Origin of the sequence: Comamonas sp. 17RB (genome assembly GCF_030056555.1) — a bacterium.
GTDB classification, from domain to species: Bacteria; Pseudomonadota; Gammaproteobacteria; order Burkholderiales; family Burkholderiaceae_C; genus Comamonas; species Comamonas terrigena.
On record NZ_JASHHY010000003.1, the window covers coordinates 110,541 to 223,850 of the forward strand.

Consider the following 113,310-nt stretch of genomic DNA (forward strand, 5'->3'; position numbering starts at 1 on the left):
CCAAGCTGTCCAACCCCCAGCCGGTGGCAGGCGGCACCGTCAAGTACAACGCCTGGACCTACAACCTGGGCACAGTGTTCGCGCCCACCAAGGGGCATGAACTCTATGCCTCCTACAGCCAGGGCTTCGAGCTGCCCGATATCGGCGTGGTGGTGCGCAATGCCACACCAGCCTTCAACATCGGCAACTCCAACCTGCAGGCGGTCAAAACCAACACCGTCGAAATCGGCTGGCGCGGCAAGTTCGCCAACGTCATCGCCAACCTGGGCGCCTTCCAATCCGAGTCCGATCTGGGGGCGGTGCAAAGCTTCAACAACGGCCTGACCCTGCTGCGCACCAAGGAAAAAATCCATGGGCTGGAAGGCAGCCTGGATTACTTCAGCGACGACGACCACTGGAGCACCGGCGGCAGCTTCACCTGGATGAAGGGGCGTGAACTCCCCCAGAATGCGGCCCAGTACCAGGACATGACGGGCTACCGCATTCCGCCCCTCAAGCTGACGGCCTATGTGGAATACCGCCCCAGCGCCAGCTGGAGCCACCGCCTGCAGGCCAGCTCCTATTCCTCCAAGGACTACCGCCTGGATGGCAAGACCAGCTTCGGCCGCCACAACGCCAAGGGCTACACCACCCTGGACCTGATCAGCCAATGGAAGATCGATCCCAAGAACCGCATCTCTCTGGGTGTGGAGAACCTGCTCAACCGCAACTACTACCCGCTGTACAGCCAGCTGCTGCGAAGCAACAACAACACCAGCCGCCTGCCCGCCGCAGGCACGGTGCTGCGCATCAGCTACGCACACACCTGGTAAGCAGGTCTGAGCTCGGCTGACCCGCGCCAATGGTGGTAGCTGCCAGCGGCCTGCAGTCACCTGCAGCGCCCTATGGCCACCGTGGGGCGGTGTTTGGATTGCCAGAACGCGTGTCCACACCCGCTCTGGTATACCGCCCTGCACACCGCTGCAACCCGCCGTGCGCGGCACTGGTGCATGCGTGTGTGGAAGGGCAATTGAACGTACCAACGCTGCAAACCCGGCCCTGCAACGCCAGCGTTGTGGACCTGGCGCAAGCCCGTGGTGAATGGCAGACAGCATGGCAGGTGTCCGGATTTTTCCGGCCACCGTTTCCGGTTTTGCTGCACAGGCCTTCATAATGCGTGCCATGCAAGCGCTGCGCTCCTCCCTGTCACTGACCCGCCTGGTTCTGGCGTGGTTCATGCTGACCTTGGGCATCGCAGTGGCCTCGCCCATCGTGCACCCCCGCGCCATGGAAGTGGTCTGCACGGCAGGTGGCAGCATGCAAGTGATCATGCTGGATGAGGACGGCCAAGCCGTTCCCGGCCCGCACCATTCGCTGGACTGCCCCTTGTGCCTGGCCATCACCACGCCGCCGGTGTACGAGTACCAGCATGTAGCGCAGCCGCAGCCCCTGGGGCTGGCGCTGCAACCCATTGTCGCCGCGCGCATTGCCGCGCTGGTGGGGGCGCCGCTCCCACCCCGGGGACCTCCCGCTCTCGTGTAAGCACCGTGCGACCGGCATGACTGTCGGCGCACGCCATCGCCGCCGGGCTTTGCCCTGCGCGGCTGGTTTCACTTGCACGCAGATCGTTCATGACCCGTCCCATTTTTGCTGCGGCGCCCCAAGGCGCTGCCCGTTTTCGCTCGTCCCTCCCCCAGCAACGCCCGCGCACAGCCCTGGCCATGGCCCGGCTGCCCTGGCTGCTGTCCCTGGCATGGGCAGCTTCGCCCGGCTGGGCCCAAATCGCCACCGCTACCGCACCCACGGCCACGCTGGACACCGTCACCGTCCACTCGTCCGGCAGCACTGCCCTGGAACGCCCGGTCAGCACCGGCAGCCGCCTGGACCTGAGCCTGCGCGACACACCGGCCAGCGTGGAAGTCACCACCCGCGAACAGCTGGAGGCCAAGGGCGACAGCACGCTGGTCGACGCCATCACCCGCTCCACCGGCATCACCAGCCTGGGCCACCCCGGCAACAGCGGCAGTTCCCTGTCCGCGCGCGGCTTCACGGACACCACCTCCGTCATGCGCCTGTATGACGGCACCCGCCAGTACGGCGGCGTGGGCGTCAGCTTTCCGTTCGACACCTGGTCCATCGACCGCATCGAAGTGCTGCGCGGCCCTGCCTCGGTCATCTATGGCGACGGCGCCATTGGCGGCGTGGTCAACGTGATCCCCAAGAAACCCACGCGCGGTGCTGTGCGCAACGAAGTCCAGGCCACCATCGGCACGGACGGCAAGCGCGCCCTGGCCTTTGGCAGCGGTGGCGCCATCAATGACCAATGGTCTTACCGCCTGGATGCCAGCGGCGACCAGTCGGACGGCTGGGTGGACCGCGGTGATTCCAGCAACCGCACCGTGAGCGGCGCACTGCGCTGGGACCTGACGCCGGACTTCAGCCTCCAGCTCTCGCACGCCCAAGGCCGGCAAAAACCCATGCGCTATTTCGGCACGCCCCTGGTCAACGGCGGGCAGGACCCGGCCCTGCGCGAGCGCAACTACAACGTGGCCGACAGCCGCATACGCTACCAGGACCGCTGGACCGAACTGATGGCCCAGTGGGCCCCCAGCAGCAGCACCGTGGTGCGCAGCAAGCTCTACCACATCCGCAGCGACCGCTACTGGCGCAACGCCGAAACCTATGCCTACAACGCCAGCACAGGCCTGATCGACCGTTCGGGCAACACCGAAATCGGCCACGACCAGACGCAGACCGGCAACACCACCGATATCACCTTCACCGGCAGCCTGTTCGGCCGCCCCAACCAGGTGTCGGTGGGCTTCGATGTGAACCGTGCCACGTTCCAGCACAGCAACAACACCTACACCGGCAGCTCCGGCTCCGTGGACCCCTACCACCCCGACCCGGGCTATTACACCAGCGCAGTGCCCTACATTCCGCGCTACCGCAACCAGGCGGACCAATACGCCCTGTTCGCCGAAGACCGGCTGGAGCTGACCGGGCGCTGGTCCATCGTGGCAGGCACCCGGTTTGACCACGCCGACCTCACCCGCCAGGACCTGGTGGCGGGCAGCCAGGCCTTCCAGCGCAGCTACTCCAACACCGGCTGGCGCCTGGGCACGGTCTACAAGCTCCAGCCGGATCTGTCGCTCTACGCCCAGGCCGCCAAGGCGGCCGACCCGGTGAGCGGCCTGCTCATGCTGTCGGCAGCGAACGCGGCTTTCGATGTGTCCACCGGCAAGCAGTTCGAAGTCGGCCTCAAGCAGTCGTTCTGGGAAGGCAAGGGTGACTGGACCCTGGCGGCCTACACCATCACCAAGAACAATCTGCTCACGCGCGACCCCAGCAATCCCGCGCTGCGTATCCAGGTGGGTGAGCGTTCGTCCAAGGGACTCGAAGGCACGCTGTCGCTGCAGGTCACCCCGTCCGTGCAGGTCGACGCCAATGTGGCACTGCTCAAGGCCCGCTATGACGACTTCCGCGAATCCGTGGGCGGCGTCGCCGTATCGCGCAACGGCAACGTGCCCACCGATGTGCCCGAGCGCGTGGCCAATGTCTGGGTAGGCTGGAAGTTCACACCCGGCTGGACGCTGTCGGGCGGCCTGCGCCATGTCGGCCAGCGCTATGCGGATGCGGCCAACACCCTCCGGCTGCCGGCCTACACCACCACCGACCTGGCCCTGCAATGGCAGGCCACGGCGGACACCACGCTGACGCTGCGTGGCTTCAACGTCTTCGACAAGCACTACTTCACCACCGCCTACTACACCACCAACCAGTGGTTCGTCGGTGAAGGCCGGCGTGTCGAGCTGACGGTGAACCACCGCTTCTGATCGGGCTGCATATGTGGTCTGTTTCCCACGCCAAACGCCTGGTGTTTCTGGTGCATCGCTGGACCGGGGTGGCCGCGTGCGTGCTGATGGCCCTGTGGGTGCTCAGCGGCATGGTCATGCTCTTTGTGGGCTACCCCAAGCTGCAGCCCGCAGAGCGCTTGGGCGCGCTGCCCCCGCTCCCCCTGGCCGCCGCGCAATGCTGCGTACCAGTGGAGCAGGCCCTGCAGCACAGCCCCGCGCCGCAGGCCGTGCAGCAGATCACGCTCACCACCATTGCCGGGCGGCCCAGCTACCGGCTCAAGGAAGGCGATGGCACCTGGCGCGTGGTGGACGCCGCCACCGGCGCCGCCGCCGCGCCGGTCGATGCGGCCACCGCGCTGCGCAGTGCCCAGGCCTTCCTCCCCGGTGCGGCCGGGCAGGTGCTGGGGCGCACCCAGGGTGACCGATGGTCGCACGCGGGCCTGCTGGATGCGCACCGCCCGCTCTACCAGGTCCAGATGCACGATGCTGCACAGACCCTGCTGTACGTCTCCTCCATCACGGGTGAAGTGGTGGTGGATGTGCCGCGCTACCAGGGCTACTGGAACTACGTGGGTGCCTGGCTGCACTGGGTCTACATGTTCCGCGACGGAGCCAAAGACCCGGTCTGGAGCTGGCTGGTCATCGGCCTGTCGGCGCTGGGCACGCTCTCGGCCCTGGCCGGGGCCCTGGTGGGCATCTGGCGCTGGCGCTTCAGCGGGCGCTACAAGTCCGGCGCCAAAACCCCGTACCGCGAATTCCAGATGCGCTGGCACCACATCACCGGCCTGGTGTTCGGGCTGGTGATGGTGCTGTGGATCTTCAGCGGCCTGATGTCCATGAACCCGCTGGGCATCTTCAGCCCCACGGGTGCGCGCCCGGACCTGCGTGCCTACCAGCAAGGCCTTCCGGGCACCACCCGGCCCGCGCTGGCCGTGCAGGATGCGCTGCAACTGCTGCAGGCCGACGGATTCGACACCCGCGAGATCGAATGGAAAGTGCTGGCCGGTCGGCCCTATCTGCTGGCTCTGGATTCGGCGGGCGCAAGCCGCGTGCTGTCCGGCGCAACAGGCAGCTACCAGGTCCAGCGCGAGCTGGAGCCTGCACAGCTGGAACGCGCCGCCCCCCTGCTGCTGCCCTTCGCCATCCATTCCGCCACCCTGCTGGACCGCTACGACGCCTACTACTACCGGCGCGGACAGGCATCGATGTACGCCGCCGCCGCCCGCGACCTGCCCGTGCTGCGGGTGGAGTTCCAGGACCCGGGCCGCACCGTCGTCTACCTCAGCCCCGCATCCGGGGAGGTGGTGCTCAGCCTGGACCGCGCGCAACGTGCCAACCGCTGGCTGTTCAACTTTCTGCACAGCTGGGACCTGTCATGGATGCTGCAGCACGCCTGGCCGCGCGACATCGTTCTGGTGCTGCTGAGCATGGGCGCGCTGGCCCTGGCCACCACAGGCACCGTGCTGGGCTACCGGCGGCTGGTACTGTCCACCAGCCAGCAATTGCGTGGGTAGGCCCATGGCACCACGGCCAGGCCAGGCAACGGCTGAGCGGCCGCACCGGATGGGGGCGCAGGCCCGGCGATCACCATCCCTGGCCGAACGCCGTGGCAGCACAGGGCCTGAGCGATCAGCCCTGCTGCACGCACGGACCAGGAAAGGGGGACCATGCAGGCTGCGCAGTCAGGTGCACATGCTTTTGCTTGGCCGCCTCAAAAGGCGTATCCAGCGTGCCCAGCGCCACACAGACCCAGTCGCTCCAATCCCCGGCCTTTCTGGACCAGAACAGGGACGAACCGCAGTGCCGGCAGAACTGCCGCAGCACGGATTCCGATGAGGCATAGGACGTAATGTCCGCCTCCCCCGAGACGATGCACACTTCCTGGCGCGGCACCGCACCGTAGGTGGCAAACGCCGCGCCATGGCTTTTGCGGCACTGCGAGCAATGGCAATGGGTCACCGCCCTGGGTGGTGTCAGCAGGCGGTAGCTGACCTTTGCGCACAAACAGCTTCCCAGATAGCTCTCCGGCACGGCCCTGTCTCCTGATTCCAAACCCCTATCGTAAGCGCCTGGGGGACGAATTCAGGGCCGCTTTGGGCCGATACAGAACCGCTGTATACCCGCGCCTTGCTATCGCTTCTGTGGCTGTGGCTGTGACCAATATCTGGGGAGCAACGCTAGCAGGTGGCTTCTGGCAACAACCAAGTACACACACTAGCGACCGGTCACTCTGCGCGAAGTAGAAAGCGCAAAAAGCACCTCCAAGACGGTGCCAAAGTGCGTTAATCAGCGCTGGTATTCTTGGCGCTCTTGTAGCTGATGCATTTGGAATACGAAGAGCAATGAGCGGAAAACAGCTATTTATTTCGCGCAGGGCAACAGGGCTGCTGGAGGACGGCTCCTCAACAACCCGACCCATCGAGGAATGGCGTCATTTAGACGCCTACGTGCTATTGGCTGACCCTGGTGCAGGCAAGAGCGAGTCATTCGTCGTCGAAGCAGCCGCAAGTGGCGGCGTCTTCCGCAGTGCAAGGGACTTTATTGCCCTGGGCATCGAGCCACAGGATGCAGGGAAGACCCTGTTCATTGACGCACTCGATGAGATCAGAGCAGGCGCCACTGACGGACGCACAGCACTTGACCAGATCCGAACAAAGCTAAAGGAACTCGGTCGACCGAGATTCAGGCTGTCGTGCCGCGAACACGACTGGCGTTCGCAGTCGGATGTGCGGGCCTTGAAGCTCGTAGCCCCAGGCGACGCTGTACTTGAACTGCACCTCGAACCCTTGTCTCGGGCCGAACAGGAAGCGATCTTAGGCTCCCGCCAGTCAGAAGTCTCCGACATTCAGAGCTTTCTGCGTCAGGCAGATGATCACGGTCTTTCTGCTCTATTCGGAAATCCTCTCCTGCTCGACTTGGCGATCCGTGCCGTGGCCTCGAACGGCGGCTGGCCAAACTCACGCAGCGCAATCTACAAGCTTGCGTGTAGCCAACTTGCTGAAGAGCAATCGGAGGCACATCGAGAGGCTCTACCGCCCGGCCCTGGTGACATCGATCGCCGACTGGATGACGCAGGCGTCCTATGCGCAATTCTTCTCCTCAGTGGGAAGACCGCCCTGACACGGGGAACCTGTGCGGACAGCAATACCTCTACATTCGCGTGGCAGGATCTGCCGTTCGCACTCGAACTTCATAATGCGAATGCAGCATTGGCCAGCAAGATCTTCGTAACGGTCGCGGGTGAATCAACGCCAAGACATCGGAGCATCGCGGAATACCTTGCCGCGAATTCGATTGCTCGGCGCCTTCGGAACGGCCTGCCACTAGGTAGGGTGCTGGCACTCATGCAGGGTGGTGACGGAATTACGGTGGAGCCGTTGCGTGGTCTGCATGGTTGGTTGACTGTCCACCATGCTGCCGATCGAGCACAACTGATCAAATTGGACCCGCTCGCGACCATATTGAACGGGGATGCATCTCACCTCACCGTTACTGACAAACGTACTCTCCTGGAAGCGCTGCGCGATGCCGCGCACAGCAATCCCTGGTTCCGCGACGGACAGTGGACGAGTTACCCGTTCGCGGCGTTGGCGACCCGTGAGATGGTCGATTCCTTGGCCCTGGTCCTGAGTGATCACTCGACCGCTGACGCCCACCAAGCGCTTGTGGAGTGTGTGCTCGATGCGTTGAGCCATGGCCAAGCACTGCCCGAGCTAAATAGTCACCTTGAGGCGTGGGTGATGGATACGAAAGCGCAGTTTCGGAATCGGATCGGAGCCCTCAACGCTTGGAAGCGTGCCATACCTTTCGACACAGCGCGCGCGCGCGATTGGCTAGACCGTCTTCATCGTGGCGAGACCTCCGATCATGACGCTAGGCTGGCGAGCGCTCTACTGTTCGAGCTCTATCCTGACCATGTGCGGCCGGACGAAGTATTGCAATACTGGCCCAGGCCTGAGTCAATGAGCGCTTCAGCAAGCTTGCCTTATTTTTGGTACGACGGTCTGATTAAGCAGACGCCTGCTGAGGAGTTACCACAGATCGCTGATGCATGGTTACACCTAAATCCCCAACCGCATCAACTGCATCGTGACTACGAGACACACAGGCTTGGTGGACACATTCTTTCACACGCGCTCGAACACGCGGGCAACTCGATCAGTGACGAGCGCCTGTTTGCCTGGCTAGGCATTGACGTTGACGAACACGGTTTCTCCATAAGGGACAAAGGGCCCATTGCTCAAATAGCAAAGTGGCTGACCGATCATCCTGACCGCATCAAGGCGGCCGTAGCGTTCGGATGGCGTCGTACTCCCGAAGAGGCCTGTTCGAAATTGCGTCGTTTCTGGGAGACAGAGAGTCGCATATACGGAGCACGGCTACCCGCGGATTGGCACTTCTGGCTCCTTGAGTTGGCGGCGTCGACGCAAGATGAAGAAGTGGTCAAGCATTGCTTCTGCTCGGCAGCAGCGTACGCAGTCGCCGACCCGTTGGATTTCATGCAGACACCCAGCATGGAGCACATCAATGACTGGGTTGACCGCTATTTCGACACCTGGCCGCAGGCGCAGGTCTGGTTGGCCCAGCAGTGGACATCCCCATTGGAAGGCAACTGGAGGGCCGAGAACCACCATCGTTCAAAACGCGGCGAACTCGAGCGTCAGACTCGTTGGCAGAAGCGTCGAGAAGACCTCATGCCACACATGAATGCGCTCATGGAGGGCAATCCTGCTCCGTGGCTCCTGGCAAGAATTACATACGCCTACAGTGGGCGCTACAGCGACATTGTGGGGGACTCGCCAGAGCAAAGAGTGCAAGAGTATCTGGCGTCTGACACTACTACCGCGATCTTGGCGATCGAATATATATCGCATGTCCTGAACCGCACCGATCTACCTGCTGCAGACGAAGTCTTTAGGTTAGACGCAGCGGGCCAATACCACTTTTTACGGCCAGCAGCGCTGCTTGCTGCCAAGATGGCCTACGAGCGCAACCCGCAAACTGTGGACACCTGGGATGACCCGCTACTGTCGACACTTGTCGCCTTCTGGCTCACTGATGGCACAGGCACCATGCCAGATTGGTACAAGCGCGTCGTGGAGATCAGACCCGACAAAGTCGGACCACTGTTCATTCGTTATGCGAAACGTAGACTCCGCCGCAAGGGACCGCTAATTGTGACGGGGCTTTGGGCACTGTCGAAGGAGATCGGGCATGCAAAGCTTTCGCGTTTGGCCCTACCGGAGTTGTTGACCACATTCCCGCAGCGGGCGAGTGAGCAGGCCAGACGGGAACTGAATACGTCGCTTCTCGGCGCGCTGCATCTTCTGGATGCAGAAGTCGCATCAGAGATCGTCAGCGGCAAGTTAAATAATCCATCGATCGACACGTCGCAACGCATTTCCTGGCTGGTGGCCAGCCTCGGCTGGAACAGCGATGCAATAGCACGATTGATCAAGATCGTCGGAAAGAGCGAGCAACGAGTCAAGCTGCTGGGTACGGCACTGCATGAGCAGGCCTCCTTGAAGCCAGCACTGAAGCATGCTGAACCCGCAGTGCTTTCCAAACTCGTAGAACTACTTGCTTTGATTACACCCTCGGAGTGCCAATCCTCTGGCTGGGTGACTCCAGCGAACGATCGGAGCGACACCATGAAGGCGCTGATCAGCACGCTGGCATGCGATGCTAGGCCTGCAGCGGCCGAAGAAATTCGCCGACTCATTGAACTGCCAACCCTTCTCAACTGGAGCAACTATCTTCGCTACCAGTTGCAGTCACAACAAGCTGTCGCGCGAGAGGCATATTACGCACATCCAAGTCCCGTGGCTGTGGCATTGACATTGCGAAACCTGTCGCCTGCTTGTAGCGCTGACCTTCAGGCACTCACAATTGATCACCTGCACGACATGGAGCGCCACCTTCGCGGCGCTGAAACGTTCGCGCTGAAGCAGTTCTGGAAATCCGTGGACGACCCAAGCATCCCGGACAAAGAAAACGACTGCCGCGACCTGCTTCTCGAAAGGTTGCAGCCGCGGCTCGCTCAGATTAACGTTACCGCAATCTCTGAGCGACGGGCTGCTAACGACAAGCGCGCCGATATCCGGATCGAGCATGCAGCAGCCGGGCAACTAATCGCGGTGCCAATTGAGGTGAAGAAGGACAACAACGAGTCTCTGTGGACGGCTTGGAAGTTCCAGTTGCAGGAGCTGTACTCGACTGATCCAGCCGCCGATGGCTACGGAATTTATCTAGTGCTGTGGTTCGGCGTTAAGACGCGGGCATCGCCCGAAGGTGATATGCCATTAGACGCTGCGGACCTCGAGCAGCTCCTGACTGCGCGAGTCCCGGTGCCGGACCGTGCAAGGCTGAAGATCGTCGTGATGGATCTCACGCTAAGACATCAAGGAGCGGTGCCAAATGGACTAGCACGATCTAGCAAGCCCAAGCTGTGACTTTCCAGTCTTGCACGCGCTGAGGTTTCGCGAGTCGGCCTGAACGCCATCGGCACTTCAAGTAATTTCCTCCACGCGGATGCCCGAAAAAACCTATCGCGCAGTCGGCGCTGCAGTGGGTGCCTGGGCAAACACGCCACATCGGCGCACCGGCATATACCTCCGCCGCCATCGCACACATCAGGATGTCCGCTTTCTGCCCCATGACACCAGATGCATGACCGGACAAGGCATTCCACGGGGATTTCGACAGGGCTTGCTGCGCCAGCGGGTCGATTCACTACGCCCGATCTGGCTCACACCGCTGCATTGCGCCGCTGTGCCCCCAGCCAGAGCACGGTCAGCCAGGACAGCAACGCCATGCTGGACAGCCAGGCCAGCTGTGCCACGCCGGAAAGCAGCGGCGCGCCCAGTTGATTGAAGCGCAGCGAGGCCTCAATTCCCGCCGTGCTGGGCGAGAGCCAGCGCAACCACTGCAGCGGCTCAGGCAAGGCCTCGGGCGGCCAGGTGAAGCCGCCCAGAAAAGCCAGTGGAATCGAAGTGAATAGAACCACCTGCAAAGCCCGCTCACGGTTCGCCAGCCACCAGCCCAGCAGGCAGCCACATCCCACCACCGCCGGCACAAAACAGGCCAGCAGCGCCAGAGCACCCCATGGGTTGCCGCCATGCGGGAAGTCCTGCCAGACAAAGATCCAGCCAAAATAGAAAAGCCCCGCCAGCCAGCCTGGCACGCACAGCGCCAGAAGCCGTGCGAGCCACTGGCGAGCGCCTACATGTGCTTGCGCCTGCTCCCGCCAGGTTCCTGCCAGCAGCGCACTGCCCATCAGCAGCGTCTGTTGGAGGATCAGCACGGCCACGGCTGCCACGACAAAGCTGCCATAGCCTTCCGTGGGATTGAAAAGCGCCACGGTCTGCAAGCTCACCGGCGAGCGGCCCACCGCCGCCTGTGACGCGCTTTGACCGCCAGCCTGCAAGCGCTTGATCTCGACACCGGCAGACACCGTGCCAAACGCCTCGGCAAAACCGTACTGCACCTGTTTGCTGACCAGCGGATAAGCGCCGTTGGCATAGACCGGCACCACCACATCCGTGCGGCGCAGCACATCGCGTTTGAGATCACGCGGCAGCAGTGCATAGCCCATGACATCGCCGCGCAGCACGGCCTCGCGGGCCTCGCCCTCATCGGAGGTCACCAGTTTCAGATCAATGCGTGGGCTGGCCTGGGCGAACCGCAGCATTTGCCGTGCAAGGCCGGAGTTGTCATGCACCACCAGAGCAACCGGCACCTGCTGCACCACCTGGGTGCTGTAGAACCAGGGGTAGAAAAAGCCATAGAGTATCGGCGCGCCCACCAGCAGCAAAAGCGCTCCCGTGTCGCGCAGCATGAGGACCATGCTGTCCAGCCACAACCGGGGGAAACCGACATCGGGATGGGGCATGACTCAGCGCCCTCCCCATTTCTCGGGCCTGCGCAGCCCGCGCGACAAACCCGCCGAGGCCAGTGCAAACAGCAGCAGCGCCGCCAGCAGCAAGCCTGCCACCACGGGCAGCGTCTGGACCACGGGCGCGCCCATCTGCCACTGCTCGACCTGCAGCCTTGCGTAATGGGTGTAGGGCATGGCCAGTGCCCAGCTGCGGGCACTGCCCGTCATCGCCAGCAAGGGAAATCCCATGCCACTGAAGGCGAACGCGGGCGCCGACAACAGGCCTGCCCCCGAAAGCGCCGTACGCAACGACAAGGTGATGGCCGCCAACGCCGCGCCACACGCCAGGCTCACCGCGATCAGTGCGGCAAGACCCACTGCAATCCAGGCCATGCTGCCAGCAACGGTCCAGCCTCTCAGCAGCGCCAGATACAGCAAAGCCGCCATGCCGCTGCCCCACAGCAGCACCGCAGGCGGCAACAGTTTTCCAAACAGCGCTGACGCCACCGATGCCACGCCTGCAGGCTGGCCATCCGGGCTCAGCCAGTCCCCCAGCGTACGGTCCCGCAACTCCCGCCCCACGGACCACGCGCCCGCCGTCATCGCCAGAATGTGGATGAGCGCAGGAATCAAGGCCGCCGCCAGAAACTGTTCGTAATTGGTGGACACATTGAACAGCGCCACCAGCTGGGTCTTGATCGGCTCCATCTGTACCTGTAGCACCTGGTGCGGCGTTCCACGCTTGGCCGCAGTCTGCATTTCCACCCCGGCCGACAGCGTGCCCACCACCTGCTTCAGGTCACGTTGCAGCAGGCTGGATGCCGTTGCCAACTGTGCGTTGTGCAGCAAGGTCACCGCGCCACCACGCCCCTGCTTGACATGGGTCTCCAGATCCGGGGGGATATGGACCACCCCGTAGACCTCCCTGCGCAGCAGCGCATCCGCGGCCTCCCCCCGGTTAAGTACAGTCTGGCGCACTTCCAGCCCGGGAGTGGCCTGCAGCATGCGCACCAGCTGGCGCGACAGCGCAGAGCTGTCTTCGCTCCAGACGGCAATGGGCAGGCGATATGGCTGGCCCGCCGAAAAAATCCAGCACATCAGCGCAAGCACCAGCAAGGGCACCCAGCTGACCATGGCCAAGTCCCAGGGACTCGCCCGCAGCCGGCCCCATTCACGGCGCAAGCTGGCGGTCAGCACACTCATGCACCCGCTCCGGCGGCCCCTTCGACGATCACGCTCATGCCTGGGCGCGCACCGTCGATCACCTGAACGGGCTTGGCTCTCACTTCAAAGGTACGCGCATCAAAACCCTGGCTGCCACGCGTGGTGCGCCAGGTGGCAAAGTCAGGCAGCACGCCGAGAAAGCTCACTTCGAACTCGGCCTGCCGGTTTCCCAGCGCCGGCAGCCGACCGGTAAAACGGCTTTTCATGGCAAAGCGCTGCAGCTGATCCTCCCGCACATGGAGCACCAGCCACTGATCGCTCAGGTCCACCACCGTCACCACCGCAACGCCCTGGGGCGAAAGCTCCCCCTGCTTGGCCAGCACATTCGCCACTTCTCCGCCCACCGGGCTGCGCAACTGGGTTTCAGCTTCAGCGGCCTTGGCTTCCGCGATGACGCCATCGACCTGGCGCACCTGCGCGGCCGCTGCGCTTTTGTCTTCCGCGCGCGCGCCGCTGGCCGCCATGTCGTATTGGGCCTTGGCCGCACGTGCCTGCGCATCCGAAGCACGCCAGTTCGTCAGCGCTTCGTCGCGCTTCTGGGCAGACACCAGGCCTTGGCTGAACAGGCTCTGCACCCGGTCGTACGAAGTCTTGGCCAGACTCGCCGCCGCCTGGGCACGCTCCCAGCCCAGGCGCGCCATCTGCACTTCCTCTGGACGTGCGCCGTTGCTGGCCTTGGTGGCAACGGCCTGGGCCGCATCACGCGCTGCCTGGGCCTGTGCCAGCTTGGCCTGCACCTCGGGGCTGTCCATTTCCACCAGCAGATCGCCAGGCTGGATACGCTGCCCCTCGGTCACATGCACCTTGGAGATACGCGCCGTGACTTTGGCCGCAATATCGGATTCACGCGCCTCCATCTGCCCCTGGAAGAATGGAGCAGCAGGCTGGGCAGACTGCCAGAACCCCCAGACGATGAAGATCAGCACCGCAGCCACGGCAAGCAGCGCCGCCACAGGCGGCCGCTTGGGCTTTCTGACCATGGGGCCGGGGCTTGCGGCAGAAGAGGCAGGTTCAGGTGTGTTCATGGTGTGTCTGCGGTGATCTGGATGTCGGCACGGGCCATGTAGCGGCTGAATTCGTCGCTCTGCCCCGTGCTCTCCAGCAGGGCGGCCAGAGCCTGCACATACTGGTTGGCCACCAAGGCGCGCTCCGTCTGCACCTTGGCAAGATTGAGCTGCGCATCAATCAGGTCGAGTGTGGTGCTGGTGCCCTCTTTCAGCCCCGCCTGGCGCAGGCGAAGCAGTTCACGCGCCAGATTTTCCTGGGCCTGTCCCGCCAGGTACTGGGTGCGCGACTGTTCCACGGCAAGCCAGTTCTTCTCGACCAGCAATCCGATGTCGGAGCGCACCTGGGCATCCATCAGCTCGGCCTGCTCCACCTTGCGCAGGCCTGCCGCCGAGAGCTTGTCGCGGTCTATGCTGTCCCACAGCGTCCAGCGCACCGCCACACCAGCGACCCAGCTGGGCTTGCCCGTGGTATTGACCTCGCGCAGGCCAAAGGCCAGAACCTGCGGCTTGCGCAGTGCCTCGGATGCATCGTGCAGCGAAGCGGCCTGACGCTGCTTGGCCGCGACTTGGCTGAGCCCTGGGTGATGGCTCAGCGCGGAATCCAGAAACTGCAGCAGCGGCGGCAAGGCTTCACTGCTGACAAACAACGGGGAACTGGGGCGCACCGCAGCGCCGGCGTGCACCGTCCGCGCCAGCGCACTGTGTGCCAGCCGGGCATCGTCATCGGCCTTGCGCGACTGCTGCTGGGCATCGGCCAGGGCGGCACTGGCTTGCAGGCGTTCGACCTGGGAAATGACGCCGGCCTTGAGCATGCGCTGGGCCGCGTCATCATGTGCCCGAACACCTTCCAGGGCGCGACGGCGCAAAGATGCATTCCGATCGGCCAGTTGCGCCGTGAAGTAACGCTGCACCAGCAGGGTCTGAAGCTGCGCACGACTGCTGGCCGCATCGGCAACCGCCTCGTCGGTCATGGCATCCAGTTCGCCACGTACGGCGTCGCCCAGTCCCCCTATATAGACAGGCCAGACGGCGGCCAGGCTGGCCGAGCCTACATTGTTCTTGCGCTGCAGATCGTAGTTGCTCGGCAGGCTGGGCAATTGCGCGACCGCGCCGCCCAGTTGGGGCGGCAGAAGCGAGATACCGTTACCAAGCGCACGCCGTGCGGGATCCAGATCCACATCGACATTGGCCGAATAGCGGTACGCCATGCCGGTGATGGAGACCGAAGGGCCGCCAAGCCCCTCCATGCCCTCCCGGCGCAGACGGGCACTGTCCACCGACTTGACCGAGGCAGCCAATTGCTCCGACCGTTCCAGGAACGCCGCCCTGGCCTGCTCAAAGCTCATCGCGTTGTGAACCGTCTGCGCCTGGGCTGGCAACGCTGCCATCACCAGCAGGCACAAGGTCAGGGGAAAGCGGCTGAATTTCATGGATGGCTAGATGATCTCTTGCATACAGGAAAGAAACAACAAGCTGCCCGGGTCCAGACCACTGCAAAGGCCTCTGCACCGAGAGCCTTCCCCCCAGGCTGCCCGCGCTGTCCAACCCGCTCTATGGGAGTTTCCATTATCCATGGGCAACCGGACGCACGGGCAATGCGGATTGCCATCAGGCCGCGCCCCCCATATCCCTCACCCGAGCCCAGGGCAGGCAGAGGTGCAGGCTATGGAGCACATTCCATCGGAGATGGATTGCGAGCATCTGCCGGCGCTGCACCCAGCCGGCAGAGTGCCCGCTGCACATTGCGATGGAGTGCAAGCCTGTGCCAGCGATCGCCGATCGCCGTCCAATCCACTGGTGGCAACCGGCTGCGTCGGCTGCATCCGTCCACCAGCAGTGCTCGCAGCGGTTTCTGCAGATGGTGGCGGCTGGCTGCAGGCTGGGCTGATTCCCTCCCGGTCCAGTGCCTGAGCAGCAGCAACAGCAACAGCAACAACAGCTGCTGCCAACACCAGCGTGGAACGTGGCCTGCCCTAAACCATCGCATTCCCCATCAGCATGGGCTGGTCGATGGCGCGTTTCGCGGCATACGGGCTCGCAAGGCCGTTTCTGCCACTGGGCGGGCAGCTTTTTCTCCCCCATCCCTTCAGCAGCCCACTCTTGACGCCCAGTTCAGGACGGCTGCTTGCCGACCGGATGGTCAAAGATCAGGCAGGTTGTGGTGGCATGCGCGTACAGCTTGCCATCGGGCCCCACGATGCGCCCTTCTGCGGTGGCAACCTGGCGGCCCACATGGATCACCTTGCCTTCTGCCCGCACCAGCGGCACACCATCGGTCAATGCGCGCACCATGTTCACCTTCAGCTCCAGGGTGGTGAAGGCTTTGCCTGCGGGCAGGCTGGCGTGAATGGCGCAGCCCACGGCAGAATCCAGCAAGGTGGCAAACCAGCCGCCATGCACCGTGCCCAGCGGGTTGTAGTGGCGGCGCTTGGGGCTGCCCTGAAACACCGCCTCCCCTGGCGCCACATGGATGGGTACAAAATCCAGTGTCAACCCTATGGGCGGCGGAGGCAGTTCCCCGGCAAAGATGGCGTCAAACACTTCCATGCCTGAGCGCTGGGCCACATCGCTGGGGGCCGCTGTCCCCACCTCACCCAGACGCGCGCGCACCGCAGCTTCCTCCACCTGCCAGCGTTCGATCACCTGCTCCATGGTCATGACTGTCTCCTTGGTTGCTTAAATTTGCAATTACAACTGTTGTATCTACAATATATCAAATGAAGAACGCCATCAAGCCCCAGGGATGCACCAACCTCAAGCTGCGCCAGCTCAGCCGCATCGTGACGCGCCACTACGACAGCTTTGTCGCCGACGTGGGCTTGAAGATCACGCAGTACTCGCTGCTGTCCCATGTGGTCAAACTCGGGCCCATACGTCCGGGAGATCTGGCCCGGCGCATGCAGATGGATGCCTCCACGCTGACGCGCAACCTCCAGCCGCTGGCGGCCCTGGGTCTGCTGACGGTGGGTGCCGGCGCGGACGCACGCAGCCGCCTGGTCAGCGCCACAGAAACCGGCGTTGCCAAGCAGGCCCAGGCACAGCAGGCCTGGAAGGCCGCCCAGCTGGCGCTGAACGAACAACTGGGCAGCGAACGCGTGGTGGCGCTGCATGCGCTGCTGGATTCGTGCATCGAACTGCTGGGTGACGATGAAACCTTGGACGTTGCTGCAGCCGCCTGACCGCAGACGGTAGCTACCCCGCCCGACAGGCGCTCAACGAGACTCCGAGGCGCTCACCGCCACAGGCCTTGTCTTAAATGGAGGCTTGGGTGCCCTTTGGGATGGCACAGCCAGCGTCCGCAGCAACCTGTCCCGGCACACCGACAGGATCTCGTCGGCCAAAGGCGAATCATCCGGGCAGGCCCGCGACAGCACCAGAGCCCCGACCGCGTGCGCCAGGGTGTCGATGGCATGGGCACGCACCTCGCCCACCTCACCCACTTCGCCCGCCGCGCCCGACCCGGTCTGCTTCTGCGCAGAAACCTCTTTCGCCAAGGCCTGCAGCAGGTGCTCAATGCCCTCGGCAAATGTTGCCCTGACGGCTCTGGGCTGGCGCGCCGCATCCGCACCCAGGGCGGCCATGGTGCAACCCGCCGCACGCGTGTCGCGGTGCGCACGTGACAGGTAGCTGCGCACAAAGGCCGGCCGGTCCATGCCCGCCGCCAGTGCCGCGGTCTGTGCCATGCCACAGGCCGCAGATTCGGCCATCAGGTCCGACTTGGAGCGGAACTGCTTGTAGAAGCCCCCATGGGTAAAGCCTGCGGCCGCCATCAGTTCGGCCACGCTCACGCCGTCGTAGCCGCGTTCGCGAAACAACGCAGACGCCGTCTGCACGACATGCGCCCGGTTGTCCTGTGCCTGTGCCTTGCTGGTTTTCATGGCTTTGCCCTAAGGTGTACACCTGCAGGAAATGCCTTGACTATACATAGATGATGACCATCATCAAAGTCTTGACAACTTAGATTATGCTCATCATCATTACAACTTCTTCACCCCTGGAGCGGATGCAACATGACTGAGAAATCGCTTTTCCAACCGTATGTTCTGGGCGATCTGGCGCTGGCCAACCGCATCGTGATGGCCCCGCTGACCCGCAACCGTGCAGGCGAAGGCCTGGTGCCCAGCCCGCTGGCGGCCACCTACTACGCCCAGCGCGCCTCGGCCGGCCTGATCATTGCGGAAGCCACCCAGGTCTCAGCCCAGGCACAGGGCTACCAGGACACCCCTGGTCTGTACACGCCCGCGCAGATTGCCGGCTGGCGTACCGTCACCGATGCGGTGCATGCCCGCGGCGGCAAGATCTTTGTGCAGCTGTGGCATGTGGGCCGCGTATCCCATGTGTCCGTGCAGCCCGCAGGTGCTGCGCCCGTGGCCCCCTCCGCCATCCGCGCCCAGACCAAGACCTTTGTGAACAACGGCTTTGCGGAGGTGTCCGAACCCCGCGCACTGGCCCTGGATGAAATCCCCGGCATTGTGGAAAGCTTCCGCCAGGCCGCCGCCAATGCCATGGCCGCAGGCTTTGACGGTGTGGAAGTGCATGGTGCCAACGGCTACCTGCTGGAGCAGTTCGTCAAGGACGGCGCCAACCACCGCACCGACGCCTATGGCGGCACCGTGGAAAACCGCGCCCGGCTGCTGCTGGAAGTGACGGCTGCCGTGGCCAAGGAAATCGGCCCCCGGCGCACCGGCGTGCGCATCTCGCCGGTCTCGCCGGCCAATGGCATCTCCATCAGCGACCCGCAGCCCCAGTACAACTACATCGTGGAGCAACTCAGCGCGCTGGGCATCGTCTATCTGCATGTGATCGAAGGCGCCACCGGCGGTCCGCGCGATGTCGCCCCGTTCGATTACGACGCTCTGCGCACACGCTTCAAGCACACCTACATGGCCAACAACGGCTACACCCGCGATCTGGCCGAAGCCCGGCTGCAGCAAGGCAAGCTGGACCTGGTCGCCTTCGGCCATGACTACATTGCCAACCCGGATCTGGTGGAGCGCCTGCAGTCTGGCACGCCCCTGGCCCCGATGCACATGGCCACACTCTACGGCGGTGGCGCGGCAGGCTACACCGACTACCCCGCGCGCACTGCCACGGCCACGGTCTGATCCCAGGCCCAGCTAGTACGCCGATGCACACGGCAGGAACCAGCCCCCGGTTCCTGCCCGCGACGACCCTCCCCCACCACCGCAAAGCTCGCAGGAGCCCCCTTCGCTACAGCGCCCTCCGCCGTGGCGCGGAGGGGTGTTGCCTGCACCACCGCACGGCTTCACCGCCAGCAGACCGTCTGATCGCCCAAGCACCGGATCGCCGGTCTGTTCTTTGTCCTTCCCAACCTACTTAGGTATCCCACTATGACTTCCCTGCCTACCGTCCTGATCACCGGCGCATCCTCCGGCATCGGCGCCACCTACGCTGAACGCTTTGCCCGCCGCGGCCATCCCCTGGTGCTGGTGGCCCGCGACCAGGCCCGCATGGACCTGCTGGCCGCCCGCCTGCGCGCAGAAGCCCAGGTCGCGGTCGATGTGCTGCCCGCCGACCTCACCCAGCAAGCCGACCTGACCAGGGTGGAAGCACGCCTGCGCGACGATGCCTCCATCGGCATCCTGGTCAACAACGCGGGCATGGGACAGCCCGGCTCCTTCGTCCAGCAGAACGCCGACAGCATCGACCGCCTGGTGATGCTCAACACCACCGTGCCAACCCGGCTGGCGGCCGCCGTCGCCCCCCGTTTTGCGCAAGCGGGCCAAGGCGCCATCGTCAACATCGGATCGGTCGTGGGCTTCGCGCCGGAGCTGGGCATGACCATCTACGGCGCCACCAAGGCCTTTGTGCTGTTCCTGTCCCAGGGGCTGCATGTGGAACTGGGCGCCAAGGGCGTCTACGTGCAGGCGGTGCTGCCAGCCGCCACCCGCACGGAAATCTGGAGCCGCTCCGGCATCGACATCAACTCCCTGCCGGAAGTGATGGAAGTCGGCGAACTGGTGGACGCTGCACTGGTGGGCTTTGACCGCAAGGAACTGGTGACGATTCCGCCCCTGCATGTCGCCCAGCGCTGGGATGGGCTGAACCAGGCGCGCCAGGGCCTGATGTCCGACATCCGCCAGGCGCATGCCGCCGAGCGCTACCAACCACAGGCCTGATCCGGCCCCACGCACCTCCCCGCCCGTCGCGGCGGGTTTAGCATGGCAATGCGCGGGGGCAGCGCACGGGAATGGATGCGCGCAACTTGCCTTGCTTGCTGCGCCCAGGCCGCAGCACAAGGCGGCACAGGAAAGCCCGATGGACGCCTGCATGCGGCAGCAAGTCTGACCTGGCCTGCCGCTGCCATTCCCCCGAAACCTGCCCCTGCGTTGCAGCAGCCATCCGCCCCATTAGTCAGTTGTCGTTCTCCGCACATATAATTAGCCACCTTATTATTTATAGGCTAACCATGCAGCTAGAGCAGAAGTACCTGGCACTCATCGACGAAGCGCAAAGACGCAAGCTGCTGGATGTGGATGGCATCCAACTGTGCTTCCAGGTGCTGTCGCTGTCGGCCCATATCGACCGGGACTGTGCAACCCTGCTCGCCCCCCACGGCCTGTCCGAAGGGCGGTTTGTGCTGCTGTTCCTGCTGGACGCAGCGCCTGATGGGCTTGCACCCAACGTGCTGGCCGAACGCGCCGGGGTCACCCGTGCCACCGTGACCGGCCTGCTGGATGGGCTGGAGCGCGAGCAACTGATTGCACGCCACGCCAATGCCAAGGACCGCCGCGCGCTGTGCATCCGGCTGACGCCCAAAGGCAAGCAGCTGGCCAGCACCGTCATTGCCCAGCATGGCCAATGGATCGCCAGCCTGTTTGGCCACCTGTCCACCACCGAACGCCAGCAGCTGACCAACTTGCTGGGCAAGGTGGCGGGCCGTCTGGCGAGCACCGCACCATGAGCCAGACCATCCGCACCGGCGCGACACGCGCGGCCGACATTCCACGGGATGTACTGCATGCGCTCTCACACGGGGAGTTGCAAAGCGCCACCCTGGCGGAATGCCTGGCCATCGATCAGGCCGTACTGGCACGGGCCGTCTTTCCAGGCCTTGCGCCCTCAGCACTGCACGCCATTGATGCCGCCTGCCAACTGAGTGTGCTCAAGCGCATGGCCCGTATCGGGGCGGTCCTGCTGGAGGCGCTGGGCACAGAAGGGCTGGCCCAATGCCAAGCACACCGTGCGGACATGGTGCGCGGCTGGGCGTGCTTCATGGTCGGTGCCCAGCCCGGCCTGGACGCTGAGACTCGGCTGGCCGCCATCCGCCCACTGGCAGATGACGCGCATTTTGGGGTGCGTGAATGGGCCTGGATGGCCGTGCGGCCGCATCTGGTGGCAGAGCTACCAGCGGCCCTGGCCCATCTGATGCCATGGACACAGGCCCCATCGGAGCGCATCCGGCGTTTTGCATGCGAGCTGCTGCGCCCCCGCGGCGTGTGGAGCACCCACATCGCCGCGCTCAAGAAGTCCCCCGAACAGGCGCTGCCGTTGCTGTCAGCGCTGCGTGCCGACCCTTCTGCCTATGTGCAGGACTCGGTCGCCAACTGGCTCAACGATGCAGCCAAGGACCAACCCGACTGGGTGCGCGCCACATGCGCCCAATGGCTGGAACACGCCCCCACCGGCGCCACACACCGCATCTGCCAGCGCGCCCTGCGCAATCTCCGTTGAACCAGACCGATAGCAAGGAAGCACCATGTCCCATTACCTCGTGGAACTCTACACCCCCAACGCCGCCTGGCACGCGCTCTCCGCCACGCAGCGCCAGCAGTTTCTGGGCCACATCGGCAGCGCCCTGGCCCAGCTGTCCAGCCTGGGGGTCGAAGTCCTCTCGCTGGCAGAAACCGATCCCGGCATTGACCACGGCAGCGCACACCGTTTTCTCGGAATCTGGCGCTTCCCCACCCAGGCCGCGCGGGACGCCTTGCTGGCCGGCATCCAGGCCAGCGGCTGGTACGGCTACTTCGATCATGTGAATGCCGCCAGCAGCACAGGCACTGCGGACAGCCACCTGGCCGCCTTGGCGGCGGCGTGATACGACGGCAGCGGGCGCCATGGTGGCCTGTCAAAAAAACATGCACGGCCAGCAATAGCGCGCTATCCGGCAGCATCGACCCATTGCTGCCGTTTGAACGTCGCCTGTCTATGACTGCCTTGCAGCGGTTGCAACCGATCAGGCTCCTAACATGAATGTCTGCTCTATCTCTAGGTGCAGCCATTTCGCGAGCTGATGAAGTGATTGTTCGAGGTCTGAAACTATCAAGGAAAAGTTGGTCGATTCAAAGGCTTCTGTGATGGCGTTGAGTTGTCCATAATCAACGCACTGCGCTCACGCGCATACCTGTCTTCCTGAAAAGCATGAGCACTGAATCCGGCCTCTTTCGTCAAGCCTCCCATCAGCGCGCCTTGCGCCGCTCCCACGCTATCAGCGCGAGAGTGACCAACCCAGCGCCCAGGCTGATGTGTCCGCACCAAGCCACCAGCCCCAGCGACCAGCCTTGGGTATGGATGGCAATGGTCAGCGAGGCGACGAGCGCACCCCAGCCGCCCACGCGCAACGCGCGGGTCGGCCTGGCGGCCAGTTCGCGGCCGAACAAGTCCTGCTGATGCCGCGCCATCGCCAGCGCCAGCAGCGCGAAGGCGATGAGTGCCATCAGCGCGGTCATGGGATGGCTCATCGCTGTACCTCCCGCAGAGCCGGCGTAGCGGCCACTGGCACGCTGACCTGCTTTCGCGCAGGCTTCAACTTGGGCTTGTGGCGCTGGGTGCGCAGCGCCAGCGCAGCATGCAGCGCGGCTAGTACCCACAGCGTCAGTTCGAAGCCGACAAATACCCAATCACCCTTGGTAGCGCTGCCCCACAAGGGCCGGTCCGTCACTGCCCAGCTCAATACCGGAAGCAACGCTAGCAACCCTGCGCCCGCCCACAGCAGTTCCACCCAAGCCAGTTTAGCGGGACGCACCAGCGCCCAGCACAGCGTCAGGGCCCAGACGATGAAGAACACGTGGATCTCCCACTCGGCCCGATTGGCCATGCTAAGTGGCAGCAGGCGGTTGCCCCACAGATAGGCCGCCATTGCGATGGACAGCCCGGCGATCGAAGCGATGTTCAGCCGCTCGACCAGCCGGAAGCCTAAGTACGGCCTATTCGGATCGGGAAGTTTGGATCGACGCTTGACGGTCCACAGCACGAGCCCTGTACCCACCATCGCCGTGCCCGTCAGGCTGACCAGAAAGTATAGCCAGCGCACTACGATGTCCGCAAAGCGCCCCAAGTGCAGCGCATATAACACCCCACGCGTTTCGGCTGCCGCGCCCACCTTGTCCTTGGTCTGTAGCAGCTTGCCGTTAACGCCGTCGAACAACATGTACTGTGGGCTAACCGAGGTACGCTCGAAATCGCCGCGCAGCACGGCCACCCGCGCGGTTGCGTCACCGGGATTGTTGACGATCACCCGCCCGATATTGTGGCGACCCCAGCGTTCTTGCGCCTGGTGCACCATCCCTGCGACCGAGACCAGTGGTGCCCGCTGCCCGCTGGGTTTTCCGGGTTCCATGCGCGTGCTCATCTCAGCCGTCAATGCTTGGCGCTCAAGCGGGGTTTTGAAGGTTGCATTGCTACCCCAAGGCATATACAGCAGCATTAATGTCACCAGCCCGCTATAGGTGATCATCAGGTGAAACGGCAGCCCGAAGACGGACAGCACGGTGTGCGCATCAAGCCAGCTTCGCTGCCCCTTGCCCCAGCGGAAGGTGAAGAAGTCGATGAATATCTTTTTGTGTGTGATGACGCCCGAGACAATAGCAATCAGCATGAACATGGCGCAGAACCCTGCGATCCAGCGACCCCACAGGGGCTTCATGTAATGGAACTGGAAGTGGAAGTTGTAGAAGAAATTACCGCCGCGTGTGTCGCGCGCATTGAACTTCAGACCGGTGGCCGGATCGAGCACGGCACTTCGTAAACCCGCACGGCCCTGGATCTTCGTGTCGCGCCAGGATGCATTCACCACGTTGTTACGCTTGTCGGGCAGGCCGATCTCCCAGGTGGGGCTCTCAGGGTGCTGAACGGCGAGTGTGACCGCGATGCGCTGAGCCACCTCGGCCGCATCGGGTACCTGATGCTGCGCGGGCAATTCGGGGCGCATCCACTGTGATACCTCATCCCGGAAGTAGGCCACCGTGCCGGTCAGGAACATAGCGTAGAGCACCCAGCCGACCAGCAAGCCCGTCCAGATGTGCAGGTCTGACATGGTCTGGCGGATACCTGGGGCCTTTTTTGGCAGGTTCGCGGGGCCGCTCATGCAGCACCTCCTTTCCACACCGTCCAGGCCAACAGCCCCAGCGGTACGGTGGCCACCAACAGCCCTACCCAAGCGCGCGTGGCCGAACGCACTGCGAAGACCCAGACGACGGCAAGGGTGTAGGCGACAAAGCTAAGCAGCAGGCCAGTAAAGACGGCCTCGGTGCGTGCCATCGGCAGGGCCAGAGCCGCGACGCTGGTCAGCGCGGCCAGCGCATAGCCGCCGAACATGGCGGCCACGATGCGTGAAATGATTGGCCCAGCGCCAAACACCTGGCGCGCCTTGACGAGCATGGCACTCACTTGTGCGGCTCCGCGGGCGGGCTAAGGCGTGGCCGCTCTGCCCGCAAACGAGGTGGCAAAGATGACGGCCAAGCGAGCGAAGACGGCCTAATATCAGTAGTCATAACGCACTCGCACCGCGAAGCTGCGCGGCGCGCCATAGTAGGCACCGCGGAAGAAGGTGTTGGTCGGGATGGTCTGGTAGTAGTTCTTGTCGGTGGCGTTGCGCACGTTGAACTGCACGCTCCAGTGTGCATCGTGGCGGTAGTTGGCATGTAGGTTGATCGTGCTGTAGCTGCCTTGCTGGACACGGTACGTGCTGGTCTCGTAGTACACGCCGCTTTGCAGCTGCACATTGCCGCCCACGCGCCAGCGGCCGCCCGGCAACCGGTAGTCGGTAGAGAGCTTGAGCAAACGGCGCGGGATCTGTGTGTTGTAGTCCTTGCCGGTGTTGGGACCTTGCACGTATTCCGGGTCCGAGTAGGTAAAACCGGCAGCCAGATTCCATTGGGGCGTAAGGGCACCGGAGGCTTCCAGCTCGAAGCCCCGATTGCGGACCTTGGCACCTTCCGTGTAGCAGGTGTAGGTACCCGGTCCACCGCAGGTTGATGCCACACTCAGCGCCACTGGCAAGTTGAGCTGGTCCGTCTGGAAGACTGCCATGGATGTGTTGAGACGGTTGTCCTGCCAGCTGCTCTTGACTCCGGCCTCATAGTTCTTGCCGGTCACAGGGTCCAGCAAGCCGTTGGGGCCGTAGGAGGTTTGCAGGGCGTAGATGCTGGTGTAGCTGGCGTAGACGGTATGTTGCGGGCTCAGGTCGTACACCACGCCGGCATAGGGGACGAACTGGCGGCCCGAGTCGTAGCGGGTATAGAGCGTGGGGCTGCTGGTGGCGTAGTCGGCCCAGCTCAGGCGGCCGCCGAGGATCACGCTGAGGTCGTCGCGCGGGCGCAGCCGGGTGGCGGCGAACAGACCGCTTTCGTTGCGCTGGTAAGCGTAGTTGGACGCAGAGGCGTAGTTGATGGTGGGCTGTGCCAGCGACCAGAAGTCGAAATCGAGGATGTTGACCGTGTTGCTGCTGGTGGCGGAATAGAAAGGATAGGTCAGGTCATCCTTGCGGCGGGTGGCACCCAGGATCAGGTCATGGCTTCTTCCGAACAGGTTGAAGGGGCCGCTGGCCTTGAGGTTGAACGACCATTGCTTGTCGGTGTAGAGCGTGTTGGAGGTAGCCAACCGGTAGGTGTCTCCCGAAACGCGGGTCGAGATGGAGGCCAGATAGTCGGCCTCCGAACGCATCAGATTGGCTGCAGCGGTGACCTTCCAGCCGTTGCCGAAATTGTGCGTGATGTCGCCGAACAAGCTGTAGTTGTCCCGGTTCAGATGGGCCCAGGGGCCTGCCAGCGAGGTGGAGCGGGGCAGGTCGTAGAAAGAGCCGTCTGCCTTGATTGGCAAGCCACCCCAGTCGTAGCCCTTGTGGTTGTCTCTCTGCGCCATGGCACCCAGGCTGACGGTGGTGGAGGCGCTGATGTCGGCTTCGAGGATGCCGTAGAAAAGCTTGTTGTCTGTACCCGCGCCAGTGCGAAAGCTGTTGGCGTTGTTTCCGTAGAGCACGGCGCGCCCGCGCAGGGTTCCGGCCTTGTTGAGTGGGCCGGAAACGTCGACCTGCCCGGTGTAGTCGGCCCAAGAGCCGACACCAGCCTCCGCGCTGAACTGGAATTCACGGGTGGGGCGTTTGCGCACCAGGTTGAGCGTGGCCGAGGGATTGCCAGAACCTTGCAGCAGGCCGTTGGCACCCCGCACGACTTCCACCCGGTCGTAGATGGCCATGTTGTTGAGCGAGAGCACGTCGGTCGAGAAGCTTTCGGCCACGCTGGAGGGCATGCCGTCGAGCTGCAGGTCGGTGACGGTCGAGCCGCGTGAGTAGAAGTAGGAGCGTTCGGTGCCAAGCTTGCTATAGCTCAGGCCGGTGGCGACGTCGGCCACGTCATCAAGGGAGCGCATGCCCTGGTCCTGCATTTGCTGCTGCGTGATCACGCTGACCGACTGCGGTGTTTCACGCAGGCTCAGGGGCAGGCCCGTGGCCGTGCTGCTAGGGCCGGTCTGAGTGTAGGAACCTGTGCCTTCGGTGGTTCCACTGTGCTCGGCTTGCCCTGTGACGGTGACAGTGCCCAGCGTCACAGCATCCTCTGCCGTGCCCGCGCGTTTGATAACAATCGCGTTCCCGTCTTGAACGCCCACGAGACCACTGCTGCCCAACAGACGATCTAAAGCCTGCCGCGGTGTCAAAGTACCGGTGACAGCTGGAGAGGTTTTCCCGCTCACCAATGACGGTTGGACAATGAGTTGCAAGTGCGCTTGCAAAGCCCAGTCACTCAAGGCTTGCGCCAATGGTTTGGCAGCAATATTGAATTGCAGCGGAGCCGCGGAAGGGGCAGGCGCTACGCCTTGAGCATGGAGTGAAGATCCAGCCAATGCCAATGCGGCGGCCAAGGCGAGCGGCGCGGGCCGCAGGGGAAAGCGAGACATCAATGTCCTCCGAAATAAAAACGAATGGTTCTTATTTAAGAAGACGGAGCGTCTGCCAGATACCCTAGTTCGGTGGCAAAAAAATTTGCCGAAAAAGTGATATGCGCTCGGTGTGGCTCAGCGCATGACGATTTCCCAAGAGCCTTGTCCGACCACTTTCAGCCGCACAGGTAGCGATGCAGGCAACACTCTCTGGAAGGTGGATAGATCCGCCGGATCAAAAACACCGGTGATCTGCAGGGCTGCCACAGCCGGGTCGCGGATGAGCAGTGGCACGTCCACATAGCGCCCAAGCTCGGCCAGAGCAGCATCAAGCCTTTGGCTATCGAAGCGCACCCGTTGATTCCGCCAAGGTGCGACTTCAGCGGCCGTAATGGAATGCACAGCGCTCAAGACTCCATCGCGATCACTTGTGACTTGCTGGCTCGCAGAGAGCAGCGCAAGATGGTTGTCAGCCCCCACTTGTGCGACGCGTACCTTGCCTTCCTCAACGGCAACATGCACGCCTGCGTCGCTCGGCAAGCTGGGGGTATAGCGCACGGCAAAACGCGTACCCACCACCGTTACGCGTACAGGTCCTGCCAACACATCGAACGGCATCGTCGGATTGGGACTCACCTCGAACATCGCTTGACCTTCGAGCAAGGTCACTTCGCGTCGATCGCGGTAGTAGGCAACGTTGAGCCGCGTGGCAGCATCAAGACGCAGACGGCTGCCGTCAGGCATCGTCGCCTCCAATTGCTGACCGCGCTTGGAGGCCAAGGACTGAACGAAGGTGGGCTGGGCCTGCCAGTGCTTCCAGGCTAGGCCACCCGTACCTGTGACGACAGCGGCTGCGGCCGCTATGCTCAAGGCTGGCATCAGAACTCTGCGGCGCGTTGGCCCGGTTGCGGCGATAGTTTCAGCATTGGATTCAACCCCGGTACGTGGCGGGTTCACTTGGCCTGCACGGGCGGCTTCGCGCGCAGCGCCGCTGGCAGCTTCCATGGCCTGGTCATATGCGAGGTTACGTTGCAGAAGCTCCTTCATGTCCTGTGGGACGGCATCGAAAGATTGCCACTGAGCTTGCCAATGATCAAATGCATCTTGGTGAGAAGGTGCGGCATGGAGCCATGCCTGGAAGACCAGCTCCTCTTGCGCGCCAAGCCCTTGATCCCGTCGCCGGACGAACCAATCCAAGGCTTGTTCCCGAACAGGAATGCCGTTGGAGGTGGGGGGCGGGGATGAGGTCATGGGACTTTGTTTCTTATTTAGGTAGACGTGCCACGGGTCAAATACCCTAGCTTGTCTGCCGGACGCAATTTTTGCTTAGTCATGCTTGGAGCGATTCAGCTTCTTGCGCGCTCCAGCTGTTGCGTCCATGCTCCCTCGGTCTTGTGCACGGACGCGCTCGCAGGCATCAAGCGCGTGCTTGATGTGTTGTTCAACCGCCTTGACGGAAATGCCCATGCGTTCTGCCACCTGCGGGTAGGTCATGCCCTCAAAGCGGTTGAGCATGAAAGCCTCTCTGCAGCGCAGAGGCAGTCCGTCGATAGCCGTTACCAAACTTAGTATGCCTTGCTGCGAGGAAAGTGCCGCCTCGGGCTCAAGCCCTATCGGACCTTCAACTTCGACAGGTTCCTCATCGGTAGAGGGCACTTCAACGCCATCGCGGACAAGTTTGTGCCGTTGATGGTCGATAGCCAGATTGCGGGCTGTCTGATAGAGAAGTGCCCGCTCGTTGTTGATGGCCGTACCTGAGGCTTGCGCCGCATAGATGCGCGCGTAGGCTTCCTGTGTCAAATCGGCCGCGATAGAGCGGTCCGCAACCTTGCGGGATAGGAAGTTCAGCAGATCACGGTAATAGCGCTCGAGCACAACTCAACCAATGCAATAAGGATGGGATCCCTTTTGGCAATTTGGCGTTGAGATGTAGCGATGGCTGAACCTGTGCGCGTCTTCAATTGGGAATCCTTCTCATTATCAGCGATACAACATCCCTGACTGCGCTATGGATGTGTCGGCTGCACCACATCTACGATATGGATGACCACGCAGACGTTCGATACTCCAAGACGTCGAAGCACTGTGCGGCACTCTTGCATAACCCACGCTTGAGACGAATTTCTCAAACCATCAGGGAGGAGTTTTACAGCTTCCAGTTGTTGGTTCGAAAACGTTTCTTGGGGTTGGCTGGCTCTTGCATCAGGCCTACAGCGCGCAGGCTCGGTGTTTAATCAATACTGCCCATAGAAAGCTGAATCAACAGCATTTCCAAGACCAGGCAAAGCCTCAAGGCTATGCATGCCCGCTATGACGCAGTTAGCAGCCATTGGTGCGACAAAGTTAAATGACTCTTACCAGCCTGGACCCGCCCTTCGCAGCCACGCGCGGGACGGCAGCTTCTGGCCGAAGCCAGTCCTTCGCACTCGTTCGCTCGCGCCTCGAAACAGTCATGACCTTGCTTGCCCTACGCAGCCCGCTTCCAGCCTGTCCGCTTTCACACGGGATCACTCGCTACATCAACGAGGCGGTATCCGCCCCATGCATGCCCGCCTGGACAGAGCGTCTGCATGGTACGCCCTGTGTCCTCCACCGCTACACCACCGCCGCACTGAATGGCTCGGGCCGCCGCACAAGCAGATGGGACAGGCGTTGCAGGCCTGCCTTCAGGCGTGCACGGTCCTTGATGCTGCCCAAAGAGATCCGGATGGCATTTACGGACCCGCTGCCGGTGGCAAATGCCTCCGCCGGGGTGACGGCGATGCCCTCGCTGCCGGCTGCACGCGCAAGCTGGGAAGAGCTCCAATACCCCGGCAACTCCAGCCAGACATGCAGACCGTCTCCGGCGCCGCTGTACCGCCCCGCCAGAATATCCCTGGCCATCCGGTGGCGCAGGCGCGCCTCCTTGCGCACGCCTTCCATCAGTCCATCAGCCGAGCCGTCCAGAATCCACTGCGTGGCCAGTGCGGCCGTCAGCGGTGCGACCATCAGCGCAAAGGAGCGCAGCGCCACCAGAAAACGCTCCCGTTCGTGCGGGTCACAGATGAGCACAAAGGCCACGCGCAGGCCAGGCGTCAGGCACTTCGACAGGGTGGAGATGTAGTACACCTGCTCCGGGGCCCAGGTCGCAATCGGCGGCGGCGGGGCATCGGCCAGCAGCCAGTAGGGATCGTCCTCGACGATGCGTACACGGCAGCGCCGGGCAATGCTGGCGATCTCCTGGCGCCGGCGTTCGCCCATGGTGATGGCGGTCGGGTTTTGCAAGGTCGGGTTGAGGTAGACCAACCCGGGCTGGTGCTGGCGGCACGCCTGCTCCAGCTTCTCGGGCAGCATCCCGTGCCGGTCCGCGTCCACCGCAATGATGCGCCGGCCAAACTGGGTGGCTGCGGCACGCAGGCCGGGATAGCTGACGGGCTCGGCCAGGATCACATCTCCAGGCTCCGTCAGCGCAAGAATCAATGCGGCGATGGCCGCCTGTGCCCCCGGGCAGACCACCACCTGCTCAGCATCCAGCGCTCCAAACATCGGCGCCAGCCAGTGGGCACCGGCCTTGCGGTCGGAGTCGCTGCCCCCGCCCAGGTGGTAGGTCATTAGCAATTCCGCATCGGCCCGCATCAATACCTGGGACAGACCTTGTTTCAGCAAGTCGTCAAAATCCACTCCCTCCGGCGGAGGCGGGGTATTCATGCTCAAATCGAGGACCGAGGTCAATTCGACCTTCGGCGCCGCCACGTACGTGCCGCGCGCGCCGCGGCCTTCCAGCAAGTGGCGGCGTCGGGCTTCGTCGTAGGCGCGCGTGACAGTCGTCAGGTCGACGTCCAGCAGCGCCGCCAGGTGGCGCTGAGGAGGCAGGCGGTCACCCGGCTGCAGCGATCCGTCTGCCACCGCCGCCTGCAAGGCATCAGCGATCTGCAAAAAACGTGGTCCGCCCTGCCTGGTCAATCGCGGCAACCAGAGGGGCGCATTGTCGTCTTGCATGGTTTTCAGCGGCGGCGTCTGCGCCCGATGTATGGAAATTGCTTTTAAGTAGTATGCCCCTGAACGTGCAGCGACCTCCATTCTTGTATGGATGTCGCTGGCGTTTTTGCCTCTATCTCCCTGGAGGCAATTCAAGTTACAGGCTGGAAATTTTCAAATGACCGATTGGACCCCCATAGTCTTCGTCACGTTCAAGGTGCTCATCTTCGGCACCTGCATGTTCTTCGCCATCAAGTGGCACTACGACCAGGGCAAGAAAGGGGGCAACAAGACGGACCGGCGCACGCTGCTGCGTACATGCGCCAAGTTGGCGGCCCTCTTCATGCTGGCGGTGCTGACGGTGCTGTTCCTTACCTTCACCCTGGCCAGCAAGCTGGGCATGGACTTGAACCTTCCTTGAAGACACAGCGCGGTGCCACCAGGGCCAGGCCCTGGTGGTCTACCGCAGCTGTGAGATGTAGCGGGCCGGCGACTGGCCCAGTGCTTTCTTGAACATGGTGATGAACGCAGTGACGGAGTCGTAGCCCAGCGTGCTCGCCACGTCCTGGACCGCCAGCCCTGAAGAAAGGCTGCGCACCGCCACGATAAGGTGGAACTGCTGCCGCCAGCGGCCAAAGGTCAGCCCGGTCTCCCGCACCACAAGCCGGGCGAGCGACCGCTCGCTCATGGCCAGGCGCGCCGCCCACTCCGGCAGTGTGGTGCGGTCGGCAGGGTCCACGGACAGTGCATCCGCGATGTGCCGCAGCTTGGGGTGCCCGGAAATCGGCAAGTGCAGTTGCTCGACCGGGGACAGTGCCACCTGCTCCAGCAGTACCGAGACCAGGCGGCCCGTCGCATCGTCCGGTTCGTATGCGCCGCCTTGCGCGGCAAGCAGCCGGATCATTTCGCGCACGACAGGACTCACGGCCAGCGTGCAGCATTCCGACGGCATGGCGACTGCGCCGGGCTCGATGAACAGAAAGTAGATCTGCGCATTCTCGGTGGCGCGGTTGCTGTGCGGCATGCCACCCGGTATCCAGACCGCATGCTGCGGCGGGACCATCCACAGGGCCTTGGGCACCTCGCAGGTCACCCCTCCGCGTGCAGCCAGCACCAGCTGCCCCTTTCGATGGAAATGCACCGGCTGCTCGGCATCGTGGTCTTCCACCTCCAGCAGCAGGGCGTTCGCCGGGCGGTCGTCGGTGTCCGGATCGAAGCCGCACAGGGCCTGGGTGAGTTTGGAGGAAGTTGGCATGATTTAGAGATGGATTGTCACTGCTTCCATATCAAGTCAATCGCCAACTTTTTAGAGTCGAGGTCATTCCCAAGGACATTGCATGACTTCACTGACTCACCAGCGCGCCGGCACCCGTGCGGTGCTGCTTATCGGCATTCTTCTCATCGCAGCCAACCTGCGCGCACCGGTCACCGGCCTACCCCCCGTTCTCGGCCTGGTCCGGGACAGCTTTGTGCTCAGCACTACGGCGGCTGGCGCCCTGACGACACTGCCTTTGCTGGCTTTTGCGCTGCTGTCCCCTTTCAGCGCGCGTTTTGCCCAGTCATACGGGCTGGAGCGGACCTTGTTCGCTGCGCTGCTCGCCATTGCAGCCGGAATTGCGCTGCGCTCCACGGGTGCGGCATGGACGCTGTATGCGGGAACGGCCGTCATCGGCATGGGCATTGCGGTGAGCAACGTCCTTCTGCCCAGCCTGGTGAAGCGGGATTTTTCAAGCAGCATTGCTAGCGTCACCGGTGCCTTTGCGCTGGCCATGGGCGTGGTGGCAGCGCTGGCCTCCATCGCGGTGGTGCCGTTGGCAACCGTGTGGGGCTGGCAACCGGCGCTGCTTGCCTTTCTGGTGCTTCCCCTTGCGGCGCTGGCGATGTGGCTGCCCCAGCTTCGTTCCCGCACGCAGCCGGCCGCCACTACCGCCACCCCGCCCCACGGCAAAAAAATGTGGCACTCCGCCCTGGCCTGGCAGGTAACGCTGTATCTGGGCCTGAACTCGACCATCTACTACATCGTCATCGGCTGGTTGCCCCTGATCCTGACCGATGCCGGCCTGTCCGCAGAGCAGGCTGGTTCCCTGCACGGGGTGATGCAACTGGCAACGGCCGTCCCGGGCCTGCTGCTCGGTCCCGTTCTGCGACGGCTCCAGGACCAGCGCTTTGCGGCCGCCAGCGTCGCCGCACTGTCTGGCGTGGCGCTGATGGGATTCCAGCTTGCGCCGCAGTTCGCCTTCGCCTGGGCCACATTGTTCGGGCTGGGCGCAGGGGCGCATTTCATCCTTGGGCTGGCCTTTATCGGCATGCGCACGCAGAACGCCCACCAGGCAGCGTCGCTGTCAGGCATGGCGCAGTGCGTGGGCTATCTGCTGGCTGCTGTGGGGCCTATGGCGGCAGGCTGGCTCCACGACCTGCTCGGCGGGTGGCAGATCCCCTTGCTCGCGTGCGCCGTTCTGGCCTTCACCGCTGCCGTGGTGGGTATCTTTGCGGGACGCAACGTACACACCGACGCGTGACGCGTGTTTCCGCCCTGTGATGCACCCACATGCGCGTACATCACATGACGGCGGTGGGCCAAGGGCAGCCCCCGCGAAAGGCCTCTCACTGCCTACCCCACGTCCCACCGCGCAAGCTCGGGCCTGTAGGGCGGCGGCCTGCGCTGCCGCGAAAGCGGCCTCTGCGCTGTCAACTTCAGCCGCGAACGCCCGCAACGAGCGACAAACGGCGAGCAAGTCGCTCGCTGCGGCAATGGATCGGCGCACACCTGCCACCACCGAGTGGGTCACAGGCGTGCTTTTTGCTGCGTGACTCCGCAGCCGTGCCGGCAAGATCACGTAGCAAAGGCCACGACAGCGGCGGGTCAACGAGCCTAGTCTGCAGCTCGCCATGCGAGCGGCCTCGGGCATCTTCTCCCCACGTCCGGCCCAATCCCTTACTTTCTCCCGGCAGACCGCCCCACATGACATGCCTGAGCACCCGCATCCTGCGACAATCCGCCTCGCGCGAAGCCCGCCCGCGCTGATACATCCATCTCGTCCATGGTTCTCGACCCCTTCACCCTGCTCGTCCTCACTTCGGCCATGGCAGCCGCCTCGGCGATGTACCTGGCCGCGGAATGGAGCAGCGTGCGCGAACGCTCGCTGCTGCTCTGGAGCGGGGGGTTTGCCGTCATCTCCGTGGGCTGCGTGCTGGCCCTGCTGCGCTCCCGCGGCTATGTGCTGTTCGGCATCTGGTTCCCCAATGGCCTGCTGATCTCCGCCCACTGGCTGTTCCTGGCCGGCGTTGCCAGCTGCACACGCACCCGGCTGTCGCGCGCCTGGTGGCTGCTGGTCGTCGTCTGGCTGGCCATGCTGTTTCTGCCCGACCGGCCCTGGTGGTCCAAGGCGATGATGGGGACCCAATCGCTGCTCATCGCCGTCATCAGCTTGCGCGCCGGCCTGCTGCTGCGCCCGCAGGGTGGCACGCTGAGCGTGGGTGCCGCGCAGCTTCGCTTCGTCCTGCTGACGCACGGTCTGTTCTACCTCGCCAAGGCCGGGTCGGTCGTAGCGCCGGACGCCTTCATCAACCTGAACAATTTCCGGGGCGAGGTGATTGTGGTCTCGCTGGTGGAAGGCGTGATGGCGATCATGCTGCTTGCGATGTCCATGACAGGCACCGAACGCCATCGCCGCGAGGAGCGTATCGCGGAAATTGCCGCCCGCGACCCGTTGACCGCCCTAGACAACCGCCGCGCACTCTATCTGCGCGCACCGGAGTTGCTGGCGAAAGCGTCGCCGGCCAGCCCCGGCGCGCTGCTGTTGATCGACATCGACCACTTCAAGCAGGTCAACGACCTGCACGGTCACGATGCCGGCGACCGCCTGCTGGTCACCCTGAGCGACCTCATCCGCAGCGTGCTGCCCCACGGCGCACTGGCCGCACGGCTGGGCGGGGACGAGTTCGTGATTCTGCTGCGCAACGTCTCCGGCCCAGCCGCGCAGGCGCTGGGCCAGGGCCTGCGCGAATCGTTTGCGCAACAAGCGCGCACCATGTTTGAAACACCGGAGCCCGTGTCCCTGAGCATCGGTGCCACCTTGTTCGAGCAGCCCGACAAGGAGCTGTCGCACTGGCTCAAGCGGGCCGACCAAGCCCTTTACGCATCAAAGCGCAAGGGACGGGATCGGATGGAGCTCGTCCGGGCAGTCCCCGTCATGACCCCCTAGCGCTTGGCGGGCGCTGGCGTCGCGGACCAGCGGTCCCGCACTCTCAGCAGCGCCCCCATGATCGGCTCCGTGGTGCGCCCGATGCGAGCGCACCTCTCCTCGCCTTGAATAGCTCAGAGCCTGGCCGAACTGCGACAGCGGCAGCCACAGCCCGGCCCACAGCAGACTTCAGCGCTTGCCATCCGGCTGCAGTGCAGGGAGGCTGCTGCTGCCCGGCCCCGCAAGCTGCCGTTGACAGGCCACCGCCATGCCCAAGAGCACCAGCAGCACCGGCACAAAGGCTCCAGCCCCCCAGCGCACGATCAGCAGTCCGCCCACCAAGCCGCCACCGGCGATGGCCGTGTTCCACGTCGTCACCAGCAGGGACTGGGCCAGATCCACCTGCTCCCCCGCTACGTGTGCCAGCGAGGTCTGGAACAAGGTGGCGGAGCCGCCAAAGGCAAATCCCCAGACGGCCAATGCCGCCAGGGCCATGGACGCACCTCCCCAGCTCACTCCCAGCATCAGCACGGCGCCGCAAAACAGCAGAATGCTCGCCATCGAAAGGCGGTACAGATGCCGGTCTACATACAGCCCCGTCAGCCAGATGCCGGGCAATGCAGCCACCCCAAAGACCAGCAAGGCCAGGTCGATGCGGACAGGCACTCCATTGGCCGCCAGAAAAGGCGCGATGTAGGTGTAGAGGATGTTGTGGGCCAGCACATAGAACAGCACCACCATCAGCACCGCCGCCACGCCGGGCGTGCGCAGCACCGCGGCCATGGGCATGCGCTGGCGCTGGGCCTGCCCCGGAAAATCCGGCAGGCGCAGCCCCATCCAGACCCACAGCAGCAACGCCAACACGCTGGCCAGGCCAAAGCACCAGCGCCAGCCCAGGGCCAGACCCAGCCAGCCCCCGGCGGGAACGCCCAGCGACAATGCCAGCGGCGTGCCGACCATGGCCACGGCGATGGCACGGCCACGGAACTGCGGCGCCACCAGGCGGGTGGCGTAGCCCGCCAGCAGCGCCCACAGCAGCCCGGCGGCCATGCCGGCCACCACGCGTGCCACCATGGTCAGGGTAAAACTGCCCGACAGCGCAGTCACACTGTTGGCCAGCGCAAACCCCAGCACCGCCGCCATCAGCAGCGGACGCCGGCGCATGCTGCGCGTTGCCGTCACCAGCGGGATGGCTGCCACTAGCGAACCCACGGCATAGGCGGTCACGGTCTGGCCGATCCAGGCTTGCGACACTCCCAGATCCCCCGCCATCTGCGGCAGCAGCGCGGCAGGCAAGGCTTCGGTCAGGATGGTGATGAACGCGCCCATGCTCAAGGCCAACAGACTGGCCCAGGGCAGACGATTTTCCAAAGCTGAAGATGTCATGCTTGCAGGCCCTGGTAGACCGCGTCCCGCAGGTCGGTGACAAAGCGCCCCGACATGCCCTCGTACAAGGTGTTGGTCATGGCCACCACGGTCAGGCCCCGGGGCCGGTCCACCCACCAGGCATGGCCATAGGCGCCGCCCCAGCGCCAGGTACCCGGGGATTCGGGTGACTGGGCCAGTGCCGGATCACGCAACACGGAAAAGCCCAGGCCAAACCCCAGGCCGGGGCCGGCCGCCAGTTCCTGCCCCTGTGTCTGGTCCCGCCCCATCTCGACAATCAGGTGCTCGGGCATCCAGCCGCCCTGGCCGGTGCGCAAGGCCTCCAGCAGGTACAGCAAATCATCGGCCGTGCCCACCATGCCGGCGCCGCCAGAAGGAAATGCGCTGGCATCCAAGGCACGCGCCGGGCTGTAGGGAATGCCCACGGTCCCCTCGAACGGCGCCACCACCTCACCCTCCTGCAAGCGGTGGGGTGCTGGACTGCCGTTGACATAGGCCGTCGCCAGGCGCGCCGTATCCCGGCAGACAAAGCCGGCATCGGCCATGCCCAGGGGGCGCGTCACCAGTGCCTCCACGGCCTGTGGCAAGGCCATGCGGCACACCGCCTCCACCACGCCACCCAGCACATCCACCGCCAGGGAATAGCCCCAAGCCGTGCCCGGCGCATACAGCAGCGGCACGCTGGCAATGCGGCGCAGGTTCTCTCCCAGATCGATCCCGCTGGCATCCATGCCATCGGACACCCCGGCTTGGGCGTACGCGCCCTGCCCGTTGGGCTCCAGAAAACGGTAGCCCAGGCCTGCAGTGTGGCTCAGCAACTGGCGCACCGTGATGCACGCTTCGCGGCCATCCGGCAAGCGTGGGCGAAAGTCCTGCAGCCAGGCCGTGATGGGGTCGTCCAGGGCCACCCGCCCCTGGGCCACCAGCCGCAGCACGGCGGCGCTGACCACCGGCTTGCTGGCCGAAGCCCAGCGGAACACCGCATCCTGCGCCATCGCAAGCGGGGCTTCACGGTCGGCCCAGCCTGCGGCCATGCGGCACAGCGCCTGACCGTGCTGGTAGACCAGTACCACCGCGCCCACCAGGCGCTGGTCTGCCAGGGCGCTGTGCACGGCGTGTGCCACCTGCGCCTCCAGCCCGGAAATGGAATGCCGCGCGCCGGTGGCGGGCGGGCAAAAAAGTGAAAAAGTCATCGGATCGCTGCTCTCTTTGCTCAGACACCGTGACCTTATGGGACCGGCTATCCCAGAAAAAGTAGGATAGAGTTCCACACATCCAGGACATATATGTCCGCAATCTAGCGGTGCACGCAGCGGCACTCGCAGCAACGCATCGATAGATTCATTCAGAGACACAGGCCAGGACACATGGACAGCCTCAACGCATTTGTGGTGTTTGTGCAGGTTGCCGAAACCCGCAGCTTCGTTGCGGCCGGCCGCCTGCTGGGGGTCTCCGCTTCCGCCGTGGGCAAGAGCGTGGCGCGCCTGGAAGAGAAGCTGGGCGTGCGCCTGTTCCATCGCAGCACCCGCAGCATCACCCCCACGGCCGAAGGCCTGCTGCTGCTGGAGCGCAGCCGGCGCATCCTGGCCGAGATCGAAGCGGCCCAGACGGAACTGTCCCAGGCCTCGTCGGCCCCACGGGGGCGGCTGCGGGTCAGCCTGCCGCTGGTTAGCACCCTGGTTCTGCCGGTGCTGGCCGATTTCATGCGGGAGTATCCGGAGATCCAGTTGGACCTGGATTTTTCAGACCGCCTGGTCGACGTGATCGATGAAGGTTTCGATGCCGTGGTCCGCACCGGAGAGCCCGCCGATTCCCGGCTGACGGCACGCAAGCTCGGCCATTTCCAGATGGTGCTGGTCGCGTCGCCCCAGTACCTGGCCGCACACGGCACACCGCGCAATGTGCAGGATCTGCAGTCCCACCGCTGCCTGCATTTCCGCTGGCCCCACAGCGGCAAGTTGGAGGCATGGCCGCTTCCGCCGGGCGCAGACGGCGAGCCCCCTACGGTCCCCGTCTCCATGGTCTGCAACAACATCGAGACCCGCGCCTGCTTCGCCCTGCAGGGGCGCGGCATTGCCTGCCTGCCGGACTTCGCCATCCGCGAGCCACTGGCCGACGGGCGACTGGTGCGCGTCATGCCCGGGCAGGCGCAACGCGAAGGGGTCTTTCACATCCTGTGGCCTGCGGGCAGGCATGTCGCACCCAAGGTCCGGGCCCTGGTGGACTACCTGTGCGCCCGGGTGTTGGTGTTCAACTGATGCGCCCGGCTGGACGCTACTGCACCCCAGCGGTGGCGTTTCAGCGCCTTGCATGGACCTGCCCCTGCAAGGCAGTCCGCCCGGAGACCAACCTAAGCCACCCTGGACCAGAACTCCAGCCGCACACTGTCTGGCTCGATCAAGGCCAGGTAGTCCTGGCAGGCAGGTGCAAACGGCCCCTGCCCCCACTTACCGCACAGGTCTCTGGCGCGTTCCGCATCGCTGGCCAGCACCACGTCCGCATACAGCCCCGTACTGTTGCGCACCACCATGTGTTCAATGAAGCCCGGCTCGTGGTCATAAAGTCCACGCGCCATCTGGCTGGCGGCTTGCGCCAGGCTGTGTTCCGTAGCCCCGGGCACCAGGGTGAACAGCGAAAACTCCAGCCCACCGATCCCAGGGTGCGCAGCATGCACGGGGCGGTCCTCCCATATCGGCGTCCCCAGACCGATCGGGCGCACCACGGACAGCAGGCCGAAGTAGTCGCGGCAGGCAGGCGTAGTTCGGGCGGCTTCCATGGCCTTGGAGGCCGCCTCTGCATCCTGCCAGAAGACCAGATCCGCATAGTGCTCTGGCCCCAAGGCCAGCAGCTGGCGTGACCGATAGCCCGGCTGCAGACTGAGGAATCGGGTTTGCATGGTCTGGGCGGCCAGCACCAGCTGCGCCTCGGTTACGTGGGGATGGATGTGGAACTCGGCCCATTCGACAAAAGACATTTTTTTATCCATGAAGGTTCAACGAAGCCCACATCGTCGAAGGATTGCTGCCACATGCTGGCACCCAATCCAGCGATGATCCGCGGTATGACTTCTTCTTCACTCCAGGCGCGCGTCTCCCGGCTGGAAACCTTGTCGGCCTGCCTGTCGGATGGTGAAGTGCACGGCATCGACACCCTGGCCGCGCAGCTCCATGTCAGCAAACGCACGCTGTTCCGCGATCTCGCCGTGCTGCGGGAACAGGGCTGGGAACTGGAAAGTGCATCTGGCAAAGGCGGAGGCATCCGCATTCTTCGGCACTGGCCGTCCGGGCGCATGAGCTTGCGCACCGAAGATGCGGTGGAGCTTTTGCTCTCGCTCGCCCTGGCCGAATCGATGGGACTATCCCCACTCGGAAAGCACGAAGCGCTGCGACGGCAGTTCGCGCGCTGCTTTGCGCCCGCAGACCGGGATCTGATTGCACGGCTGCGCAAGCGCATCCGCACGGCGTCACCGGTCTCGCTGGCCACTCAAAGCACGGCACAAACCATCCCTCCAGACATCCGCAGCCACGTCTACGGAGCGTTCGCCCAACAGCAGGTGCTGGCATTCACCTATGTGGATGGCCAGGGAAAAGAGAGTGAGCGTGTTGTGGAGCCCCAATGTCTGCTGCTGGCATGGCCCTATTGGTTTTTGCTGGTATGGGACCGCCAGCGCGAGGAGATACGCACCTTCCGGCTGGACCGCATGCGCAGCGCCCACCCCTTGCCGGAGCGCTTTGCATTGCGCCCTGCAGCCGCCTTCTGGCAGGCCTGCAATGAAGTGGGAGTATCGTTGTAGAACACTTCGGCCCATGGCCTTCGCACATGCGGTCCTGCACCGCACCGTGCAAATGCACCATCCCCATCACACCGTGCGCCATGCACAGGCCCGGGAAACGATCAGGTTCAGGGCGCAAACGCAAACTCCATCACCCTGCGGGAGCCATGCATCAGCATGTCGAAATGGTCGTGGTCGCGTGCCACCACGGTGGTCACGCTGGCATCCGGGTTGGCGGCAGCCAGTGCGGCTCCAGCCCTGCGCACATGGTCGACGATGGCGCGTTGGTTCAGATGCTCCTGCCGTGCAGCGGGCACCGGTGTCGCAGGGTATTGCTCGTCCTCCCCGACCGTCAGTACTACCTTGGTTCCAGCCCCGGCGTTGATCTGCGCGCTGCTTGCCAGTCTGCGTGCCAGCAGCGCCTCGCTGAACCAGAGCGAAGGGCTGGCCGCCCAGTAGCGCTGGAAATGCCGGGAATCCGTGAGCAAGGTATCCACCGTGAAGAGCCCGCCGTACGAGAACCCGAACAGCGTGTTGGCCAGGGGGTTCAGCGGAAATTGCTGGGCGATCCGCGGGCGCAATTCTTCAACCAGGAATCGGCGGAATGCGGCAGCGCCGCCAAAGCAGGGGGAAAGGCGATCGCCGGTTGCCGCATCGGGCACCGGGGTGTAGTCACGGGCACGGCCGTCAACATCGAAAGGGCTGTCGTTTGCGGAAGCAATGGCCACAATCACACCGGCCGGACGGGATGTGCGCGGCGCTTCGCGGCGGCTTCCCTGGCGGGAGTCATCCGCATGGGGCCGGACAAAGCTGGTCAGCGGATAGCTGGCATTGCCGTCCAGCATCCACAGCAACGGGTAGCCGCCGGCAGGTGGCGGTGCGTGCGGCAAACCCACCTGAATGACATAGCGTGCGCCGGTGTGGCGCGAAGCCATCTCGAATTGCAGGGTGCCGCGCAAGGTGGCGGCACTCCAGTCGGCCGGGAACCCCTCGGCGTGTGCGCCCCAGGGCAGCAGCATGGTGGTGCAGAACAAGGCTGTGGCCAGCCGGAGCAGTCGTGACATCAGGCATTTCCATCGCCAAAAAAGCTGGCGGCAGGCCGATGATAAAGAGGCCGCGCCTACAGCCCCCTGCGGTCTCTCTGCCAACGGGCCTGCGATCACGGTGGCAGTGCAGATGCGCGCAACCGGCAGTGCCCCTGCCTCCGCTGCCGCTGCCGCCCTGCTATCGCTGCGTCGCACCGCCAACAACGGCCCGTGAATAGCTGGTCGCGGGTCAGCCGTACGGCACAAACCCGCTTTCATGCTCGTTCACACGCAGCGGCTTGCCCACAAAGGGGAACGCCCGTTGCGGGCAGGCATTGCGCTCGCAGACCTTGCAGCCCATGCCGATGGGGGTCGCCGCCTCCAGGTTGCGCAGATCCAGGCCCTTGGAATACACCAGCCGCGCCGCATGCTGCAGGTCGCAGCCCATGCCGATGGAAAAGGTCTTGCCTGGCGCCCCCCAGCCGTGCCCGGCCCGGCTGATGGTGCGGGCAATCCAGAGGTAGACCCGCCCGTCGGGCATGCTGGCCAGCTGGGGCACGATGCGGCCCGGCTGGGTGAAGGCCTCGTACACCACCCACAGCGGGCAGGTGCCCCCGGTCTTGGAGAAGTGGAAATGCGTGGCCGACTGCCGCTTGCTGATGTTGCCGGCCCGGTCCACCCGGATGAAGAAGAACGGCACACCCGGCGCCTCCGCCCGCTGCAAGGTGGAAAGCCGGTGGCACACCGTCTCGAACCCCACACCAAAGCGGCGGGCCAGCAGATCCACGTCGTACTGCAGGCTTTCGGCGGCCTGCAGAAACTCCCCATACGGCAGCACAAAGGCACCGGCCACGTAGTTGGCCAGGCCCATGCGGGCCAGGCGGCGCGTGGCATCGTCCTGCCAGTGGGTGGACTTCAGCGCGTCCTCGATCAACGCATCAAACTCCAGCAGTGCCAGTTGCGTGGCCAGCTGAAAGGCCTGCTGGGCCGGCCGCAGCTGCGGCGCGACGTAGAGGGTGCGCGTGGCGGCATCAAAGCGCCGGTGGCTGTGCGCTCCCCCCTGGCTGCCGCGCAGCACCAGTACCTGGTGCCGGGCCTGCAGCCGGAACTGCAGCCACTCCTGCAGGCTGCCGCCCTGCTCGCCGGTCTGCTCCCGGGCCTGGGTGGCCAGGGTTTCGGCCGCACGGTCCAGCGCATCGAAGTGGTTGCGGTGCGCAAAGAAAAAATCACGCACCGCTTCAAACGGCATCTGGCGCGGCGGCTCGGCCAGCAGCGCACTGGTGCTGCCGCCCCCTTCCGCCAGCTCCGACCGGCCATCGCCCAGGCGGGCCGTCAGCGCTTCCAGCCGCTCGACATCGGCCACATGGCGCTGGTGCATGGCCAGCAGCGCCTGCGCCAGCTGCGGCAGCCGGGACGCGACCTCGCGCAGCTCGGGCAGGGGCACGGCCGCTTCGGGCTGGGGCATGGCCGCCAGCGCATCGCGCAACTGGGCCAGCAACCGGGCTTCCTCGTCTTCCGAGAACTGCTGGATGTCCACCCCCAGCACCTTGTGGATCTTCAGCAGCACTGCCACCGTCAGCGGTCGCTGGTCCTGTTCGATCTGGTTCAGATAGCTCGGCGACAGCCCCAGCGCCTGGGCCAGCGCCGCCTGCGTCATGCCGCGTTCGGCGCGCAGGCTGCGCAGCCGCACGCCCATGAAGGTCTTGGCCATGGTTCCTTTCTCCCTGTGCTGGTGCCAGCCTGAAATGCATGGCCTTGGTGAACTACACAAATTCGCAAACTTCGCAAAACCGCGCAATTTACTTCGCAATTATTCGCCAATTCAGGCCTACCACCGTGCCAAGCAAATGCGTAGATTGCGAAGTATGGCAGATCACAGGCGCCTTCAGCACTGGATCTGCCTGCCCCATATTTCAGGAGACCTGCATGAGCACCGTGGCCCCCATCCCCACCCCACCCGCCGCTGCGGCTGCCCCAGCCGCGTTCAAACCCAAGAAGTCCGTGGCCCTCTCCGGCGTCACTGCCGGCAACACGGCGCTGTGCACGGTGGGCAAGACCGGCAACGATCTGCACTACCGTGGCTATGACATTCTGGACATTGCCGAAGTCTGCGAGTTTGAGGAAATCGCCCACCTGCTGGTGCACGGCAAGCTGCCCACGCGTGCCGAACTCAAGGCCTACAAGACGCGGCTCAAGGCACTGCGCGGTCTGCCCACCAGCGTGAAGCTGGCACTGGAACAATTGCCCGCCGCCAGCCACCCCATGGATGTGATGCGCACCGGTGTCTCGGCGCTGGGCTGCGCCCTGCCCGAGAAGGACGACCACAACCTGCCCGGCGCACGCGACATTGCCGACCGCCTGATGGCCTCGCTGGGCAGCATGCTGCTGTACTGGTACCACTTCAGCAATTCGGGCCGCCGCATCGAGGTGGAGACCGACGACGACTCCATCGGCGGTCACTTCCTGCACCTGCTGCACGGCACCAGCCCTTCCGAAAGCTGGGTGCGCGCCATGCACACCTCGCTCAATCTGTATGCCGAGCATGAATTCAATGCCTCCACCTTCACCGCCCGCGTGGTGGCTGGCACGGGCAGCGATATGTATTCCGCCATCACCGGCGCCATCGGCGCGCTGCGCGGCCCCAAGCATGGCGGGGCGAACGAAGTCGCCTTTGAGATCCAGAAGCGCTACGACAACGCCGACGAAGCCGAAGCCGACATCCGCCGCAGGGTGGACGCCAAGGAAGTGGTCATCGGCTTCGGCCACCCCGTCTACACCGTGAGCGATCCGCGCAATGTGATCATCAAGGGCGTGGCCCACAGGCTCTCCGAAGAAGCAGGCAGCACCAAGATGTACGACATTGCCGCGCGCCTGGAATCGGTGATGTGGGAGGTGAAGAACATGTTCCCCAACCTCGACTGGTTCAGTGCCGTCAGCTACCACATGATGGGTGTGCCCACGGCCATGTTCACCCCGCTGTTCGTGATCGCCCGCACCAGCGGCTGGGCAGCCCACATCATCGAACAGCGCCAGGACAACAAGATCATCCGCCCCAGCGCCCACTACACCGGCCCGGACGATCTGCAGTTTGTCCCCATCGACGAGCGGCGATAAGCCCCGCACCCGGCGCGCCTACCATGACCTCCCAGACCATCCAGCCCCATTCGCTGTGCACCGCCATTGCCGGCAAGCTGCGCGAGCGCATTCTGGCCCACCAGATCCTGCCCGGCAGCGATATCAACGACGGCGCGCTGGCCCAGGAGTTTGGTGTGAGCCGCACCCCCGTGCGGGAAGCCATGAAGCTGCTGTGCCAGGAAGGCCTGCTGACCGCCGTGCCCCGACGCGGCATGCGCGTGACACAGCTCACGCCGGCCCAGGTGCTGGAAGCCCAGCAACTGTGCAGCCTGCTGGCCGCGCACCTGTCACAGCTGGAAGGCCTGCCCCATGCCGCCAGCACCGCGCTGACCCGCCAGTTGCACGCCGTGGCCCACGCCCGGCTGCGGCTGGCGCAGGGTCAGGCAGGTGGTGCGCCATGGGATCAGACATTCAGCCGGACACCAAGCGCTGCGCCCATCCCTACTTCGGTCTTCTCGCATAGCCCCGCCCTACAACAGCATTCAACGCAGTCCCCAGCGCAGCCACAGCCGTATCCCACTCCGGCGCTGTGAAAGCCGCCACCAGACCCACAACAATGAGCACGCCCCAAAGCCCCAACCCCTACCGCCAGCCCCTGCCCGGCACCGCACTGCATTACTTTGACGCGCAGGCCGCCGTGGAAGCCATCCACCCCGGCGCCTGGGCCACCCTGCCCTACACCAGCCGTGTGCATGCCGAAAATCTGGTGCGCCGCTGCGACCCGGCCATCCTCACCGAATGCCTGGGCCAGATCGTCCACCGCCAGCGCCAGCGCGACTTCCCCTGGTTCCCGGCACGTGTGGTCTGCCATGACATCCTGGGCCAGACCGCATTGGTGGACCTGGCCGGTCTGCGCGACACGATTGCCGCGCAAGGGGGCGACCCTGCGGCCGTGAATCCCGTGGTGCCCGTGCAGCTCATCGTGGACCACTCGCTGGCCGTGGAATGCGGGGGCGACGACCCGCAGGCCTTCGCCAAGAACCGCGCCATCGAAGACCGCCGCAACGAGGACCGCTTTCACTTCATCGACTGGTGCAAGCGCGCGTTCCAGAACGTCGAAGTGATTCCCCCGGGCAACGGCATCATGCACCAGATCAATCTGGAGCGGATGAGCCCCGTGGTCCATGCCGTCAATGGCGAAGCCTACCCCGATACCCTGGTGGGCACCGACAGCCACACCCCGCATGTAGATGCCCTGGGCGTGATCGCCGTGGGTGTGGGCGGGCTGGAGGCAGAGAACGTGATGCTGGGCCGCGCCTCCTGGATGCGCCTGCCCGAAATCGTGGGCGTGCAGCTCACCGGTCAGCGCCCCGGCGGCGTCACCGCCACCGACGTGGTGCTGGCCCTGACGCAGTTCCTGCGCCAGCAGAAGGTGGTGGGCGCCTACCTGGAATTCTTTGGCACCGGCGCACGCAGCCTCACCATCGGCGACCGCGCCACCATCTCCAACATGGCACCCGAATACGGCGCTACCGCCGCCATGTTCGCCATCGACGAGCAGACCATTGACTACCTGCGCCTGACCGGCCGCGAACCGGCCCAGGTGCGGCTGGTCGAGACCTATACCAGGCAGGCCGGCCTCTGGGCCGATACCCTGGCGCACGCCGAATACGAACGCACCCTGCACTTCGACCTGTCCAGCGTGGTGCGCAACATCGCCGGCCCGTCCAACCCGCATGCGCGCCTGGCCACCACCGACCTGACTGCCCAAGGCATTGCCGGGCCCTGGACGCAGACCGAAGGCCAGATGCCCGATGGCGCCGTCATCATTGCCGCCATCACCAGCTGCACCAACACCAGCAACCCACGCAATGTGATTGCCGCCGGCCTGCTGGCGCGCAATGCACGCAACCTGGGGCTGGCACGCAAGCCCTGGGTCAAGACCTCGCTGGCCCCCGGCTCCAGGACCGTGCCGCTGTACCTGCAGCAGGCCGGCCTGCTGCATGACCTGGAAGCGCTGGGCTTCGGCGTGGTGGCATTTGCCTGCACCACCTGCAACGGTATGAGCGGCGCGCTGGACCCCGCCATCCAGCAGGAGATCACGGAACGCGACCTCTACACCACCGCCGTGCTCTCGGGCAACCGCAACTTCGACGGCCGCATCCACCCCCATGCCCGGCAGGCCTTTCTGGCATCGCCCCCGCTGGTGGTGGCCTATGCCATTGCGGGCACCATCCGCTTCGATATCGAAAACGATGTGCTCGGCATGTTCCAGGGGCGCGAGATCCGCCTCAAGGACATCTGGCCCAGCGACGCCGAGATCGACTCCGTGGTCAAGGCCGCCGTCCGGCCCGAGCAGTTCCGTGCGGTGTACGAACCCATGTTCACCATCCAGGCGGACCGCGGTGCCAAAGAAACAGCGCTCTACGACTGGCGCCCGCAATCCACCTACATCCGCCGCCCGCCGTACTGGGAAGGCGCGCTGGCCGGTGCGCGCACGCTGCGCGGCATGCGGCCGCTGGCCATCCTGCCGGACAACATCACCACCGACCACCTCTCGCCCTCCAACGCCATCCTGCTGGACTCGGCCGCCGGGGAGTACCTGCACGCCATGGGCCTGCCCGAGGAAGACTTCAATTCCTACGCCACCCACCGCGGCGACCACCTGACGGCCCAGCGCGCCACCTTCGCCAACCCCAAGCTGTTCAACGAAATGGTGCTGGACGCGGCGGGCAAGGTCCGCCAGGGGTCGCTCGCGCGGGTCGAGCCCGAGGGCACAACCATGCGCATGTGGGAGGCGATCGAAACCTATATGCAGCGCCGGCAACCGCTGCTCATCATTGCGGGGGCCGACTACGGCCAGGGCTCCAGCCGCGACTGGGCCGCCAAGGGCGTGCGCCTGGCAGGGGTGGAAGCGATCGTGGCCGAAGGCTTTGAGCGCATCCACCGCACCAACCTGATCGGCATGGGGGTGCTGCCGCTGGAGTTCCTGCCCGGCACCACCCGCCACACCCTGGGGCTGGACGGCACGGAGACCTTTGATGTGCTGGGCCAGCGCCAGCCGCGTGCGCAGCTGACACTGCACATCCACCGCACCACCGGCGCACGCACCGAGGTGCCGGTGACCTGCCGCCTCGACACGGCAGAAGAAGTCAGCATCTACGAAGCCGGCGGGGTGCTGCAGCGCTTTGCCCAGGACTTCCTTTCCGAAAGCACCCGCCACCGGGAAGCTGCCGCCGCCGTATAAGCACAGCACGACCGAGACACCGCGCCAGAGACACCATGAACCACAGCATGAACGACAGCACCAGCGGCACCCTGCCGGACAGCCCCCGTGACCCACAGCGGTCTGCGCCGCAGATCCGTATTCCCGCCACCTACCTGCGCGGCGGCACCAGCAAGGGCGTGTTCTTCCGCCTGCAGGACCTGCCCGAAGCCGCCCAACAACCCGGCCCCGTGCGCGATGCCATCCTGCTGCGCACACTGGGCAGCCCCGATCCCTATGGCAAACAGATCGACGGCATGGGCAATGCCTCCTCCTCCACCAGCAAGGCCGTGATCCTCAGCCCCAGCAGCCGCCCGGACCATGATGTGGACTATCTGTTTGGCCAGGTGGCCATCGACCAGGCCTTTGTGGACTGGAGCGGCAACTGCGGCAACCTGAGCGCCGCCGTCGGCCCCTGCGCCATCCACATGGGCCTGATCGACCCGGCCCGGATTCCGCACCAGGGCACGGCCACCATCCGCATCTGGCAGGCGAACATCGGCAAGACCATCGTGGCCCATGTGCCCATCATGGACGGCCAGGTGCAGGAAACCGGCGGCTTCACCCTGGACGGGGTGACCTTCCCCGCTGCCGAGGTGGCGCTGGAGTTTCTGGACCCTGCGGATGAAGGTGCGGGCAATGGCGCAGACAGCGGCGGCGCCATGTTCCCCACCGGCCATCTGGTCGACAGCCTGGATGTCCCCGGCGTGGGCCGCCTGACCGCCACCCTGATCAACGCCGGCATCCCCACCATCTTTCTCAACGCCGCAGACCTGGGCTACACCGGCTGCGAGCTGCAGGACGCCATCAACAACGATGCCGCAGCACTCGCCCGGTTTGAGACCATCCGCGCCCACGGCGCCCTGCGCATGGGCCTGATCCAGCGCCTGGAAGACGCCGCCACGCGCCAGCACACCCCCAAGATTGCGCTGGTGGCCCCTGCACAAAGCTACACGGCATCCAGCGGCAAAGCCATTGCCGCCAGCGACATCGACCTGCTCGTACGCGCCCTGTCCATGGGCAAGCTGCACCACGCCATGATGGGCACGGCAGCCGTTGCCATTGCCACGGCCGCCGCCGTGCCCGGCACCCTGGTCAGCCAGGCGGCAGGCGGCGGAGCACGCAACGCCGTGCGCTTCGGCCACCCCAGCGGCACGCTGCGCGTGGGCGCCGAAGCGCAGCACGCCAACGGCAGCTGGCAGGTCACCAAGGCCTTGATGAGCCGCAGCGCCCGCATCCTGATGGAAGGCTGGGTGCGCGTGCCGGGCGAGGTACTGAACGCCCGCTGAAGCCGCGCAGCACAACCGATCCCACGATCCCTCGCGCCGCCGGCTCGGCGGCCAAACGCCTGGCCCCGCCCCGCCCCGCCCCGCCCCGCCATACATCATCAGCGCAGAAACAACCGCAACAACCGGCGCCAAAGCAGGCGCCGAAGCAACCACCGGAACCCACACATGAACCCCAAGCAACAACTCGCAGCCCTGGCCCAGGCCCGCCGCGGCGTCCTGGTCCCCGGCGCCTTCAACGCCCTGTCGGCGCGGCTCATTGCGGACCTGGGCTTTGAAGCCATTTACGTCACGGGCGCCGGTGTCACCAATATGTGGTTCGGCATGCCCGACCAGGGCTTCATGGGCCTGAGCGACATTGCCGACCACACCGCCCGCATCCGCGACGCGGTGGAAGTGCCGCTGCTGGTGGACGCCGACACCGGCTTCGGCAATGCCGTCAACACCTACCACGCCGTGCGCACCCTGGAGCGTGCCGGTGCCGACTGCATCCAGCTGGAAGACCAGGTCTCGCCCAAGCGCTGCGGCCACTTCAACGGCAAGCAGGTGATCGAGACCAGCGAGATGCTGGGCAAGATCAAGGCCGCCGTCGACGCCCGCCGCGACAGTGGCACCCTCATCATGGCCCGCACCGACGCCGCAGCCGTGCACGGCTTTGAAGCCGCCATCGAACGCGCCCAGGCGTTTGAGGAAGCCGGCGCCGACATCCTGTTTGTTGAAGCCGTCACCCGCGCCGAAGAAGTGCGCGCCCTGCCCCAGCGCCTGCACGCCCCGCAGCTGATGAACATGGTCATCGGCGGCAAGACCCCGCTGTTCAACGCCGATGCGCTGGGCCAGATGGGCTTTGGCTTTGTGCTCTACGCCAACGCCGCGCTGCAGGGTGCCGTGGCCGGCATGCAGAAATGCCTGACCGTGCTGCGCGATGCGCACCAGGTGGATGAAGACCCCGCCATCGTCGCCCCCTTCCTGGAACGCCAGCGTCTGGTGAACAAGGACTTCTGGGACGGGTTGGAGCAGAAGTACCAGTAAGGCACTGCGAACGCTCAGACCGCGCTGAACGGCTCGCGCGCCAGCGCAATAAAGGCCTGCAGGTAGTCAATGTCCATGTCCGCCTCGCGCGCGCCCAGGTGGATCTGCTTGGCAATGCCTTTCTTGCCCAGGCGCACGGGCACCACCGGCATCTTGCCGGCGTACTCCAGCGCCAGCCAGCGCGGCAGCGCCGCCACGCCCCGGCCACTGGCCACCATCTGCAACATGATGTCGGTGGTCTCAATGGTCTTGTGCCGGCGCGGCGCAATGCCTGCGGGCAGCAGAAACTGGTTGTAGATGTCCAGCCGGTCGGTGGCCACCGGGTAGGTGATCAGCACCTCGCTGCCCAGCTGCCGGGGCAGCACATAGTCCGCCTGCGCCAGCGGGTGCTGGCTGGAGACCACCAGTACCTGCTCGTAATCGAACACCGGCACAAACTCCAGGCCCGGCTTGTACAGCGGGTCTGGCGTCACCAGCAGGTCGATCTCGTAGCCGAACAGCGCGCCAATGCCGCCAAACTGGAACTTCTGTTTCACGTCCACTTCCACATCGGGCCAGGCCGCCAGATAGGGCGAGGCGATCTTCAGCAGCCACTGGTAGCAGGGGTGGCATTCCATGCCGATGCGCAGCGCCCCCCGCTCGCCCTGGGCGAACTGCTTGAGCCGGGCTTCGGCCAGGTCCAGCTGCGGCAGCACGCGATTGGCCACGGCCAGCAGGTACTGCCCGGCCTGCGTCAGCCGCAGGCTGCGGCCTTCGCGCAGCCAGATATCGGTGCCCAGCTGGCCTTCAAGCTTTTTCATGCTGTGGCTCAGCGCCGACTGCGTGACGCACAGCACATCGGCCGCTGCGGTCAAAGAGCCTTGTTTTTCAACCTCTTGGAGGATGGCGAGATGGATGCGCTCCAGCATGAATGAATACAACTCATGGATATGTGAGATTTAACCATTTTACTTCATGGATATCGGTCTCTAGCATTCGCCCCCATTGCTTGAACGCACAACGCTTGACGACAGGAGCAGCATTCCATGACCACCATCCACAACCTCGGCTTTCCGCGCATCGGCGCCCAGCGTGAACTCAAGTTCGCGCTGGAGTCCTACTGGAAAGGCGAATCCTCTCGCAATGCACTGAAACAGCTGGGCGCCGAACTGCGCGCACGCCACTGGGCCAGCCAGCAAGGCCTGGACCTGGTCCCCGTGGGCGACTTCGCCTTCTACGACCAGGTGCTGGACATGAGCTTCACCCTGGGCAACCTGCCCGAGCGGGTGCAGGACTTCCATGGCGACCCGCTGGACAACTACTTCCGCGTGGCCCGGGGCCGTTCCGCCCAGGGGGTGGAAGCGCATGCCCTGTGCTGCGGCGGCGTGGCCGCCGGAGAGATGACCAAGTGGTTCGACACCAACTACCACTACATCGTGCCGGAGTTCACGGCCGCCACCACCTTCCAGCTGGACGCCTCGCGCCTGCTGGAACAGCTGGCCGAAGCCCGGGCACAGAACGTGAACGCCAAGCCTGTCATCATCGGCCCCATCACCTACCTGTCCATCGGCAAGGCCAAGGACAACAGCAACAAGCTGGACCTGCTGCAGCGCCTGCTGCCGGTGTATGCCGAACTGCTGGAAACGCTGGCCGCACAAGGCGTGCAATGGGTGCAGATAGACGAGCCGGTGCTGGTGACCGAGCTGGACGCCGACTGGCAACACGCCTTCAATCTGGCCTACCACCACCTGAAGGCCAGCCGCCTCAAGATTCTGCTGACCACCTATTTTGGCGAACTGGGCGACAACAAATACCTGGCCGCCAACCTGCCCGTGGCCGGCCTGCACATCGACGCCACCACCGGCCGCGACGATGTGCAGCAACTGCTGGGCCTGCTGCCCCCGCACAAGGTGCTGTCGCTGGGCGTGATCAATGGCCGCAACATCTGGAAGACGGATCTGGCGTCCGTACTGGACTGGCTGGAGCCACTGGCCGAACGCCTGGGCGAGCGCCTGTGGATCGCACCCAGCTGCTCCCTGCTGCATGTGCCCGTGGACCTGAACAGCGAGCACAAGCTGGATGCCGACGTCAAATCCTGGCTGGCCTATGCGCTGCAGAAGCTGGATGAATTGCGCGTGCTGGGTCAGGCGCTGACGCAAGGCCGCGCCGCGGTCAGCGCCGAATTGGCAGACAATGCCGCCGCACTGGCCGCCCGCCGTGCGTCGCCGCGCGTGCACAACCCGGCCGTGCGTGCCGCCGTGGCCCGCATCAGCGCCCAGCTGGGCCAGCGCCAAAGCGCCTACAGCGTGCGTGTCGCCAAGCAGGCGGCGCTGCTCAAGCTGCCGGCCTTCCCCACTACCACCATCGGTTCCTTCCCACAGACGGCAGAAATCCGCCAGGCCCGCAGCGCCTTCAAGGCCGGGCGGCTGGACAGCGCCAGCTACCAGGCGGCCATGCGCGCCGAGATCGAGCGCAGCGTCCGCGAACAGGAGGCCCTGGGTCTGGACGTGCTGGTGCACGGCGAGGCCGAACGCAACGACATGGTCGAATACTTCGGGGAACAGCTTGACGGCTATGCCTTCAGCCAGTTCGGCTGGGTGCAGTCCTATGGCTCGCGCTGCGTCAAACCGCCCATTCTGTTTGGCGACATCAGCCGCCCCCGTGCCATGACGGTGGAATGGATACGCTATGCCCAGTCGCTCACCGCGCGCCCCATGAAGGGCATGCTGACCGGCCCGGTCACCATCCTGAACTGGTCCTTTGTGCGGGACGACCAGCCCCGCGCCGATTCGTGCTACCAGCTGGCCCTGGCCATCCGCGAGGAAGTGCTGGACCTGGAGCGCGCTGGCGTGCAGATCATCCAGATCGACGAGGCCGCACTGCGCGAAGGCCTGCCGCTGCGCAAATCCCAGTGGCAGCACTATCTGCACTGGGCGGTGGAGTCCTTCCGCATCACGGCCAATGGCGTGGCGGATACCACCCAGATCCACACCCATATGTGCTATTCGGAATTCAACGACATCATGGCCTCGATTGCGGACATGGATGCGGACGTGATCACCATCGAGACCTCACGCTCGGACATGGAACTGCTGGACGCCTTCGAACACTTCCAGTACCCCAACGAGATCGGCCCCGGTGTCTATGACATCCACTCGCCCAACATCCCCACCCAGCAGCACATCGTCAGCCTGATGCACAAGGCAGCAGAACGCATCCCCGCCGAGCGCCTGTGGGTCAACCCCGACTGCGGGCTGAAGACACGCCAGTGGGCCGAAGTGATTCCGGCGCTGCAGCACATGGTGGCCGCCGCCCGCAGCCTGCGCGCCGATCCCCGGCTGATCGCACAGGCGGCGTAAGCAGCGGTGCTGGTGTGACAGTGGCTGGCAGCTTGTGAGCAGGTGGGCCACGCAGGGACAGCGTGGCCTCACCTCTCACTGACGCGCCCCTCCGCCGCCCCGGGCTGCCATGCCGACCGTGGAAGCCCTGGGCGGCGGACCTTCGGGAACCGTCTTGCAGCCTGGGCAAAATAGGCGCCCAACACAAGGTTTCAAATAGGCCCTCTTCAGCAGCAAGAACTCAGCAGCGAAAAAACCATGACGCACCAGTACCAATCGCACATTGTGTGGACCGGCAACCGTGGAGAAGGCACCGCCGGCTACCGCTCCTATGACCGCACCTGGGACATCGCGGTCGAAGGCAAGCCGGTCATCCATTGCTCCAACGACCCCCTGCTGGGTGGCGATCCCACCAAGATGAACCCCGAAGATCTGCTGCTGTCAGCGCTGGCCGCCTGCCACATGCTGTGGTACCTGCACTATGCCGCCGTGGACGGGGTAGTGGTGCTGGACTACCAGGACACGCCGGTGGGGATCGCAGAGCTGGGCGCAGGTGGTGCCGGCAGGTTTGCCAGTGCCACGCTGCATCCAAAGATCACGCTGCAAACAGGCAGCAATGTGGAAGTGGCCCGCGCTATCCATGGCCGCATTCACGAAGTCTGCTTCATCGCCCGCTCGGTGAACTTCCCCATCACCTACGAACCGGTGTTTGTCTTTGCCGACAAGTGATACAGAGGATGCAGAGCGCTTCTCGGGAGGCAGGCCAGGCTGACCGGCGTAGCGGCTCGTGTGCCAGGGCTGCCTGTGGCTTGGAAAACAGGTGAACAGCGGACCACCCCATGCAATCCAGCTGGTCGATTCGCTTTTCAGCCCTGCTGGGTACAGAGTCTGTTGGTGAGATAAAGGGGCAGCAGATAGGGCTATGCCCTACCCGCCCCGTGGTGGCCCTTACCGCCCTTCAGCCCCCGGCGTAGCGTGCTTCAGATGGATCAGCGGATAAGGACGCCCTTGTCCATCCAGCGCAGAACGGCCTGTGCGCTGGAAACCCATGCTTTCGTAAAAGCCCACCGCCTGAGCGTTCTGCTCATTGACGTCGGTGGTCATGCCCGCATGCAGCGCCAGCCCGTGGCGCACCAGCGCTGCGCCAATGCCTTGCCCTCTCACCGCAGGGTCCACAAACAGCGCCTCCATATGCCCGTGGTCGATCAGCATGAAAGCCAACGGCCGGTCGTTCCCGTCCACCGCCAGCCACAGCGGAGCACTGGGCAGAAAACCGCAGACCATGGCATCCAGCGCCACCCGGTCTTCGCGGGTCAAGAAGTCATGGGTCGCATCCACGGCATCACGCCAAATTTCCACGGCGCGCGCGCCGTCATCGGGCCGGGACATTCGTATTGCAGTCATGCCGTGATTATGGATATGGGGGGCATGCATCAGCGGATGGAAGTTGCCTGCCTGCAACTGTCTAAAGCATCCGCGCTAGCGGCGGGTTTAGGCTGATCTGAGTCATTCATGGTCCGGCAACTGAGCGGCAGCAACGGCCCACACCAGCCGCTGAACGCTGCCTATCCTGAACGGCCGCTTCACCCTCGGTACCAGCCGCTCTCGTGATCGGCACATGCCGATGGCGCAGGCCAGACTGGGCAGCGCCTGCACCTACGACACTGTCTAAAAAGGCATGTGCGGCAGCAGCCCAATTTGGCGATGCTGGTGGCGTAAAGAAAGCCGTAGGTGTGGCGTCAGCACATCAACCACATCCAATCTCCAGCACGCACCGGTTACCTTAAAAATATAAGATAAACGAATTAGGGGCAGTGGAGAAGAAATTAATGATCGTCGGGATCGACCTGGGAACGACCAATAGTTTGGTCGCAGTATGGAAAGACGGAAAGCCAACTCTCATACCCAACGCCATGGGAGACATGCTGACCCCTTCGTGCGTCAGCTTAGATGAAGATGGCACCGTATTGGTGGGACGCGCTGCGCGAGAGCGCCTGCAAACCCATCCTGAACGCACCGCTGCTAACTTCAAGCGGTACATGGGCAGTGACAAGACGCTGACCCTAGGTGATCGCGATTTCCGTACGGAAGAACTTTCCTCGCTGGTCCTGCGGGCCTTGAAGGCGGATGCGGAGGCCTTTCTGGGCCAGCCTGTCGAGGAAGCTGTCATCACCGTGCCAGCGTATTTTTCGGATGCCCAGCGTAAAGCGACACGGGCGGCGGGCCGTCTCGCCGGACTACGGGTCGAACGGCTGCTCAATGAACCCACAGCAGCAGCGCTGGCGTACGGCTTGCACCAACAAGATGCCGAAACACGCTTCCTGGTCTTCGACCTGGGAGGCGGTACCTTCGACGTATCCATCCTGGAGATGTTCGAGGGCGTCATGGAGGTTCGCGCTTCCGCAGGCGACAATTTCCTCGGAGGCGAGGACTTTCTTCAGGCTCTGGTGGACCTGTTCATCGAACGAAAGGAACTCCCCTCCTCCGTACGCGGGGACGGTCGCTTCATGCAGAGACTGGTGAGTGCAGCAGAACGAGCCAAACGCGACCTGAGCGATCTGCCAAAAACCGCGCTTTCCGTGGAGTACGAAGGAAGGACGCTCACCCTGGCAATCGACGAGCCGATGCTCGAGCATGCTTGCGCGACTCTGCTCAAGAGGCTGCGTGCACCCGTGGAGAGAGCGCTGCGCGATGCCAACCTCCGAAGCGCCATGCTCGACAACATCGTGCTTGCAGGCGGTGCAACCCGCATGCCCGTGGTCAGACGCCTTGTGACCACGATGTTCGGTCGCTTCCCCGCGATCGACTTCAATCCCGACGAAGTCGTCGCGTTGGGGGCAGCGGTCCAGGCAGGGCTCAAGGCCAAGGACACCGCGCTGAAGGAAGTCGTCATGACGGACGTCTCCCCCTACTCGCTCGGGGTCGCGATTAGCAAACGCATGCCCGACGGCAGCTCCACCCACGGGCATTTCGATCCCATCATCGAGCGCAATACAACGGTGCCGGTCAGTCGGGTGAAAAACTACATTCCCACGTCGGCCAGCCAAGTGTTCATCGACCTTCAAATCTTCCAGGGTGAGTCCCGCATGGTCAGGGACAACATCCACCTCGGAGACTTGCGTGTGGAGTTGCCTGGTGCAAGCCCCGAAGAGTCCGCAGTGGATGTCCGATTCACCTATGACGTGAATGGCCTGCTGCAGGTAGAGGCCACCGTCTTGAAGACGCGCCAGACCTTCAGCGTGGTGATCGAGGGCAATCCGGGCTTGCTGACGGAAAACGAGATTACCGAACGGCTCGCCACCATGAGCGGGTTGAAGATCCATCCGCGAGACACGCTGGAGAACCGCACTGCCCTCGCGCGCGCGGAGCGCATCTACTCTCAGTTGCGCGGCACTGCACGCGAGTGGCTGAGCGAACAAATCCTGCAGTTCGAGGCGCGCCTTGCGACCCAGGATGCCCGTGTTGCGTCCCAGGCGCGAGCGCGCCTGGTGGATCTACTGAACCAACTCGAGCGCAGCGAGGCCGTGCTCGACGAGGAAGAACGCTGAAAGCTGGCTCGTGGAACACTCCCTTCCCCCATTTCTTGCGAGGCTGGGGCTTGATCAGGCCGCCGACGAGCGCGCGATACGGCGGGCCTATGCTCGTCTTCTCAAGCAGACCGATCAGGAATCGGATGCAGAAGGCTTCCAGTCGCTGCGCGAAGCCTATGAAATCGCGCTGCTATGGCAAGCCCAACAGCATCGACAGGCAGAAGGTTCGGCAAACGCCGATCCTTCTTCGACGGATGCCGCCGACGCCGGTACCGCAGCCAATCCGCCGGTCTCGAGCATCACTGAGAGCACGCCGGATTTCGCCGCGGAGTTTGCCCAGTCCGGATCGCCGGCTAGCGAGTCGACCTTCATGTCAGCGGAGACTGAAGCTCAAGCAACTCGAGCGGCGGCCGCGAACGAGTCGGAACAGGCCGCGCGAGGTCTCCTGCAGGAGCTGCGTGATAAGCTTTCAACGGGTTGGCCCAAGGACCGGAGCGTTGCACGTACTTGGCTGAACGCAACTCTCGAAGGCGATCGTCTGGTCGACATGGACGCTCGATTTCTCTTCGAATTCGGTGTAGCTGGCGCGCTCGCCGATGGGTGGCGTCCTGGAAAAGAGAACTTGTTCGGTCCGGCTATCGACTGCTTTGGTTGGCGCGAGGACCGTGGCCGATTAACGGCTTTCCGCCGCGCTGGCAGCATTGTGGCCGCAGCGATTGCCGAACTCGAATTCTTCGACAGCCTGCCAGACAAGACCCGCTCAGCGCAGCGTGATCTCATCCGTCGGCTGCGTGAAAACAACCAGCCCGGCACGTCCCTCCTACTCCGGCAGATGCCCTTGCTAGAGCACATTTCGCAGCTCTATCCCCACTGGCTGTATCTCATCACCAACACGCACAACATCGAGCGATGGCGTGAATGGGCAGGGGACGTTCCGAAGTGGCGCCGATGGTTGTCTCATCAGCCTCGAAGAGCACACACCCAACAGCGCGCGGGAAAGAGCGGCCCGCGATTCGGATGGATATTTGTTGCACTACTGATCCTGAGCGGCCTTGCGCGATTTCTCGGGTCGTCGACACCGCAACCACCTCCACAGCTGCCAGCTAGCTATAGCCCGGTAGGAGGCGCGAAACCGGTGTCGGAGCCATTCCCCCGGTTCGGAGCAACCGGATCGCTCCTAAACGGCGTGCGGTCGCCCGGCTCGCTCACACCCAACGCGCACAGCGAGCATCCCACGCCGCTTCCATTGAACACCGGCTTACCCGCGACGGCGCGCCCAGCTGTCGCTGCAACATATCTTGTCCAGCCTAAAGTGGCTTACCCGAGCATTGCCAAGCGCATGGGACTACAAGGTAGGGTCGTCGTGGCGGCCATCATCGATCCCGATGGCAAGATTCGCCGCGCCCAGGTACAGACAAGTTCAGGCCACGCAGTCCTGGACGAAGCAGCGATGACGGCGGTGCTGAATGCTACGTTCGTGCCAGCGAAGGATGCTGCGGGCAAGCCCATCGCCAGCACGTACATGGTCCCCATCAACTTTAAATTGACCGACGAAGAGGATGTCGTGCGCTTGCCCCGAACGTATGGCGAGGCGGTTCGGGACGCCATGCGTCCCTACATTATCTTCGGGGATCCTGTGAGCGGCAATCCCGCCGCGGAAGTGACGCTCAAGCTCGCGGAGGACGGCCGAATTCAGGACCATAAGCTCACAAAATCGAGCGGAAACAAGGCTTGGGACGCCGCCGTGCTTCGAGCCATTCAGCGCATACCCAGATTACCAACCGATCAGAACGGTAAGGTGCCCCCAGAGATGGTCATCGCTTTCCGTCCGAACGCTTGAGTTTCAAGCCTCGCTGCCGTGTTGCTGCGGGCGACTGCATATTCCGGTTGAATTGACCACCTGTGCCGGTTACGCTTGACAAGGCTGCTGGCCATGGCCGCATAGCTCTACTTCTCAGAGTTGCGGATTCTGGGGGGATTACCACACCAACCGCCAGGAGCGCGACATGTGAATGAGTCGCTGCAGGTACTCTAGGCTTATGTACGGGCTAACAATCTTTACGTCCTGATCTCTGATGACCTGCACGATGGCGCGATCAAATGGAGATTCTTGATCCGGCATGTCAGGAGCGTGGTAGAGCAACCTCGGCATATGTCCCTGTATGTTTCTTGTGTTGATGCCTATTGTGCGACGCCAAATCAACCGCAGCTGCGCCTTGGCAGGCCGGATAACGCGCGCCGACCACGGTAATGTTTCGCGATGCAAGGGGTGAACTGTTGAGGCAACAGACTTGGAGCCATCTCAATGTAGGTGCCCTAGCGATGTCCCCCACATTTGAGTAGCACTAGTGCTTCAAGTCCACTCCTAAAGACAGCAGTAGGCTGTCGTCCGCATCAACGTCTGTTCAGGGGTGCATCTTCAGTACGACATGACAACGGACATCCAGCAACCTATTGGCTTGCAGCTAACGGCCACTGTCCTCTGCTTACCTCAAACCTGTCGTTGGGCAGTCGCCGGCGTCAATGCTCGAATGGCCGTTATGGAGCGGCGACCGATCGGTCGCAATGCTGCTACAAGCAGCAGCAATCGCTGCTTTGCAACCATTGCCCCACCTCATCAATTCGCGTTTTGAGGACACCGGATACAAAGCTTCCCGGCTTCCCCCCCCCCCGCCGTTCGAACCCGCTGCCAATGAAATGTGAGAATGGCTGCCAATTCCCCCCCTGCCAAGGATGCACCTTGATCTCCGTCCGCCCCATCGCTCCACACGAATGGCAGAAGTACCGGGATATCCGTCTGCAAGCGCTGCAGGATGCCCCCGATGCCTTTGGCAGCACATGGGCGGCGGAAGCGGCGCAGACAGATGAGCACTGGTCCGCACGGATTACGGCGGCAGCGGCAAGCGATATGGACCGTGCGCTTTTTGCCGTCAACGGCGAAGTGGTGTGTGGACTGGTCTGGTGCAAGCTGTCCGCTGCAGAGCCCGGCGTAGCCGATATCTACCAGATGTGGGTGGCACCCACTGCCCGTGGCATGGGGGCCGGGCGCGCCTTGCTGGGCCACGCGCTGGCCTGGGCAAAGAACCGTGGAGCACAGCGTGTCCGGCTGGGGGTGACGGTGGCAGGCTCCCCGGCCATGCGGCTGTACCGATCACACGGTTTTGCCCCGGTGGGAGAGCCAGAGCCGCTGCGCGCAGGCTCTGCCCTGATGGCGCAGGCCATGGAGCTGAACTGGGGCACACCTACTGCGCGCTGAACAGCGCGATGCAGCGAGGTCACGGCCAGTGACTTGAGCCACTGGCAAGACCGAGCTAACTCCCAGCGGGAAACAGCTTTTGCACCAGCGGGTGCAGCAGCTTGCGGCTGGCGCCGATCGCAAAGAACTGCTCCTCAACCCCCGCGCAATCGCCCAGGCGCTTCACGCCATAGCGGGTGGTCAGCTCGTCGTGCACCAAGCTTGCCATGGGAAAGACGCCCATGCCCGCTGAGCCAAAGGTCTTGAGCAAGGCGCTGTCCTCGAACTCTCCGGTCACATGGGGCTGTATGCCTTCACGCTCAAACCACTGGTCCAGCCTGGCGCGCACGGCAGCGTGGGTGGTGGGCAGCAGCACCGGCACCTTGGCCAGCGACTGCGGAAAGCCTCGCCGGGCTGCGGCGTAGAGCGATGCCGGCGCATACCAAGTGATGGGCGATGCGCCCAGCAGGTGGCTGTAGACCTTCAGATTGGGGTTGGGCGGGGCTGCACGGTCCGCCAACACCACATCCAGCCGGTGCAGCGCCAGGTCCCCCAGCAGATCCGCAAACTCGTCCACCAGGCACAGCAGCCGCAGATGGGGTTCCTGCATCACGGGCTGCATCAGGCTGCGCACCGCCAGCTTGGGCAGTTCATCGGCAATGCCCACCACCAGGCGCACCGTCGGCGTACCCACGGCATCGTGCACCACCGCAGGCAGTTGCTCGCCCAACTGAAAGATCTGCTCGGCCTGCCGCATGGCCGCAAGCCCCGCATCCGTCAGCACCAGCCCCCGCCCGGCGGGCTTGAGCAGGGCATAGCCCAGGGACCGTTCCAGCTCGCGCACCTGGGTGCTGACGGTCTGCACCGCCATGCCCAGGCGTTCCGCAGCACGGGCCATGCCGCCTTCCTTGGCGACTACCCAGAAATAGTAGAGATGCCGGTAACTGAAGCCTGGACCCATGGTTCGGTTTTTCAGAGCTGTGGCTTCCTGATTATCTGCTTCTACAAACCGTCTGCATGGCTATCGTTGGGGCATTGCATGCAGGGAAACACCAGGGAGGAAACAGATAGGCATACCCCAAAGGGATGCGGCGAGCACCCCTCCCGCAGCCAACCCAGAACCCATGCGGCCATGGCGCAGGCATGCAACGCCATCCGCTGTGGCACACACCGTGCAACCGCCAGGAGAAAGACCATGCTGAAAGTTCTTGTCCCGTCCGATGGCTCCGCCAATGCGCACTATGCCGTGCGCCATGTGATCCAGCAGTACCAGACGCAGCCCAGCCTGGACATCCACCTGCTGAACGTACAGCCCCCCTTCCCGCAGCTTTTCAACGATTACGCCAGCAAGGGCGACCTGATGGAGTTCCACCAGGAGCAGGCCGCATCCGCGCTGGCAGGCACCCGGCAGTTGCTGGATGCGGCAGCCATCCCCTATACCGTGCACACCGAAGTCGGCAACACCGTGGACTGCATTGTCGACACCGCCCGCCGGCTGGGCTGTGACGGCATTGTGATGAGCACGGCGCGCAAGAGCGCGCTGGTGCGCCTGGTCGAAAACTCGGTGACCAACCAGGTGCTGGCGCGCACCAGCGTGCCCGTGGAGGTGATTGCAGGGGAAGCCGCTACCAGGCTGGAGCGCTTTGGCATTCCCGCAGGTGTTGGGGCCGGCGCAGGCCTGGTCGCCCTGTGGATGGCCTCCAACTGATTCGGCAGGCCGCCTGCGGCCGGAGCGAGCCCGCCATGTGCCCACCCGGCCCGCCCGGGCATCCCGGTAGAAGCAGCCCTGACGACATCAACCGCATAAACGGCACACGCCGCCTGGAGCCTTGGCATGCACACCATCGACACCCTGGCCACCGGCCCGATGTGGATCGGCTTCATCGCCTTTGTGTGCGCCATGCTGGCCCTGGATCTGTTCGTTCTGGGCGGCAACAAGGCACACAAGGTGTCGGTGCGGGAGGCCGCAGGCTGGACCGTCACCTGGATGACGCTGGCCACCACATTCGGCGTTCTGCTGTGGTGGTATCTGGATGCCACGGCAGGCCGCGACATCGCCAACCGCAAGGCGCTGGAGTTCTTTACCGGCTACCTGATCGAACAGGCGCTGTCGGTCGACAACATGTTTGTGTTCGTGATGATCTTCACCTACTTCGCCGTCCCGGCGGAGCTACAGCGCCGGGTGCTGCTGTACGGCGTGGTAGGCGCCATCGCCATGCGCGCCATCATGATTCTGGGAGGCATCTGGCTGGTGTCCGAATTTTCCTGGGTGCTCTATCTGTTCGGGCTGTTGCTGGTTATCACCGGGGGAAAGATGCTGTTCATGCATGGGCACCAGCCCGATCTGGAACAGAACCCCTTGCTGCGCTGGCTGCGCGGTCACATGCATGTGGCGCCTGGCTTTCATGGCCAGGCGTTCTTTGTGCGTATCGACGGGGTGCGCCATGCAACGCCCATGTTCCTGGTGCTACTGATGATCGAGGCCAGCGATCTGGTCTTTGCTGTCGACAGCATCCCGGCCATCTTTGCCGTCACCACCGACCCCTTCATTGTCTTCACCTCCAACATCTTCGCGATACTGGGTTTGCGGGCGCTGTACTTTCTGCTGGCAGACATGGCGGAACGCTTCTATCTGCTGAAGTACGGTCTGGCCCTGGTGCTGATCTACATAGGGGGCAAGATGCTGGCCATGCCGTGGTTCCATATGCCGGCGCACTGGTCGCTGGCCATTGTGGGATCGATCGTGCTGGTCTCCGTGTGGCTCAGCGTGAAGCTCTCCGCCCGCAAACCATCCAAGGGGCTTGTATGAGCGATGCAGCCACACCGGTCACCATCTCGGCCTCTGTCCCGTCCTGTATGCCGGCACCGGATCTGGAGCGGCGCGACAACCTCGGCAGGCTGACATCCCTGGCCTGGTACGGCGGCCAGACCCGCGCCGCCACCACCAGCACGCGCTGGCTGGTGGCCGTGGACGGTTCCGCATGCTCTCTGCGCGCGGTGACCGCCGCCGCGCACCTGGTGGCGATGGGGCAAGGAGATGTGCTGGACCTGGTGAACGTTCAGCCCTGGCTGAGCAAGGAAGCTGCAGAGTCCGAACTGGCACAGCGCGGCTGGGCCGCCACCGCCCCGGCGCGCCAGTTGCTGCAAGCATCCGCCACGCCCTGGCAACTGCATGTGCTGATGGGAGAGGATGCCGCCGCCATCGTGGAACTGGCCGAATCACTGGACAGCCTGGGCATCTGCATCGGCTCCCATGGGTGGACGGCCGCCGAAGCCGTGCTGCTGGGCTCCGTGGCCTGCAAGGTGCTGCGCCTGGCCAAGGTACCGGTCCTGATCGTGCGGTGAACCCCATCCCGCAGCTGCACCCACCGGCCTGACGCCCCTTTGGCGTCAGGGCCGTCAAAGAAGTTCGCGGTCGCACGGCCGTCCATCAGGAAGTCGCTGTCGGTGAGCGCGACGCTACATGACGGCGTACCAACAGTGATGAAGGGAGGCCTTCAAACCGAAAGCGGTCTCTTGCGAGTGCACTGCGCCAGCCACTGCTCGCCAGGCGCAATTGTGTCCTGCCCGGCCGTGGGCATGCCTCTGCGCTGGGTTCGTGGCTTTACGCTTCTGTCGTTGACGCCTGCGATCGGCTCAATTAATATCCATCCGGTCGGAAATAAATTTTACTGCCATGGGACGTTCACGGGTCATTGACCAAGATCAACTGCTGGATGCCGCTGAAGCGGTCATTGCGCGCGAGGGAGCGGCCAAGCTGACGCTGGAGGCCGTGGCGGTGCAAGCCGGTGTCAGCAAAGCCAGCGTGACCTACGACCACAAGACCAAACAAGGCCTGATCGAGGCGCTGGTGCGCCGGGCGCTCGCGCGTGACAACGCGTTCAACCATGCCGAAGCGCAACGGCTGGGCGACGCCAACGCACGGACGGTCCGTGGGCGCATCGCTGCTGCGGCGAACCCGCTGCCACCACAGCAGCGTGCCGTGGCCTTGAACCTGTGCGCAGCACTGGCCCAGGATGGCGATCTTCGGCACCTGATGCAGGCGAACCAGGCGGCCGTCATCGCGGCCATCCAGGCCGATGCGGCTCAACCGCGCGGTGCCCTGATTGCCTACCTGGCACTGGAAGGCTTGAAGCTGCTGGAGAGTCTGGACTTCCATTCCTTTGCGCAGCCCGAGCGCGACCGGCTTTTGGCAGACATCGAGGCACTGGTAGACCATCCTCCTGCCGTTGCGGCAGTGCCCGCCCAGCCGGCCAGCCCACAGCCTTCGCGCCGCCGGTAACACCGGCGCGCCCTTTTTTCTGCACTCCTCGCGGGCCGCACGGGCGGCCTGCGGCCTCACTTCGCCCACTTTCTGCCTCTGCGACCCATGACACCTTCCGTACCGCCATCCACAACCCCTCACACCCTGCCCGCACCACGCTTGCGCCGGCTTTTTTTGACCGGCGGCAGCGGCTATGTAGGCCGCAATCTGGTGCGGCATTTTGTGGCGCAGGGCGTAGAAGTCCGTGCCCTGGCGCGCAGCGCCAGCGCATACCAGTTGCTGCGTTCGCTGGGTGCACAGCCCGTTGAAGGCGACCTGTTCTCGCCACAGTTGCACACTGCCATGCAAGGCTGCGACGCGCTGGTCCATGCAGCAGCCGACACCCAGCACGGCCTGGCCAGCGAGGCCCAGCAGCTGACGAATGTGGAAGGCACCCGGCGGGTTTTTGCCGCCGCAGCCCAGGCGCAGATGGCGCGCGCGGTGCACCTGAGCACTGAGTCGGTGCTGCTCGACGGGCGCCCGCTGGTCAACGCCGACGAACACCACCCCTACCCGGCGCATCCCGCCGGCGGCTACACCGCCACCAAAGCCCAAGCGGAGCGGATTGCCCTGGCCGCGGGCCAGGCGGGCATGCAGGTGTGCGTGGTGCGTCCGCGGTTCGTTTGGGGCCGCGATGACACGACCGCATTGCCCCTGTTGCTGCAAGCCGTCGACGCAGGCAAGTTCGCGTGGATTGGAGATGGCCGCTACCGGACCTCCACCACCCACATCGGCAACCTAGTGCATGGTATTGAGCAGGCCTTGCTGGCAGGCAAGCCCGGGCAGTGCTACTTCATCACCGACGCCGATGTGGTCGAGTTCCGCACCTTCATCACCAACCTGCTGGCCACACAGGGGCGCAGCATGACCGACAAAGCGGTCCCCCGCTGGCTGGTGTTTGCCGTGGCTGCCATCTCGGAGCGCTTCGCACTCTTGTCCGGTGGGCGCTGGCATCCCCCGGTGACACGGCAGGCACTGGCGACCTCGGCCGTGGAGGTGACCCTGAACATCGGCAAGGCCCGCCAGGAGCTGGGATATGCGCCGGTGGTCAGCCATGCCCAGGGTCTGGCAGAGCTTGCACAGCTGCACCGTGCCAAGACCGGGTCGATGGCTTAGCGCGTCGAACCAGCACCCGCCCGGCAGCCCCCACAGCCTGCAGCGGCCATCGCCATAAGCCGCCAGCCAGCCAGCCAGCCAGCCAGCCAGCCAGCCAGCCAGGTGCATTCTTTCAGGACGGCTGCTCGCCATAGTGCAGCTGCACCACCTGCCATGCAGCGCCCTCGCGCCGCCACAATTCGGTGAACTGGACCAAGTTGCCTTTGCCACGCGGCGTCTCTATCCGGCCCGTGCCCCAGGCGGTGACCACATCCGGGGTGACGGCCTGCCAACAGAGGTTTTCATCCTGGGCCCTGCTTCCCTGCGGAAACCAGCGTCCCGCCTTCACCGCATTGGCAATCCCCTGGAGCCGCTGCGCCCGCGCTTCCATGCCATGGGGGCCCATGACGACGAAGTCCGGGCTCTCCAAGGCCTCCAACCGCAGCACGTCGCCTGCCACATAGGCCCCATACCAACTGGAGCGGATCTCCAACCATTCTCTGTGCATGCCAGCCATCCCCCTGTGTTTTGTCTGGCAGTGAGTCTAGGGCCCTCGCGTCGGGCACACAGACCGACCCGAGGCTGACACCCGGACTTGCATCACATCCACCGTGGGCCCGAGATCACCGCCAGGCGCCATCGGTTGAACCGGAAATTGCCTGAAGCGGACCTCCATTGGAAATGGCTCTGCATCCTTTACAGTCGGTGAACTCCAGATCCCTTGCAGCTTTGCAGCTCGCAATAAAACCAACAGCTTCTGAAAATTGGATGAAAAAATTTCTCTTGCCGGTATTGATTGCCATGGGCTTTACGAGCCCTGCCTGGGCTGACACAGAAAAGGACATCGTGCAAGTCCTGGCCTCTTGCCTAGTGGAAAATGCACCAGACAATTGGGACGAGCTTTCTGTGCATTACTCCCGAAATGGAAAGAATGACAAAGGCCTCAATCAAGTGTCGGTGACCCACCGCGTGAGTGCCGGCGGTGTGACGAACAGGCTGGAGCCGTGCAGACCCCTGATTCCTGCGATGTTGGTCGAAAAACTCAGCGCCACCCTTCCTGAAAATTCACAGCAATGGAAGGCCGTCGACATCAAGATATTCAAAACCGGGCGGTTTAGCATCGAGTGGGTACAGCCTGAAGGCTAAGCCCTGTACAACTGCAGGCTGGCACCATTCGAAAACAGCGCCGCCCGGGCCTCCAATGGGGCGCAAATCAGCGCTGCAGATATGGGCGACTGGGTCGATTGGGGCGGCGGTGCGCAGGAACGGCTCAGCGGATCTCGAAGATTTCCGCGTCCGACATCACCGCCTGCTCGTGGTAGATGTCGTAGAGGTACTGGGGCAGCTCGGCATGGCTGACCTCCGGCGGAATGGCCAGATCCACCGGGCCACGCTTTCCATCACACCCGATGGCAAAACAGCGCCAGGCCGGACCATGGCGCTCTATGGCCAGGATGTCGCCAAACACATTGAACCGGTACTTTTCCATGCTTGCTCCGCAGTAGGGCACTGCATCCTAACGCCCTGCCCCCGCCCTCCGCCACATTGGCCCGAAACGGTGAAACGGTGTACAGCCCATGGCAGCCCTGCCCCTTGATCTGTGCAGGCAACCCACACCTGGTCAGCACGCAATATGAAGGCCCTGGTATGGAAAATGGCCGCCATATAAATTGATTTACATTCCAGCAATCAAAAATATCTCAATACCATTGATAATCAATCAACGGGCACTGATTACCAGGTATTGGTACCCGGGGTAAAACCTTCGTAAACGCCATATCCGCAGCCCATCCACGGCCACTGCACCATCACACTGAAGGGATCATGCACCATGAGTACCTACCAAAGTCTGCTTCAACAGAAATCCGAACTGGACGCCCTGATCGCCGAGGCCCAGCACCGTGAAAAGTCCCATGCCGTGGCGCAGGCACGCGCGCTGGTCGATCAATATGGTCTGAATGTCGACGATGTGTTTGGCAAAAAGAACACTACGGGCGCCCGCACTGCAGGCGCGCGCGCGACGGTGGCGCCCAAGTACCGGGATCCGGCCACCGGCGCCACCTGGACTGGTCGTGGCCGGGAACCCGTCTGGATCAAGGGCAAAGACCGTGCCGCATATGCCATCTGAGTAAATCCGCACCTGCCCCAATGAGCCCGCTGCATGCGGGCTTTTTTATGCCGGTGCTGCGGGAAAAACCTGGGCCAATATGGTTGAGGGAGATGCAGAAAAACCGCCGCCTGCTGGCGGCCCGCACGCACGCACCTTCTGGCGCGGGACAAGTCGGGTTATGCCGCAAGCCCGGCAGCCTGATGGATGAAGTGGCTGGTATTTATCCAGCAACCCATGGCTGCTTCTGCTCCCACCCGCATTGCTTTACCTGTGTGAAGGGTATGCGCCTTTTGTCCAGCGTGCACGCCATTTATCCGAGGGCGTGGGGCAATAGCAGGCAGCCGCTCCCATAATGAGAGCATCAAATCTCCCTCCTCTCACACGTGAATGAGAGGACTTCCCCCGGCATTGCTGGGGATTTTTTTTGTGCCTGCCTTGCATGAGATATCCCCATTATCCATGCCAGTGGGGCCAGAAAGCCACTCCGTTGTGCGGCCAGAACATTCGGCCTGGGTGGCCTGCACTGGCATCTGGCCCGGTGATCCACGTCAAAAAGCGACTCCAGAAGCGCCCCACCGCTGAAGTAGGATGACCGTTTTGGCAAAGAGTGAAGTGATGCGATTTGGCTTTTCGACGGCGGTGCGTTCAATGGTGGTGATGGCAGCGGGTGCTGCCCTGGTGGCTGGCGCCGCAGAGCGCCAGCAGCGGCAGTCCGATCCCCAGAAGGTGGATGTGGCCACCATGCTGGCCTGCAGGTACGACGTGCCCACCTACAACGAATACGCCATGGCTCTGGGCGCTGAGGGCGAAGGGGCTGCCGCGCTGGGGCTGACACGGATTGCGGATGAATCCAACCCCTTCATGCACGAGTACGACCTGGCCGCCCCGGTAGAGGTACTGGGCTACCGCACGCAGCGCGTGGCGCTGGCCTCCGGCGCGCTGATGGCGGTATTGGACAACGTGAAGCCGCAGGAAGTGGCCCACAAGCTCGGCATCGAAGAAGCGCTGCGCGATGACAGCTTCAAATACATGGCCATGCGCGTGGCCCACCACACCCAGGAAAAAGTGGGCAGCAGCACCATCAACACGGTCATCAGCCATGAGGTGTCCACCGTGGTCACCCACCCCGGCAAGGTGCTGGTGGGCTGCAGCTACCGCGTGAACACCTTCTGAGCGGGTAAGCCCGCAGAGTGCGGCATGCGCCACCCCGCCGAACCTCTGGGGCGTTGCTGCACGCTGCATACACACGGCTACGGCTCACTGGGTATGCCCGGCGAAGCCACGGCATGGAAAGCGGTGCTAGCAGCGGCGCCGGCGCTCTGCCCTGGCCAACCCTGCCAGTGGGCTGGAGGGCTGGAGGGCTGGTGCTGCCGCAAGCACCTCCGCCGCAAAGATCCCGCGCTACGGCAGCTATTTGGCGTCTATTTGGCGTCCAGCGGACTGGGGGCCAGACTGGGGGCGTTGTGCATAGCCACGATGCGGTTTTTTCCGCTCTTCTTGGCGGCGTACAGTTGCTTGTCCACCTCGTCCAGAAACGCCGAAGGCTCGGCGTCTGCATCCGGCGTGATGGTGCCCGCACCAATGCTGACCGTCACATGCTCCCGGATCGGAGACTGTGCGTGCGGAATCGACCGCTTCTGGATCAGCCGCTGGCAGCGGTTGGCCACTTTCAGTGCCGTCGCGGCATCGGTGCGTGGCAGCAGGATGACGAACTCCTCTCCGCCATAGCGGGCCACCAGGTCATGGGGGCCGTCGACGGCCAGGCTCAGGGTGCTGGCGATATCCACCAAGCATTTATCCCCCTGGATATGCCCATACTCGTCGTTGTACTGCTTGAAGCAGTCGATGTCGAACAAGAGCACGGACAGCGGTGCGCCGTCGCTGAGTGCCCGGTCCCATTCCATGGCGAAGCACGCATCAAACCGGCGCCGGTTGGCAATGCCGGTCAGCCCGTCCTTGAACGAAAGCGCTTCCAGCTCGCGCTGCAGAACCAGGAGCTTTTCTTCGGTTTTCTTGCGTTCGGTGATATCGAACATGAACCCGACCAGGGCCTCGGGGCTGCCGTCCGGAAAGCGCATCACATGCACCACATCCCGTATCCAGACATAGCCGTTTTCGGCCGTCAGTGCCCGGTAATCTGCCTCATGGTCAATGCCGGCCTGGGATTGCGACACGCAGAAATTCACCACGTAATCCCGGTCATCCGGGTGCATGCGCATGACCCAGTCCTCTACCGTCTGCCAGCTGTCCTGGGGCCAGCCCAGCAAAGGCTCTATCTGGGGCCTATATAGGCAAATTTCTTGGTCGCCCAGTCAATCTTCCATGGAATGGCCTTGGTAGATTCCAACAGTGTTTTGTAGACAGCATCACTCTGACCCCATGCGGAAACATCATTCATGCAGCACCTCCGGCCACCAACTTGTTACCCGGGCGCCCACCAGACAGGCTGAACGTGCTACCCGGGCAAGATCTGGGCGATTTCACTGAGCAAGAAATGATCCGCTGCAGCAGTGTCAAAGAGTGTAATTGACACTACGATAAATTTTTATTGACGATTTGATTCCAATTGTTTGGTGCTATCAAACAAGCAGAATCGCGCCGCAGCGCGTGGCGCCAGCCTGGTCAGGCCCGGTTCAGGAGCCTTGGCTTTTGGGCGTGTGGCGGCGGTCCTGCCGGCCATCCGCATCCCAGTACAGCGGCGCGATGCCCAGGGAGGCGCGCTGGCCATTGGTGTCCACCACATGGCAATCGGCACCTTCCACCACCGATACCGGAATGCCGTGAAAAACCTCCTCCCACCCCGGAGGAGGACAGTAGCTTCCGACGGACATCACCGCCTTGCGGGCATCCGTCAACGCATTGAACGCTTTCTGAGTCAGTTCGAACCGTCGCGGCGATGCACCTGCATGGGCATCCCAGTGCTCGCGCAGCGCGGCGACCATTGCATCGTAGATGTTGGCCATGACGTAAGTCTAAGGGAGCTGCCGGGCGCTGATTTATTTCTCTGAACGCCAATGCATGCGTATTTGGAGGCTCATAATCCACGCTGAAAAGAAAACGGAGACATATGGATTTCCTTGGAAACCAGCCCACTGAGCTGAGAAAAATGAAAAGCCAGCTCCTGGCGCAGGAAGCGCTTTTGTTCTCCGTCATCGAAACGCTGGAGCCCATGCAACGCAGTGGCCTGCTGGAGCGGTTCGAACACCACGCAGAAGAAGCCAAAACCGAGCTGCTGAACTCCATGGCCACCGACGAGTTGTACGAACGCCTGCTGGAGCACCTCGACAGATATTCCAAGAATATCCAGCATATTCCCAAATAGATTCCACCCCCTGTGCTCTGCCCGCCCGGCCCACGCCGCGCGGGCTTTGTTTTTCTGGCGTGGAAATGGGCTGCCAGGTCTGCACATGGGCCGCGATGGGCGTGGTTCTGCCCGGCTCTACCCGGTTCAGGCATGGCCGCCGTGGCCAAGAAAACAAGGCCCCGGGAGCCGTCGGCTGCGCGTGTTCAGCAGGCGGTCGAAGACCGCGGGTCACGCAACTGGTCCAGCACCCATTGCGGGCGCTGCGCACAGGCCAGATCTTCAGGACGGCTGTGCAAGGTGGCAATGGCTGCCAGCAACTGCGACCGGTTCTGCGCCAGGCGCTGCTGCAGTTTTTCAATCTCTGCCATCTTGCGCTGCAAGCTTTCCAGCAAGGCCTGGTGCTGCCAGACGGCCTGCGAATCCGGCAGCAGGCTGCGGATTTCATCCAGCGTGAAACCTGCGTTTTGGGCCATGGCAATGATCTCCAGCATCCACAGGGCCTGGGGTCCGTATGCGCGATAGCCGTTTTCCTGCCGTTCGGCGGGGGGAAGCAGACCGCTTTTCTCGTAAAAACGGATGCGCGAAGCCGTGAGGCCCGTGCGTGCAGCAAGTTCGCCGATCTTCATGGGAGGTCCAGTTTTCACCTTGACATTGAAGTTAACTTTAACGTTAGAGTGAATGCATTGTCCACCGCTGCAGGAACCTGTCTCATGCACACCATTTTGGGCGCCACCGGCCAGATTGCCGTGGAACTGGCCCGTGAACTCCACCGCACCTATACCACCGACCTGCGGCTGGTGAGCCGCCAGCCGCGGAAGATCCACGACAGCGATACCCTGGTGGCCGCCAACCTGCTGGATGCCGCGCAAACGGCCCGGGCCATCCACGGCAGCCACACGGTGTACTTCACGGCCGGCCTGCCGCCGGATACCACCCTGTGGGAGGCGCAGTTTCCAGTGATGCTGCGCAACGCGCTGGATGCCACGCGGGCAGCAGGCGCACGGTTTGTCTACTTCGACAACACCTATATGTACCCGCAGGACAGCCGCCCGCTGACCGAGGAAGCACCTTTTGCCCCCGTGGGCCGCAAAGGCCAGGTGCGCGCGGCCATGGCCAGCATGGTGCTGGAAGAAATGGCGCGCGGAGACATCCCGGCCCTCATCGGCCGCGCTCCAGAGTTTTACGGTCCCGGCAAGACCCAGAGCATCACCAATGCACTGATCATCGACCGCATTCTGGCCGACCAGAAACCGCGCGTGCCGGTGCGCGACGACACCCTGCGCACGCTCATCTGGACACCGGATGCCAGCCGCGCGCTGGCGGCCCTGGGCAACACGCCGGATGCATTCGGCCAGACCTGGCACCTGCCCTGCGATGATGACCGCCTGACCTACCGGCAATTCATCGCACTGGCATCCGAGGTCTGGGAACGCCCCCTGCCCCACCAGGTGCTCCACCCATGGATGCTTGCCGCCGCCGGTCTTGTTTCCAGGCAGGTGCGTGAGCTGCGTGAGCTGCTGCCCCGCTACGGGCAGGACAATCTGTTCGACTCCTCCAAGTTCAAGCGGCGCTTTCCGGCGTTTGAAGTGACCCGCTACCGCCAGGGGCTGGCGCAGATCCATACGGCATCCCGCGGCCGCGCACAGTGACGGAAGGGGGCAAGCCATGACCCGTCGCATCGTGCACGTGGTGAGCAATGTGGACCGCTATGCGAATTCCGCCACACCCACGGGACTGTGGCTTTCGGAGCTGACCCATGCCTACGACCTCTTCGCTGCACAAGGCCATGCACAAAGCATTGTGAGTCCTCAGGGCGGCGCATCGCCTTTGGAGCCTAGATCGCTGCGATGGCCCCATGCCGACACATCGGCCCGACGCTGGCTGAACGATCCCGCCGCCATGAACCTGCTGGCGCATACCGTGTCGCCCGGCCACCTCGACCCCGCCGATTTTGATGCCATCTATTTCACCGGAGGCCATGCGGTGATGTGGGACTACCCGGACGACGAGCAGCTGCAAGCCCTGACCCGCGGCATCTATGAAGTGGGCGGCGTGGTGGCATCGGTATGCCACGGATACTGCGGCCTGTTGAACACGCGCCTGTCGGACGGCACGTTGCTGGTGCAGGGCAAGCACATCACCGGCTTTTCATGGGCCGAAGAAGTGTTGGCCGGGGTGGCCAGGCAGCTACCCTACAACGCCGAAGCCGAAATGAAACGCCGGGGCGCCCACTACGAGAAGGCTTGGTTGCCATTCATCCCCAAGGTGGTCGTGGACGGTCGCATCGTGACGGGCCAGAACCCGCAGTCGGCCAAGGCAACGGCCCGCAAGGTGGCGGCGCTGCTGGCCTGACGGGACATGCATGGCCTGCATGCAGACCGATACCAAGCTGCCAGGGGGCGGGCTCTGCAGCGGTTGCGGACAGCCGGCAACCGCCCCAGGCTGCCTCGCTCAGCTTTCGTTGTGCACGACCTCGATCCGCTGGCGGGTGCGGGCGGCCACATCGTAGATGTTGAAGTTGCTCATGGTCCTGCCGTACAGGTGCAGGCTGACGGCACGGGAACGCTCTGCGGGCACGCCCGTCACATGGATATGGTCGGGGTTGGGCACAAAGCTGGTGACCGCACCATGCCGCAGCAGCACCGTGCCGCCGCGTGCCAGCTCGATCCCGGCATTCGCCCCGCGATCCGGTGACAGCCGCACATAGCTGCGCTCCTCCAGCACGCCCTCGACCACGCCGACCACGCCCCAACTGCCATGGTCGTGCACCGGAGTCCACTGACCTGGCAACCAGACAATGGCATACAGCGAGAGGCTGGCATCCGGCGCGTCAAAGATGAGGTTGCGGGTGTAGCCCGCGGCATTGCTGCGGTAGTGCTGCGGCTCCAGAAAGGAGCCGGCCTGATCGATCAGGTCCAGCATCAGCGGTGCAAGGGCCAGCACGCAGTCGGCAGCATCCGGCTGCTGGCGGCTGCGGCTGGTGGCCTGGGCGATGAACGCCGCAAGAGCGAGGGAGGTCATGGCGAAATTGTGTGGCGGGCGACTTCACGCGCCAAGCTTTTGGCGCCCAACGTAGGGGCGACAGGTCGACACGGCTGGCCCCCCCTGGCACCACGCCCTGCCAGGCCACGCCAGACGATGCCAAAAAGCCCACCGGGCAATGGCCAGGCAGGCTTCTTCGAGTTCCCTTTGACGCTGCGCCCGGCAGCTTCAGGCGGTGGGCTGCAGAATTTCCAGCTGGCTGCGGTTCACCGGGGTTTCCTGCTCTTCTTCCACCTTGAAGTTGACCAGCTTCTTCATGGTCTGCAGCAGGTTCTGCTCGGTGGTCCGCTGGGCATCGCTCACCCGCCCCTCCACCACGGAGACCGTGGTCCGCTTCTCCGTGCTGTCGTTCACGGTAAAGACATCGTAGTTGCCGGAGCTCATGTCCAGCATGACGTCGCCGCGCGACTTCACGTACTGGGCCACCAGGCTCTCGCTTTGTTTTTGGTCGAGTTTCCAGGTATCGGCCTGGGCACTGGGCACCAAGTTCGTCTCCTGGCTGAGCTGGTAGGAGGCCGTGCCCGTTTCCACCACGGCCCCGAAGCGCCCCGTGCGCTCGAAGGCGCCGCTGAAGCTGGCATTGAAGTCCGCCAGGCCGCTGAGCATTGGATCGATACGGCCCGACAGCGGGTTGCCAGACAATGCCGCAATCCGTGCGCCCGTGGCGCCTGCTGCGCTGTGCAACTGGCTGAATGCGTCCTTGAACAGCGTCACCAGACGGCTGTCTGCATGGCTGCGCTGCGCTGCGGCATCCACTTGGCGCAGCAGTTCGGTGATGGACGCTTGCCGCTGCTTGTCGTCCGTCCGTCCCAGCGGCATCTGTGCGTCCACATCCACGTCGACCTTGCCCAGCGCGCCGGCATAGGCAATCGCATTGCGGTCTGCGCCCAGGTGCAGGTCGAAGGAAGAAAGCAGCTCGCCCTCGCCCGGGTTCTTGACCGAAAGGTCCACGCTTTTGAGCACGTTCCGGTCGAAATTGGCCAGGTCCGCAATGTCCATGCGGGGCTGGTCGGCTTGCCCCAAGCCTTCCAGCACCTTGTCAAAACCCTGCGCCAGCTGGGCCAGCGCCCGCTTTTCCGCACTGCTCAGCGAACCGGAAGCCTTGATCTCCACCTGCAAACCATTGCGGCCCAGAACGCCGCCCCGGTCCACGGCCAGGGTGAGCTCCACCGTCGTGCCCGAGCGCGTCTGGACCGTGAGGCTGGCCTTTGCCACCGTGCTGCTGAAACTGTCCAGCGCCGCCTGATCCAGCTCTTTCGCAGATCCGGTGCCCATGCCCGCGGCGTCGTAGTTCACCAGCGTCTGCCGGTAGGCCGTGCCGGTGGCCGCAAACTGGCTGAGCACGGCACTGCCGAGCCCGCGCCACTGCGCTGCCAGGCCATCGGACTGGCGGCGCGCACTGTTGCGGACCATGATGGCACTCACATCGTCCTGCACCGGGTTGGACCATGCCTGCCGGTTCTGGGACAGGGAGGCCGACTTGGCATAGGTGACGTCCGAGGCGACGCGCGTATCCACGCTCACCACCGTAGAGCGTGCCGGTGTGGTGCTAACGGCCACGCTTTTCACTGCCGCAGTGCTGGGCGAAACCGTCACACCCTGGTTGACGTCACCTGCCAACACGCCGGTTCGGATTGCAGAAATAGTGCTCACAGCCAGTTTCGCTCCTTGCTACAGGCTGCAACCATGCGGCCTCTCTGCCTGTTATCGGCAGCCTGGAGCGATTCTGAAGGCCTTGCGCACAAAAATCACCCAATCCGCGCCCGTCGGCACAGACGGGTGAGCCAGCGCAGCACGGTGGACGGATCGCCTGGCGCGGCTTATCGGGCCTTTTTCATCCAGTCCGAAAGTTCGTCGGCATGCTCCTGCTCCTGTTCCAGAATCTGTTCGATCATGCGGCGTGTGGTGTGGTCCTTGTCGCCGATCAAGTCGACCATCTGGGTATAGGCCTCGATGGCCACGCGCTCGGCCACCAGATTGGCGCGGATCATGGCGTGCAGATCCAGATCCGCGTTGTAGTCGGCATGGCTGCGCTGGGTCAGGGTGTCGGGGTCCAGGTTGGGCTCGCCACCCAGTTGCACGATGCGTGTGGCAATGCGGTCGGCGTGGGCCTGCTCCTCATTGGCGTGCACCAGAAATTCCTCGGCTATGGCGGGAGACTCCAGGCCCGAAGCCGTGAAATGGTGGCGCTTGTAACGCAGGATGCACACCCATTCCGTGGCCAGCGCATCGTTCAGCAGCTTGATGATGTCTTCACGGTAGGGACTGAAGTCCGGCACCACCGCGCCTTTGTCCAGGCTGCGCTTGGCAGCGTCCAGGCGCTTTTGATCCAGGGCCAACTTGGTCGTTTTTGCTTCCGTCATCGTGGGTTCCTTTATGGGCACCTGCTGTGGGCAGGTGTCTGGTGTCTGCACACCGTGTGCGAGACCTCCCCAACATAGGCCGCCCAGCGCCCCCTGTCTGTGAGACAAGCCCCCACATGCATTTCCACACAATTCAGAAGCAGGCAACTGGCCTACACACCCTGCTGCGGTGTCCATCCACACTGATCCGATACAGGAGTGACACATGACACCTCAACCCAAAGCCCCCCAGGGCACCCCCGCGGAACCCACGATCAACACCACACGCAAGCAGCAGCCTTCCGACCCGGGAGCCGCCGCCAAGCTGCCGCATGAGCGCGACCAGTCGGTGGACATGACGGATGGCAAAGCGCCCCCGGAAATGAAGCAGGCACACCAGGATCTGAAGCGCGGCCTCAAGGATACGGACGCCCGCGGTACGGACGGAAAGCCACTGGGAAGCAAGATCCCCACCAAGTAACCCCTAGCCCTTTTCTAGGACCGCTCTGGTTGCCTGGCTGCACGGTTTGCAGCGAGCCGGATGTCTGCGGCCCGTCCTGGCCGAATGCCCCGTGATCAGCCCGCCGCAGAGGGATCACTTCGTGCCCTGGCGGTACTCTGTGCCCGTGCCTGCCTGAGCCTGATCGGGCTTGACCGCCGCGCCCGCAGCCGATCCCCCCAGGGCCCCGGCCACCGCACCGACGGCACTGCCCACCACCACCCCGACCGGCCCACCCACGGCAGCGCCCGTTGCCGCGCCTGCGGCCACTCCGGCAATCACCCCGCCGCCGACCCAGGAGGATTTGGTTTCCCGCGCGGCCTCCTCCGGCGTCAGGCCCACCTGGGCCGCGTCCTCGGGGTCTTGCGAAGGAACGCCGTGCCCGGGCTGCGCCTGCTCGCGCAGATCGGGGTCGGTCGGCGTGTGTGCGAAATGGTCTGCTTTGCTGGTATTCATCTGCCTCTCCTTGGAAACATGTGCCAGGGCGCCAATGCCCTGGCTGCCTCCAGTCTTCAGCGGATGCCACGCAATGGCCATCGTCTGCCCCAGCGTGCTGCCGTCAGGCAAGGGCTCGTTTAACTTTCCATACAAAAAAGCCCCGGCGGTGCAGGCCGGGGCTTCGCAAGCTTCGAAATTAGCGCCAGGGGCAAAGCAGTGTTCCAACGGCTCCACCGGTTCCCAGCACCATGCATCCTGCCACTGCGGTGTGACAACTGCGTGGCAGAGCTGCCATGCAGTGCAGAAAAACAAAAGCCCCGGTCATTGCTGACCAGGGCTTTGTCTTTGGTTGCGAAGGCTGGATTTGAACCAACGACCTTCGGGTTATGAGCCCGACGAGCTACCAGACTGCTCCACCTCGCGGTATTTCGCGTCGGGGATCAACACCTGCTTCGTGGCGCTGACCTGTTCCCGACAGACGTATAGTACCACAGGAAATAAAAGAGAAAATTTTCATTCCCAAAATAAATAAAGCCCGCGAACGACATCGCGGGCTTTATCAGATGGCGGCGCTCAGAAGCCCAGCGTGTGCGGCAGCCAGGTGGACAGTGCCGGAATGAAGGTCAGCAGCATCAGCACCACAAACTGCGCCAGCAGGAACAGCGGCAGCTCCTTGTTCAGCTCGCTCAGCGTGGTCTTGGTGGCCACACAGGTCACGAACAGCAGGCCACCGACCGGTGGCGTGATCATGCCCAGCGTCAGATTGACCACCACCACCATCGCAAACTGGATGGGATCAATGCCCAGGGCATTGGCAATGGGCGCCAGGATGGGCACCAGAATCATGATGCCCGGCAGCGGCTCCATGAAGATGCCGAACAGCAGCAGCAGCACATTCACCGCAATCAGGAACATGATGGGCGACAGCTCCCAGCTGATGATCAGCTCGGACAGGTACTGTGGAATGCCCTCCACCGTCAGAATCCAGGCGAATGGCTGGGACGCCGCCATCACCAGCAGCACCGAAGCGGTGAGCAGCGCCGAGCGCGAGGTCAGCGCCGGAATCGCATCCCAGCGCAGCGTGCGGTAGACCCACTTGCCGCAGACGAAGGCATAGACCACGGCCACCACCGACGCTTCGGTGGGGGTGAAGATGCCAAAACGAATGCCCACGATGATCAGCACCACCAGGCCCAGCGCCGGCAGCGCCTTGATGGTGTTGACCAGCATTTCGCGGCCCGAGGGGCGTGCATCGGTGGAGCGGTAGTCGCGCTTCTTGCTGACATACCAGTTCACCACGCACAGAGCGGCAGCGATCAGCAGGCCGGGAATGAAGCCGGCAATGAACAGCCCGCCCACCGACACGTTCTCATCCTGCAGCGCGTAAATGATCATGCTGATCGACGGCGGGATGATGGGCCCCATGATGGCGGCGTTGGCCGACAAGGCTGCCGCATAAGGGCGGTCGTAGCCGGCCTTTTGCATCATCTTGACCATCATCGCGCCAGGACCGGCCGCATCGGCCAGGGCCGAGCCGGAGATGCCCGAGAACAGCATGGACGAGCCCACATTGGCATAGCCCAGACCGCCACGCAGATGGCCGACAAACTGCGCAGCAAAGCGCAGCAGCACATGGGTGAGCGCACCGCCGGACATCAGCTCGGCCGCGAAGATGAAGAACGGCACCGCCATCAGCGGAAAGCTGTCGATGCCGGTGAACATTTCCTTGAACACCACCAGCTGGGGGTACTTGCCGCCCACAAAGATGGCGACCGCGGAAGAAATAGCCAGTGCAAAGGCGACGGGCACGCCCAGCACCATCAGCAGCACGATACAAACAAACAGGGTCAAAGCCATGGTGTGTTTTCTTTCTCTCAGCCCTGTTTACAGCGAGCCGGCGGCTTCGCCGTCGATCTCGTTGGATTCCTTGTAGGAACCGTCGGCGATATAGCCGCGTGCAATGAACAGCAGATGCACCAGCATCAGCACAAAGCCCACCGGCATGGCCGCGTAGATAAAGGAGATCGGGATGTCCGTGGCGGCCGTGCTCTGAAAGCGCGTGCGCCAGACATAGTCGCTGGACGAGATGGTCATGAAGATGAAGAACAGCGCCAGGCAGAGCAGCACCAGCGCGCGCAGCAGCTGTGCCGTGCGTGTGCTGACCGAGCGGTGCAGATTGTCGATGGCCACATGGCCACCAAAACGCAGCGCCAGGCCTGCGCCCAGGAAGGCCACCCAGATCATCATGTGGCGGGCCACTTCTTCGGCCCAGACAATGGAGTCACCCGTGGTGTAGCGCAGCACCACGTTGGAGAAAATGATGATGGCCATGGCCAGCAACAAAATAATCAGCACCCAGCGGTTGATTGCCACCAGGCCTTTTTCGATGCGATCGAGCATATGCAGTCACGACGAACCGGCCAGCTGCCTGCGCTGCCCGCCTGGTCCCATCGTTCCGTAAGGAGTCCAACACTGCCGGCGGACCAGGACCATTCCTGCCCCGCGGCGCTGCACACACAGCCCACAACGCATGCGGCCCGCGGCCCTCTTTCCAGAGGACGCAGGCCTGCAGTGCAGTCGCAAACTGCGCGTGCTACTTACTTCACGTTCGCGATGGTGTCCAGCGTCTTTTGACCGAACTTCTTGGCGTACTGCTGGTAGGCAGGCTCCAGGGCGGTGCGGAAAGCAGCCTGGTCCACCTTGTCGACGACCTGCATGCCATGGCTCTTGGCCTCTTCCACACCCTTTTTCTCCACAGCGTCCACAAAGGCGCGGGAGGCTGCAGCACCGGACTTCGCGCCTTGGGTAAAGGCGGCTTTTTCCGCATCGCTCAGGCCACCCCAGAAGCTGGGCGACATGATGAACACGACCGGCGCATACACGTGAGCCGTCAGTGTAAGGTGCTTTTGCACCTCCCACAGCTTGGTCGAGGCCAGCACGGAGATCGGGTTCTCCTGGCCGTCGATGGTGCCTTGCTGCAGTGCGCTGATCACCTCAGGCCAGCTCATGGGCGTGGGCGATGCACCCAGGGTGCGGAAAGCGGTGATGTGCACCGGGTTCTCCGTCACGCGGATCTTCAGGCCCTTCATGTCCGCCACACTCTTGACGGCGTGCTTGTTGTTGGTCAGGTGGCGGAAGCCCTGCTCACCCCAGGCCAGCGCCACCAGGCCGCGCTGCTGGAACTTGGCCAGCAGGTCCTGGCCGAACTTGCCGTCCAGCACGGCACGGGCATGGGCCGTGTCACGGAACAGGAAGGGAATGTCCACCACGCCCACTTCGTTGACGAAGTTGCTCAAGGCACCGGTGGAGACGATGGCCGCCTCCACGGTGCCCAGTTGCAGGCCTTCGATCAGCTCGCGCTCACCGCCCAGGGCACTGGCGGGGAACTGCTTGAAGCTGAACTTGCCGCCCAGCGACTTCTCGATGGCCTGCGACCAGCCATTGGCGCCGGCGCCATAGTGCGAGGTTTGCGGCAGGGCGTAACCCAGCTTCACTTCCTTGCCTGCGGCCATGACGGCCCCGGCAGACAGCGCGAGGGCGGTACCCGCGCAGGTGGCGATAAAGGAACGGCGGAACATGCTCATGGGGGGAATCCTTGTATGTCTCCAGATACGAAGCGGCAAATTCTAGACAGCGCCCGCTGCATCCACGATGGCGTCTTCCCTGGGGCCCGCACCCAGACGCGGGCCTCATGCCGCCCGTCGGAAATCCTGCAGAGCGGCTCCGCCCGCGCCTGCTGCCGCCACACCGCCACCCCACGCACTTTTTGCGTGCAGAAATAGATCTTTGCGCACAAAAGAAGCCACAGAAGGCGCAACCCTCACACATCAGAGATCCTGCACCCCATCTCCACGGGGTCACCGACGCCAGCGCGGCCACCCCACCCATCGCCGTTCGCGATGCCACAAGCCCCCACTTGGCATGCATCAAGGCGGCGCTTCCAGTCCTGTGGCAGGCTTTTTTCCACAGACGAGCGCCATCTCACCCCACCTCAACCCATCCGTCGCACAAACCCCAGGCATTCAATCCAGTTCCAACTCGAATTACATTAGGTTGCGTGCCACGTCCGCGTTGCGCACCAGTTGCTTTTCCCGAGATCGCCATGCCGCAGTACATCGCCCACAAACCCCGCCGCGCCAGTGATGAGAACTGGGTACTGACCGCGGTCTCCATCAGCCTGGTGGCCGTGCTGTGCATGTTTGCGCTGGGCTATTTCCTCAGCAACCACTGGCGCCAGGAAGCGCAGGAACAGCGCCAGCAGCAGCAACAGTTCGATGCCTACCGCCGCGCCACGGCCCCCCCGGCCGCGGCCCGCCCCACCAGCCCGCCCCTGCCGGCCGACATGCAAAAAGCCCAGGAGGTGCGCGCCCGCCTGCTGGCCAATCCCAACGTGACCCCCGGCCCCGGCTTTGACCGCCCCGGCGTGCAGTCCACCGGCGCAGCCATCGTCGATGCCATCGACACCGCCCAGGAACGCAGCGCGCGCTGAGCCCCTGAGCACACCGGCAGCGCCGGATACGAGCACCAAACTGTAGACACCGACCACCTGCACGCACGCACCCACCCACTCACGCACGCACGCACAGGCACGCTGCTGCGCGCAGACACAAAAAAAGCTGCCCGGTATGCACCTGGCAGCTTTTTCATTCCCCTGCCGCAGACCGCCTGCGGACGGGGGTGGGAGTGGGTAGAGGAAGGTCGAAGGCGTTGGCCGCGATCAGAAGCCTGCAGCCACGGAGCCCTTGAACTCCTTGTCGATGAACTGGCGGATTTCGTCCGAGTGGTAGGCCTTGACCAGTTTGGCCACCCAGGGCTGGGCCTTGTCGGCTTCACGCACCACGATGATGTTCACATAGGGATTGTCTGCGCGCTCCAGCGTGATGGCATCCTTCTTCGGGCTCATGCCGGCGGCAATGGCGAAGTTGGTGTTGATGGCCGAGGCATCCAGATCGTCCAGCGAACGCGCCAGCTGGGCCGCGTCCAGCTCCACAAAGCGCAGCTTCTTGGGATTTTCCACCACGTCCAGCGGCGTGGCCTTCAGGCCGACGTTGGGCTTGAGCTTGATCAGACCCTTGTCCTGCAGCAGCAGCAGCACGCGGCCACCGTTGGTGGGATCGTTGGGAATGCCGAACTTGGCGCCGGACTTCAGGTCTTCCAGGCGCTTGACCTTCTTGGAATACAGGCCGATCGGGAAGTTGACCGTGGGTGCCACGCTCACCAGCTTGTAGCCACGGTCCTTGATCTGGGCATCCAGATATGGCTTGTGCTGGTAGCTGTTGGCATCCAGATCACCGGAGACCAGGGCCGCATTGGGCTGCACGTAATCGCTGAACTCCACCACCTGCAGCTTCAGACCGTCGCGCTCGGCCACTTTCTTGACCTGCTCCATCAGCTGGGCGTGGGGGCCGGCGGTGACGCCGATCTTGATCACTTTGTCTTGGGCCTGGGCCACCAGCGACAGGGTGGCGACAGCGGCCACGGCCAGGGCATTGCGGAAGAAATGGCGCTTGTTCACGGGTATCTCTCAGAGCTTGGGAAAAACCAGCAATGTACCCCGCTTCCAGGCCTGCAGCTCAGAATGCTTTCTCCGATGCATATCGATAAAAGGCATAAAGCGCCGGGACACCCCAGGCATCGGTACAGGCCGCTGCGGCTGCGCCAACCGACTGCGGTCTACGGCCTTTCGGCGGCATGCATGTGCTGCATGCCCTGCAAAAATGCCGGCGCTGGCATGGCGGGACCATGCCCGCCGCAGCGCAGTGCGTTCAGTTGTAGTCCTGGACCGCTTGCTTGACCGGCAGGGCCAGCACCCGGTAGGCCACCACGTCCAGCGCGGCGTGGTTCACACCCTGGCGGTCGGTCCACACCTTCGGGGTCATGGGGCCGGTCAGGCTCACGGCGTCGCCCTCTTCCAGTTCACGCAGCTGGTTGCACGGCACGGGATCGAACGCCACCACGTTCACAAACAGACTGCTGCCGTCATTGGCTGTGGCGCGCATGCGCGCCACCATGAACAGCTTGCCAAAACGGTCGGTGCGCTCTTCGGGCGTACCCGTCAGGCGACCTGCAATCAAACCTTCGATCATAAATATGCACTACCCGTCGGGTGTTGGCGTAGCGGTCGGCACGGGCCGGTTGCTGGCCATGTTGTCAATACAAAAAAATCAAGTCTCAGACGCCAAAAGGGCCAGCAACATTGTTGCTAGCCCTTTTGCTTTTATAAATGGTCGGAATGGCGGGATTCGAACTCGCGACCCCTTGCACCCCATGCAAGTGCGCTACCAGGCTGCGCTACATTCCGACAGAAACTAGATTGTACGCTACAAAAATGAGTGCTAAAAACAAAATCAGCAACTTTTTTTGAAGCCGCTTTTGAAGTCTTTTCCTGGTGTCCCAGGGCACAAGGGACTGGGTGAAACACTTCAGAAGCGAAGCCGTGATTGTAGCCAAGTTTTCCGACCCGAATCGGTTCGCGCTGCAATTGCGCGCTGTTTTTTGCGTTCATGCGCTTGCGCGGCCTCTTTCCGCCCTCCCCACCCTTGCTGAGCCCGGCCTGCCCCTGCGGCGCCTGTTGCCATATATATAGGTGGCGCGGGCGCTCCCGTACAATCGCCGCCGCAGTCTTGGCAGACTGCAACCGCTAGGGGTGTCCGTGCCGCAGGGCATGGGCTGAGATCACACCCTTTGAACCTGTTTCGCGCACCACCGGTCCGAGAGGACCGATGGCGCGCATCGAGATCATCCTCGCGCAGGGAAGCCGAACCATCTCGGTGCCAGCCAGCCGCCAGGGACTCCCCTGCGCAGCCCGCCCGCGCACCACGCTGGCCGCGCGCCCTGCTTCGTATCGATACGGAGCATCCATGTCTTCTTCTCCCTCTTCCAACGCTGCCGGGCACAGTCCGGCGCACAACCAGGCACTCACGCAGGTGGCCGCCAGCGAACGGGTATTCGCCACCCACGACCACGCCTCCCTGTGGTTCAGCCTGGGGGTGGGCCTGCTGGTGATGCAGGTGGGCGCCTATCTGGTGCCGGCCCTGGGCCTGCGCGAAGCTCTGTGGACCATTGTGCTGGGCTCCATCGTCGGCGCCGGCCTGCTGGCCTGGGTCGCCAAGATCGGCTGCGATACCGGCCTGGGCAGTGCGGCGCTGATGCACCATGTCTATGGCAGCCACTTTGCCAAGCTGCCGATCGCGCTGAACCTGGTCCAGCTGATGGGCTGGGGCACGTTCGAGCTGGTGGTGATGCGCGACGCCACGCTGGCCATCAGCGGCCAGTCCGGCCTGGGCTGGATGCTGGGCGCCACGGCCCTATGGGGTGCCGTGGTGGCGCTGATGATCAGCGGCTCCATGATCCAGCTGGTGCGCAAACTGATTGCACGCATCGCACTGCCCCTGGTCGTGCTCTCGCTGCTGTGGCTGAGCTGGCATTTTGCCGAGCGCGCCAGCGCCATCGGCTGGGACAGCCTGTGGCAACGCCGGGGCGAAGGCGGCATGTCCTGGCTGTCGGCCATGGACCTGGTGATTGCCATGCCCATCTCCTGGCTGCCACTGGTGGCCGACTACGCCCGCCATGGCAAAAGCGGCAGCAGTGCGCTGCGCGGCACCTGGCTGGGCTTTGCCGTGGCCAACTGCTGGTGCTATGGCCTGGGCGTGCTGGTGGCGCTGACCCTGCCGTCGCAGGACTTGCTCACCGCCTTGCTGCTGGCCCAGGGCGGCCTGATTGCGCTGACACTGATCCTGATCGACGAGGTGGACAACGCCTATGGCGACACCTATTCCGGCAGCCTGGCGCTGCACAGCCTGCTGCCGGCCTGGAGCGTGCGCCGCTGGGGTCTGCTGCTCACCGCCCTGTGTACCGCCCTGGCCCTGGTGTTGCCCATGCACAGCATCGAGCCGTTCCTGCTGACGCTCAGCTCCATCTTTGTGCCCATGTTCGGCGTCATTCTCGGCCGCCTGGCGTTCCAGTCTGCCGCCGACCGCGCCCAGGCCGCCGCCCACTGGATGGCCGGCGCCCGCCCGCTGCACCCGGTGTCGATCGGCCTGTGGCTGGCCGGCATTGCCTGCTACCACGCCATTGCCCACTGGCTGCCACAGACCGGCGCCGCCCTGCCCACGCTGGCGCTGTGCTTTGTACTGGCCTGGACCACACGCGCAACAACTTCCATAGCAGGCTCCGCCCCCGCAGAGCGCCACAGCGCCTGAATTTCCGGGAACTTTCGGCGCAGCGCGGCACTCCAGCCAGAGATGCACCCCGGCAGGCATGGCCCGGCGGGTGCAGCATCCATCCACAGCGCGGCGCCCGATTGGCTGGCTTGAGGGCAGACAGCGGCACCGCGCACCACCCGCACAGGAGTCTTTGCCGCGTGTTCACCGCCGCCCTACACCGCGTTCACCGTTCCATCCGTTCATCACTTCCCCACGCCCTGCTGGTGGCTGCCACCCTGGCCGCCAGCTGGACCGCCCTGCCCAGTGCCGCTCGGGCACCGGAGTTTGTCAGCGTCAAGGGCAACAGCGCCAATGTGCGCGCCCAACCCCAGGCGCGTGCCCAGGTCCAATGGGAGCTGTCCAAGGGCTACCCGCTGCAGGTCACTGCGCGCCAGGGCAACTGGCTGAAAGTGCGGGACTACGAATCCGCCCTGGGCTGGGTCTACCGCCCCAACACCAGCACGCAGGCCCACCATGTGGTCAAGGCCCGCACCGCCAATCTGCGCAACGGCCCGGGCGCCAACCACCGCGTGATCGGCAAGCTGGAACAGCATGAAGTGGTGCGCACGCTGGAAAAGCGTGCCGGCTGGGCCAAGGTGCGCAGTCCCAGCGGCACCCAGGGCTGGGTGGCACGCAGCCTGCTGTGGGGCTGGTAAACCGGCCTGCTGCGGCAGGCTGTTGAACGCAGCCTGCCCTGCCGCCCCGCCTGAGCGCCACCCACCAGGGCCTGCACCCGGATCACAATCCCCACAGGTCAGCTTGGCGGGTGGCTCTTTTTTGACCGCCGTGTCAGCATGCTCCATCGCCTTCAGCCCAGCTGCTGATGCGCCATCTCTGCAGCATGTAAAAAGCACTCAATATTCCGGTGCAGCTGCCGATAATGGGGACAAGATGCCCCAAATCCACCACTCCTTTCGCCCGACCCTGCTGGCAATGTGCGCGTTCAGCGCGCTGCTGGCCGGTTGCAATGAAATCCCCGGCCTCGGCCCGGATCCGCGCACCGTCGCCAAGGAAAGCGAAGCCCGCGCCATTGGCGGTGCATGCCGCCACGCCATGCGCGGACTGGAAGACTGCTACGCCCTGAACCCCAAGTCCCCCAAGGGTCTGGTGTTTGAAGGCTGGAAGGACATGGACAGCTACATGCGCGAATTCAAGATCGAAGGCACTCCTTCGGTCTTCACGCAGAAACCCGTGCAACGCCGCAACCGCTCGGACAACGACGCCGTCGAAACCGAAAGCCGCGACCGCAGCTGAAGCCCGCGGACGCTGGCGGACACCTTCCGCCGTGCGGCCTGCCGGGATCCTGTCGGCGTCACCCATGGCCTGCCGCACTGCCGCAGACGCAAAAAAGCCCCGTTACCGGGGCTTTTTTTGTGGCTGACGCCGTCCTGTGCCGGAGAGTACCATCCGGCACCCGCCCGGTCTCAAGTTCAAGCGCGCTCGAACACCGCCATCGATTCCACGTGGGCCGTGTGCGGGAACATATTGACCACGCCCGCCGTCACGCAGCGGTAACCCGCCTGGTGCACCAGCAGGCCGGCATCGCGCGCCAGCGTGGCGGGGCTGCAGCTCACATACACGATGCGCTCGGGGAAGGTCCAGTTCTCATGGCCTTCGGGCAGCGGGGGCAGCAGATCGGGCTGCTCCTCGGTGGCCACACCGGTCTGCTTGGCTCCAATGCGGATCTGGTGGATGTCGGCCAGCGCCTTGGCCAGCGCAAACGCACCTTCGCGAGGCGGGTCCACCAGCCACTTGTCGGCATTGCCGTCGGCCATCAGGATGGCAGGCGTCATATTGAACAGGTTGCGGCCCACAAACGTGGTGGGCGCCAGCTTGTCGCCGTCGGCGCGGGCCGCATTGTTGGCCGCCAGGTTTTCATGCGAACGCTGCACCAGCGCGTCCGAGCCTTCAATGCCCAGCACCTCGCCCGCCATCGTCGCCAGCGGCAATGTGAAATTGCCCAGACCGCAGAACCAGTCAATCACGCGATCGGTCTTCTGCGCCGCCAACAGGCGCAGCGAACGCGTCACCAGCACACGGTTGATGTGCGGATTCACCTGGGTGAAGTCGGTTGGCTTGAACGGCATGGTGATGCCGAAGTCCGGCAGGGAATACGCCAGCTGGGTGCCGCCCTGCTCCATCAGGTGCACGGTGTCCGGACCCTTGGGCTGCAGCCACCACTGCACGTCGTACTGCGTGCCGAAGTCACGCAGACGCTGCAGGTCGGCGTCGCTCAAGGGCTCCAGGTGGCGCAGCACCAGGGCCGTCACGGCATCGCCGCAGGCCACTTCGATCTGCGGGCAGGTCTCGCGCGCATCCAGACTGGCAATCAGTGCCCGCATGGGCATCAGCATGGCATCCACATGGGGCGGCAGCACCTTGCAGGTTTCCATGTCGGCGATGTAGCGGCTCTTGCGCTCGTGGAAGCCCACCAGCACCTTGCCCTTCTTGATCACATAGCGCACCGACAGGCGGGCGCGGTAACGGTAGCCCCAGGTCGGGCCTTCGATGGGGCGCAACAGGGTTTCAGGCTTCACCTTGCCCAGATGCCACAGATTGTCTTCCAGCACGCGCTGCTTGACGGCCACCTGGGCAGCCACATGCATGTGCTGCATCTTGCAGCCGCCGCAGGCACCTTCGTGCAGGCCGGCATTGGGGCAGCCGGGCTTCACGCGCTGTGCGGATTCGCGGTGGATCTCGCGCAGGCTGGCGGCTTCCCAGTTATTCTTTTTGCGATGCACATTGGCCGTGACCAGCTCGGTCGGCAGGGCGCCGTCAATGAACACCACCTTGCCGTCGGGCTTGCGGGCCACGCCCTTGGCCTCCATGTCCATGGACACCACTTCCAGCCAGCCCTCGGGCAGGTTGGGGTCGGCGGCGGGCATGGCGGCGTACTCGGTATCGGGGGAAATCTTGTCGTTCTGGTCACTCATGGTGGCCCGATTGTCTCAGGCTCCGAGTACCTTGCGCTGGCGCGGGAAACGCCTGCATCAGCAACACCACAGCGATACCACAGCAGCGGCGCAGGACCGCCGCCACCGATGCCGTGCGTTGCGAACCCGCATCCGTCCCCTGCGCATCTGGCCGCTGCGATGGGCGTTCGGCGACAGCCCATGCCGGCACACCTGATTTCACAAGAGAAAGAAATTTCCTTCCGCGCCGCTCCATACACAGGACATCGGCACATGGGCTGCCTGTACATGCGGTTACGCCAGACATCAAAAAATGAAATTTCTCTATTGACAGAAATTTCAACCAACACCACACTGCCTCCATGCAACTGAGTCCCATCGCCGAACGCTTTGTCCGCCACTGGGGTGATATGGGGGCCGCCTGGGGCGTGAACCGCACCGTGGCCCAGATCCATGCCCTGCTGTTCTTCCATGGTCGCCCGCTGAACGCCGACGAGCTGTGCGACACCCTGGGCGCCGCGCGCTCCAACGTCAGCAACAGCCTCAAAGAGCTGCTGGCCTGGAACTTGGTGCGCACCAGTCGCCGCACCGGCGACCGGCGCGAATACTTTGAAACCTCGGCCGATGTGTGGGAGCTGCTGCGCACCATCGTGCGCGAGCGCAAGCAGCGCGAGTTCGACCCCACCAGCCAGATGCTGCGCGAGCTGATCGCCGCGCCCGGCTTTGAACAGGAATCGCCCGACGCGCAGGACCGCGTGCACGAAACACTGCGGCTGATGGAGTCCATGGGCGTGTGGACGGACGAAATGCTGCGCCTGTCCCCGGCCACGCTGGACAAGATCTTGCGGCTGGGCGCCAGCGTCCAACGCTTTGTCAGGGGCTGAGATGGCACCGCCCCTGCACCGCTGCACGATGGCGCCACAGGCTGCGCCAGCGCCAGGGACCACAGACCACAGAGACACCAGGCAACTCATTTGAAATTTCTGTCAAAACGGAAATCAATCTTCACACCACGAAAGGAGTCGGTATGCGCATCCTCGTCTGCGGCGGCAATGGCTTTCTGGGCCGCCATATCGTCAGCGCGCTGGCCGATGCAGGCCACGATCCGGTGGTCCGCAGCCGCCATTCCGATCCGGCGCTGAACTTTGTCCACACCACCACGGCGGCAGACTGGCTGGCCCACCTGCAGGGCATGGATGCCGTGGTCAACGCCGTGGGGGCGCTGCGCGACATGCCCGGCCAGCCGCTGCAGGCCTTGCATGCCGATGCCCCCATCGCCCTGTTCGACGCCTGCGTGCAGGCCGGAGTGCGACGGGTGGTGCAGGTTTCGGCCTTGGGTGTGGCCGCCAGCGACACCCCCTACGCCACCACCAAACGCAGGGCGGACGAACATCTGCTGGCCCTGACCAGCCAGGGCGCACTGCACGGTGTGGTGGTACGCCCCAGCATCATCTTTGGCGCCGGTGGCGCCAGCTCCGCGCTGTTTCTGAACCTCGCTCGCATGCCCGCCCTGCTGCTGCCGCCAGCCGTGCAGGACAGCACCATCCAGCCCGTGGCTGTGCGCGACCTGGCCGCCGTGCTGGCCCGGCTGGCTACGCAGGACACACCCACAGGCCTGGTCGAAATCGGCGGCCCGCAGCCGCTGGCCCTGGGCGCTCTGGTGGCCGGCCTGCGCGCACAGATGGGACTGTCCCCCGCCGCCGTGGGCCGCCTGCCCCAATGGCTGGCCGTGGCGGGCGCCCGCGTAGGTGACCACATTCCCAGCATGCCCTGGTGCAGCGACACACTGGCCATGCTGCAGACGCCCAATGTCTGTGACCCGGCCACCCTGCCCGCGCTGCTGGGCCGCCCCCCGGTGGCCCCCGACGCCCTGTACGCCACGCTGCCGCAACCCGGCAAGCGGCACGCATGAACCGCCCCGACATGGCTTCTGCTGCGACCTCCCCCTTGCTGCCGGCATTGCGCGCCCTGCACGCCAGCCTGGTGCTGGTCTGGCTGGGCACGGCCATCGCCAGCGCACTGGACGATGCCGGCTGGTCAGGCCTGCAGCATGCCGGTGCCCGCCTGCTGCAGGACGCCGGCATCACCAGCCCGGCCTGGCAAACCGGTGTGATCTGGAGCGGTCTGCTGGCCGACCTGGCCGTAGGCCTGTGGCTGCTGCGCGGCCTGTGGCACCCTGGCCGCGCCGCCTACGCCGCCGCGCTGGCCCTGATGGCCGCCATGACCGTGGTCGGCACCGTGCTGCAACCCGCGCTGTGGCTGCACCCGCTGGGTCCGTTGCTCAAGAATCTGCCCATTGTTGCCGCGCTGTGGGTGCTGTGGTCGGCCCATGCACCGGCAGCAGCCATCCCGGCCACGGCATCCGCGCCCTCACCCACTTGCCGCCGTGTCCAGCCTTCCCACGCTGCACCAACCCACACCCAGGATTGCCTGTGAACACCTATCTGCTGCTCAAGACCCTGCACATCCTCTCCAGCGTGCTGCTGGTGGGCACCGGCCTGGGCTCGGCCTTCTATATGTTCTTTGCCAACCGCAGCGGCTCGGTGGCGGCCCAGGCCGTGGTCAGCCGGCTGGTGGTGCGCGCGGACTGGTGGTTCACCACGCCCTGCATCTTCATCCAGCCTGCCACCGGCATCGCCATGGCGCAGATGGCCGGCTGGCCGCTGAGCACGCCCTGGCTGGCAATGTCGCTGGGCCTGTATGTGCTGGCCGGTATCTGCTGGCTGCCTGTGGTGTGGCTGCAGATCCGCATGGCAGCCCTTGCCCGGCTGACCGTACAGGCCGATGCACAGGCCCGTGCACTGCCGCCGCTGTACCACCAGTACCAGCGCCGCTGGGAAGCACTGGGCTACCCGGCTTTTATCGCCATGGCCGGAACCTACTACCTGATGGTGAACAAGCCCGGGTTGTGGGGCTGAGGTTGCGAGGGGCAGTGGACGCAAGAGAAACAGGAGAGGCCGGCCCCACCAGCCCCCCCCCGCCTCATGCATGCCTTTGCATGCCTGTCCAACCCGTAGCAGGACCACGGTCTGCCACCGCTCAGCGCATCGGCAGCCGTGCCTCGTCCTTGACCTCTTCCATCACCGCATAGGTCCGCGTCTCGCGCACGCCGGGCAGCTGCCACAGCACGCGGCCTGCAAATGCGCGGTAGGCGTGCATGTCGGCCATGCGGGTCTTGAGCAGGTAGTCAAAGCCGCCGGCCACCATATGGCATTCCATCACCTCGGGATGCACCTGCACGGCGGCTTTGAATTCATCGAAGACATTGGGTGTGGTGCGGTCCAGCAGCACTTCCACAAACACCAGCATGCCCACGCCCAGCTTCTGGGGGTTCAGCCGGGCTTCGTAGCCCAGGATGAACTTCTCGCGCGTCAGGCGCTGCACACGGGCCAGCACGGCAGTGGGCGACAGGGCCACGCGTTCGGCCAATTTCAGGTTGGAGATGCGGCCATCGTCCTGCAGGATGGCAAGAATGCGCCGGTCGATGCGGTCCAGGCCGCTGTCCTGCTGCAGGCCTTCATCGGCATCGCTTGGTGAATTGTTCGTTGCGTCTGTCATTTTTCAGAATTTTATTCGTCACATTTTCGGAAATCATCGCGCAATTCATTAACCATCCAGTTCTCTGGGAGCCTTCCATGTCCAGCCCCCTGCCTGCCGGCGCTGTTTCTGCCATGACCACCGTCGATGCGGTTCGCCATTTTGCGACCGGTCCGGCCCCTGCCACGCCTTTGCGTGCTGCCATCACTGCCGCCTGCCGCATTCCCGAGCCCCAGGCCGTGGCCCCGCTGCTGGAGCAGGCCCGTCTGCCCGCCGCCACCGCCCAGGCGGTGCAGGACATGGCGCTACAGCTGGCCCAGCAGCTGCGCGCACGCAAGGCCGGCAGCGGCAAAAGCGGGCTGGTGCAGGGTTTGCTGCAGGAATTCTCCCTCTCCAGCCAGGAAGGCATTGCACTGATGTGCCTGGCCGAAGCGCTGCTGCGCATTCCCGACAGCGCCACCCGCGATGCCCTGATCCGCGACAAGATCCGCGACGGCGACTGGCAAAGCCACCTGGGCAAAAGCCCCTCGCTGTTCGTCAATGCCGCGGCCTGGGGCCTGCTGTTGACGGGCAAGCTGGTCGCCACGCACAGCGAAGGCAGCCTGGGCACGGCACTGGCCAAGCTCACCTCCAAGGGCGGCGAGCCCCTGGTGCGCAAAGGCGTGGACATGGCCATGCGCATGATGGGCGAGCAGTTTGTGACCGGCGAGACCATTGGCGAGGCACTGAACAACGCCCGCCGCCTGGAAGCGCAGGGCTTTCGCTATTCCTATGACATGCTGGGCGAAGCCGCACTGACCGAGGACGATGCAGCGCGCTATATGCAGTCCTACGTGGATGCCATCCACGCCATCGGCAAGGCATCGGCCGGGCGCGGCATCTATGAAGGGCCGGGCATCTCCATCAAGCTCAGCGCCCTGCATCCGCGCTACAGCCGCGCACAGTACGCCCGTGTGATGGCCGAGCTGCTGCCACGCGTGCTGCAGCTGGCCGAACTGGCCCGCCAGTACGACATCGGCATGAACATCGATGCGGAAGAGGCCGACCGCCTGGAGATTTCCCTCGACCTGCTGGAGGCCCTGTGCCTGGCCCCGTCGCTGGCAGGCTGGAACGGCCTGGGCTTTGTCATTCAGGCCTACCAGAAGCGCTGCCCGTTCGTGATCGACCATGTGGTTGACCTGGCACGCCGCACCGGCCACCGGCTGATGGTCCGCCTGGTCAAGGGCGCCTACTGGGACAGCGAGATCAAGCGCGCCCAGATCGACGGCCTGACCGACTACCCGGTCTACACCCGCAAGGTGCACACCGATGTGTCCTACCTGGCATGCGCACGCAAGCTGCTGGCGGCACCGGACGCGGTCTACCCCCAGTTCGCCACCCACAACGCGCAGACCCTGGCCAGCATCTACCAGATGGCCGAACCCGCCAGCTACCAGCGCGGTCAGTATGAATTCCAGTGCCTGCACGGCATGGGCGAATCGCTGTACGAACAGGTGGTGGGCCCGCTGGGTCGCCCCTGCCGCATCTACGCCCCGGTCGGCACACACGAAACGCTGCTGGCCTACCTGGTGCGCCGCCTGCTGGAAAACGGCGCCAACAGCTCGTTCGTACACCGCATTGCCGACCCCCTGCTGTCGCTGCACGAACTGGCGGTTTCCCCCGTCACCGTCGTGGACCAATCCGCCATCCACGAAGGCAGCGTGGGCGCACACCACCCGCGCATTCCCCTGCCCGGCCAGCTCTACGGCCCGCAACGCGCCAATTCGCGGGGCCTGGATCTGAGCAGCGACACCGTGCTGCCCGAACTGCAAGCCGCCATGGAGCAGGCACTGGGCGCCAGCTGGCATGCCCAGCCGCTGCTGGCCCCGCCTGCCGATACGGCGCCGTCCGCCTCCCAAGGGGCCGACGCCGCGCCCCTGCCCGTGGCCGTGCGCAACCCGGCCGACCACGGCGACCCGCTGGGTACGGTGCGTGATGCCACGTTGCCGGACGTGGAGCAGGCACTGCAGGCCGCCCATGCCGGCGCCGCCGACTGGGCCCGCACCGCCACCACCGAGCGCGCCCGCCTGCTGCAGGCCTGCGCCGACGCCTATGAGGCACAGCTGCCCCAGTTCATCGCCCTGCTGCAGCGCGAGGCCGGCAAGACCTCGGCCAATGCCGTGGCCGAGGTACGCGAGGCCGTGGACTTTCTGCGCTACTACGCCGCCCAGGTCCAGCGTGATTTCTCCAACGCCACCCACATTCCGCTGGGCCCGGTGGTGTGCATCAGCCCCTGGAACTTTCCGCTGGCCATCTTCACCGGCCAGATTGCAGCAGCCCTGGCCGCAGGCAACACCGTGCTGGCCAAACCGGCCGAACAGACCCCGCTGGTCGCCCACCTGGCCACGCAGCTGATGCTGCAATCCGGCATCCCTGCGCCAGCGCTGCAACTGCTGCCCGGCGCCGGCGAGAGCGTGGGCGCCACCCTGGTGGCGGATGCCCGCGTGCAAGGCGTGCTGTTCACCGGCTCCACCGAGGTGGCGCGCCTGCTGCAGCGCAGCGTGGCCCGGCGCCTGCGCACGGACGGCCAACCGGTGGTGCTGATTGCCGAAACCGGCGGCCAGAACGCCATGATCGTAGACTCCTCCGCGCTGGTCGAGCAGGTGGTGGGGGATGTGCTGAGCAGCGCCTTTGACAGTGCCGGCCAGCGCTGCTCGGCCCTGCGCGTGCTGTGCGTCCAGGAAGACGCTGCCCCCCGCGTGCTGGAAATGCTGCGCGGTGCCATGCAGGAGCTGGCCAGCGGCAACCCCGCCGCGCTGTGCACCGATGTGGGCCCGGTGATCGACGCCGAAGCGCAGGCCGGCATCCGCCAGCATATTGCCGCCATGCAGGCCAAGGGCCACCGCACCACGCAGGCACCGCTGTCGCCGGCGGTGGATGACAACGGCACGTTCGTGGCACCCACGCTGATCGAGATTGACGCCATCAGCGAGCTGCAGCGCGAAGTCTTCGGTCCCGTGCTGCATGTACTGCGCTACCGCCGTGACCGGCTGCCCCAGTTGCTGGACCAGATAGCCGCCACCGGCTATGGCCTGACCCAGGGCCTGCACACCCGCATCGACGAAACCGTGGAGGCTGTGCTGGCGCGCGCCCATGCCGGCAATCTGTATGTGAACCGCAATATGGTGGGTGCCGTGGTGGGCGTGCAGCCCTTTGGCGGCGAAGGCCTGTCGGGCACGGGCCCCAAGGCCGGTGGCCCGCTGTACCTGCTGCGCCTGCTGGCCCGCCACCCCGGCCGTCTGCGCCCCCTGCTGGAGCGCGCCTGCAGCCCGGCCATCGACAGCGTCCAGCAGCCCGAAGCCCTGCATGCCCTGTCCCGCTGGTCGGCCTTGCAGCCGGCATTGGAAGCCGTGCACGCCTACGGCCAGGAACTGCCCGCGCAATCGCCAGCAGGCCTGCGCTATGCCCTGCCCGGCTCCACCGGTGAACGCAACACCTACCAGCTGCTGCCGCGTGCCCAGGTGCTCTGCCAGGCCGACAGCGACATCGCCCTGCTGCGCCAGCTGGCCGCGGTGCTGGCAGTGGACAGCCAGGCACTGTGGAGCAGCCAGCATGCGCTGCTGCACAGCCGCCTGCCAGAAGCCGTGCAGACCCGCGTGCAACTGGTGGACGACAGCGCCCTGGCCCAGACCGAAGTGGATGTGGTCTTGCACCAAGGCAGCAGCGCCAGCCTGCAAAGCCTGCTGCAGGGCCTGGCCCAGCGCAGCGGACCGCTGGTGGGCTGCTGCCACCTGGCCGACGCCACGGCGCCGGTACCGCTGGAACGCCTGCTACTGGAGCGCGCTGTCAGCGTGAACACCGCCGCCGCCGGCGGCAATGCCAGCCTGATGACCATGGCGTAACCGGCATTCCCCGCCCCTTTGCGCTCGGGCGCCTTCCAAGGTGCACAGCGCGAGGGGCCAAGCCCCCTATACGGCCCGGACGCGCCCCGGTGCCACAGGGCGGCTCCTGGGTGGCCGCAGGCGCTGCCCGCCCAGGCCGCACCGATAATGCGCCGGCAGTTTCACGCCCCCTGCATTGGCGCAGCGCATATTGCACACCGCGCTCACGCCAAACTGACGGTTTGCTTAACTCAGCACGGTTTGTTGCTTTTCATCAGAGATTTTTCATTACCCTGACATATAGAAATTCTATGGGAAGAAATCGGTTAATATTCAGGCTCCAAATCGCAGTGTGCAATATTCATGGGATTCCGAGAGGGGGGAGAGTCCGATTGGTAGACCGTGCAGGCCCTGCGGTTTGGAACCTATGCGAGAACGAGCTTGGATGGCCATCACCAAGCTTATTCAAAGCGAGTTCAACTTCAATCAGTTTCTTTTTTAAAAGCCTGCAGTTTGCGCTGCAGGCTTTATTTTTTGGCACGCCGCTTTCACGCATCTGCCGCGCTCCGGTTCGTATTTTTTCGTTTACAGAACGGTGAAGTGCAAGGTGTTTCCAGTCCTGCACACTTTCTGCGCCACCAAAATCTGCTGCAGTGCAATAGAAGGCGCACGCAAAATGCCTGCGCAACCGCCTGTCTGCAGGCCCCATGCAAAAAAGCCTTGCCTTCCTTTCGGAAGAACAAGGCATCAACCCCTACGAACGCGATGTGGGAGCGGGCAGGCTCAACCTGCCTGCCAGCAGGGCCGTGCCACTGCTGCCGCCTGCTGTGCCATGGCCCGCACCCCCCATTGCCGGGCGGTGACCAGCAACAGCTGGCGCACCTGCTCCTGCGGCGCCTTGCCGCGCGGGGCGAGATTGCTCTTCAAATATGGCTGGTAGGCAGGCTGTGCTTGCATGGCAGGCTCCTTGGTTGAGTGCAGCAGGGTGACGTGCGCCGCCCCGCCGCGTGGTGCTTACTTCTTGGTGTAGATCTGATCGAAGCTGCCGCCATCCACAAAGTGCTTGCCGGCATTGGACCAGCCGCCAAAGGCCTGGTCGATGGTGAACAGATCCAGCTTCGGGAACTGGGCGGCGTATTTGGCCCGCGCCTTTTCCGAGGTGGGACGGTAGTAGTTCTTGCCGGCGATGTCCTGGCCTTCGTCCGAGTACAGGTACTTCAGGTACTCCTCGGCCACGGCGCGGGTGCCCTTCTTGTCGGCGTTCTTGTCCACCACGGAGACGGTGGGTTCAGCCACGATGCTGACGGAAGGCACCACGATCTGGAACTTCTCTGCACCGAACTCCTTGAGCACCAGGAAAGCTTCGTTTTCCCAGGCCAGCAGCACATCGCCCACATTGCGCTGGGCAAAGGTGATGGTGGAGCCACGCGCGCCGGTGTCCAGCACGGGCACATTGCCGTAGACCTTCTTCACATAGTCCTTGGCGCCGGCTTCGCCGCCGAACTTGCGCTTGCCGTATTCCCAGGCGGCCAGGTAGTTCCACTGGGCGCCCGCCGACGTCTTGGGGTTGGGGGTGATCACCGACACGCCGGGCTTGATCAGGTCATCCCAGTCCTTGATGCCCTTGGGGTTGCCCTTCTTGACCAGGAAGATGATGGTCGAGGTGTAAGGCGCCGAGTTGTGCGGCAGGCGCTTTTGCCAGTCGGCCGCCACCAGGCCGCCGTGCTTGACCAGGGCATCCACGTCCGGCGCCAGGCCCAGGGTCACCACGTCGGCATCCAGGCCGTCGATCACCGAGCGGGCCTGCTTGCCCGATCCGCCGTGCGACTGCTTGATCGTCACATCCTGACCGGCCTTGGCCTTCCAGTACTTGGCGAAGGCCTGGTTGTATTGCACATACAGCTCGCGCGTCGGGTCGTAGGAGACATTCAGCAGCGTCACCTGCTGCTGGGCCAGTGCGGGGAGAGCCGGCAGAGCGCCGAGGGTCAAGCCGGTCAAAAGGCTGGCAAGCAGGGGAAACTTGATAAAGTGGCGGCGATTTGTCATTGAGGGTCTCGGTGATTCTGGTTGCGTTGTCAAACGGCTTCTCGCTCCGTTGCTGTGCATTCTGGAATGCCACCCTCAAAACTGAAACCAATAAGATTTCAGTTTGTTATTACCAAAACATCCGTAGACAGGATTTCCCCCATGGCACGTACCGTTCACTGCATCAAGCTCGGCCAAGACGCTGAAGGCCTGGACTTTCCGCCCTACCCCGGCGAGCTGGGCAAGCGCATTTTCGAAAGCGTGAGCAAGCAAGCCTGGGCCGACTGGCTCAAGCACCAGACCATGCTGGTCAACGAAAACCGCCTGAACCTGGCCGATGCCCGCGCCCGCCAATACCTGGCCCGCCAGATGGAAAACCACTTCTTCGGTGCCGGCGCCGATGCCGCAGCCGGCTTTGTGCCGCCCCCCAGCGCGCAGTAATTGCAGCGTACCCACGCAGTGCTGTGGGCACTGCGTGAAGACCCGCCCCAGCGCGCCAGTCCCTGGGGCTTTCTTTTGCCCGCAGCCCGCAAGCTGCCTCCCCCGCACCAACGCCCTTGCAGCCCCTGCGCTGCGCAAAAGCGCCTAGAATCGCCGCTTTCTGCGGGAGAGCGAGGCAGCTGTACAGCCGGCCTCCGCCGAAGGCGCAAACTCCCATAATCGCTCAGGCCGACGTACCGCAGCAAAGATTCGCCAACTGGAGAGCAGCCCGTGCCACCCGGCCCGGCTCACCGAAGGGGCAAGTGCCGCCGCACCGGGCTGCGCGCACGCAACTCTCAGGTACAAAGGACAGCGGGAGAGGCGCACCAGGCCATGGACAGCATCCATGCCTGGTTTTTTCACGTATGGGTCCGCCATGCTTCCATCTGTTTCCCTGCTGGAATCGTTCCAGCTGTCCAACCTCACCGTCATGCTGGTGATCTACCTGATCGCCATCACGGCCGAAGCCATGTCCGGCGCACTGGCGGCAGGCCGCCGCAACATGGACATCTTTGGTGTGGTGGTGATCGCCTTCGTCACGGCACTGGGTGGCGGCACCATCCGCGACATGGTGCTGGGCCACTACCCCATTGGCTGGACGCAGCACCCCGAATACGTGTACCTGGTGATTTCCGCCGGCCTGCTGACCACGGTGGTGGCACGCTACATGATCCACCTCAAGCAGGTGTTCCTGCTGCTGGACGCCATGGGCCTGATCGCCTTCTCGCTGATCGGCTGCAATGTGGCGCTGGAGCTGGGCTACCCCGGCGTGGTGGTGGTGATGGCCGGTATGATCACCGGCATCAGCGGCGGCATTCTGCGCGACGTGCTGTGCAACCAGGTGCCGGTGGTCTTCCGCCGCGAGCTGTATGCCAGCGTGTCCCTGGCCGTCTGCCTGCTGTTCCTGGGCCTGCGCGCGCTGGATGTCGGCCCCAACATCAGCACCCTGGTGTGCTTTGCAGGCGGGCTGCTGTTCCGACTGGCGGCCATCCGCTTTCACTGGCGGCTGCCCACGTTTTCCTACCAGCAACGCTGGGACTGAGCGGATCCCTGTGGCACGGCGGCCGCCCTGCCCGGCAGGCCCTGGGCCGTATCGGCCCGGGCGCGCCCTCGTCCCACTCCTCTGAACCTTGTCCTGCCCCATGTCCGAACCGATTGCCTGGCTGCCCGATGGCACTCCTTACAGCCCCCGTTTTGAGGACCGCTACCACAGCGAACTCGGGGGACTGAACCAGGCGCGCCAGGTGTTTCTGGCAGGCTGTGGCCTGCCAGCGGCCTGGGCCGACCAGGCACAGTGGCGCGTGCTGGAGACCGGCTTTGGCATGGGCCTGAACTTTCTGGTGACCTGGGCTGCCTGGAAGGCCGATCCGCAGCGCCCGCGCATGCTGCATTTCACCTCGGTCGAGGCCTACCCGGTCAGCGCCGCCGACCTGCTGCGCGCTGCCCCCACCGATCCCCTGCTGCGCCCGCTGGCCGAACAGCTGGCCGCGCGCTTTCACGGCCTGCTGCCCGGTGTGCACCGCCTGGGCTTTGAAGACGGCCGCGTGCAGCTGACGCTGTGGATTGGCGATGCCCAGGCCATGCTGCGCCAGCAGACCACGGTGGCCGACAGCATCTACCTGGACGGGTTCAGCCCCAGCGCCAACCCCGGCATCTGGGATGCCCACACCCTCAAGGCCCTGGCCCGCCACTGCCGACGCGGCACGCAGCTGGCCACCTGGACCATTGCGCGCGCGGTGCGCGACCAGTTGGCGCAATGCGGCTTTGAAGTGCGCAAGGTGCCTGGCGTGCCCCCCAAGCGCGACAACCTGCAGGCCTGCTTCAACCCGGCCTGGGAACCGCGCGTGCGCGCCCAGGCCGGCCCATCCCCGGTGGCCCAAGCCGGCACCGCCCTGGTGGTGGGTGCCGGCCTGGCCGGCAGTGCCGCCGCCCACAGCCTGGCGCTGCGCGGCTGGCAGGTGCAGGTGCTGGTGGCCGGTGACGGCCCGGCGGACGGCGCCTCCGGCCTGCCTGCCGGTCTGTTCTGCCCCCATGTATCGCCCGACGACAGCGTGCTCTCGCGCCTGTCACGCAATGGGGTGCGCCAGACGCTGCAGCGCCTGCGCGACCTGTGCCAGGAAGGCACGGACTGGTGCCACAGCGGCGTGCTGGAGCATTGCACCGACGGCGGCACCGGCCTGCCTCCCAGCTGGGCTGGCGGCCCCGGTGACGACTGGAGCCACGCCGCCAGTGCCACCCAGCTGTCCCAGGCCGGCCTGCCGCGGGACACGGTGGCCTGCTGGCACCAGCAAGCCGGCTGGGTGCGCCCGGCCCAGCTGGTACAGGCACAGTTGCGTCACCCGCAGATCCGTGTACAGGCGCATGCCGTGGTGGCCCGCCTGCAGCGCAGCGCCGACGGACGCTGGCAGGCGCTGGACGCCGACGGCCGCATCCTGGCCGAGGCCGACCTGGCGGTACTGGCCTGCGGCCCCGCCACGGCAGGGCTGCTGCCACCCCGGCAACCGTGGGCGCTGCAGCCCATCCGCGGGCAGATCAGCTGGGGGCCACACACCGCAGACAACGCCGGCGCCCTGCCGCCCTTCCCGGTCAACGGTAATGGCAATCTGGTCACCCACATTCCGCAGCCGCACGATCCGCAGCACGGGGAAACCTGGGTCATGGGCTCCACCTTCGAGCGCGATGTGACCGTCATGCCCATCTCCGCTGCCGACCAGGCGGCCGCCCACGTGGTGAACCACGGCAAGCTGTCCACACTGCTGCCGGCCACTGGCGCGGCCATGGCCCCCTGGTTTGACCCGCAAGATGCGCGCAGCCGCCCCACCTGGGGCCGGGTGCGGGTGGCCAGCCACGACCGGCTGCCGATTGTGGGACCAGTGGGGCCGGTAGGAACTGCGCACGCAGCGGGCTCTGCCGCCCCGGGCGCAGACTCAGACGCCGCCGGGCAGAACCTGGCGGGCCTGTGGGCGCTTACCGCCCTGGGCGCACGCGGGCTGACGCTGTCCATCCTTTGCGGCGAGCTGCTGGCTGCGCGCCTGCACGGCGAACCACTGCCGCTGGACGCCAAGCTGGCACTGCACCTGGGAACGGAACGGCTGCAGCGGCGCGGCTGAGCCGCACACATCCCAGGACGCCGCTACGGCGTCCTGTGGCAGCGCTCCGGAAATGCCGGAACGCGGATGGTGAGACGGGATGGCGACGGAGCGGAACCACGTTAGCCCGGGCCGCTTTGCACTAGCGCACCAGCGTGCTCTTGCCGAACAGGCTTTCCACCAGATCCACCACCAGTTCGGCCGTCTGGTTGCGAATGTCCAGCGCCGGGTTCAGCTCCACAATGTCCAGCGATGCCAGGCGGCCGGTGTCGGCAATCATTTCCATGCACAGCTGGGCTTCGCGGTAGTTCGGCCCGCCGCGCACGGTGGTGCCGGTGCCGGGGGCGATGTCGGGGTCCAGAAAGTCCACATCAAAGCTCAGGTGCAGGTGCACATCGTCGCCTTCAGGGCCCTCCAGCCCGGCCAGGGCCTGCTGCATCACGGCGCGCATACCCTGCTCGTCGATGGCACGCATGTCGAACACTTCCAGACCCAGGCGCTGGATCATCCGTTTTTCCACTTCGTCCACGCTGCGCAGGCCGATCTGGCAGATGTCTGGCCCCTGCAGCGCAGGTGTGAACCCGGCCATGCCGGCCAGCGGTGCCGGGCCGTGACCGCACAGGCTGGCCACGGGCATGCCGTGCAGATTGCCGGTGGGGCTGATGTCGGGCAGGTTGCAGTCGGCATGGGCATCCAGCCACAGCACGCGCAGGCGCTTGCCCGCCATACGGCAGTGGCGCGCCACAGCGCTGATGGACCCGGTGGCCAGCGTGTGGTCGCCGCCCAGCATGATGGGCATGCGCCCGGCCTGCAGCTGCGCCAGCACGGCGTCGTGCGTGGCCTGGTTCCAGGCCAGGCATTCGGCGTAGTTGCGCAGGCCTTGCGCATCGCGTGCACCGCGCGGATTGGGTGGACCGGCCAGATTGCCGATGTCCTGCACATCCACGCCAAAATGCGCCAAGGCCGGGCCCAGCTGGGCCACGCGCAGAGCATCCGGCCCCATGGCAGCACCCAGGCGCCCCGCGCCCACATCCGTGGGCACGCCAATCAGCGTCACGGCCTGGTGCACCTGCACGGCCAACTCGTCTTTCTGAAGCATTTCCATCCTCACGCCACTTTGTGCCAGGCCGCGCGCTCCACGGAGGGCGGCGTTGCCTGGTGCATATCCTCACCCTGGCGCAGCAGGGCGAACAAATCCTTGGGGTCCGCCAGCGTGGGCACCAGCTCGATGCGCGACAGCAGCCCCGCCTCCCGGCCCATCGCCTGCATGGTGCGCAGGGCGGAATAATCTTCCAGCGCAAAGCCCACGGAATCAAACAGGGTGATCTGGGCCTCCGACACCCGGCCGGGCGCCGCGCCGCTCAGCACCCGCCAGAACTCGGTGACGGCAAAGTCGGCCGGCATCTGCTGCAACTCCCCTTCCTGCCGGGTCTGAGGTTCGTATTCCACAAATACGCTGCTGCGTGCCAGCACCTCGGCATCCAGCTCGGTCTTGCCGGGACAGTCCCCGCCCACGGCGTTGATGTGCATGCCCGGCGCCAGAGCGCCAGCGTCCAGCACCACGGCATTGCGCTTGTCGGCAGTGACGGTGGTGACCACATCGGCGCCCTGCACGGCCGCATGCACGCTGTCCACCACCTGCACATCGACCCCGTACCGGGCCGCAAACGGTGCCAGGTTGCGCTGCAGCTTGGCGCTGGCGGCACGGTCCACATCGAACAGCCGCAGTTCGCGTACTCCCAATTGATCGATAAAGGCCAGGGCCTGGAACTCGCTTTGGGCGCCGTTGCCGATCAATGCCATGCGCCGGCTGCCGGGCCGCGCAAGCTTGCGCGCCACCATGACCGAGGTGGCGGCGGTGCGCAGGGCCGTGGTCAGCGTCAGTTCGCTGACAAAGCGCGGCATGCCGGTGGCCACATCGGCCAGCGCGCCAAAAGCCATCACTGTGGGCAGGCCATGCTGGGTGTTGACGGGGTGGCCGTTGACGTATTTGAAGGCGTAATCGTGCGCATCGGCCACGGGCATGAGTTCGATCACACCCTGCGCGGAATGGGCTGCCGTGCGTGCGGTCTTGTCAAAGTCATTCCAGCGGCCGAAGTCGGCCTCCAGCGCCTGGGTGATGCGGCGCACGCATTCGACCACGCCCACGCGCGCCACCAGGCGGGCGGCATCGGTGGCGCTCAGGAAGTCGGTGTGCACCTGGGCGCTCGGCAGGCGGTGTACAGCGGTCAGTGCAGTCATGGAAATGGCCTCCGGCAAAGCAGCACCCAGGGTGCGCGGAAGAGATGGCATGAGCGTGACACAGGCCAGCGGCAATTCATATCGCCAAAAACTGTTCAAAATCGGCAAAAATCTGCCATATCGATAGCTATCGTTGCCACTATGTCCAATCTGGATCAGATCGACCAGCGCCTGATTGCCCTGCTGCGCCACAACGCCCGTGAAAGCGTGGCCACCTTGGCCGCGCGGCTGCAGGTGTCGCGTGGCACCGTGACCAACCGTCTGCGCCGCCTGGAAGACGAGGGCGTGATCGTGGGCTATACGCTGCGCCTCAAACCCGAAGCCGAGACCGGCGGACTGCAGGCCTGGATGAGCATTGCCATCGAAGGCAATGACGCCCGCAGGGTGACCGCCTCGTTGCTGGGCGAACCTGCCGTGCAGGCCCTGCACGCCACCAACGGCCAGTGGGACCTGCTGGCCGAACTGCAGGTGGCCACCTTGCCCGAACTGGCGCGGGCGCTGGAACGCATCCGCCTGATCAAGGGCATCAGCCACTCCGAAACCAGCATCCACCTGGAGACGCTGCGCACCACGGCCAGCGCAGCCGCAGTACCGCCCACAGATAGCTGACTGGCAGCTGCAACCATTTTTTCCACGCAAAATAGTCTGCAGAACCAGACCAACAGTGCACAGCAAGCTCCTGTTTTCATAAGAACTTCCACACCGTATCACCCCATGTACATCGCTCTCAAACATTCCCACATGCTGCTGGCCGTGCTGACCCTGCTGTCCGCCCTGCTGTTCACTGCACTGGCCTGGAAGCCGCTGCCCGCACGCAAGGCCACGCTCAGCTATGTCTTCACCCGGGTCTTTGGCGGCCTGGCTGCGCTCACCGGCTTGGCCGTCACCTTTGTCGGCCCCTGGCAGCAGATGATGTATCCCTACATCGGCCTGATTCTGTACGTGGTGCACGGCGTGTGCTGCGGCATTGCCAAGCGGCTGCTGACGGCGCCCAACCCCAGCACCCGCCGCCTGGTGCTGGTGCTGCAACTGGTGTTTCTGCTGGCCACGGCTGCCATCATGGGCGCCAAACCGTTCTGAGCGCCGGCCGGCACCGATCGGCATGCCGGGCCTTGTCCGGTCGTCTTGACCGTCCGCATCCAGTTGACCTGCACATGCTGGCCGACTGAAGCCCTACTTGGTCCATCCAGCCCGCCGTGCGCGGGCTTTTTTGCACCGCTTGTCAGCGCCAGTTGGCGTGCACGACAGTTCTATATACACAAAAAGATATACATGAAGGAGAAAACAATAGTTTGTTTCTATATAAGCTTTCTCTACAGTGCGGCCCCATAGAGCCAGGCCGGCATTGCATGCACGGCCCGTGCCCCCCACGCAAGCACCGTAGCCATGTACCAATACACCGACTTCGACAAAGCCTTCGTCCAGCAGCGCGCTGACCAGTTCCGAGACCAGCTGGAGCGCTGGCAAAGCGGCAAGCTCCCGGAAGACGACTTCCGCCCGCTGCGCCTGCAAAATGGCTGGTACGTGCAGCGCTACGCCCCCATGCTGCGTGTGGCCGTGCCCTACGGGGAAATCAATTCCGACCAGATCCGCGTGCTGGCCCGCGTTGCCCGCGAGTACGACGAACCCGAAGCCGCCGTGTTCAAGGCCGCCATGGAAGGCCAGGGCAAGCTGGGTACGACCTTCCTGCCCACGCACTGCGCCCACTTCACCACGCGCACCAATGTGCAGTTCAACTGGATCCCGCTGTCCAAGGCCGCCGATGTGATGGACCTGCTGGCTTCCGTGAACCTGCACGGCATCCAGACAAGCGGCAACTGCATCCGCAACACCACCACCGATGCGCTGGCCGGCATTGCGCCCGACGAGGCGGTCGACCCCCGCCCCTACGCAGAAATTCTGCGCCAGTGGACCACGCTGCATCCGGAATTCGCCTTCCTGCCGCGCAAGTTCAAGATCGCCATCACCGGTGCTGCAGAAGACCGCGCGGCCACCGGCTGGCACGACGTGGGCCTGCATGTGCTCAAGAACGCGGCCGGCGAAGTGGGCTTCCGGGTCTTTGTCGGTGGCGGCATGGGCCGTACGCCGGTGATCGGCACGGTGATCCGTGAGTTCCTGCCCTGGAACCAGATCATGAACTACATCGAGGCCATCGTACGCGTCTACAACGAGCTGGGACGCCGCGACAACAAGTACAAGGCCCGCATCAAGATTCTGGTCAAGGCCGAAGGCCAGGCCTACATCGATGCGGTGGAAGAGGAATTCCGCCAGATCGTGGAAGTCGACGGCGGCCCCCACACCGTGCCCCAGACCGAGTTCGACCGCGTGGCCGCCATGTTCACTACGCCCGCACTGCCCGCCGTGGCCGACGCGGCGGCCGATGAACAGGCCCTGATTGCCCAGGCGGCGCAAGAGCCCGCTTTTGCGCGCTGGATCAGCCGCAACGTCCATGCCCACAAGCTGCCCGGCCTGCGCGCCGTGACGCTGTCCTTCAAGCGCACCGGCCAGGCTCCCGGCGATGCCACCGGTGACCAGCTGGATGCCCTGGCCCAGCTGGTGGACCGCTTCTCTGCCGGCGAAGCCCGCGTGACCCACGACCAGAACGTGATGCTGCCCTGGGTGCAGGTCAGCCAGCTGCACGCGCTGTGGCAGGCCGCCCGGTCCCTGGGTCTGGCCAGCACCAATGTGGCACTGCTGACCGACATGATCGCCTGCCCCGGCGGCGACTTCTGCGCCCTGGCCAATGCCCGCAGCCTGCCGATTGCCGAAGCCATCACCCAGCGCTACCAGGACTTGGACGAGCTGGACGACATCGGCGAGATCGACCTGCACATCAGCGGCTGCATCAACAGCTGCGGCCACCACCACAGCGGCCACATCGGCATTCTGGGCGTGGACAAGGATGGCAAGGAGTGGTACCAGGTCACGCTGGGCGGATCGGACGGCTCCAGCCTGTCGGGCGAAGCCGTGGCCGGCAAGGTGATCGGCCCCTCGTTCAGTGCCGCCGAAGTGCCCGACGTGCTGGAAGCCGTGCTGACCACCTACCGCAACCTGCGCCAGCCCGGCGAACACTTCATCGACGCCGTGCGCCGCATTGGCCTGGACCCGTTCAAGGAAGCCGGCAAGGGCGCGCGCCACCCGGCCGCCGAAGAGGAAGAAGCGGCAGCCTGAGCGCCAGAACAAGAACAAGGAACCCCTATGCAAATCCTGCCCCACTCCGCCTATGCCGGCCCCGCCGAAGGCGACACCAGCGTGCTGGTGCTGGCCAATGATGTGAATGCACTGGACGCCAATCTGGACGGCATCACCCAGGTTGACCTGCATTTCCCCAACTTCACCGATGGCCGCGCCTTCAGCCAGGCCTATCTGCTGCGCCGCCGCCGTGGCTTTTCCGGCGACATCCGCGCCACCGGCGACGTGCTGATCGACCAGCTGGTGCAGATGGAACGCACCGGCTTCAGCTCTGCCGTACTGCGCGCAGACGTGGATGCGGCCGATGCCCAGCGCCAGTTCGAGCGCTTTGGCGGCTACTACCAGGCCGATGCCGTGCACACCAAGCCCCATTTCGCCGAGGAGCAAGCATGAGCCAGCTCGCCCCCGCTCTGGATCTGGCCCGCATCAACACCGAGCTGGGCCGTGACGCCCAGGCCCTGGTGCGCTGGGCCGTGGGCCTGAACCAACCCACCATCGTCACCACCAACTTCCGCCCGTTCGAGGCTGTGATCCTGCACCTGGTCGCCCAGGCCCAGCCCGGCGTCCCCGTGGTGTGGATGGACAACGGCTACAACACCGAAGCCACCTACCAGTTCGCCGATGCGGTCACCAAGCAGCTGAATCTGAACCTGAAGATCTACCTGCCGCGCCGCTCCCGCGCCCACCGCGAAGCCGTGGAAGGCGCCACACCTGCACTGGATAACCCCCGCCATGCGGCCTTCACCGAAGAAGTGAAGCTGGAGCCCTTTGCCCGTGCCCTGCGCGAGACCGTGCCCAAGGTCTGGTTCACCGCGCTGCGGGCCACCGACACCGCCGTGCGGGCCCAGATGGATCCCGTGAGCATCAACCCCGACGGGTTGATCAAGGTGGCGCCGCTGCTGCACTGGTCGTCCAAGGACCTGTACGAATACTGCGAACAGCATGGCCTGCCCAACAACTTCGACTACGTGGACCCCACCAAGGGCGAAGACAACCGCGAGTGCGGTCTGCACATCGCCCACTGAAAAACATTGGCTTCTGGCGCTTGCTGCGTCAGCGCCAGAGACCTGTTTCGCTTGAAAGTGTATTTATGAACGCCCGTGTGGATACTTCCGTGCTGAGCCACCTCAGCAACCGCCACCTGGATGCGCTGGAAGAGGAAACCATCTTCATCCTGCGTGAAGTGGCCGCCGCTTTTGAACGCCCCGCCCTGCTGTTTTCGGGCGGCAAGGATTCGCTGGTCATGCTGCGCTGCGCGGAAAAGGCCTTTGGTGCCGGCCGCATCCCCTATCCGCTGCTGATGATCGACACCGGCCACAACTTCCCGGAAGTGACCGATTTCCGCGATTTCCGTGCCCAGGAACTGGGCGCCGAGCTGATCGTGCGCAGCGTGGAAGACTCCATGGCCCGCGGCACGGTGCGCCTGGCCCACCCCGGCGAATCGCGCAACGTGCACCAGTCGGTCACCCTGCTCGAAGCGATCGAGGAATTCCGCTTTGACGCGCTGATTGGCGGTGCCCGCCGCGACGAGGAAAAAGCCCGCGCCAAGGAACGCATCTTCAGCCACCGCGACAGCTTTGGCCAATGGCAGCCCAAGGCCCAGCGCCCCGAGCTGTGGACGCTGTTCAACACCCGCATTGCACAGGGAGAGCATTTCCGCGTCTTCCCCATCAGCAACTGGACCGAGCTGGATGTGTGGCAGTACATCGACCGCGAACAGATCGCTCTGCCCAGCCTCTACTACACGCACCAGCGCGATGTGGTGGAACGCAAGGGTCTGCTGGTGCCCGTCACGCCGCTGACGCCGCCCAAGGACGGCGAGCAGGTGGTGCAGCGCGATGTGCGCTTTCGCACCGTGGGGGACATCACCTGCACCTGCCCCGTGGAGAGCACGGCCGCCACGGCCGCCGACATCGTGGTCGAAACCCTGGCCGCCGATGTGAGCGAGCGCGGTGCCACCCGCATGGACGACAAGACCAGCGAGGCATCGATGGAAAAGCGCAAAAAGGATGGGTACTTCTGACACCGCCCTGAGGCGCTGCGCGCCTGCCCCTTCCCAGGCAGGGCGTACTTGCCGGAAGGGCGACACCACCAGCGCGGCGGTCCCGACCCGGGACGTGTTTGAACATTGAAAGAATGCGATGACTGAAACGATCAACTCCACAGCGGCCCAGGCCGGTGCCGATGGCACAGCAGCACTGAATGACCATGTATCCGCGCTGCGCTTCATCACCTGCGGCTCGGTGGACGACGGCAAATCCACGCTGATCGGCCGCCTGCTGGTGGACACCCGCGCCGTGCTGCAGGACCAGCTGGCCGGCGTAACCAAGAGCGGTGAAACCGACCTGGCACTGCTGACCGACGGCCTGTCTGCCGAGCGTGAACAGGGCATCACCATCGATGTGGCCTACCGCTACTTCGCTACCGAAAGCCGCAAGTTCATCATCGGCGACGCTCCCGGCCACGAGCAGTACACCCGCAACATGGTCACCGCGGCGTCCAGCGCCGATGCCGCCGTGGTGCTGGTGGACGCCACCAAGCTCGACTGGCAGAACCCCAGCCTGCAGCTGCTGCCCCAGACCCGCCGCCACAGCCTGCTGGCCCATCTGCTACGCGTGCATTCGCTGGTGTTTGCCGTCAACAAGCTCGACGCCGTGGCCGACCCGGCACTGGCCTTTGCCCACATCCGCGGCGCACTGGCGCAATTTGCCCAGGACGCCGGTATCGCCGTAGCCGCCACCATTCCCGTCTCGGCCCTGAAGGGCTTCAACGTGGTGAACCGCGAAGCCGGCTGGGCCGGTTACCAAGGCCCCAGCCTGCTGCAACTGCTGGAAGAGCTGCCCAACACCCCGGCCGATGTACAGCTGCCGCTGGCCTTCCCGGTGCAGTGGGTGGAGAAATTCCACGACAGCGCCGTCACCACCCAGGGCCGCCGCGTGTTCTGGGGCCGTGTGGCTGCCGGCAGCGCCCAGGTGGGGGCACAGGTGCAGATCCTGCCCAGCGGCCAGTTGGCCACCATCGCCCAGGTGATCGACCATGCCCGCGCACCCAAGGGCGTGGAAGCCGGCCTGTCCGCCGGCATCACGCTGGACCGCGAGGTCGATGTCTCGCGTGGCGACTGGATCGTGGCCGCCCCCGTGCAGTCCGCCGTGGCGGAAGACGACTTTGATACCCCCGCCGCCGTCAGCCCCTGGCCGGCCAGCCGCGACATCACCGCCACCGTGGCCTGGATGGACAACGAGCCTCTGGTGCCCGGCCGCGTGTACTGGGCGCTGCATGGCCACCGCTGGGTCAAGGCCAAGGCACGCCGCGTGGCCTACCGGCTGAACATCAACACCCTGGACCAGGAAGAGGCCCAGCAGCTGGAAGCCAACGCCATCGGCCAGGTCGAACTGCAGCTGCAGGAAGCCATTCCTGCAGCCCCTTTCACCCGTGCACGCCAGCTGGGTTCGCTGATTCTGGTGGACACTGCCAGCAATGCCACCGCCGGCGCGGCCCTGGTGCGTTGAGCAACAGCCCGGACCCTGCCCGGCACCGGTCTGGCGGGTCTCTTTAACCCCTGTTCCGCCCCGTCTGCTGGAGGGACTTGGGAAAACACCTAAAATCCTGGGGTTTCACCGAACCCCATAAGAACAACCATGACTCACGTCGTCACCGAAAACTGCATCAAGTGCAAATACACCGATTGCGTGGATGTGTGCCCTGTGGATTGCTTCCGCGAAGGCCCGAACTTCCTGGTCATCGATCCCGATGAGTGCATCGACTGCGCCGTGTGCATTCCCGAATGCCCGGCCAACGCCATCTTTGCCGAAGAAGATGTGCCTGCCGACCAACTGGCCTTCATCAAGCTGAACGCCGAGCTGTCGCTGGCCAAGGGCTGGAAGAGCATCACCAAGCGCAAGGCTTCGCTGCCCGACGCCGACAGCTTCAACGGCACGCCCGGCAAGATCAACGACCTGATCCGCTGAGCGCCACGCCGCCATGCCCCTGCAAGCCGCTGCGCCGCAGCCCGCCGACACTGCCGCACCAATCACCACCGACGTGGTGGTCTTGGGTGCCGGCCCGGTGGGACTGTTCCAGGTGTTCGAGCTGGGGCTGCTGGGCCTGCAGGCCCACGTGGTGGACGCCCTGCCCCATGCCGGCGGCCAATGCGCCGAGCTCTATCCCGACAAACCGATTTACGACATCCCCGGCATCCGCGCCTGCACCGGCCGGGAGCTGTCGGAGCGCCTGCAGCAGCAGGCCGCACCTTTTTCCCCGGTCTACCACCTGGGCCAGCAGGTGGAACAGCTGCAGCGTCTGGCCGATGGCCGCCTGCTGCTGACCACCCACACCGGCACCCGCTTTGCCACCCGCAGCCTGATCCTGGCCGCCGGTGTGGGCGCTTTTGTGCCCCGTGCACTCAAAGTAGAGGGGGCGGACGCCCTGGTGGGCAGCCAGCTCTTCTACCACCCGCACCAGCTGGACCACGCCCGCAGCCGCGACGTGGTGGTACTGGGCGGTGACGAAACCGCCGTGGCCGCTGCCGTGGCCTGCGCCACCGCACAGGATGCCGCCAGCACCACGCTGCTGCACCGCCGCGATGTGTTCACCGGCCCCGACGCCTTGCTGGCCCAGCTGGCCGACCTGCGCACCCAGGGCCGTATCCAGGTGGTGGCCGGTCAGCCCGGCGCACTGCAGCAGGCCGCCGATGGCCGCCTGCAGGCGCTGGAAGTGGCGCGGCCCGACGGCAGCACCCAGGCTTTGCGCGCCGATCTGCTGCTGGCCTACCTGGGCATTTCACCCAAGCTGGGCCCGATCGCCGAGTGGGGGCTGGAGCTGGAACGCAAGCAGCTGCCCGTGGACACGGCCCGTTTTGCCACGGCCGAGCCCGGCATCTATGCGGTGGGCGATATCAACACCTATCCCGGCAAACGCAAGCTGATTCTGTGCGGCTTCCACGAAGCCACGCTGGCCGCCTTTGCCGTGGCCGAGCAGCTCAGCGGCCAGGCCCCGCTGCTGCAATACACCACCAGCAGCAGCCATCTGCATGCCCTGCTGGGCGTACACAGCGCAGACTGAACCCTGCCCCGCCTGGCGCCAGAGTGCGCCTTGCTTGCGCCGCTCTGACCGGACCGACCCATCTGGTGCGCACCACGCGCTGGCAGCAGGTCACCCACCTTTCCCATAATCGCCTGATCGCCCGCGCACCCAAGGCAGCCTGCTACGCCAACTCCACCCGGTTGCGCCCCTTCTCCTTGGCCTGGTACAGCGCCGCATCGGCACGCTGGAGCATGCGCTGATAGTCCGGGTGGCCGTCATACAGGGCCACGCCAATGCTCACCGTCACCTGGGTACTGCGATCCTGCGGCAGGCGCATGGGCTCATGCTGCATGCGCTGGCGCAAGCGCTCGGCCAGCGCCACCGCCTGGGCCTGGCCCACATCCACCAGCAGCAGCAGAAATTCCTCACCGCCCAGGCGGAACACATAGTCGCCACCACGGCAGGCAGACTGCAGCACATCCGCCACCTGCTGCAGCACACGGTCACCGCCGTCGTGGCCATGCTGGTCGTTGATCTGCTTGAAATGGTCCACATCCACCACCAGCACGGCAAAGGATTCGCTGTGCTGCTGGGCATGCCCCATTTCCTTGCCCAGCACCACAGGCAGAAACTTGCGGTTCAGCAGCCGGGTGAGCACATCGCGCCCGGCATCCAGCTCCTGGTGCTGCTCGAACAGTGCAGCCAGGTGGTAGTTGATGCGGCGCACCTCGTCCCGCAGCTGGCGCAGCTGCTGCATGCGCGGAGCCCCCGGCTCCAGCGCTTCCAACGCGGGCAGCCATACCGCATCCACGTCCTGCATCGCCGATTCAATGCGGCGCGTCTCCTGCGCCCCACGGAACACGAACTCGCCCTTGTGGTGAAACCACAGGCCAAAGTCAGACACGGCCATGCGCGGCAGCTGTGCACTGGTGCGCTCCATGGCCAGCTCGCACAGCAACTGGTTTTCCCATTCCAGCAGCGCCGCACGCTGGCGTTCGCGCTCGGTGCCCAGGTTGTGGGTGATGGCGTGCAGGCGGTAGGCGTCCTTGGTGCGGGCCGTGCGCTCCATCGAACGGGCATAGGCCTGGCTCATGATCTCCATGCACAGGTCCACCAGCACGGCCGCATGCTGGGCTGCGCCGTCGGCCTGCAACAGCAACTGGTGCAGATGCACCTTCAGCCCGCGCGCGCCCTGCAGCACCAGGTGCACCGGCACATCGATGCGGGCATGCACCTCGCCCACATGCACCTGCTGCGCCACCTTCTGCTCCAGTTGCAGGCTGGAGCCGTCAAACACGCTGCGCATCCAGCGCTGCAGCGACTGCTCCAGCCGCTGTCGCAAAGGGATGTTCGACAGAAAGAGCACAGCCCCTTCTTCCTGCGACATGTCCTGGTAAAAACGCCGCGCCAGCTCCTCGGCATGGGCCTGTGCCACGGAGCGCACGGCCTCGCGCACGGCAGGGGTGACGGCGTCCAACAGGCCGGCCCATTGGCG

Annotated in this window: 101 protein-coding genes, 2 tRNA genes, 3 pseudogenes and 1 riboswitch (2 of these 107 running past the window's edge); of the genes and pseudogenes, 59 read left to right on the forward strand and 47 right to left on the reverse strand. The window is 64.4% G+C overall.

Annotated elements, in window-relative coordinates; genetic code table 11:
- From QM470_RS06775 to QM470_RS06790, 4 genes are all read left to right on the forward strand, one after another.
- On the forward strand, positions 1 to 812 hold the 3' portion of the coding sequence (locus tag QM470_RS06775) for a TonB-dependent receptor (protein WP_283338668.1). It extends 1,735 nt beyond the left edge of the window; 812 of the gene's 2,547 nt are visible here — the last part of the coding sequence; its start codon lies beyond the left edge, outside the window; it ends in the stop codon at positions 810 to 812.
- Positions 813 to 1,161: 349 nt separating this feature from the next.
- A complete protein-coding gene (locus QM470_RS06780; RefSeq protein WP_283338669.1) occupies positions 1,162 to 1,521 on the forward strand; it encodes a DUF2946 family protein in 360 nt (119 codons plus the stop codon).
- An 89-nt stretch (positions 1,522 to 1,610) separates the two neighbouring features.
- Positions 1,611 to 3,815 (forward strand): TonB-dependent receptor, encoded by a 2,205-nt coding sequence (locus QM470_RS06785; protein WP_283338670.1) that lies wholly within the window; start codon positions 1,611 to 1,613, stop codon positions 3,813 to 3,815.
- 11 nt (positions 3,816 to 3,826) lie between these two features.
- The gene (locus QM470_RS06790) at positions 3,827 to 5,350 is read left to right on the forward strand and encodes a PepSY domain-containing protein (protein ID WP_283338671.1); all 1,524 of its coding nucleotides are present in this window, start codon (positions 3,827 to 3,829) and stop codon (positions 5,348 to 5,350) included.
- Between the two features lie 115 nt (positions 5,351 to 5,465).
- Here the strand turns inward: QM470_RS06790 and QM470_RS06795 are convergent, their stop codons facing one another.
- Entirely contained in the window at positions 5,466 to 5,867 is a 402-nt protein-coding gene (locus QM470_RS06795) for a GFA family protein (protein WP_349307061.1), read from the reverse strand.
- A gap of 311 nt (positions 5,868 to 6,178) precedes the next feature.
- Between QM470_RS06795 and QM470_RS06800 the strand changes: the two genes are divergently transcribed.
- Entirely contained in the window at positions 6,179 to 10,288 is a 4,110-nt protein-coding gene (locus QM470_RS06800; RefSeq protein WP_283338673.1) for an NACHT domain-containing protein, read from the forward strand.
- A gap of 296 nt (positions 10,289 to 10,584) precedes the next feature.
- Here QM470_RS06800 and QM470_RS06805 read toward each other — a convergent pair whose 3' ends face one another.
- The 5 genes from QM470_RS06805 to QM470_RS06825 all read right to left on the reverse strand — a co-directional run bounded on the left by QM470_RS06805 (position 10,585) and on the right by QM470_RS06825 (position 16,601).
- Positions 10,585 to 11,682 carry an ABC transporter permease gene (locus QM470_RS06805; protein WP_502846818.1) on the reverse strand — a complete coding sequence of 366 codons (1,098 nt, stop codon included), beginning with the start codon at positions 11,680 to 11,682 and terminating at the stop codon, positions 10,585 to 10,587.
- Between the two features lie 48 nt (positions 11,683 to 11,730).
- Positions 11,731 to 12,915 carry an ABC transporter permease gene (locus QM470_RS06810; protein ID WP_283338675.1) on the reverse strand — a complete coding sequence of 395 codons (1,185 nt, stop codon included), beginning with the start codon at positions 12,913 to 12,915 and terminating at the stop codon, positions 11,731 to 11,733.
- Positions 12,912 to 13,961, reverse strand: coding sequence for an HlyD family secretion protein (locus tag QM470_RS06815; RefSeq protein ID WP_283338676.1), 1,050 nt, complete (start codon positions 13,959 to 13,961; stop codon positions 12,912 to 12,914). The genes QM470_RS06810 and QM470_RS06815 overlap by 4 nt, the downstream gene beginning before the upstream one ends.
- Positions 13,958 to 15,373, reverse strand: coding sequence for a TolC family protein (locus tag QM470_RS06820; RefSeq protein ID WP_283338677.1), 1,416 nt, complete (start codon positions 15,371 to 15,373; stop codon positions 13,958 to 13,960). Before QM470_RS06820 ends, QM470_RS06815 begins: the two co-directional genes overlap by 4 nt.
- 682 nt (positions 15,374 to 16,055) lie before the next feature.
- Positions 16,056 to 16,601 carry a PaaI family thioesterase gene (locus QM470_RS06825; RefSeq protein WP_066535177.1) on the reverse strand — a complete coding sequence of 182 codons (546 nt, stop codon included), beginning with the start codon at positions 16,599 to 16,601 and terminating at the stop codon, positions 16,056 to 16,058.
- A 59-nt stretch (positions 16,602 to 16,660) separates the two neighbouring features.
- Here QM470_RS06825 and QM470_RS06830 point away from each other — a divergent pair, with 59 nt between their 5' ends.
- Complete coding sequence (locus QM470_RS06830; protein WP_283338678.1) at positions 16,661 to 17,122, forward strand: MarR family winged helix-turn-helix transcriptional regulator; 462 nt, start codon at positions 16,661 to 16,663, stop codon at positions 17,120 to 17,122.
- Positions 17,123 to 17,155: 33 nt separating this feature from the next.
- Here the strand turns inward: QM470_RS06830 and QM470_RS06835 are convergent, their stop codons facing one another.
- Positions 17,156 to 17,821: a TetR/AcrR family transcriptional regulator gene (locus QM470_RS06835; RefSeq protein WP_283338679.1), complete on the reverse strand. Its 666-nt coding sequence runs from the start codon at positions 17,819 to 17,821 to the stop codon at positions 17,156 to 17,158.
- Between the two features lie 132 nt (positions 17,822 to 17,953).
- On the opposite strand from QM470_RS06835, the gene QM470_RS06840 reads away from it, so the two are divergent.
- From QM470_RS06840 to QM470_RS06860, 5 genes are all read left to right on the forward strand, one after another.
- The gene (locus tag QM470_RS06840; protein ID WP_283338680.1) at positions 17,954 to 19,048 is read left to right on the forward strand and encodes an alkene reductase; all 1,095 of its coding nucleotides are present in this window, start codon (positions 17,954 to 17,956) and stop codon (positions 19,046 to 19,048) included.
- Positions 19,049 to 19,294: 246 nt separating this feature from the next.
- Complete coding sequence (locus QM470_RS06845; RefSeq protein WP_283338682.1) at positions 19,295 to 20,083, forward strand: SDR family NAD(P)-dependent oxidoreductase; 789 nt, start codon at positions 19,295 to 19,297, stop codon at positions 20,081 to 20,083.
- Positions 20,084 to 20,373: 290 nt separating this feature from the next.
- Positions 20,374 to 20,868, forward strand: coding sequence for a MarR family winged helix-turn-helix transcriptional regulator (locus QM470_RS06850; protein ID WP_283338683.1), 495 nt, complete (start codon positions 20,374 to 20,376; stop codon positions 20,866 to 20,868).
- Positions 20,865 to 21,638, forward strand: a complete 774-nt coding sequence (locus QM470_RS06855; RefSeq protein ID WP_283338684.1) for a DNA alkylation repair protein — start codon at positions 20,865 to 20,867, stop codon at positions 21,636 to 21,638. The genes QM470_RS06850 and QM470_RS06855 overlap by 4 nt, the downstream gene beginning before the upstream one ends.
- 25 nt (positions 21,639 to 21,663) lie before the next feature.
- On the forward strand, positions 21,664 to 22,002 hold the full coding sequence (locus tag QM470_RS06860; protein ID WP_283338685.1) for a DUF6616 family protein: 339 nt from the start codon (positions 21,664 to 21,666) through the stop codon (positions 22,000 to 22,002).
- A gap of 361 nt (positions 22,003 to 22,363) precedes the next feature.
- Here QM470_RS06860 and QM470_RS06865 read toward each other — a convergent pair whose 3' ends face one another.
- The 8 genes and pseudogenes from QM470_RS06865 to QM470_RS06895 form a co-directional block, all read right to left on the reverse strand.
- A complete protein-coding gene (locus QM470_RS06865; RefSeq protein WP_283338686.1) occupies positions 22,364 to 22,645 on the reverse strand; it encodes a DUF3325 domain-containing protein in 282 nt (93 codons plus the stop codon).
- Positions 22,642 to 24,270, reverse strand: coding sequence for a PepSY-associated TM helix domain-containing protein (locus tag QM470_RS06870; RefSeq protein ID WP_283338687.1), 1,629 nt, complete (start codon positions 24,268 to 24,270; stop codon positions 22,642 to 22,644). The genes QM470_RS06865 and QM470_RS06870 overlap by 4 nt, the downstream gene beginning before the upstream one ends.
- Positions 24,267 to 24,563 (reverse strand): DUF3649 domain-containing protein, encoded by a 297-nt coding sequence (locus QM470_RS06875; protein WP_283338688.1) that lies wholly within the window; start codon positions 24,561 to 24,563, stop codon positions 24,267 to 24,269. Before QM470_RS06875 ends, QM470_RS06870 begins: the two co-directional genes overlap by 4 nt.
- A 102-nt stretch (positions 24,564 to 24,665) precedes the next feature.
- Positions 24,666 to 26,729: a TonB-dependent siderophore receptor gene (locus QM470_RS06880; protein ID WP_283338689.1), complete on the reverse strand. Its 2,064-nt coding sequence runs from the start codon at positions 26,727 to 26,729 to the stop codon at positions 24,666 to 24,668.
- A gap of 33 nt (positions 26,730 to 26,762) precedes the next feature.
- Positions 26,763 to 27,077, reverse strand: a pseudogene (locus tag QM470_RS21445) (STN domain-containing protein); the annotation flags it as partial.
- Positions 27,078 to 27,194: 117 nt separating this feature from the next.
- Positions 27,195 to 28,310 (reverse strand): FecR family protein, encoded by a 1,116-nt coding sequence (locus QM470_RS06885; RefSeq protein ID WP_283338690.1) that lies wholly within the window; start codon positions 28,308 to 28,310, stop codon positions 27,195 to 27,197.
- A 75-nt stretch (positions 28,311 to 28,385) separates the two neighbouring features.
- Complete coding sequence (locus tag QM470_RS06890; protein ID WP_283338691.1) at positions 28,386 to 28,934, reverse strand: RNA polymerase sigma factor; 549 nt, start codon at positions 28,932 to 28,934, stop codon at positions 28,386 to 28,388.
- Positions 28,935 to 29,654: 720 nt separating this feature from the next.
- Complete coding sequence (locus QM470_RS06895; protein ID WP_283338692.1) at positions 29,655 to 31,037, reverse strand: aminotransferase-like domain-containing protein; 1,383 nt, start codon at positions 31,035 to 31,037, stop codon at positions 29,655 to 29,657.
- 157 nt (positions 31,038 to 31,194) lie between these two features.
- Between QM470_RS06895 and QM470_RS06900 the strand changes: the two genes are divergently transcribed.
- Positions 31,195 to 31,437 (forward strand): hypothetical protein, encoded by a 243-nt coding sequence (locus tag QM470_RS06900; RefSeq protein ID WP_283338693.1) that lies wholly within the window; start codon positions 31,195 to 31,197, stop codon positions 31,435 to 31,437.
- A gap of 39 nt (positions 31,438 to 31,476) precedes the next feature.
- On the opposite strand, the gene QM470_RS06905 is transcribed toward QM470_RS06900, so the two are convergent.
- Entirely contained in the window at positions 31,477 to 32,271 is a 795-nt protein-coding gene (locus QM470_RS06905) for an AraC family transcriptional regulator (RefSeq protein WP_283338694.1), read from the reverse strand.
- Between the two features lie 121 nt (positions 32,272 to 32,392).
- Here QM470_RS06905 and QM470_RS06910 point away from each other — a divergent pair, with 121 nt between their 5' ends.
- Positions 32,393 to 33,535 (forward strand): MFS transporter, encoded by a 1,143-nt coding sequence (locus QM470_RS06910; RefSeq protein WP_283338695.1) that lies wholly within the window; start codon positions 32,393 to 32,395, stop codon positions 33,533 to 33,535.
- Positions 33,536 to 34,057: 522 nt separating this feature from the next.
- On the forward strand, positions 34,058 to 35,221 hold the full coding sequence (locus QM470_RS06915) for a GGDEF domain-containing protein (protein WP_283338696.1): 1,164 nt from the start codon (positions 34,058 to 34,060) through the stop codon (positions 35,219 to 35,221).
- A 168-nt stretch (positions 35,222 to 35,389) separates the two neighbouring features.
- Here QM470_RS06915 and QM470_RS06920 read toward each other — a convergent pair whose 3' ends face one another.
- A complete protein-coding gene (locus QM470_RS06920; RefSeq protein ID WP_283338697.1) occupies positions 35,390 to 36,586 on the reverse strand; it encodes an MFS transporter in 1,197 nt (398 codons plus the stop codon).
- A complete protein-coding gene (locus QM470_RS06925; RefSeq protein WP_283338698.1) occupies positions 36,583 to 37,779 on the reverse strand; it encodes a serine hydrolase domain-containing protein in 1,197 nt (398 codons plus the stop codon). The genes QM470_RS06920 and QM470_RS06925 overlap by 4 nt, the downstream gene beginning before the upstream one ends.
- Positions 37,780 to 37,953: 174 nt before the next feature.
- On the opposite strand from QM470_RS06925, the gene QM470_RS06930 reads away from it, so the two are divergent.
- The gene (locus tag QM470_RS06930) at positions 37,954 to 38,844 is read left to right on the forward strand and encodes a LysR family transcriptional regulator (protein WP_283338699.1); all 891 of its coding nucleotides are present in this window, start codon (positions 37,954 to 37,956) and stop codon (positions 38,842 to 38,844) included.
- 92 nt (positions 38,845 to 38,936) lie between these two features.
- On the opposite strand, the gene QM470_RS06935 is transcribed toward QM470_RS06930, so the two are convergent.
- Positions 38,937 to 39,560 carry a hypothetical protein gene (locus tag QM470_RS06935; RefSeq protein WP_283338700.1) on the reverse strand — a complete coding sequence of 208 codons (624 nt, stop codon included), beginning with the start codon at positions 39,558 to 39,560 and terminating at the stop codon, positions 38,937 to 38,939.
- Between the two features lie 54 nt (positions 39,561 to 39,614).
- On the opposite strand from QM470_RS06935, the gene QM470_RS06940 reads away from it, so the two are divergent.
- Positions 39,615 to 40,379 carry a helix-turn-helix transcriptional regulator gene (locus QM470_RS06940; protein WP_283338701.1) on the forward strand — a complete coding sequence of 255 codons (765 nt, stop codon included), beginning with the start codon at positions 39,615 to 39,617 and terminating at the stop codon, positions 40,377 to 40,379.
- A gap of 107 nt (positions 40,380 to 40,486) precedes the next feature.
- Here QM470_RS06940 and QM470_RS06945 read toward each other — a convergent pair whose 3' ends face one another.
- Complete coding sequence (locus QM470_RS06945; RefSeq protein ID WP_283338702.1) at positions 40,487 to 41,422, reverse strand: alpha/beta hydrolase; 936 nt, start codon at positions 41,420 to 41,422, stop codon at positions 40,487 to 40,489.
- Between the two features lie 211 nt (positions 41,423 to 41,633).
- Positions 41,634 to 43,094, reverse strand: coding sequence for a short-chain fatty acyl-CoA regulator family protein (locus tag QM470_RS06950; protein WP_283338703.1), 1,461 nt, complete (start codon positions 43,092 to 43,094; stop codon positions 41,634 to 41,636).
- Between the two features lie 215 nt (positions 43,095 to 43,309).
- Between QM470_RS06950 and prpC the strand changes: the two genes are divergently transcribed.
- The 5 genes from prpC to QM470_RS06975 all read left to right on the forward strand — a co-directional run bounded on the left by prpC (position 43,310) and on the right by QM470_RS06975 (position 50,038).
- A complete protein-coding gene (gene prpC, locus QM470_RS06955; protein ID WP_283338704.1) occupies positions 43,310 to 44,497 on the forward strand; it encodes a bifunctional 2-methylcitrate synthase/citrate synthase in 1,188 nt (395 codons plus the stop codon).
- Positions 44,498 to 44,520: 23 nt separating this feature from the next.
- On the forward strand, positions 44,521 to 45,051 hold the full coding sequence (locus tag QM470_RS06960) for a GntR family transcriptional regulator (protein ID WP_283338705.1): 531 nt from the start codon (positions 44,521 to 44,523) through the stop codon (positions 45,049 to 45,051).
- Between the two features lie 23 nt (positions 45,052 to 45,074).
- Positions 45,075 to 47,705, forward strand: coding sequence for a Fe/S-dependent 2-methylisocitrate dehydratase AcnD (gene acnD / locus QM470_RS06965; RefSeq protein WP_283338706.1), 2,631 nt, complete (start codon positions 45,075 to 45,077; stop codon positions 47,703 to 47,705).
- Positions 47,706 to 47,752: 47 nt separating this feature from the next.
- Complete coding sequence (gene prpF / locus QM470_RS06970; RefSeq protein ID WP_283338871.1) at positions 47,753 to 49,012, forward strand: 2-methylaconitate cis-trans isomerase PrpF; 1,260 nt, start codon at positions 47,753 to 47,755, stop codon at positions 49,010 to 49,012.
- Positions 49,013 to 49,177: 165 nt separating this feature from the next.
- Positions 49,178 to 50,038, forward strand: a complete 861-nt coding sequence (locus QM470_RS06975; protein ID WP_218333941.1) for an isocitrate lyase/PEP mutase family protein — start codon at positions 49,178 to 49,180, stop codon at positions 50,036 to 50,038.
- Between the two features lie 14 nt (positions 50,039 to 50,052).
- Here QM470_RS06975 and QM470_RS06980 read toward each other — a convergent pair whose 3' ends face one another.
- Positions 50,053 to 50,946: a LysR family transcriptional regulator gene (locus QM470_RS06980; protein ID WP_066535243.1), complete on the reverse strand. Its 894-nt coding sequence runs from the start codon at positions 50,944 to 50,946 to the stop codon at positions 50,053 to 50,055.
- 117 nt (positions 50,947 to 51,063) lie between these two features.
- On the opposite strand from QM470_RS06980, the gene metE reads away from it, so the two are divergent.
- Entirely contained in the window at positions 51,064 to 53,376 is a 2,313-nt protein-coding gene (metE, locus tag QM470_RS06985) for a 5-methyltetrahydropteroyltriglutamate--homocysteine S-methyltransferase (RefSeq protein WP_283338707.1), read from the forward strand.
- 237 nt (positions 53,377 to 53,613) lie between these two features.
- A complete protein-coding gene (locus QM470_RS06990; protein ID WP_283338708.1) occupies positions 53,614 to 54,084 on the forward strand; it encodes an OsmC family protein in 471 nt (156 codons plus the stop codon).
- Positions 54,085 to 54,303: 219 nt separating this feature from the next.
- Here QM470_RS06990 and QM470_RS06995 read toward each other — a convergent pair whose 3' ends face one another.
- Positions 54,304 to 54,759 carry an acetyltransferase gene (locus QM470_RS06995; protein WP_283338709.1) on the reverse strand — a complete coding sequence of 152 codons (456 nt, stop codon included), beginning with the start codon at positions 54,757 to 54,759 and terminating at the stop codon, positions 54,304 to 54,306.
- 425 nt (positions 54,760 to 55,184) lie between these two features.
- On the opposite strand from QM470_RS06995, the gene QM470_RS07000 reads away from it, so the two are divergent.
- The 3 genes from QM470_RS07000 to QM470_RS07010 all read left to right on the forward strand — a co-directional run bounded on the left by QM470_RS07000 (position 55,185) and on the right by QM470_RS07010 (position 60,141).
- Positions 55,185 to 56,903, forward strand: a complete 1,719-nt coding sequence (locus QM470_RS07000; protein WP_283338710.1) for an Hsp70 family protein — start codon at positions 55,185 to 55,187, stop codon at positions 56,901 to 56,903.
- 10 nt (positions 56,904 to 56,913) lie between these two features.
- Positions 56,914 to 58,725 (forward strand): TonB family protein, encoded by a 1,812-nt coding sequence (locus QM470_RS07005; RefSeq protein WP_283338711.1) that lies wholly within the window; start codon positions 56,914 to 56,916, stop codon positions 58,723 to 58,725.
- Positions 58,726 to 59,625: 900 nt separating this feature from the next.
- The gene (locus tag QM470_RS07010; RefSeq protein ID WP_283338712.1) at positions 59,626 to 60,141 is read left to right on the forward strand and encodes a GNAT family N-acetyltransferase; all 516 of its coding nucleotides are present in this window, start codon (positions 59,626 to 59,628) and stop codon (positions 60,139 to 60,141) included.
- A gap of 55 nt (positions 60,142 to 60,196) precedes the next feature.
- Here QM470_RS07010 and QM470_RS07015 read toward each other — a convergent pair whose 3' ends face one another.
- Entirely contained in the window at positions 60,197 to 61,081 is an 885-nt protein-coding gene (locus QM470_RS07015) for a LysR family transcriptional regulator (protein WP_283338713.1), read from the reverse strand.
- Positions 61,082 to 61,315: 234 nt separating this feature from the next.
- Here QM470_RS07015 and QM470_RS07020 point away from each other — a divergent pair, with 234 nt between their 5' ends.
- From QM470_RS07020 to QM470_RS07040, 5 genes are all read left to right on the forward strand, one after another.
- Positions 61,316 to 61,828 (forward strand): universal stress protein, encoded by a 513-nt coding sequence (locus QM470_RS07020; RefSeq protein WP_283338714.1) that lies wholly within the window; start codon positions 61,316 to 61,318, stop codon positions 61,826 to 61,828.
- A 126-nt stretch (positions 61,829 to 61,954) separates the two neighbouring features.
- Positions 61,955 to 62,929 (forward strand): TerC family protein, encoded by a 975-nt coding sequence (locus QM470_RS07025; RefSeq protein ID WP_283338715.1) that lies wholly within the window; start codon positions 61,955 to 61,957, stop codon positions 62,927 to 62,929.
- The gene (locus QM470_RS07030; protein ID WP_283338716.1) at positions 62,926 to 63,465 is read left to right on the forward strand and encodes a universal stress protein; all 540 of its coding nucleotides are present in this window, start codon (positions 62,926 to 62,928) and stop codon (positions 63,463 to 63,465) included. The genes QM470_RS07025 and QM470_RS07030 overlap by 4 nt, the downstream gene beginning before the upstream one ends.
- A 331-nt stretch (positions 63,466 to 63,796) precedes the next feature.
- Complete coding sequence (locus QM470_RS07035) at positions 63,797 to 64,402, forward strand: TetR/AcrR family transcriptional regulator (RefSeq protein WP_283338717.1); 606 nt, start codon at positions 63,797 to 63,799, stop codon at positions 64,400 to 64,402.
- 141 nt (positions 64,403 to 64,543) lie between these two features.
- On the forward strand, positions 64,544 to 65,539 hold the full coding sequence (locus QM470_RS07040) for an NAD-dependent epimerase/dehydratase family protein (RefSeq protein WP_283338718.1): 996 nt from the start codon (positions 64,544 to 64,546) through the stop codon (positions 65,537 to 65,539).
- A 112-nt stretch (positions 65,540 to 65,651) separates the two neighbouring features.
- Here QM470_RS07040 and QM470_RS07045 read toward each other — a convergent pair whose 3' ends face one another.
- On the reverse strand, positions 65,652 to 66,026 hold the full coding sequence (locus tag QM470_RS07045) for a nuclear transport factor 2 family protein (RefSeq protein ID WP_283338719.1): 375 nt from the start codon (positions 66,024 to 66,026) through the stop codon (positions 65,652 to 65,654).
- A gap of 173 nt (positions 66,027 to 66,199) precedes the next feature.
- Here QM470_RS07045 and QM470_RS07050 point away from each other — a divergent pair, with 173 nt between their 5' ends.
- Complete coding sequence (locus QM470_RS07050; protein ID WP_283338720.1) at positions 66,200 to 66,664, forward strand: hypothetical protein; 465 nt, start codon at positions 66,200 to 66,202, stop codon at positions 66,662 to 66,664.
- A gap of 124 nt (positions 66,665 to 66,788) precedes the next feature.
- Here QM470_RS07050 and QM470_RS07055 read toward each other — a convergent pair whose 3' ends face one another.
- On the reverse strand, positions 66,789 to 67,007 hold the full coding sequence (locus QM470_RS07055) for a DUF7661 family protein (protein ID WP_280010659.1): 219 nt from the start codon (positions 67,005 to 67,007) through the stop codon (positions 66,789 to 66,791).
- 342 nt (positions 67,008 to 67,349) lie between these two features.
- Here QM470_RS07055 and QM470_RS07060 point away from each other — a divergent pair, with 342 nt between their 5' ends.
- Both QM470_RS07060 and QM470_RS07065 read left to right on the forward strand, forming a co-directional pair.
- Positions 67,350 to 67,646, forward strand: a complete 297-nt coding sequence (locus QM470_RS07060; protein ID WP_280010658.1) for an H-NS histone family protein — start codon at positions 67,350 to 67,352, stop codon at positions 67,644 to 67,646.
- Between the two features lie 597 nt (positions 67,647 to 68,243).
- Complete coding sequence (locus QM470_RS07065; protein WP_283338722.1) at positions 68,244 to 68,801, forward strand: hypothetical protein; 558 nt, start codon at positions 68,244 to 68,246, stop codon at positions 68,799 to 68,801.
- A 248-nt stretch (positions 68,802 to 69,049) separates the two neighbouring features.
- Here the strand turns inward: QM470_RS07065 and QM470_RS07070 are convergent.
- Both QM470_RS07070 and QM470_RS07075 read right to left on the reverse strand, forming a co-directional pair.
- Positions 69,050 to 70,026 (reverse strand): annotated as a pseudogene (locus tag QM470_RS07070) (GGDEF domain-containing protein).
- 235 nt (positions 70,027 to 70,261) lie between these two features.
- Positions 70,262 to 70,591, reverse strand: a complete 330-nt coding sequence (locus QM470_RS07075) for a hypothetical protein (RefSeq protein WP_283338723.1) — start codon at positions 70,589 to 70,591, stop codon at positions 70,262 to 70,264.
- A 143-nt stretch (positions 70,592 to 70,734) separates the two neighbouring features.
- Here QM470_RS07075 and QM470_RS07080 point away from each other — a divergent pair, with 143 nt between their 5' ends.
- Positions 70,735 to 70,950: a hypothetical protein gene (locus QM470_RS07080; protein WP_255578817.1), complete on the forward strand. Its 216-nt coding sequence runs from the start codon at positions 70,735 to 70,737 to the stop codon at positions 70,948 to 70,950.
- Between the two features lie 185 nt (positions 70,951 to 71,135).
- Here QM470_RS07080 and QM470_RS07085 read toward each other — a convergent pair whose 3' ends face one another.
- Positions 71,136 to 71,558 carry a MerR family transcriptional regulator gene (locus QM470_RS07085; protein ID WP_283338725.1) on the reverse strand — a complete coding sequence of 141 codons (423 nt, stop codon included), beginning with the start codon at positions 71,556 to 71,558 and terminating at the stop codon, positions 71,136 to 71,138.
- 84 nt (positions 71,559 to 71,642) lie between these two features.
- Between QM470_RS07085 and QM470_RS07090 the strand changes: the two genes are divergently transcribed.
- Both QM470_RS07090 and QM470_RS07095 read left to right on the forward strand, forming a co-directional pair.
- Positions 71,643 to 72,581, forward strand: coding sequence for an NAD-dependent epimerase/dehydratase family protein (locus QM470_RS07090; protein WP_283338726.1), 939 nt, complete (start codon positions 71,643 to 71,645; stop codon positions 72,579 to 72,581).
- Positions 72,582 to 72,597: 16 nt separating this feature from the next.
- The gene (locus QM470_RS07095; RefSeq protein WP_218333922.1) at positions 72,598 to 73,284 is read left to right on the forward strand and encodes a type 1 glutamine amidotransferase domain-containing protein; all 687 of its coding nucleotides are present in this window, start codon (positions 72,598 to 72,600) and stop codon (positions 73,282 to 73,284) included.
- Between the two features lie 99 nt (positions 73,285 to 73,383).
- On the opposite strand, the gene QM470_RS07100 is transcribed toward QM470_RS07095, so the two are convergent.
- The 3 genes from QM470_RS07100 to QM470_RS07110 all read right to left on the reverse strand — a co-directional run bounded on the left by QM470_RS07100 (position 73,384) and on the right by QM470_RS07110 (position 76,337).
- Positions 73,384 to 73,953 carry a cysteine dioxygenase family protein gene (locus QM470_RS07100; RefSeq protein ID WP_218333921.1) on the reverse strand — a complete coding sequence of 190 codons (570 nt, stop codon included), beginning with the start codon at positions 73,951 to 73,953 and terminating at the stop codon, positions 73,384 to 73,386.
- A gap of 189 nt (positions 73,954 to 74,142) precedes the next feature.
- Positions 74,143 to 75,534: a hypothetical protein gene (locus QM470_RS07105; RefSeq protein WP_283338727.1), complete on the reverse strand. Its 1,392-nt coding sequence runs from the start codon at positions 75,532 to 75,534 to the stop codon at positions 74,143 to 74,145.
- A gap of 260 nt (positions 75,535 to 75,794) precedes the next feature.
- Positions 75,795 to 76,337: a ferritin-like domain-containing protein gene (locus QM470_RS07110; protein WP_218333919.1), complete on the reverse strand. Its 543-nt coding sequence runs from the start codon at positions 76,335 to 76,337 to the stop codon at positions 75,795 to 75,797.
- Between the two features lie 205 nt (positions 76,338 to 76,542).
- Here QM470_RS07110 and QM470_RS07115 point away from each other — a divergent pair, with 205 nt between their 5' ends.
- Positions 76,543 to 76,797, forward strand: a complete 255-nt coding sequence (locus tag QM470_RS07115; protein ID WP_218333918.1) for a hypothetical protein — start codon at positions 76,543 to 76,545, stop codon at positions 76,795 to 76,797.
- 114 nt (positions 76,798 to 76,911) lie between these two features.
- On the opposite strand, the gene QM470_RS07120 is transcribed toward QM470_RS07115, so the two are convergent.
- From QM470_RS07120 to QM470_RS07140, 5 genes are all read right to left on the reverse strand, one after another.
- Complete coding sequence (locus tag QM470_RS07120; protein ID WP_283338728.1) at positions 76,912 to 77,271, reverse strand: hypothetical protein; 360 nt, start codon at positions 77,269 to 77,271, stop codon at positions 76,912 to 76,914.
- 328 nt (positions 77,272 to 77,599) lie between these two features.
- A tRNA-Met gene (locus QM470_RS07125) sits at positions 77,600 to 77,676 on the reverse strand.
- Between the two features lie 150 nt (positions 77,677 to 77,826).
- Positions 77,827 to 79,110: a TRAP transporter large permease gene (locus QM470_RS07130; RefSeq protein ID WP_218333916.1), complete on the reverse strand. Its 1,284-nt coding sequence runs from the start codon at positions 79,108 to 79,110 to the stop codon at positions 77,827 to 77,829.
- Between the two features lie 27 nt (positions 79,111 to 79,137).
- Complete coding sequence (locus QM470_RS07135; RefSeq protein ID WP_218333915.1) at positions 79,138 to 79,653, reverse strand: TRAP transporter small permease; 516 nt, start codon at positions 79,651 to 79,653, stop codon at positions 79,138 to 79,140.
- 197 nt (positions 79,654 to 79,850) lie between these two features.
- On the reverse strand, positions 79,851 to 80,837 hold the full coding sequence (locus QM470_RS07140) for a TRAP transporter substrate-binding protein (protein WP_066535310.1): 987 nt from the start codon (positions 80,835 to 80,837) through the stop codon (positions 79,851 to 79,853).
- 518 nt (positions 80,838 to 81,355) lie between these two features.
- Between QM470_RS07140 and QM470_RS07145 the strand changes: the two genes are divergently transcribed.
- Entirely contained in the window at positions 81,356 to 81,742 is a 387-nt protein-coding gene (locus QM470_RS07145; protein WP_066535313.1) for a hypothetical protein, read from the forward strand.
- A gap of 228 nt (positions 81,743 to 81,970) precedes the next feature.
- Here QM470_RS07145 and QM470_RS07150 read toward each other — a convergent pair whose 3' ends face one another.
- The 3 genes from QM470_RS07150 to QM470_RS07160 form a co-directional block, all read right to left on the reverse strand.
- A complete protein-coding gene (locus tag QM470_RS07150) occupies positions 81,971 to 82,774 on the reverse strand; it encodes a MetQ/NlpA family ABC transporter substrate-binding protein (protein WP_066535315.1) in 804 nt (267 codons plus the stop codon).
- Between the two features lie 244 nt (positions 82,775 to 83,018).
- Positions 83,019 to 83,339 (reverse strand): single-stranded DNA-binding protein, encoded by a 321-nt coding sequence (locus QM470_RS07155; RefSeq protein WP_066535317.1) that lies wholly within the window; start codon positions 83,337 to 83,339, stop codon positions 83,019 to 83,021.
- Positions 83,340 to 83,477: 138 nt separating this feature from the next.
- Positions 83,478 to 83,554 (reverse strand) — tRNA-Pro (locus QM470_RS07160).
- 559 nt (positions 83,555 to 84,113) lie between these two features.
- Here QM470_RS07160 and QM470_RS07165 point away from each other — a divergent pair.
- The 3 genes from QM470_RS07165 (at position 84,114) to QM470_RS07175 (ending at position 86,711) form a co-directional block, all read left to right on the forward strand.
- The gene (locus QM470_RS07165; protein WP_283338731.1) at positions 84,114 to 85,454 is read left to right on the forward strand and encodes a purine-cytosine permease family protein; all 1,341 of its coding nucleotides are present in this window, start codon (positions 84,114 to 84,116) and stop codon (positions 85,452 to 85,454) included.
- A 227-nt stretch (positions 85,455 to 85,681) separates the two neighbouring features.
- On the forward strand, positions 85,682 to 86,113 hold the full coding sequence (locus QM470_RS07170; RefSeq protein WP_283338732.1) for an SH3 domain-containing protein: 432 nt from the start codon (positions 85,682 to 85,684) through the stop codon (positions 86,111 to 86,113).
- A 235-nt stretch (positions 86,114 to 86,348) separates the two neighbouring features.
- Positions 86,349 to 86,711, forward strand: a complete 363-nt coding sequence (locus QM470_RS07175; RefSeq protein ID WP_424953227.1) for a hypothetical protein — start codon at positions 86,349 to 86,351, stop codon at positions 86,709 to 86,711.
- A gap of 176 nt (positions 86,712 to 86,887) precedes the next feature.
- On the opposite strand, the gene rlmD is transcribed toward QM470_RS07175, so the two are convergent.
- Positions 86,888 to 88,342 carry a 23S rRNA (uracil(1939)-C(5))-methyltransferase RlmD gene (rlmD, locus tag QM470_RS07180; protein WP_283338872.1) on the reverse strand — a complete coding sequence of 485 codons (1,455 nt, stop codon included), beginning with the start codon at positions 88,340 to 88,342 and terminating at the stop codon, positions 86,888 to 86,890.
- A 389-nt stretch (positions 88,343 to 88,731) separates the two neighbouring features.
- Here rlmD and QM470_RS07185 point away from each other — a divergent pair, with 389 nt between their 5' ends.
- From QM470_RS07185 to QM470_RS07200, 4 genes and pseudogenes are all read left to right on the forward strand, one after another.
- Positions 88,732 to 89,253, forward strand: a complete 522-nt coding sequence (locus tag QM470_RS07185) for a GbsR/MarR family transcriptional regulator (RefSeq protein WP_283338733.1) — start codon at positions 88,732 to 88,734, stop codon at positions 89,251 to 89,253.
- Between the two features lie 143 nt (positions 89,254 to 89,396).
- Positions 89,397 to 90,281: an NAD-dependent epimerase/dehydratase family protein gene (locus QM470_RS07190; RefSeq protein WP_283338734.1), complete on the forward strand. Its 885-nt coding sequence runs from the start codon at positions 89,397 to 89,399 to the stop codon at positions 90,279 to 90,281.
- An 11-nt stretch (positions 90,282 to 90,292) separates the two neighbouring features.
- Positions 90,293 to 90,697 (forward strand): annotated as a pseudogene (locus QM470_RS07195) (DoxX-like family protein); the annotation flags it as partial.
- 104 nt (positions 90,698 to 90,801) lie between these two features.
- Positions 90,802 to 91,287, forward strand: a complete 486-nt coding sequence (locus tag QM470_RS07200) for a DUF2269 family protein (protein WP_283338735.1) — start codon at positions 90,802 to 90,804, stop codon at positions 91,285 to 91,287.
- A gap of 121 nt (positions 91,288 to 91,408) precedes the next feature.
- On the opposite strand, the gene QM470_RS07205 is transcribed toward QM470_RS07200, so the two are convergent.
- The gene (locus tag QM470_RS07205) at positions 91,409 to 91,927 is read right to left on the reverse strand and encodes an Lrp/AsnC ligand binding domain-containing protein (protein WP_280024289.1); all 519 of its coding nucleotides are present in this window, start codon (positions 91,925 to 91,927) and stop codon (positions 91,409 to 91,411) included.
- A gap of 77 nt (positions 91,928 to 92,004) precedes the next feature.
- Here QM470_RS07205 and putA point away from each other — a divergent pair, with 77 nt between their 5' ends.
- On the forward strand, positions 92,005 to 95,787 hold the full coding sequence (putA, locus tag QM470_RS07210) for a trifunctional transcriptional regulator/proline dehydrogenase/L-glutamate gamma-semialdehyde dehydrogenase (RefSeq protein WP_502846813.1): 3,783 nt from the start codon (positions 92,005 to 92,007) through the stop codon (positions 95,785 to 95,787).
- Between the two features lie 762 nt (positions 95,788 to 96,549).
- Here the strand turns inward: putA and QM470_RS07215 are convergent.
- Together QM470_RS07215 and QM470_RS07220 are read right to left on the reverse strand one after the other, a co-directional pair.
- Positions 96,550 to 96,723 carry a hypothetical protein gene (locus tag QM470_RS07215; protein ID WP_280010641.1) on the reverse strand — a complete coding sequence of 58 codons (174 nt, stop codon included), beginning with the start codon at positions 96,721 to 96,723 and terminating at the stop codon, positions 96,550 to 96,552.
- 57 nt (positions 96,724 to 96,780) lie between these two features.
- Positions 96,781 to 97,812 (reverse strand): sulfate ABC transporter substrate-binding protein, encoded by a 1,032-nt coding sequence (locus QM470_RS07220; protein WP_218333910.1) that lies wholly within the window; start codon positions 97,810 to 97,812, stop codon positions 96,781 to 96,783.
- A gap of 141 nt (positions 97,813 to 97,953) precedes the next feature.
- Between QM470_RS07220 and QM470_RS07225 the strand changes: the two genes are divergently transcribed.
- From QM470_RS07225 to mnmC, 3 genes are all read left to right on the forward strand, one after another.
- Complete coding sequence (locus tag QM470_RS07225) at positions 97,954 to 98,232, forward strand: oxidative damage protection protein (protein WP_066535337.1); 279 nt, start codon at positions 97,954 to 97,956, stop codon at positions 98,230 to 98,232.
- Between the two features lie 153 nt (positions 98,233 to 98,385).
- A riboswitch (glycine riboswitch) is annotated at positions 98,386 to 98,481 on the forward strand.
- 166 nt (positions 98,482 to 98,647) lie between these two features.
- A complete protein-coding gene (locus QM470_RS07230) occupies positions 98,648 to 99,313 on the forward strand; it encodes a trimeric intracellular cation channel family protein (protein WP_066535340.1) in 666 nt (221 codons plus the stop codon).
- 100 nt (positions 99,314 to 99,413) lie between these two features.
- Positions 99,414 to 101,381 (forward strand): bifunctional tRNA (5-methylaminomethyl-2-thiouridine)(34)-methyltransferase MnmC2/FAD-dependent 5-carboxymethylaminomethyl-2-thiouridine(34) oxidoreductase MnmC1, encoded by a 1,968-nt coding sequence (mnmC, locus tag QM470_RS07235; protein ID WP_283338736.1) that lies wholly within the window; start codon positions 99,414 to 99,416, stop codon positions 101,379 to 101,381.
- 121 nt (positions 101,382 to 101,502) lie between these two features.
- Here mnmC and rocF read toward each other — a convergent pair whose 3' ends face one another.
- Together rocF and ocd are read right to left on the reverse strand one after the other, a co-directional pair.
- Positions 101,503 to 102,459 (reverse strand): arginase, encoded by a 957-nt coding sequence (rocF, locus tag QM470_RS07240; RefSeq protein WP_283338737.1) that lies wholly within the window; start codon positions 102,457 to 102,459, stop codon positions 101,503 to 101,505.
- Positions 102,460 to 102,467: 8 nt separating this feature from the next.
- Positions 102,468 to 103,601 carry an ornithine cyclodeaminase gene (gene ocd, locus QM470_RS07245; protein WP_283338738.1) on the reverse strand — a complete coding sequence of 378 codons (1,134 nt, stop codon included), beginning with the start codon at positions 103,599 to 103,601 and terminating at the stop codon, positions 102,468 to 102,470.
- Positions 103,602 to 103,751: 150 nt separating this feature from the next.
- Between ocd and QM470_RS07250 the strand changes: the two genes are divergently transcribed.
- The 9 genes from QM470_RS07250 (at position 103,752) to QM470_RS07290 (ending at position 111,854) form a co-directional block, all read left to right on the forward strand.
- A complete protein-coding gene (locus QM470_RS07250; RefSeq protein WP_283338874.1) occupies positions 103,752 to 104,210 on the forward strand; it encodes an Lrp/AsnC family transcriptional regulator in 459 nt (152 codons plus the stop codon).
- Positions 104,211 to 104,315: 105 nt separating this feature from the next.
- A complete protein-coding gene (locus tag QM470_RS07255; RefSeq protein ID WP_283338739.1) occupies positions 104,316 to 104,681 on the forward strand; it encodes a hypothetical protein in 366 nt (121 codons plus the stop codon).
- Between the two features lie 306 nt (positions 104,682 to 104,987).
- Positions 104,988 to 106,772, forward strand: a complete 1,785-nt coding sequence (locus tag QM470_RS07260; protein WP_283338740.1) for a nitrite/sulfite reductase — start codon at positions 104,988 to 104,990, stop codon at positions 106,770 to 106,772.
- A gap of 27 nt (positions 106,773 to 106,799) precedes the next feature.
- Positions 106,800 to 107,186: a DUF934 domain-containing protein gene (locus tag QM470_RS07265; protein ID WP_280010636.1), complete on the forward strand. Its 387-nt coding sequence runs from the start codon at positions 106,800 to 106,802 to the stop codon at positions 107,184 to 107,186.
- Entirely contained in the window at positions 107,183 to 107,818 is a 636-nt protein-coding gene (locus tag QM470_RS07270) for a phosphoadenosine phosphosulfate reductase domain-containing protein (RefSeq protein WP_283338741.1), read from the forward strand. The genes QM470_RS07265 and QM470_RS07270 overlap by 4 nt, the downstream gene beginning before the upstream one ends.
- A gap of 65 nt (positions 107,819 to 107,883) precedes the next feature.
- Complete coding sequence (gene cysD, locus QM470_RS07275; RefSeq protein WP_066535362.1) at positions 107,884 to 108,816, forward strand: sulfate adenylyltransferase subunit CysD; 933 nt, start codon at positions 107,884 to 107,886, stop codon at positions 108,814 to 108,816.
- Between the two features lie 118 nt (positions 108,817 to 108,934).
- Complete coding sequence (locus QM470_RS07280) at positions 108,935 to 110,302, forward strand: sulfate adenylyltransferase subunit 1 (protein ID WP_272970201.1); 1,368 nt, start codon at positions 108,935 to 108,937, stop codon at positions 110,300 to 110,302.
- A 129-nt stretch (positions 110,303 to 110,431) separates the two neighbouring features.
- Positions 110,432 to 110,761, forward strand: a complete 330-nt coding sequence (fdxA, locus tag QM470_RS07285; RefSeq protein WP_066535367.1) for a ferredoxin FdxA — start codon at positions 110,432 to 110,434, stop codon at positions 110,759 to 110,761.
- Between the two features lie 13 nt (positions 110,762 to 110,774).
- Entirely contained in the window at positions 110,775 to 111,854 is a 1,080-nt protein-coding gene (locus QM470_RS07290) for an NAD(P)/FAD-dependent oxidoreductase (RefSeq protein WP_283338742.1), read from the forward strand.
- 142 nt (positions 111,855 to 111,996) lie between these two features.
- On the opposite strand, the gene QM470_RS07295 is transcribed toward QM470_RS07290, so the two are convergent.
- A protein-coding gene (locus QM470_RS07295) for a GGDEF domain-containing protein (protein ID WP_283338743.1) crosses the window boundary here: on the reverse strand, positions 111,997 to 113,310 show its 3' portion. 27 nt of this gene lie beyond the right edge of the window; 1,314 of the gene's 1,341 nt are visible here — the last part of the coding sequence; the start codon falls outside the window, past its right edge; the stop codon is at positions 111,997 to 111,999.

Bases quoted from the DNA above. Each gene is read 5' to 3' on its own strand.
- QM470_RS07145 (WP_066535313.1), top strand. From the start codon at position 81,356: ATGCCGCAGTACATCGCCCACAAACCCCGCCGCGCCAGTGATGAGAAC.
- metE (WP_283338707.1), top strand. From the start codon at position 51,064: ATGACCACCATCCACAACCTCGGCTTTCCGCGCATCGGCGCCCAGCGT.
- QM470_RS07165 (WP_283338731.1), top strand. From the start codon at position 84,114: ATGTCTTCTTCTCCCTCTTCCAACGCTGCCGGGCACAGTCCGGCGCAC.
- ocd (WP_283338738.1), bottom strand. From the start codon at position 103,601: ATGACTGCACTGACCGCTGTACACCGCCTGCCGAGCGCCCAGGTGCAC.
- QM470_RS06785 (WP_283338670.1), top strand. From the start codon at position 1,611: ATGACCCGTCCCATTTTTGCTGCGGCGCCCCAAGGCGCTGCCCGTTTT.
- QM470_RS06875 (WP_283338688.1), bottom strand. From the start codon at position 24,563: ATGCTCGTCAAGGCGCGCCAGGTGTTTGGCGCTGGGCCAATCATTTCA.
- QM470_RS06840 (WP_283338680.1), top strand. From the start codon at position 17,954: ATGACTGAGAAATCGCTTTTCCAACCGTATGTTCTGGGCGATCTGGCG.
- QM470_RS06790 (WP_283338671.1), top strand. From the start codon at position 3,827: ATGTGGTCTGTTTCCCACGCCAAACGCCTGGTGTTTCTGGTGCATCGC.
- QM470_RS06820 (WP_283338677.1), bottom strand. From the start codon at position 15,373: ATGAAATTCAGCCGCTTTCCCCTGACCTTGTGCCTGCTGGTGATGGCA.
- QM470_RS07120 (WP_283338728.1), bottom strand. From the start codon at position 77,271: ATGAATACCAGCAAAGCAGACCATTTCGCACACACGCCGACCGACCCC.
- QM470_RS07000 (WP_283338710.1), top strand. From the start codon at position 55,185: ATGATCGTCGGGATCGACCTGGGAACGACCAATAGTTTGGTCGCAGTA.
- QM470_RS07115 (WP_218333918.1), top strand. From the start codon at position 76,543: ATGACACCTCAACCCAAAGCCCCCCAGGGCACCCCCGCGGAACCCACG.
- QM470_RS06805 (WP_502846818.1), bottom strand. From the start codon at position 11,682: ATGGTCCTCATGCTGCGCGACACGGGAGCGCTTTTGCTGCTGGTGGGC.
- mnmC (WP_283338736.1), top strand. From the start codon at position 99,414: ATGTCCGAACCGATTGCCTGGCTGCCCGATGGCACTCCTTACAGCCCC.
- QM470_RS06980 (WP_066535243.1), bottom strand. From the start codon at position 50,946: ATGCTGGAGCGCATCCATCTCGCCATCCTCCAAGAGGTTGAAAAACAA.
- QM470_RS06915 (WP_283338696.1), top strand. From the start codon at position 34,058: ATGGTTCTCGACCCCTTCACCCTGCTCGTCCTCACTTCGGCCATGGCA.
- QM470_RS06850 (WP_283338683.1), top strand. From the start codon at position 20,374: ATGCAGCTAGAGCAGAAGTACCTGGCACTCATCGACGAAGCGCAAAGA.
- QM470_RS07260 (WP_283338740.1), top strand. From the start codon at position 104,988: ATGTACCAATACACCGACTTCGACAAAGCCTTCGTCCAGCAGCGCGCT.
- QM470_RS06945 (WP_283338702.1), bottom strand. From the start codon at position 41,422: ATGTCACGACTGCTCCGGCTGGCCACAGCCTTGTTCTGCACCACCATG.
- QM470_RS06940 (WP_283338701.1), top strand. From the start codon at position 39,615: ATGCTGGCACCCAATCCAGCGATGATCCGCGGTATGACTTCTTCTTCA.
- QM470_RS07185 (WP_283338733.1), top strand. From the start codon at position 88,732: ATGCAACTGAGTCCCATCGCCGAACGCTTTGTCCGCCACTGGGGTGAT.
- rocF (WP_283338737.1), bottom strand. From the start codon at position 102,459: ATGCTTCAGAAAGACGAGTTGGCCGTGCAGGTGCACCAGGCCGTGACG.
- cysD (WP_066535362.1), top strand. From the start codon at position 107,884: ATGAACGCCCGTGTGGATACTTCCGTGCTGAGCCACCTCAGCAACCGC.
- QM470_RS06870 (WP_283338687.1), bottom strand. From the start codon at position 24,270: ATGAGCGGCCCCGCGAACCTGCCAAAAAAGGCCCCAGGTATCCGCCAG.
- QM470_RS07175 (WP_424953227.1), top strand. From the start codon at position 86,349: ATGCCCCAAATCCACCACTCCTTTCGCCCGACCCTGCTGGCAATGTGC.
- QM470_RS07280 (WP_272970201.1), top strand. From the start codon at position 108,935: ATGACTGAAACGATCAACTCCACAGCGGCCCAGGCCGGTGCCGATGGC.
- QM470_RS06830 (WP_283338678.1), top strand. From the start codon at position 16,661: ATGAAGAACGCCATCAAGCCCCAGGGATGCACCAACCTCAAGCTGCGC.
- QM470_RS07060 (WP_280010658.1), top strand. From the start codon at position 67,350: ATGAGTACCTACCAAAGTCTGCTTCAACAGAAATCCGAACTGGACGCC.
- QM470_RS06780 (WP_283338669.1), top strand. From the start codon at position 1,162: ATGCAAGCGCTGCGCTCCTCCCTGTCACTGACCCGCCTGGTTCTGGCG.
- QM470_RS07075 (WP_283338723.1), bottom strand. From the start codon at position 70,591: ATGGCCAACATCTACGATGCAATGGTCGCCGCGCTGCGCGAGCACTGG.
- QM470_RS06975 (WP_218333941.1), top strand. From the start codon at position 49,178: ATGAACCCCAAGCAACAACTCGCAGCCCTGGCCCAGGCCCGCCGCGGC.
- QM470_RS07100 (WP_218333921.1), bottom strand. From the start codon at position 73,953: ATGACCTCCCTCGCTCTTGCGGCGTTCATCGCCCAGGCCACCAGCCGC.
- prpF (WP_283338871.1), top strand. From the start codon at position 47,753: ATGAACGACAGCACCAGCGGCACCCTGCCGGACAGCCCCCGTGACCCA.
- QM470_RS06950 (WP_283338703.1), bottom strand. From the start codon at position 43,094: ATGGCCAAGACCTTCATGGGCGTGCGGCTGCGCAGCCTGCGCGCCGAA.
- QM470_RS06900 (WP_283338693.1), top strand. From the start codon at position 31,195: ATGACCGATTGGACCCCCATAGTCTTCGTCACGTTCAAGGTGCTCATC.
- QM470_RS06960 (WP_283338705.1), top strand. From the start codon at position 44,521: ATGACCTCCCAGACCATCCAGCCCCATTCGCTGTGCACCGCCATTGCC.
- QM470_RS06825 (WP_066535177.1), bottom strand. From the start codon at position 16,601: ATGACCATGGAGCAGGTGATCGAACGCTGGCAGGTGGAGGAAGCTGCG.
- QM470_RS07225 (WP_066535337.1), top strand. From the start codon at position 97,954: ATGGCACGTACCGTTCACTGCATCAAGCTCGGCCAAGACGCTGAAGGC.
- QM470_RS06905 (WP_283338694.1), bottom strand. From the start codon at position 32,271: ATGCCAACTTCCTCCAAACTCACCCAGGCCCTGTGCGGCTTCGATCCG.
- QM470_RS06845 (WP_283338682.1), top strand. From the start codon at position 19,295: ATGACTTCCCTGCCTACCGTCCTGATCACCGGCGCATCCTCCGGCATC.
- QM470_RS07055 (WP_280010659.1), bottom strand. From the start codon at position 67,007: ATGGAAAAGTACCGGTTCAATGTGTTTGGCGACATCCTGGCCATAGAG.
- QM470_RS07080 (WP_255578817.1), top strand. From the start codon at position 70,735: ATGAAAAGCCAGCTCCTGGCGCAGGAAGCGCTTTTGTTCTCCGTCATC.
- QM470_RS06865 (WP_283338686.1), bottom strand. From the start codon at position 22,645: ATGAGCCATCCCATGACCGCGCTGATGGCACTCATCGCCTTCGCGCTG.
- QM470_RS07030 (WP_283338716.1), top strand. From the start codon at position 62,926: ATGAGCGATGCAGCCACACCGGTCACCATCTCGGCCTCTGTCCCGTCC.
- QM470_RS06935 (WP_283338700.1), bottom strand. From the start codon at position 39,560: ATGTCTTTTGTCGAATGGGCCGAGTTCCACATCCATCCCCACGTAACC.
- QM470_RS07290 (WP_283338742.1), top strand. From the start codon at position 110,775: ATGCCCCTGCAAGCCGCTGCGCCGCAGCCCGCCGACACTGCCGCACCA.
- QM470_RS07140 (WP_066535310.1), bottom strand. From the start codon at position 80,837: ATGAGCATGTTCCGCCGTTCCTTTATCGCCACCTGCGCGGGTACCGCC.
- QM470_RS07190 (WP_283338734.1), top strand. From the start codon at position 89,397: ATGCGCATCCTCGTCTGCGGCGGCAATGGCTTTCTGGGCCGCCATATC.
- QM470_RS06885 (WP_283338690.1), bottom strand. From the start codon at position 28,310: ATGACCTCATCCCCGCCCCCCACCTCCAACGGCATTCCTGTTCGGGAA.
- fdxA (WP_066535367.1), top strand. From the start codon at position 110,432: ATGACTCACGTCGTCACCGAAAACTGCATCAAGTGCAAATACACCGAT.
- QM470_RS07270 (WP_283338741.1), top strand. From the start codon at position 107,183: ATGAGCCAGCTCGCCCCCGCTCTGGATCTGGCCCGCATCAACACCGAG.
- QM470_RS06995 (WP_283338709.1), bottom strand. From the start codon at position 54,759: ATGACTGCAATACGAATGTCCCGGCCCGATGACGGCGCGCGCGCCGTG.
- QM470_RS07130 (WP_218333916.1), bottom strand. From the start codon at position 79,110: ATGGCTTTGACCCTGTTTGTTTGTATCGTGCTGCTGATGGTGCTGGGC.
- QM470_RS07255 (WP_283338739.1), top strand. From the start codon at position 104,316: ATGTACATCGCTCTCAAACATTCCCACATGCTGCTGGCCGTGCTGACC.
- QM470_RS07215 (WP_280010641.1), bottom strand. From the start codon at position 96,723: ATGCAAGCACAGCCTGCCTACCAGCCATATTTGAAGAGCAATCTCGCC.
- QM470_RS06855 (WP_283338684.1), top strand. From the start codon at position 20,865: ATGAGCCAGACCATCCGCACCGGCGCGACACGCGCGGCCGACATTCCA.
- prpC (WP_283338704.1), top strand. From the start codon at position 43,310: ATGAGCACCGTGGCCCCCATCCCCACCCCACCCGCCGCTGCGGCTGCC.
- QM470_RS06860 (WP_283338685.1), top strand. From the start codon at position 21,664: ATGTCCCATTACCTCGTGGAACTCTACACCCCCAACGCCGCCTGGCAC.
- QM470_RS06835 (WP_283338679.1), bottom strand. From the start codon at position 17,821: ATGAAAACCAGCAAGGCACAGGCACAGGACAACCGGGCGCATGTCGTG.
- QM470_RS07155 (WP_066535317.1), bottom strand. From the start codon at position 83,339: ATGATCGAAGGTTTGATTGCAGGTCGCCTGACGGGTACGCCCGAAGAG.
- QM470_RS07045 (WP_283338719.1), bottom strand. From the start codon at position 66,026: ATGCACAGAGAATGGTTGGAGATCCGCTCCAGTTGGTATGGGGCCTAT.
- QM470_RS07090 (WP_283338726.1), top strand. From the start codon at position 71,643: ATGCACACCATTTTGGGCGCCACCGGCCAGATTGCCGTGGAACTGGCC.
- QM470_RS07065 (WP_283338722.1), top strand. From the start codon at position 68,244: ATGCGATTTGGCTTTTCGACGGCGGTGCGTTCAATGGTGGTGATGGCA.
- QM470_RS06810 (WP_283338675.1), bottom strand. From the start codon at position 12,915: ATGAGTGTGCTGACCGCCAGCTTGCGCCGTGAATGGGGCCGGCTGCGG.
- QM470_RS07220 (WP_218333910.1), bottom strand. From the start codon at position 97,812: ATGACAAATCGCCGCCACTTTATCAAGTTTCCCCTGCTTGCCAGCCTT.
- QM470_RS07085 (WP_283338725.1), bottom strand. From the start codon at position 71,558: ATGAAGATCGGCGAACTTGCTGCACGCACGGGCCTCACGGCTTCGCGC.
- QM470_RS06925 (WP_283338698.1), bottom strand. From the start codon at position 37,779: ATGACTTTTTCACTTTTTTGCCCGCCCGCCACCGGCGCGCGGCATTCC.
- QM470_RS07050 (WP_283338720.1), top strand. From the start codon at position 66,200: ATGGCTCTGCATCCTTTACAGTCGGTGAACTCCAGATCCCTTGCAGCT.
- QM470_RS07265 (WP_280010636.1), top strand. From the start codon at position 106,800: ATGCAAATCCTGCCCCACTCCGCCTATGCCGGCCCCGCCGAAGGCGAC.
- QM470_RS06920 (WP_283338697.1), bottom strand. From the start codon at position 36,586: ATGACATCTTCAGCTTTGGAAAATCGTCTGCCCTGGGCCAGTCTGTTG.
- QM470_RS07205 (WP_280024289.1), bottom strand. From the start codon at position 91,927: ATGACAGACGCAACGAACAATTCACCAAGCGATGCCGATGAAGGCCTG.
- QM470_RS07025 (WP_283338715.1), top strand. From the start codon at position 61,955: ATGCACACCATCGACACCCTGGCCACCGGCCCGATGTGGATCGGCTTC.
- QM470_RS07110 (WP_218333919.1), bottom strand. From the start codon at position 76,337: ATGACGGAAGCAAAAACGACCAAGTTGGCCCTGGATCAAAAGCGCCTG.
- QM470_RS06930 (WP_283338699.1), top strand. From the start codon at position 37,954: ATGGACAGCCTCAACGCATTTGTGGTGTTTGTGCAGGTTGCCGAAACC.
- rlmD (WP_283338872.1), bottom strand. From the start codon at position 88,342: ATGCCCGCCGCCGACCCCAACCTGCCCGAGGGCTGGCTGGAAGTGGTG.
- QM470_RS07020 (WP_283338714.1), top strand. From the start codon at position 61,316: ATGCTGAAAGTTCTTGTCCCGTCCGATGGCTCCGCCAATGCGCACTAT.
- QM470_RS06895 (WP_283338692.1), bottom strand. From the start codon at position 31,037: ATGCAAGACGACAATGCGCCCCTCTGGTTGCCGCGATTGACCAGGCAG.
- QM470_RS06990 (WP_283338708.1), top strand. From the start codon at position 53,614: ATGACGCACCAGTACCAATCGCACATTGTGTGGACCGGCAACCGTGGA.
- QM470_RS07230 (WP_066535340.1), top strand. From the start codon at position 98,648: ATGCTTCCATCTGTTTCCCTGCTGGAATCGTTCCAGCTGTCCAACCTC.
- QM470_RS07015 (WP_283338713.1), bottom strand. From the start codon at position 61,081: ATGGGTCCAGGCTTCAGTTACCGGCATCTCTACTATTTCTGGGTAGTC.
- QM470_RS06800 (WP_283338673.1), top strand. From the start codon at position 6,179: ATGAGCGGAAAACAGCTATTTATTTCGCGCAGGGCAACAGGGCTGCTG.
- QM470_RS07035 (WP_283338717.1), top strand. From the start codon at position 63,797: ATGGGACGTTCACGGGTCATTGACCAAGATCAACTGCTGGATGCCGCT.
- QM470_RS07095 (WP_218333922.1), top strand. From the start codon at position 72,598: ATGACCCGTCGCATCGTGCACGTGGTGAGCAATGTGGACCGCTATGCG.
- QM470_RS06815 (WP_283338676.1), bottom strand. From the start codon at position 13,961: ATGAACACACCTGAACCTGCCTCTTCTGCCGCAAGCCCCGGCCCCATG.
- putA (WP_502846813.1), top strand. From the start codon at position 92,005: ATGTCCAGCCCCCTGCCTGCCGGCGCTGTTTCTGCCATGACCACCGTC.
- QM470_RS07135 (WP_218333915.1), bottom strand. From the start codon at position 79,653: ATGCTCGATCGCATCGAAAAAGGCCTGGTGGCAATCAACCGCTGGGTG.
- acnD (WP_283338706.1), top strand. From the start codon at position 45,075: ATGAGCACGCCCCAAAGCCCCAACCCCTACCGCCAGCCCCTGCCCGGC.